108 protein-coding genes (1 of these 108 cut by a window edge) are annotated in these 114,915 nt (G+C 56.6%); 46 read left to right on the top strand and 62 right to left on the bottom strand.

Annotated elements, in window-relative coordinates; all coding sequences use genetic code 11:
* From K7H09_RS06310 to K7H09_RS06320, 3 genes are all read right to left on the bottom strand, one after another.
* Nucleotides 1-314 carry the 5' portion of a pseudouridine synthase gene (locus K7H09_RS06310; protein WP_230804167.1) on the bottom strand. It extends 460 nt beyond the left edge of the window, so 314 of the gene's 774 nt are visible here — the first part of the coding sequence; the start codon lies at nt 312-314; its stop codon lies beyond the left edge, outside the window.
* Between the two features lie 127 nt (nt 315-441).
* Nucleotides 442-1,764, bottom strand: coding sequence for a porin family protein (locus K7H09_RS06315; RefSeq protein ID WP_230804169.1), 1,323 nt, complete (start codon nt 1,762-1,764; stop codon nt 442-444).
* Between the two features lie 101 nt (nt 1,765-1,865).
* Nucleotides 1,866-2,942, bottom strand: coding sequence for a transferrin-binding protein-like solute binding protein (locus K7H09_RS06320; RefSeq protein WP_138800429.1), 1,077 nt, complete (start codon nt 2,940-2,942; stop codon nt 1,866-1,868).
* Between the two features lie 353 nt (nt 2,943-3,295).
* Here K7H09_RS06320 and K7H09_RS06325 point away from each other — a divergent pair, with 353 nt between their 5' ends.
* Together K7H09_RS06325 and K7H09_RS06330 are read left to right on the top strand one after the other, a co-directional pair.
* The gene (locus K7H09_RS06325; protein ID WP_230804170.1) at nt 3,296-4,414 is read left to right on the top strand and encodes a helix-turn-helix transcriptional regulator; all 1,119 of its coding nucleotides are present in this window, start codon (nt 3,296-3,298) and stop codon (nt 4,412-4,414) included.
* Nucleotides 4,407-5,276 (top strand): alpha/beta fold hydrolase, encoded by an 870-nt coding sequence (locus K7H09_RS06330; protein WP_138800427.1) that lies wholly within the window; start codon nt 4,407-4,409, stop codon nt 5,274-5,276. The genes K7H09_RS06325 and K7H09_RS06330 overlap by 8 nt, the downstream gene beginning before the upstream one ends.
* Before the next feature lie 102 nt (nt 5,277-5,378).
* Here the strand turns inward: K7H09_RS06330 and K7H09_RS06335 are convergent, their stop codons facing one another.
* Complete coding sequence (locus K7H09_RS06335) at nt 5,379-6,329, bottom strand: LysR family transcriptional regulator (RefSeq protein WP_138800426.1); 951 nt, start codon at nt 6,327-6,329, stop codon at nt 5,379-5,381.
* 183 nt (nt 6,330-6,512) lie between these two features.
* On the opposite strand from K7H09_RS06335, the gene K7H09_RS06340 reads away from it, so the two are divergent.
* The 9 genes from K7H09_RS06340 (at nt 6,513) to K7H09_RS06380 (ending at nt 16,903) form a co-directional block, all read left to right on the top strand.
* Nucleotides 6,513-8,030: an ABC transporter substrate-binding protein gene (locus K7H09_RS06340; protein WP_138800425.1), complete on the top strand. Its 1,518-nt coding sequence runs from the start codon at nt 6,513-6,515 to the stop codon at nt 8,028-8,030.
* Between the two features lie 83 nt (nt 8,031-8,113).
* Nucleotides 8,114-9,031 carry an ABC transporter permease gene (locus tag K7H09_RS06345; protein WP_009288365.1) on the top strand — a complete coding sequence of 306 codons (918 nt, stop codon included), beginning with the start codon at nt 8,114-8,116 and terminating at the stop codon, nt 9,029-9,031.
* Nucleotides 9,032-9,042: 11 nt separating this feature from the next.
* Complete coding sequence (locus tag K7H09_RS06350; RefSeq protein ID WP_138800424.1) at nt 9,043-9,954, top strand: ABC transporter permease; 912 nt, start codon at nt 9,043-9,045, stop codon at nt 9,952-9,954.
* On the top strand, nt 9,947-10,996 hold the full coding sequence (locus tag K7H09_RS06355) for an ABC transporter ATP-binding protein (RefSeq protein ID WP_138800423.1): 1,050 nt from the start codon (nt 9,947-9,949) through the stop codon (nt 10,994-10,996). The genes K7H09_RS06350 and K7H09_RS06355 overlap by 8 nt, the downstream gene beginning before the upstream one ends.
* Nucleotides 10,993-11,994, top strand: coding sequence for an ABC transporter ATP-binding protein (locus K7H09_RS06360; RefSeq protein WP_138800422.1), 1,002 nt, complete (start codon nt 10,993-10,995; stop codon nt 11,992-11,994). Before K7H09_RS06355 ends, K7H09_RS06360 begins: the two co-directional genes overlap by 4 nt.
* 39 nt (nt 11,995-12,033) lie before the next feature.
* Nucleotides 12,034-13,455 (top strand): M20 family metallopeptidase, encoded by a 1,422-nt coding sequence (locus K7H09_RS06365; RefSeq protein ID WP_230804171.1) that lies wholly within the window; start codon nt 12,034-12,036, stop codon nt 13,453-13,455.
* Nucleotides 13,440-14,612: a M20 family metallopeptidase gene (locus K7H09_RS06370; RefSeq protein ID WP_230804173.1), complete on the top strand. Its 1,173-nt coding sequence runs from the start codon at nt 13,440-13,442 to the stop codon at nt 14,610-14,612. Before K7H09_RS06365 ends, K7H09_RS06370 begins: the two co-directional genes overlap by 16 nt.
* Nucleotides 14,613-14,693: 81 nt before the next feature.
* Nucleotides 14,694-15,245, top strand: a complete 552-nt coding sequence (gene sodC / locus K7H09_RS06375; RefSeq protein WP_230804175.1) for a superoxide dismutase family protein — start codon at nt 14,694-14,696, stop codon at nt 15,243-15,245.
* Between the two features lie 188 nt (nt 15,246-15,433).
* On the top strand, nt 15,434-16,903 hold the full coding sequence (locus K7H09_RS06380; RefSeq protein ID WP_009288516.1) for a carbon starvation CstA family protein: 1,470 nt from the start codon (nt 15,434-15,436) through the stop codon (nt 16,901-16,903).
* A gap of 226 nt (nt 16,904-17,129) precedes the next feature.
* On the opposite strand, the gene K7H09_RS06385 is transcribed toward K7H09_RS06380, so the two are convergent.
* The 6 genes from K7H09_RS06385 to lptF all read right to left on the bottom strand — a co-directional run bounded on the left by K7H09_RS06385 (nt 17,130) and on the right by lptF (nt 23,375).
* Complete coding sequence (locus K7H09_RS06385) at nt 17,130-19,301, bottom strand: esterase-like activity of phytase family protein (RefSeq protein ID WP_022520148.1); 2,172 nt, start codon at nt 19,299-19,301, stop codon at nt 17,130-17,132.
* Nucleotides 19,302-19,653: 352 nt separating this feature from the next.
* Nucleotides 19,654-20,136 carry a bacterioferritin gene (gene bfr / locus K7H09_RS06390; RefSeq protein ID WP_009288515.1) on the bottom strand — a complete coding sequence of 161 codons (483 nt, stop codon included), beginning with the start codon at nt 20,134-20,136 and terminating at the stop codon, nt 19,654-19,656.
* 191 nt (nt 20,137-20,327) lie between these two features.
* Complete coding sequence (locus K7H09_RS06395) at nt 20,328-20,534, bottom strand: (2Fe-2S)-binding protein (protein WP_008959830.1); 207 nt, start codon at nt 20,532-20,534, stop codon at nt 20,328-20,330.
* A gap of 158 nt (nt 20,535-20,692) precedes the next feature.
* Nucleotides 20,693-21,166: an RDD family protein gene (locus tag K7H09_RS06400; protein ID WP_022520149.1), complete on the bottom strand. Its 474-nt coding sequence runs from the start codon at nt 21,164-21,166 to the stop codon at nt 20,693-20,695.
* 65 nt (nt 21,167-21,231) lie between these two features.
* Entirely contained in the window at nt 21,232-22,296 is a 1,065-nt protein-coding gene (gene lptG, locus K7H09_RS06405) for an LPS export ABC transporter permease LptG (protein WP_053856902.1), read from the bottom strand.
* Complete coding sequence (gene lptF / locus K7H09_RS06410; protein ID WP_027957799.1) at nt 22,296-23,375, bottom strand: LPS export ABC transporter permease LptF; 1,080 nt, start codon at nt 23,373-23,375, stop codon at nt 22,296-22,298. Before lptF ends, lptG begins: the two co-directional genes overlap by 1 nt.
* Before the next feature lie 146 nt (nt 23,376-23,521).
* On the opposite strand from lptF, the gene K7H09_RS06415 reads away from it, so the two are divergent.
* The 4 genes from K7H09_RS06415 (at nt 23,522) to K7H09_RS06430 (ending at nt 28,359) form a co-directional block, all read left to right on the top strand.
* Nucleotides 23,522-25,042, top strand: a complete 1,521-nt coding sequence (locus tag K7H09_RS06415) for a leucyl aminopeptidase (protein WP_230804177.1) — start codon at nt 23,522-23,524, stop codon at nt 25,040-25,042.
* 152 nt (nt 25,043-25,194) lie between these two features.
* Nucleotides 25,195-26,292: a branched-chain amino acid aminotransferase gene (locus K7H09_RS06420; protein WP_230804179.1), complete on the top strand. Its 1,098-nt coding sequence runs from the start codon at nt 25,195-25,197 to the stop codon at nt 26,290-26,292.
* A gap of 100 nt (nt 26,293-26,392) precedes the next feature.
* Nucleotides 26,393-26,824, top strand: coding sequence for a DNA polymerase III subunit chi (locus tag K7H09_RS06425; RefSeq protein WP_022520155.1), 432 nt, complete (start codon nt 26,393-26,395; stop codon nt 26,822-26,824).
* Between the two features lie 83 nt (nt 26,825-26,907).
* Nucleotides 26,908-28,359, top strand: a complete 1,452-nt coding sequence (locus tag K7H09_RS06430) for a Fic family protein (protein ID WP_138800416.1) — start codon at nt 26,908-26,910, stop codon at nt 28,357-28,359.
* Nucleotides 28,360-28,669: 310 nt separating this feature from the next.
* On the opposite strand, the gene K7H09_RS06435 is transcribed toward K7H09_RS06430, so the two are convergent.
* A complete protein-coding gene (locus tag K7H09_RS06435) occupies nt 28,670-29,128 on the bottom strand; it encodes a Spy/CpxP family protein refolding chaperone (protein ID WP_022520157.1) in 459 nt (152 codons plus the stop codon).
* A 161-nt stretch (nt 29,129-29,289) separates the two neighbouring features.
* On the opposite strand from K7H09_RS06435, the gene K7H09_RS06440 reads away from it, so the two are divergent.
* The 4 genes from K7H09_RS06440 to K7H09_RS06455 all read left to right on the top strand — a co-directional run bounded on the left by K7H09_RS06440 (nt 29,290) and on the right by K7H09_RS06455 (nt 36,424).
* Entirely contained in the window at nt 29,290-30,465 is a 1,176-nt protein-coding gene (locus K7H09_RS06440; RefSeq protein WP_230804181.1) for an MFS transporter, read from the top strand.
* A gap of 167 nt (nt 30,466-30,632) precedes the next feature.
* Entirely contained in the window at nt 30,633-33,479 is a 2,847-nt protein-coding gene (locus tag K7H09_RS06445) for a valine--tRNA ligase (protein WP_022520159.1), read from the top strand.
* 85 nt (nt 33,480-33,564) lie between these two features.
* On the top strand, nt 33,565-35,316 hold the full coding sequence (locus K7H09_RS06450; RefSeq protein ID WP_230804183.1) for a chloride channel protein: 1,752 nt from the start codon (nt 33,565-33,567) through the stop codon (nt 35,314-35,316).
* Nucleotides 35,306-36,424, top strand: a complete 1,119-nt coding sequence (locus K7H09_RS06455) for an extracellular solute-binding protein (RefSeq protein ID WP_022520161.1) — start codon at nt 35,306-35,308, stop codon at nt 36,422-36,424. Before K7H09_RS06450 ends, K7H09_RS06455 begins: the two co-directional genes overlap by 11 nt.
* 248 nt (nt 36,425-36,672) lie before the next feature.
* On the opposite strand, the gene K7H09_RS06460 is transcribed toward K7H09_RS06455, so the two are convergent.
* Together K7H09_RS06460 and K7H09_RS06465 are read right to left on the bottom strand one after the other, a co-directional pair.
* Entirely contained in the window at nt 36,673-37,188 is a 516-nt protein-coding gene (locus K7H09_RS06460) for a GNAT family N-acetyltransferase (RefSeq protein WP_022520162.1), read from the bottom strand.
* Nucleotides 37,189-37,229: 41 nt separating this feature from the next.
* Nucleotides 37,230-37,829 carry a pyridoxamine 5'-phosphate oxidase family protein gene (locus K7H09_RS06465; protein WP_138800410.1) on the bottom strand — a complete coding sequence of 200 codons (600 nt, stop codon included), beginning with the start codon at nt 37,827-37,829 and terminating at the stop codon, nt 37,230-37,232.
* 333 nt (nt 37,830-38,162) lie between these two features.
* Here K7H09_RS06465 and K7H09_RS06470 point away from each other — a divergent pair, with 333 nt between their 5' ends.
* The 7 genes from K7H09_RS06470 to K7H09_RS06500 all read left to right on the top strand — a co-directional run bounded on the left by K7H09_RS06470 (nt 38,163) and on the right by K7H09_RS06500 (nt 46,353).
* Nucleotides 38,163-39,206 (top strand): aminoglycoside phosphotransferase family protein, encoded by a 1,044-nt coding sequence (locus K7H09_RS06470; RefSeq protein ID WP_009288508.1) that lies wholly within the window; start codon nt 38,163-38,165, stop codon nt 39,204-39,206.
* Between the two features lie 59 nt (nt 39,207-39,265).
* The gene (locus tag K7H09_RS06475) at nt 39,266-40,483 is read left to right on the top strand and encodes an ABC transporter substrate-binding protein (protein WP_022520164.1); all 1,218 of its coding nucleotides are present in this window, start codon (nt 39,266-39,268) and stop codon (nt 40,481-40,483) included.
* Between the two features lie 2 nt (nt 40,484-40,485).
* Complete coding sequence (locus tag K7H09_RS06480) at nt 40,486-42,159, top strand: ABC transporter permease (RefSeq protein ID WP_022520165.1); 1,674 nt, start codon at nt 40,486-40,488, stop codon at nt 42,157-42,159.
* A 10-nt stretch (nt 42,160-42,169) separates the two neighbouring features.
* Entirely contained in the window at nt 42,170-42,808 is a 639-nt protein-coding gene (locus tag K7H09_RS06485) for an ATP-binding cassette domain-containing protein (RefSeq protein ID WP_230804184.1), read from the top strand.
* Complete coding sequence (locus K7H09_RS06490) at nt 42,774-43,505, top strand: TIGR04283 family arsenosugar biosynthesis glycosyltransferase (RefSeq protein ID WP_022520167.1); 732 nt, start codon at nt 42,774-42,776, stop codon at nt 43,503-43,505. Before K7H09_RS06485 ends, K7H09_RS06490 begins: the two co-directional genes overlap by 35 nt.
* Nucleotides 43,495-44,106 (top strand): TIGR04282 family arsenosugar biosynthesis glycosyltransferase, encoded by a 612-nt coding sequence (locus K7H09_RS06495; protein WP_022520168.1) that lies wholly within the window; start codon nt 43,495-43,497, stop codon nt 44,104-44,106. The genes K7H09_RS06490 and K7H09_RS06495 overlap by 11 nt, the downstream gene beginning before the upstream one ends.
* A gap of 84 nt (nt 44,107-44,190) precedes the next feature.
* Complete coding sequence (locus K7H09_RS06500; RefSeq protein ID WP_022520169.1) at nt 44,191-46,353, top strand: FAD-dependent oxidoreductase; 2,163 nt, start codon at nt 44,191-44,193, stop codon at nt 46,351-46,353.
* Between the two features lie 39 nt (nt 46,354-46,392).
* On the opposite strand, the gene K7H09_RS06505 is transcribed toward K7H09_RS06500, so the two are convergent.
* Complete coding sequence (locus K7H09_RS06505; protein ID WP_278370519.1) at nt 46,393-46,788, bottom strand: transcriptional regulator; 396 nt, start codon at nt 46,786-46,788, stop codon at nt 46,393-46,395.
* Nucleotides 46,789-46,953: 165 nt separating this feature from the next.
* Between K7H09_RS06505 and K7H09_RS06510 the strand changes: the two genes are divergently transcribed.
* Complete coding sequence (locus K7H09_RS06510) at nt 46,954-48,348, top strand: GGDEF domain-containing protein (protein WP_022520171.1); 1,395 nt, start codon at nt 46,954-46,956, stop codon at nt 48,346-48,348.
* Between the two features lie 32 nt (nt 48,349-48,380).
* Nucleotides 48,381-49,520 (top strand): FAD-dependent oxidoreductase, encoded by a 1,140-nt coding sequence (locus K7H09_RS06515; RefSeq protein WP_138800407.1) that lies wholly within the window; start codon nt 48,381-48,383, stop codon nt 49,518-49,520.
* Between the two features lie 9 nt (nt 49,521-49,529).
* Here the strand turns inward: K7H09_RS06515 and K7H09_RS06520 are convergent, their stop codons facing one another.
* Entirely contained in the window at nt 49,530-49,985 is a 456-nt protein-coding gene (locus tag K7H09_RS06520; RefSeq protein WP_022520173.1) for an META domain-containing protein, read from the bottom strand.
* A gap of 23 nt (nt 49,986-50,008) precedes the next feature.
* Nucleotides 50,009-50,449: a lactoylglutathione lyase gene (gloA, locus tag K7H09_RS06525; RefSeq protein ID WP_022520174.1), complete on the bottom strand. Its 441-nt coding sequence runs from the start codon at nt 50,447-50,449 to the stop codon at nt 50,009-50,011.
* Nucleotides 50,450-50,577: 128 nt separating this feature from the next.
* Here gloA and K7H09_RS06530 point away from each other — a divergent pair, with 128 nt between their 5' ends.
* Nucleotides 50,578-51,648, top strand: coding sequence for a metal-dependent hydrolase (locus K7H09_RS06530; protein ID WP_138800405.1), 1,071 nt, complete (start codon nt 50,578-50,580; stop codon nt 51,646-51,648).
* Nucleotides 51,649-51,670: 22 nt separating this feature from the next.
* Here K7H09_RS06530 and K7H09_RS06535 read toward each other — a convergent pair whose 3' ends face one another.
* The 3 genes from K7H09_RS06535 to K7H09_RS06545 all read right to left on the bottom strand — a co-directional run bounded on the left by K7H09_RS06535 (nt 51,671) and on the right by K7H09_RS06545 (nt 54,139).
* Nucleotides 51,671-52,402 (bottom strand): MliC family protein, encoded by a 732-nt coding sequence (locus tag K7H09_RS06535; protein ID WP_009288499.1) that lies wholly within the window; start codon nt 52,400-52,402, stop codon nt 51,671-51,673.
* Between the two features lie 45 nt (nt 52,403-52,447).
* Complete coding sequence (locus tag K7H09_RS06540; RefSeq protein ID WP_022520177.1) at nt 52,448-52,960, bottom strand: DUF3087 family protein; 513 nt, start codon at nt 52,958-52,960, stop codon at nt 52,448-52,450.
* An 81-nt stretch (nt 52,961-53,041) separates the two neighbouring features.
* Nucleotides 53,042-54,139 carry a 3-deoxy-7-phosphoheptulonate synthase gene (locus K7H09_RS06545; protein WP_161463228.1) on the bottom strand — a complete coding sequence of 366 codons (1,098 nt, stop codon included), beginning with the start codon at nt 54,137-54,139 and terminating at the stop codon, nt 53,042-53,044.
* Nucleotides 54,140-54,301: 162 nt separating this feature from the next.
* Here K7H09_RS06545 and K7H09_RS06550 point away from each other — a divergent pair, with 162 nt between their 5' ends.
* Nucleotides 54,302-54,451, top strand: coding sequence for a hypothetical protein (locus K7H09_RS06550; protein ID WP_159175997.1), 150 nt, complete (start codon nt 54,302-54,304; stop codon nt 54,449-54,451).
* A gap of 231 nt (nt 54,452-54,682) precedes the next feature.
* On the opposite strand, the gene K7H09_RS24420 is transcribed toward K7H09_RS06550, so the two are convergent.
* From K7H09_RS24420 to rho, 4 genes are read right to left on the bottom strand one after another with little or no spacing between them, the layout of a single operon-like run.
* Nucleotides 54,683-54,811, bottom strand: coding sequence for a hypothetical protein (locus K7H09_RS24420; protein WP_022520180.1), 129 nt, complete (start codon nt 54,809-54,811; stop codon nt 54,683-54,685).
* Nucleotides 54,812-54,870: 59 nt separating this feature from the next.
* Complete coding sequence (locus tag K7H09_RS06555) at nt 54,871-55,611, bottom strand: FAD-binding oxidoreductase (protein ID WP_230804185.1); 741 nt, start codon at nt 55,609-55,611, stop codon at nt 54,871-54,873.
* 41 nt (nt 55,612-55,652) lie between these two features.
* On the bottom strand, nt 55,653-57,143 hold the full coding sequence (ubiD, locus tag K7H09_RS06560) for a 4-hydroxy-3-polyprenylbenzoate decarboxylase (RefSeq protein ID WP_230804187.1): 1,491 nt from the start codon (nt 57,141-57,143) through the stop codon (nt 55,653-55,655).
* A 59-nt stretch (nt 57,144-57,202) separates the two neighbouring features.
* A complete protein-coding gene (rho, locus tag K7H09_RS06565) occupies nt 57,203-58,462 on the bottom strand; it encodes a transcription termination factor Rho (RefSeq protein WP_007111700.1) in 1,260 nt (419 codons plus the stop codon).
* 525 nt (nt 58,463-58,987) lie between these two features.
* Between rho and ppx the strand changes: the two genes are divergently transcribed.
* Nucleotides 58,988-60,541 carry an exopolyphosphatase gene (gene ppx, locus K7H09_RS06570; protein WP_230804190.1) on the top strand — a complete coding sequence of 518 codons (1,554 nt, stop codon included), beginning with the start codon at nt 58,988-58,990 and terminating at the stop codon, nt 60,539-60,541.
* On the opposite strand, the gene tilS is transcribed toward ppx, so the two are convergent.
* The 19 genes from tilS to K7H09_RS06665 form a co-directional block, all read right to left on the bottom strand.
* Nucleotides 60,516-61,814, bottom strand: coding sequence for a tRNA lysidine(34) synthetase TilS (gene tilS / locus K7H09_RS06575; RefSeq protein ID WP_039860644.1), 1,299 nt, complete (start codon nt 61,812-61,814; stop codon nt 60,516-60,518). The two genes, ppx and tilS, sit on opposite strands and share 26 nt — an antisense overlap.
* The gene (gene accA / locus K7H09_RS06580) at nt 61,795-62,751 is read right to left on the bottom strand and encodes an acetyl-CoA carboxylase carboxyl transferase subunit alpha (protein WP_022520184.1); all 957 of its coding nucleotides are present in this window, start codon (nt 62,749-62,751) and stop codon (nt 61,795-61,797) included. The genes tilS and accA overlap by 20 nt, the downstream gene beginning before the upstream one ends.
* 283 nt (nt 62,752-63,034) lie before the next feature.
* Nucleotides 63,035-66,547, bottom strand: a complete 3,513-nt coding sequence (gene dnaE / locus K7H09_RS06585; RefSeq protein WP_039860643.1) for a DNA polymerase III subunit alpha — start codon at nt 66,545-66,547, stop codon at nt 63,035-63,037.
* 37 nt (nt 66,548-66,584) lie between these two features.
* A complete protein-coding gene (gene rnhB, locus K7H09_RS06590; protein WP_039860641.1) occupies nt 66,585-67,217 on the bottom strand; it encodes a ribonuclease HII in 633 nt (210 codons plus the stop codon).
* Nucleotides 67,207-68,379, bottom strand: coding sequence for a lipid-A-disaccharide synthase (lpxB, locus tag K7H09_RS06595; protein WP_039860640.1), 1,173 nt, complete (start codon nt 68,377-68,379; stop codon nt 67,207-67,209). The genes rnhB and lpxB overlap by 11 nt, the downstream gene beginning before the upstream one ends.
* 17 nt (nt 68,380-68,396) lie before the next feature.
* The gene (gene lpxA / locus K7H09_RS06600) at nt 68,397-69,164 is read right to left on the bottom strand and encodes an acyl-ACP--UDP-N-acetylglucosamine O-acyltransferase (protein ID WP_039860639.1); all 768 of its coding nucleotides are present in this window, start codon (nt 69,162-69,164) and stop codon (nt 68,397-68,399) included.
* Complete coding sequence (gene fabZ / locus K7H09_RS06605; protein WP_022520189.1) at nt 69,161-69,604, bottom strand: 3-hydroxyacyl-ACP dehydratase FabZ; 444 nt, start codon at nt 69,602-69,604, stop codon at nt 69,161-69,163. Before fabZ ends, lpxA begins: the two co-directional genes overlap by 4 nt.
* Before the next feature lie 147 nt (nt 69,605-69,751).
* Nucleotides 69,752-70,786, bottom strand: coding sequence for a UDP-3-O-(3-hydroxymyristoyl)glucosamine N-acyltransferase (gene lpxD / locus K7H09_RS06610; protein ID WP_009288490.1), 1,035 nt, complete (start codon nt 70,784-70,786; stop codon nt 69,752-69,754).
* A gap of 53 nt (nt 70,787-70,839) precedes the next feature.
* Complete coding sequence (locus K7H09_RS06615; RefSeq protein WP_027957768.1) at nt 70,840-71,340, bottom strand: OmpH family outer membrane protein; 501 nt, start codon at nt 71,338-71,340, stop codon at nt 70,840-70,842.
* A gap of 74 nt (nt 71,341-71,414) precedes the next feature.
* Nucleotides 71,415-73,766 (bottom strand): outer membrane protein assembly factor BamA, encoded by a 2,352-nt coding sequence (gene bamA / locus K7H09_RS06620; protein WP_411572272.1) that lies wholly within the window; start codon nt 73,764-73,766, stop codon nt 71,415-71,417.
* Nucleotides 73,767-73,866: 100 nt separating this feature from the next.
* Nucleotides 73,867-75,225 (bottom strand): RIP metalloprotease RseP, encoded by a 1,359-nt coding sequence (gene rseP / locus K7H09_RS06625; RefSeq protein WP_039860633.1) that lies wholly within the window; start codon nt 75,223-75,225, stop codon nt 73,867-73,869.
* A gap of 55 nt (nt 75,226-75,280) precedes the next feature.
* On the bottom strand, nt 75,281-76,471 hold the full coding sequence (gene ispC / locus K7H09_RS06630; protein WP_022520192.1) for a 1-deoxy-D-xylulose-5-phosphate reductoisomerase: 1,191 nt from the start codon (nt 76,469-76,471) through the stop codon (nt 75,281-75,283).
* Nucleotides 76,468-77,298, bottom strand: a complete 831-nt coding sequence (locus K7H09_RS06635; RefSeq protein ID WP_009288631.1) for a phosphatidate cytidylyltransferase — start codon at nt 77,296-77,298, stop codon at nt 76,468-76,470. The genes ispC and K7H09_RS06635 overlap by 4 nt, the downstream gene beginning before the upstream one ends.
* The gene (uppS, locus tag K7H09_RS06640) at nt 77,291-78,079 is read right to left on the bottom strand and encodes a polyprenyl diphosphate synthase (RefSeq protein WP_022520193.1); all 789 of its coding nucleotides are present in this window, start codon (nt 78,077-78,079) and stop codon (nt 77,291-77,293) included. The genes K7H09_RS06635 and uppS overlap by 8 nt, the downstream gene beginning before the upstream one ends.
* A 93-nt stretch (nt 78,080-78,172) precedes the next feature.
* Nucleotides 78,173-78,730 carry a ribosome recycling factor gene (gene frr, locus K7H09_RS06645; RefSeq protein ID WP_009288629.1) on the bottom strand — a complete coding sequence of 186 codons (558 nt, stop codon included), beginning with the start codon at nt 78,728-78,730 and terminating at the stop codon, nt 78,173-78,175.
* Between the two features lie 4 nt (nt 78,731-78,734).
* A complete protein-coding gene (pyrH, locus tag K7H09_RS06650; protein WP_007111718.1) occupies nt 78,735-79,508 on the bottom strand; it encodes a UMP kinase in 774 nt (257 codons plus the stop codon).
* A gap of 159 nt (nt 79,509-79,667) precedes the next feature.
* Nucleotides 79,668-80,537 carry a translation elongation factor Ts gene (tsf, locus tag K7H09_RS06655; protein ID WP_009288628.1) on the bottom strand — a complete coding sequence of 290 codons (870 nt, stop codon included), beginning with the start codon at nt 80,535-80,537 and terminating at the stop codon, nt 79,668-79,670.
* A 228-nt stretch (nt 80,538-80,765) separates the two neighbouring features.
* Complete coding sequence (rpsB, locus tag K7H09_RS06660) at nt 80,766-81,515, bottom strand: 30S ribosomal protein S2 (protein ID WP_009288627.1); 750 nt, start codon at nt 81,513-81,515, stop codon at nt 80,766-80,768.
* Between the two features lie 63 nt (nt 81,516-81,578).
* Entirely contained in the window at nt 81,579-81,845 is a 267-nt protein-coding gene (locus K7H09_RS06665) for a hypothetical protein (protein ID WP_027957764.1), read from the bottom strand.
* Nucleotides 81,846-81,847: 2 nt separating this feature from the next.
* On the opposite strand from K7H09_RS06665, the gene map reads away from it, so the two are divergent.
* The 7 genes from map (at nt 81,848) to K7H09_RS06700 (ending at nt 89,908) form a co-directional block, all read left to right on the top strand.
* Entirely contained in the window at nt 81,848-82,639 is a 792-nt protein-coding gene (gene map / locus K7H09_RS06670) for a type I methionyl aminopeptidase (RefSeq protein ID WP_022520194.1), read from the top strand.
* On the top strand, nt 82,639-85,314 hold the full coding sequence (locus K7H09_RS06675) for a [protein-PII] uridylyltransferase (RefSeq protein WP_009288625.1): 2,676 nt from the start codon (nt 82,639-82,641) through the stop codon (nt 85,312-85,314). Before map ends, K7H09_RS06675 begins: the two co-directional genes overlap by 1 nt.
* 324 nt (nt 85,315-85,638) lie before the next feature.
* Nucleotides 85,639-86,835 (top strand): succinyldiaminopimelate transaminase, encoded by a 1,197-nt coding sequence (dapC, locus tag K7H09_RS06680; RefSeq protein WP_039860879.1) that lies wholly within the window; start codon nt 85,639-85,641, stop codon nt 86,833-86,835.
* 41 nt (nt 86,836-86,876) lie between these two features.
* Nucleotides 86,877-87,218: a Spx/MgsR family RNA polymerase-binding regulatory protein gene (locus K7H09_RS06685; protein WP_022520197.1), complete on the top strand. Its 342-nt coding sequence runs from the start codon at nt 86,877-86,879 to the stop codon at nt 87,216-87,218.
* A 119-nt stretch (nt 87,219-87,337) separates the two neighbouring features.
* Nucleotides 87,338-88,363 carry a 2,3,4,5-tetrahydropyridine-2,6-dicarboxylate N-succinyltransferase gene (gene dapD / locus K7H09_RS06690; protein WP_009288624.1) on the top strand — a complete coding sequence of 342 codons (1,026 nt, stop codon included), beginning with the start codon at nt 87,338-87,340 and terminating at the stop codon, nt 88,361-88,363.
* Entirely contained in the window at nt 88,350-89,522 is a 1,173-nt protein-coding gene (gene dapE / locus K7H09_RS06695; protein ID WP_009288623.1) for a succinyl-diaminopimelate desuccinylase, read from the top strand. The genes dapD and dapE overlap by 14 nt, the downstream gene beginning before the upstream one ends.
* Entirely contained in the window at nt 89,519-89,908 is a 390-nt protein-coding gene (locus K7H09_RS06700) for a hypothetical protein (protein WP_009288622.1), read from the top strand. The genes dapE and K7H09_RS06700 overlap by 4 nt, the downstream gene beginning before the upstream one ends.
* A 78-nt stretch (nt 89,909-89,986) precedes the next feature.
* On the opposite strand, the gene K7H09_RS24535 is transcribed toward K7H09_RS06700, so the two are convergent.
* Nucleotides 89,987-90,532, bottom strand: coding sequence for a cold-shock protein (locus tag K7H09_RS24535; RefSeq protein ID WP_022520199.1), 546 nt, complete (start codon nt 90,530-90,532; stop codon nt 89,987-89,989).
* 112 nt (nt 90,533-90,644) lie between these two features.
* On the opposite strand from K7H09_RS24535, the gene K7H09_RS06710 reads away from it, so the two are divergent.
* The gene (locus K7H09_RS06710) at nt 90,645-90,893 is read left to right on the top strand and encodes a SlyX family protein (RefSeq protein WP_039860877.1); all 249 of its coding nucleotides are present in this window, start codon (nt 90,645-90,647) and stop codon (nt 90,891-90,893) included.
* Nucleotides 90,894-90,953: 60 nt separating this feature from the next.
* On the opposite strand, the gene ald is transcribed toward K7H09_RS06710, so the two are convergent.
* The 7 genes from ald to radC all read right to left on the bottom strand — a co-directional run bounded on the left by ald (nt 90,954) and on the right by radC (nt 96,482).
* Nucleotides 90,954-92,072: an alanine dehydrogenase gene (gene ald, locus K7H09_RS06715; RefSeq protein WP_009288621.1), complete on the bottom strand. Its 1,119-nt coding sequence runs from the start codon at nt 92,070-92,072 to the stop codon at nt 90,954-90,956.
* Between the two features lie 174 nt (nt 92,073-92,246).
* The gene (locus K7H09_RS06720) at nt 92,247-92,681 is read right to left on the bottom strand and encodes an acyl-CoA thioesterase (protein WP_230804191.1); all 435 of its coding nucleotides are present in this window, start codon (nt 92,679-92,681) and stop codon (nt 92,247-92,249) included.
* Nucleotides 92,682-92,745: 64 nt separating this feature from the next.
* Nucleotides 92,746-93,936: a class I SAM-dependent rRNA methyltransferase gene (locus tag K7H09_RS06725; RefSeq protein WP_039860875.1), complete on the bottom strand. Its 1,191-nt coding sequence runs from the start codon at nt 93,934-93,936 to the stop codon at nt 92,746-92,748.
* A 152-nt stretch (nt 93,937-94,088) separates the two neighbouring features.
* Entirely contained in the window at nt 94,089-94,931 is an 843-nt protein-coding gene (gene mutM, locus K7H09_RS06730; protein WP_039860873.1) for a bifunctional DNA-formamidopyrimidine glycosylase/DNA-(apurinic or apyrimidinic site) lyase, read from the bottom strand.
* 157 nt (nt 94,932-95,088) lie between these two features.
* Complete coding sequence (gene rpmG / locus K7H09_RS06735; protein WP_022520204.1) at nt 95,089-95,244, bottom strand: 50S ribosomal protein L33; 156 nt, start codon at nt 95,242-95,244, stop codon at nt 95,089-95,091.
* Nucleotides 95,245-95,312: 68 nt separating this feature from the next.
* Nucleotides 95,313-95,549 (bottom strand): 50S ribosomal protein L28, encoded by a 237-nt coding sequence (rpmB, locus tag K7H09_RS06740; protein ID WP_022520205.1) that lies wholly within the window; start codon nt 95,547-95,549, stop codon nt 95,313-95,315.
* Between the two features lie 258 nt (nt 95,550-95,807).
* Complete coding sequence (gene radC / locus K7H09_RS06745; RefSeq protein ID WP_009288617.1) at nt 95,808-96,482, bottom strand: RadC family protein; 675 nt, start codon at nt 96,480-96,482, stop codon at nt 95,808-95,810.
* A 175-nt stretch (nt 96,483-96,657) separates the two neighbouring features.
* On the opposite strand from radC, the gene coaBC reads away from it, so the two are divergent.
* From coaBC to slmA, 5 genes are all read left to right on the top strand, one after another.
* Complete coding sequence (coaBC, locus tag K7H09_RS06750; RefSeq protein ID WP_039860871.1) at nt 96,658-97,953, top strand: bifunctional phosphopantothenoylcysteine decarboxylase/phosphopantothenate--cysteine ligase CoaBC; 1,296 nt, start codon at nt 96,658-96,660, stop codon at nt 97,951-97,953.
* The gene (gene dut / locus K7H09_RS06755; protein ID WP_009288616.1) at nt 97,950-98,408 is read left to right on the top strand and encodes a dUTP diphosphatase; all 459 of its coding nucleotides are present in this window, start codon (nt 97,950-97,952) and stop codon (nt 98,406-98,408) included. Before coaBC ends, dut begins: the two co-directional genes overlap by 4 nt.
* Nucleotides 98,409-98,469: 61 nt before the next feature.
* Nucleotides 98,470-99,867 (top strand): phosphomannomutase/phosphoglucomutase, encoded by a 1,398-nt coding sequence (locus K7H09_RS06760; protein WP_009288615.1) that lies wholly within the window; start codon nt 98,470-98,472, stop codon nt 99,865-99,867.
* Between the two features lie 121 nt (nt 99,868-99,988).
* Nucleotides 99,989-100,888, top strand: a complete 900-nt coding sequence (argB, locus tag K7H09_RS06765) for an acetylglutamate kinase (RefSeq protein WP_007111740.1) — start codon at nt 99,989-99,991, stop codon at nt 100,886-100,888.
* A gap of 19 nt (nt 100,889-100,907) precedes the next feature.
* Entirely contained in the window at nt 100,908-101,516 is a 609-nt protein-coding gene (gene slmA, locus K7H09_RS06770) for a nucleoid occlusion factor SlmA (RefSeq protein WP_022520209.1), read from the top strand.
* A gap of 93 nt (nt 101,517-101,609) precedes the next feature.
* Here slmA and rpoH read toward each other — a convergent pair whose 3' ends face one another.
* The 4 genes from rpoH to ftsY form a co-directional block, all read right to left on the bottom strand.
* Entirely contained in the window at nt 101,610-102,476 is an 867-nt protein-coding gene (rpoH, locus tag K7H09_RS06775) for an RNA polymerase sigma factor RpoH (protein ID WP_022520210.1), read from the bottom strand.
* Nucleotides 102,477-102,673: 197 nt separating this feature from the next.
* On the bottom strand, nt 102,674-103,723 hold the full coding sequence (ftsX, locus tag K7H09_RS06780) for a permease-like cell division protein FtsX (RefSeq protein ID WP_022520211.1): 1,050 nt from the start codon (nt 103,721-103,723) through the stop codon (nt 102,674-102,676).
* Nucleotides 103,720-104,388, bottom strand: coding sequence for a cell division ATP-binding protein FtsE (ftsE, locus tag K7H09_RS06785; protein ID WP_022520212.1), 669 nt, complete (start codon nt 104,386-104,388; stop codon nt 103,720-103,722). Before ftsE ends, ftsX begins: the two co-directional genes overlap by 4 nt.
* Nucleotides 104,385-105,668 carry a signal recognition particle-docking protein FtsY gene (gene ftsY / locus K7H09_RS06790; protein ID WP_230804192.1) on the bottom strand — a complete coding sequence of 428 codons (1,284 nt, stop codon included), beginning with the start codon at nt 105,666-105,668 and terminating at the stop codon, nt 104,385-104,387. Before ftsY ends, ftsE begins: the two co-directional genes overlap by 4 nt.
* A gap of 90 nt (nt 105,669-105,758) precedes the next feature.
* On the opposite strand from ftsY, the gene rsmD reads away from it, so the two are divergent.
* Together rsmD and zapB are read left to right on the top strand one after the other, a co-directional pair.
* Nucleotides 105,759-106,403 (top strand): 16S rRNA (guanine(966)-N(2))-methyltransferase RsmD, encoded by a 645-nt coding sequence (gene rsmD / locus K7H09_RS06795; RefSeq protein ID WP_022520214.1) that lies wholly within the window; start codon nt 105,759-105,761, stop codon nt 106,401-106,403.
* Nucleotides 106,404-106,537: 134 nt separating this feature from the next.
* Entirely contained in the window at nt 106,538-106,732 is a 195-nt protein-coding gene (zapB, locus tag K7H09_RS06800) for a cell division protein ZapB (RefSeq protein WP_022520215.1), read from the top strand.
* Between the two features lie 24 nt (nt 106,733-106,756).
* Here zapB and rimI read toward each other — a convergent pair whose 3' ends face one another.
* The 8 genes from rimI to K7H09_RS06840 form a co-directional block, all read right to left on the bottom strand.
* The gene (rimI, locus tag K7H09_RS06805) at nt 106,757-107,206 is read right to left on the bottom strand and encodes a ribosomal protein S18-alanine N-acetyltransferase (protein ID WP_039860392.1); all 450 of its coding nucleotides are present in this window, start codon (nt 107,204-107,206) and stop codon (nt 106,757-106,759) included.
* Entirely contained in the window at nt 107,196-108,134 is a 939-nt protein-coding gene (locus K7H09_RS06810; protein WP_009288273.1) for a hypothetical protein, read from the bottom strand. The genes rimI and K7H09_RS06810 overlap by 11 nt, the downstream gene beginning before the upstream one ends.
* Complete coding sequence (locus tag K7H09_RS06815) at nt 108,131-108,439, bottom strand: BolA family protein (protein WP_039860389.1); 309 nt, start codon at nt 108,437-108,439, stop codon at nt 108,131-108,133. Before K7H09_RS06815 ends, K7H09_RS06810 begins: the two co-directional genes overlap by 4 nt.
* A gap of 43 nt (nt 108,440-108,482) precedes the next feature.
* Complete coding sequence (locus K7H09_RS06820; RefSeq protein ID WP_039860386.1) at nt 108,483-109,886, bottom strand: MFS transporter; 1,404 nt, start codon at nt 109,884-109,886, stop codon at nt 108,483-108,485.
* A 238-nt stretch (nt 109,887-110,124) separates the two neighbouring features.
* Nucleotides 110,125-110,511 (bottom strand): hypothetical protein, encoded by a 387-nt coding sequence (locus K7H09_RS06825; RefSeq protein ID WP_022520220.1) that lies wholly within the window; start codon nt 110,509-110,511, stop codon nt 110,125-110,127.
* Nucleotides 110,512-110,595: 84 nt separating this feature from the next.
* Nucleotides 110,596-112,107 (bottom strand): lysine--tRNA ligase, encoded by a 1,512-nt coding sequence (gene lysS / locus K7H09_RS06830; RefSeq protein ID WP_039860384.1) that lies wholly within the window; start codon nt 112,105-112,107, stop codon nt 110,596-110,598.
* A gap of 34 nt (nt 112,108-112,141) precedes the next feature.
* Nucleotides 112,142-113,240 (bottom strand): peptide chain release factor 2 gene (prfB, locus tag K7H09_RS06835; protein WP_138800386.1). Its coding sequence is split into 2 segments (ribosomal slippage): nt 112,142-113,164 and nt 113,166-113,240, totalling 1,098 coding nucleotides; the frame shifts between segments, so codons are not numbered across the junction.
* A 162-nt stretch (nt 113,241-113,402) separates the two neighbouring features.
* The gene (locus tag K7H09_RS06840) at nt 113,403-114,752 is read right to left on the bottom strand and encodes an OmpP1/FadL family transporter (RefSeq protein WP_039860381.1); all 1,350 of its coding nucleotides are present in this window, start codon (nt 114,750-114,752) and stop codon (nt 113,403-113,405) included.
* Between the last annotated feature and the right edge of the window lie 163 nt (nt 114,753-114,915).

Below are 114,915 nucleotides of genomic sequence, written 5' to 3' on the forward strand. Positions count from 1 at the left end.
GGGTAATCCAATCGTTCACTTTCCGGCGCTTTACCGCGCACCACTGCCAGGTAGCGCTTTTCCACCTGGCGCTCGCTAAACGCATCGCTGAGCAGGCCAGCCACTGCCGACGAGAGAGCAAATATCATTACTCCCGAGGTTGGCCGATCCAGCCGGTGAACGGGATATACCCGCTTGCCAAGCTGGTCGCGTAAGCGCTGAAGCAGAAATTCGGTTTCACCACGCGCCAACGCCGAGCGATGCACCAAAAGCCCTGACGGCTTATGCACCGCCACCAAATGCTCATCCTGGTAGAGGATGTTGAGTGGCGTCATAACGCTCCCCGATAGTGGCTAATGAATAGTAGCTAACAATCTAAACAGGGCGCCATTGTCGCGGCTGGGAAGCTGGATGTCATCAGTAGTTGGCGGTATTAGATGAGCCATTGGGGAAAACGGGCGATCAATATAACTTCGACACCCCCAGTTGCACCTGATTGCGATCATAACTATACAAGTCGATGTTGCTGCGCCGGGATGAGCGAATCAAAGTAAGTTCGGGTGAAAAACCGTTAAATATCCAGCGGCGATTGGTCAGCCGCAACCTGGTGCGCCATAGATCGTCGCGTCGCTCTACACCAAAGGCCGGTGTCACGTCATCATAGCGAGCGTGGAGATACTCCGGCTGAACCAGTGCCGTTAGGCCACCGAACAACTCCCGGTAGTATCCTACGCCACCTCGGTAAACAGTATTGCTGAGCATATCGAGTTCGGTCGATTCCCTGGACACCCCTAGCAGCCCGATGACGCCGCTTGAGGGTGTCAGCGCGAATTGCCCACTGCCCAGCCAACTGGTACGGGTGCCGTCTAGACTACTAGTTTCATCGTGACGCACCCACTGGTGCTCTAGAGACGTATTCAAGCGTGTGCGAGAAGATGGGTAGTAGGTCAATTCCTGGCGAACGCCCGCACCGTGGTTGTAGGGCTCGTTACCATACCAGCGGTGGAAACCGGTCAGCAGCGTGCTAAGTTCAAGATCGCCGAGCTGAAATTTAGGCCCGATATGCACATTGGCAAGCGTGTCGTCAAAGTCGCCACCGCGATAGTCGGTGCGATACAGATTACCGCCAAGCCGCAAGCGAGTATTGTCGGCAATATGCGGTGTCCATTCTGCACTCGTGTTCAGCAGCAAACCAATGCCCGTCTGGCGCTTGGCATTTTCGGAGAGCTCAAACGGCAGGCCGAAGATGCTGATTTCCTCGATACTCGGGGCGGCATTGATATTGGTATCCGGTGCCATGGCCACGGAGACATCCCAGGTGAATGTTTGGCGCTGGCGAATAGCGCCTAAGTAGCGGTCAATATTTATATTGACCTCGGCTGGTAGATTCCCGCTACGTGCGAAACGGAACTGACGCCCCGCATCGCGGTAATCGCCACTCTCGAAAAGCGCGCGACCAAGCTCAAGGCGAACACGCACCGCCTGGGGGTCGCGAATCAGAATCTCGCGAAAATAGTTACTGGCGTTCTCGAAGTTTTGCTCAGCCATGGCCAGCATGCCAAGCAGAAAGGCGATATCGTTGTTGTTGGCAAAGCGCTCGCGCGCTTCGAGCAAAATGGCCTTGGCCTGCGCATTTTCGCCCTGCCCCATAAGGCGTGTGGCCGCCACGGCAGCGGCTGGGATTTCGCGATTGGTGTCGTTATTGCGTCCGGTAGAATCGGCAGAAGAGGAACCAATAAAGCACCAGCAAACCATAACGGTGGTCATAAAGCGGCAAACAGACATAACTAAGTCCTTATTCGGATGAGGAACAGACCAATGCGCCGTTATCTAACTATAAAAAAGCCCCATCCGAACGGATGGGGCGGTATGGCTAGCGTTTCTGCTTAGTTTTTCTTAACGCCAAAGGATCCGTATGCAGCGCTTCCGTTAGGGTCTTTCACTGACCAAACGCCAGCTGCTTCGGCGGCCTCTGGACCGTAAAAACGGCCACGCAGCTCACCTTCCGAATCAGTGCTCAAACTCGCTGCATTGCCGGGTGACGATATCACTTCGGTTATGCCCGCAAAACGGTTGCCGCTATCATCAAGCCCCCCGGCGAGATTGATATCATTCCAGGGCAGGTCAGCAGTGTCAGTATCACGCTCTATAGCATTCATATTGGTCAAACTGCCGTTCAAAGTTTTATCTGCGAAGTTCACACTCAGATTCGCCTGACCAACCAAATCTCGGGCCAAACCATTATCGATAATAACAGTACCACTCGTTGCCCCGCTGTACTCGGCCGAACCTGTCGTGGGCATATCCATAGAGTGAGTGTCATACCCACTAGCAAAGAAACTACCGTCAGAGTCACCACCGCTGTTACGAATCAACCATTCGCCGAAAACCGCGTAGTTTAGTGAGCCATCAAGGAACTGCTGCGAATTATCCTCCATAGATCGCAGCTTAACGTCATTATCTTCACCGTTAAAAAAGTCATAAGGTAGGTCACCTTCAGTAAAATCTCTATCTTCGATGCCGGCGATTGGCGCGTTCAAACGGACTCTTGACCGACCATCTGAATCATTAGGCAGGACTTCGATCATTGCTGCGTGATCCAGCACAGGCTGCTGGTTGATAGCGATACCACTGCTAGAAGGGGTTGCGTTTATGCTAACGCTGTCTAGGTGGAACTCTTCCCCAACAGGTATAGCTTCAACGGGATTGATGGTCTTGTAGGTGAAGTCCTGACCACCATCACCTTGGCCTGCATCCCCGCCATCCGAGCCACCGCCGTCTGTACCGCCACCATCAGAGCCCGAACCACCACCATCAGTCCCGCCGCCACCGCCGCCTGTGCCCTCGCCCGGATTTAAGGGTTGGCTAGAGCTGTCGTTGCTGGAGCAACCGGTCATGGCAACAATGGCCAGGGCCAGTAGAGAAAGTTTTAGCACCGAGCCGTTCTTATCAATACGTTGCATATTGGTGTCCCCTTATGATTGCTATTTTGCTTTTAGACTCGTCGCAATGACTTAAGAAGCCTCTTACTTCAGCCATTGCTTAATTTGAAAACCATTACCTTAGAATCTTCTTACGGAGTGTAATCATTTCACGTCGAGCCTAGGCAAACTGAAGTAAAGCACGCCTCATCTATTTAAAAATCACTCATATGGGTGAAGAATTTAAAAAATGATTAATGATTAACCTCTATTACTTAGATGGGGGATATACGCATTTATCAGGGCTCCAATTGAGGCCTGGGATAAGCTTTTAAAGTGAGGTATATTTTGTCTTAATAGCTTATACCGACACTCACTACATAGGGGCTGAGGTCGTGTACAACAAAGAAAAGACCACATCTACACTTCTGCATGCGCTATATGACAACGTCACTTGTCCCGACGGCTGGGTTCCTTTTCTGCAACAGATTGCCGTTCACTTTGACTCTCCTTCGGCAACACTGCGTATCACTGATCGCGAAAACCCCGTCGTCCACCAATCCTTTGCCACAGGCCTAGACCAAGGCCTTGATTATGATCATGAGGCTGTCATTTTTGACCCTTTCCGCGCATCGTTAGCTAACGGCCCTTTAGGTAAAGTACATACCAGTAGCGAGATTATTTCTGACCGGGCGTTTGAGTATTGCGATCACTATCAATTATTTTTTCGCCCTAATGGCAATTTTTATGCCATGGGCACCCAATTTGAACGCGATGAATCGTCTGCTATGCATATTGGCATACACCGACCGCGTAGCCGGGGTATGTTTACCCAGCAGGAGAAGGCACAGCTAGAAGATTTGAGCGGGCATTTTCGCCGTGTGGTTCAGTTAACGCGGCTTACCAACCAAGTCCAGGTCGCATTAACACAAGCGCACAATGCCTTTAATGCTCTTTCCTTTGGGGTCTGGATGCTCGACTCAGAGCTTCGCTGTCAATGGCACAATCGAGCTGCTGAAGATGCGCTTACCGCCCACTGTTTTGGGCTACGGCAGCGTAATGGCCAATTAACCATTGATGAGAGCACAGCCGGTGCGGCACTTATGCAAGCATCACGTAAGTTAAAAAAAGGAGAAAGCCAATGCGAGAGTGTGCAGCTAAGTGCCTCTGGTGCTTCACTGATACTTTTTGGTAGCCGCATGGCAGCTCTTCCTTCCTCCTGGAAGGTGGGCCACAACGCCAACATTATCGTCTTTTTACTTGACCCTCATATGGCTGTCCCTCTGGATCATGCACGCCTAAAAAACCTCTACTCACTGACGGCAGCAGAAGCGCGTCTGGTCGATTTATTAGTTCGAGGTCTTGACGTCACTGAGGCTAGTGCTTGCCTGCATGTAACGACACACACTACTCGCTCGCAATTAAAATCAATCATGCAAAAAACTGAAGTCACCCGTCAGCCTGACTTAATGAGAAAATTACTGCTTAGCGGTGGATTAGTTAATTATGAGTAGTCATGAGATGAAAGTTCACCGCATTCCCAGGGAGAGTGGTCGTTTTTTGAGTTTCATGGAGACAGGCCCCTCAGATGCACCGGTTTGGTTTTACTTTCACGGCATTCCTGGTTCCCAAAAAGAAGTATTAATGGCAACTACCAGCAATAGAACTGGAAGCGTACGGCTAATTGCCATAGACCGCCCAGGATATGGTGACTCCACTCAATGGCAGAGCTACAGTTTTAGCGACCACGCAGACGATGTGCAGGCAGTGGCAGAGTATCTTCAAATTAATGCATTTTCTCTATTAGGTTTTTCTGGAGGTGGCGTGTTTGCCATGGCCACCGCCCAGGCCCTCAAAGGCAGGATTCAAAGAGTAATTCTTGTGGGAACGCCTTGTGTACCAATGCTTGACTCACCTTTTAAGCACGCGGGAAGGTTGACTGCCCAGGTATGGCATGCAGCACTGACCGCTCCCAAGGATTTAGCCTCCCAATTGGCAACCTTAACAGTCAACAGCAACCTACTGACTGACGCTTTAATGGACTCCCTAAGCGACATGGAACAACAATCCCTACAAATCTCGCGAGTCTATACAGCATTTCAAGACAACCTGGCAGCAGCTACACAACAAGGCGACATGATAGCGGCTGAAAGTATTGTTAGAGACACACAGTTGATGGTAAAGGATTGGCCATTCAATCTCGAGAACATGGCGATCTCAGTAGAGATATTTCACGGTGAGCAAGATAACTTAGTGCATCTTGAACACGGCCAAGCCCTCGCGTCATCCATTCCTGGATCTACTCTAACGACTCTATCTAAATCAGGGCATTACGACACATTGATTAAAGCCTGTGGGCTAAGAATTCAATATTAGGGAAGCCGTCCCCTTTAATCGCGCAGGCTTCGGCAGTAGCGATGAGAGCTAAGATGTGACGGTTATTAAGCGGCGGTTATCAGTGGTCTCGCTTGAGTTGTTTCAATCGACAGTTGACCCTGGCGGGTGAGGCAAAAGCGGCAGTTGCCCAGGCGGTATATGCTCTTTTAGAAATGCTAAAAATGCCTGCGTCGCCGTCGGTAATGTGCGCTTGGCAAGAGTCTGGACTTCAATAAAGCGCAAATCCATGCCTTGGTCACGAATAGGAATGGCGACCACACGCTGTTGATGGATGCGATAACGAACGGATATTTCGCCAGCAAGCGCTACCCCTCCGCCAAGCATGGCAAAATTGATTAAAGCCTCGGTGTAATCGCTGCTAAAAATTGATTCAAACGCCAGGTTTTGACGGCTACAGCAGATATCAAACAGCTGGCGCAGGGTCGTGTCTGGCGAGGGTAACGCCAGCGGATAGTGCTGAAGCTGCGCCAGCGAAATATGTTTTTTAACGGCAAGCTCATGGTGCGGAGAAACCAGCGCCATAATCGGCGCGGGCTGCCTAAGGGCAACGGTAATATCTGCTTCGGGTTTGAGGCTAAAGGTAATGCCGATATCCGCATCGCCTTCCCTCACATGCCGGGTCGCCTGGGCGGGTGGCCCCACCATTAGGTGGAAATGAATACCGCTGTAACGCTTGCGAAAAGCCGCAATTGCCGCGGGTAAAAAATCGACCGCAAACCCTTCTGAACTGGCGAGACGCACCTTGCCCCGCTGCAACCCCCGCAGCGCCAGGATTTCACTGCCAATACGGTCTGCCTCAAGCTGCATATGGCGGGCATGCATCGCCAGCAACTCTCCTGCCGCGCTGGGCACCATACCGCGCGCACGACGCTCAAACAGCAGCGTATCCAGCTCGCTTTCCAGCCGGGCAATCTGACGGCTAATGGCGGAGGGCGCCACATTTAGCTTCCCTGAGGCTTCACTAATAGAGCCACAGCGAACCACCTCGAGAAAGTAACGTAACGCCGTTTCTTGTAACACGCGTGGATTCATAGTGGCTCCCCCTCACCATAAACATTGCCAAAACGGCAATGATAAGTTCTAAACATTGCACTTGTGGCACTCCTAAGCAATAGATTAGTTTTAATTCAAGGCGGCGGCTCATCTAAAAAACAACAAGCCTCGCCAGTACGCCAAACGCTCATAACCTTCCCTTATTAAAAAACGAGGTATGGCATGCAAACATCGAGAACTCTTTATTGCGTTACGTCACTTGCTTTACTCAGCATCGCGACACCCGCATTAGCTGGCAAGGCCAACGATACGCTGGTCTATGCCTCTGACAGCGAACCTGAAAACGTTAGCCCCTACCATAACAACCTGCGTGAAGGGGTTATTCTCGCCCATTTGGCCTGGGACACGCTGATTTACCGCAACCCGCAAACCAACGAGTACGAGCCGCGCTTGGCCACCGAATGGGAATGGGCCGATGATAAAACCCTGGATCTTGTGCTGCGCGAAGGCGTGACCTTTCACAACGGCGAAGCCTTCAACGCTGACGATGTGGCATTCACTTTCAACTATGCAGTGTCCCCCGAATCCCGCGTGGTGACACGCCAAAATGTTGATTGGATTGAAAGCGTTGAGAAACTGGATGACTATCAGGTGCGCATCCACCTCAAAGAGCCTTTCCCCGCAGCCCTTGAGTACCTTTCCGGCCCAATGCCAATTTACCCCGATGAGTATTTTCAGGAAGTGGGTATTGAAGGCTTCAGTCGTGAACCCGTAGGTACCGGCCCTTACCGGATTACCAACGTCCGCCCCGGGGATGGCGTTAGCCTAACTCGCTTTGATGACTACTTTGCCGACAGTCCCATTGGTCAGCCGGAGATCGCCAATATCGAGTTCAAGGCCATTGCCGATGCGGACTCACGTATGGCGCAATTAATGTCAGGGCAAGTCGATTGGATCTGGCGTGTACCTGCTGATCAAGCTGAGTCGTTAAGCGGTATGCCTCAGCTTAGCGTGCTTGGCGGCGAAACCATGCGGGTGGGTTATATCGGGCTGGATGCCGCAACACGGGAAGATTCACCGCTAAATGACCTTCGCGTACGCCAAGCCATCAATCATGCGATGAACAGAGAAGGCCTGGCTAACGATTTGGTGCGTGGCGGCAGCCAGCCTCTGTATGCCCCCTGCTTTCCCACCCAGTTCGGCTGTGAAACGCAGAACGTCATCGAGTATGAGTACGACCCTGACAAAGCCCGCGAACTACTCGCCGAGGCCGGTTACGCCGATGGCTTCGACATTGACCTTCACGCCTACCGTGAACGTGACTACGCCGAAGCGATGATTGGCGACCTGCGTGCAGTGGGCATCAATGCCAACCTGCGCTTTATGACCTCCCCCGCGTTGCTGGAGCTTCAGCGCAACGGTCAAACCGATATGTCGTTCAAAGCCTGGGGCTCCTTCTCTATTAACGATGTCTCGGCGTTCGTCAGCGTCTACTTCACAGGCGGCATTGACGATCTCTGGCAGGACACTCAGGTGCAGGAGTGGTTACAAGTCGCCGATACCTCGGTAGATCCTGATGTACGCTTAGAGCACTACCAAAAAGCGTTCGCCCGCATTTCCGAGCAAGCGTACTGGGCACCGTTGTTTTCCTACTCCACCTACTACGCCCACACCGCTGATCTCGACTTCACTGCCTACCCTGATGAACTCCCCCGCTTCTACGAGGCGAGCTGGAAATAACGTTACCGATGGCATCTGATCGAGTTAACGGCAGCCGTGGAAATCACCACGGCTAGCCTTCCACAGCGAGGGAGTGATGCTTTATGTGGGCATTTGTTTTCAAGCGCACGCTAATAGCGCTTAGCGTCGCTCTGACTATTTCGGTTCTCTGCTTTAGTCTGCTGCAGCTCTCGGGTGACTTGGCGCTCTCCATTGGTGGCCCCGAGGCCACCGCCGAGCAGGTAGAACAAATCCGCGTTGATTACGGCCTGGACCGCCCGGTGATTCAGCAATTTACCACTTGGCTGTGGGGAGCCGTGCAGCTCGACTTTGGGCGTTCATATTACTACCAAAGCGAGGTAATGGATCTAGTCGTTGAGCGACTACCGGTGACGATGACCCTAGGAATATTGGCCTTGGCGATTGCGCTGGGCGTGTCTATTCCCCTCGGTGTGGTCGCCGCGCTCAAACGTGGCAGCTGGATAGACCGTATGGCCATGGCGATTGCGGTCACCGGCCAGGCAATGCCCAACTTCTGGTTTGGCTTAACGCTGATCATCGTGTTTGCCGTCAAGCTGCAGTGGTTTCCAGCCGCAGGTAGCGATAGCTGGCAAGGCTTTGTGCTACCGGCCGTTGCACTGGGCTATTACGCCACCCCCGCCATGATGCGCCTGACCCGCAGCGGCATGCTGGAAGTACTGGAGGCAGACTACATTCGCACCGCCCGGGCCAAGGGTCTGCGCACCGGCACGGTGATCTTCAAACACGCCTTGCGCAATGCGGTGATCCCGGTGGTCGCTCTGGCCGCCGTGGAGCTCGGGTTTATGCTCGGCGGGTCAGTGGTTATCGAAACCGTGTTTTCACTACGCGGGCTGGGGCAGTTGGCGTGGAACGCTATTTCACGCAATGACTATCCGGTCGTTCAGGCCATCGTACTGATCATTGCGCTGTTCTATATCGTGTTGACGCTGCTGGCCGACATTCTCAACGCAGCCCTCGACCCACGCCTGCGCGCGCGCTAACGGAGAACACCATGACAGACTCTCTTACCCCATCGGCTACCGCGCTACAAAGCCAATTAACTCCTGCTTGGCAGACGCGTCTATGGCGCAGCACGCTCAATAATCGCAGCTTGGCCATCGGCCTCTTAATCATTGCCTCGTTGGGGATTGTGGCGCTTCTAGCACCGTGGCTGGCTCCCCATGATCCCTACTTACAGGACACCGCTAATCGCATGGTGTCGCCTTTTTGGCACGACACCGGTAGCTGGACGCACCCCTTAGGTACCGACCGCCTTGGCCGCGACTACCTGAGCCGCCTTATCTTTGGCGCGCGAATTTCGCTGTTTATTGGGTTGGTGGTCGCGCTGATTTCCGGCCTGATTGGTACCACTCTGGGGGTCTTGGCGGGCTACTTTGGTGGTCGCGTTGATGCGGTGGTGAGTTACCTGCTGACCACCCGCCTGGCCATGCCCGTGGTGTTAGTGGCGCTGGCCATGGCCTCGCTGATCGGCGGATCAATGCTAACCGTTACGCTACTGCTAGGCCTGCTGCTATGGGATCGTTTCGCGGTCGTCGCCCGCTCGGCCACCCAGCAACTGCGCGATGCCGAGTATGTGCAAGCCGCCCAGGCGTTGGGCTGCCCTCTGCCCTACATTCTGCTACGCGAAGTGCTTCCTAACATTGCAGGCGCGTTGATTGTCGTCGCCACCCTTGAGGTCGCCAACGCCATTTTGCTCGAAGCAACGCTGTCATTTCTAGGCATGGGTGTGCAGCCACCCTCGCCCTCCTGGGGGCTAATGATCGCCGAAGGCAAAACCTATATGTTCTTTCAGCCCTGGGTGATTACGATCCCCGGCGGTGCGCTGTTTATGCTAGTGCTGGCGATTAACTTGCTGGGTGATGGACTGCGCGATCTCAGCGCACCGGGAGGCCGCAATGAGTAATCTATCAACCGCTGAGCATTCCGCGGCAACAAGCTCGCCTCTACTGACGGTTAAACAGCTGCGCGTCGACTTGCCCGTGGCAAAGGGCACCCTTCACGCGGTACGGGGTATCGACTTTCACGTTGAGCGTGGAGAAATGCTCTGTCTTGTAGGTGAGTCAGGCTGTGGTAAATCCATGACCTCACTGGCATTAATGGGCCTGCTACCGGGCAAGGCGCAGATAAACGCCGATTGCCTCAACTTTGACGGTGTCAATCTGCTCACGGTTTCTGAGCGCGAACGCAGCAATTTACGTGGCGCACGCATGGCGATGATTTTTCAGGAACCCATGACCGCCCTCAACCCCGCCTATACCTTGGGCAATCAGCTCTGCGAAGCCCTGCTTCGTCATCAGCGGGTGTCACGTAAAGCGGCCCATGACCGCGCCCTCTATTTGCTTAAACGAGTCGGCATTAGCGCTGCAGAAGAGCGCATGCGCCAATATCCCCACCAGCTTTCAGGCGGGTTGCGCCAGCGGGTGATGATCGCCATGGCACTAATGTGTGAGCCCGATTTGATCATCGCCGATGAACCCACCACTGCATTAGATGTGACGATTCAGGCGCAAATCCTGCACCTGCTACGCGACTTACAGCAGGAGTTTGGCACGGCGATCATTTTCATCACCCACGACTTGGGTGTCGTTGCGCGTATCGCCGACCGGGTCGCCGTGATGTATGCCGGCGAAGTGATTGAAACCGCCTCTGCACAGGCGCTCTTTAAAGCCCCCAGCCATCCCTATACCCAAGGTTTGTTGCGCTGCATACCGACGCCCGGCAAGACACTGCCAGGCAGTCGTTTGCAGGCGATCCCAGGCGTAGTGCCCAGCTTGGTAGGCAAAATCGAGGGCTGCGCCTTTTGCAATCGCTGCGATCAAGCGGATGAGCGGTGCCGAACCACGCCCCCCTTACAGGCTGTGGCAGGCGAGCACTTTTCACGCTGCCACTTTGCCCATCAGCTAGCCAGCCCAGCGCCACTAAACGATCAGGAGGTAACGTCATGACAAGCACCACCTCTCCTGCAGACAGTATGGATCCTCTTGCCCTTGAACTCTGCGCGCTGTCTAAAACGTTCAAACTGGGCGGTGGCATGCTACATAAGCCTCAAACCTTAAAAGCAGTCAATGAGGTATCGCTACGCGTTCCGCGCGGCCAGGTGATGGGGCTGGTGGGCGAATCAGGCTGTGGCAAGAGCACCTTGGCCAAGATGCTGCTGGGGCTGACACCCCCTAGTTCGGGCGATGTGCTGATCAATGGCAAAGCGATTGTTAACGCTAACCAAAAGGCACTGGCCCGGCATATACAGCCGATCTTCCAAGACCCTTATTCGTCGCTTAACCCACGCCAGCGGATTGCTCAGATCGTTGGTCTACCGCTACGTATTCACGCGCTAGGCACGCCCCGTGAACAGGCAGCGAAGGTCGATCAGATGCTTGACCTGGTCGGCCTACCCAAACGCGCCGCCCAGCAATACCCCGGGCAAATGTCAGGGGGGCAGCGCCAGCGGGTGGCAATTGCCAGAGCGCTGATTATGCGCCCTGATCTGGTGATTTGTGACGAACCCACTTCCGCGCTGGATGTATCGATCCAGGCGCAGATCCTCAATCTACTGCTCGACCTTAAAGATGAGTTTGGCCTTACCTACCTGTTTATTAGCCACGACCTCGCCGTGGTCGAACATCTCGCGGACCGGCTCGCGGTCATGTATCTAGGCCAGATTGTCGAAGAGGGTACCCGTGAGCAAATCTTCACCTCACCACGCCACCCATATACCCAAGCGCTACTCGCTTCCGCGTTGACCCCGGAGCCAGGTCTAGGCGTGCCCGACATAGGCCTGGGGGCAGGCCAGCCCGACCCCACTCAGCCACCTTCAGGCTGCGCCTTCCACCCTCGATGTCCGATGGCTCAGCCAGAGTGTGCCCAGCAAGCGCCCGCACTGAGCGCTATTGCTCAGAGTACTGCTCAAGGCAACCAGTCGAGTGTCGCCTGTCACTTTGCCTAAATACGGTTAACTAATACCTAACGTTAAAAAGGAATGCTTATGTCGCGCCAACACGCCTTAGACAATGCTAAAGCCTATTTTGATAGTGGCGAGTTTTATAATCAGCTTTCGCCGCGTATTGCCATCCGCAGCGAAAGCCAGGAACCCCATCGGCTGGAAGAGCTTCAACGCTACCTTACTGAACAGATTATTCCCGATATTGAGCAGCTCGGTTTTAGCTGGGACATTGTTGATAACCCGACTGAAGGGTTTGGGCCGTTTCTGCTTGCTGAACGCCTTGAGCCAGAAGCCTCGTTCAGCGTATTAACTTACGGTCATGGCGATGTCATCCGCGGCTATGACGACCAATGGGCTGAAGGTCTTTCGCCCTGGAAAATCACCCAGCAAGGGGATCGCTGGTACGGGCGTGGCACGGCGGATAACAAAGGCCAGCACACCATCAATTTAGCCGCGCTGGGCTGCGTGCTGAAAGCAAGCAATGGGCGCCTGGGCTATAACGTTAAGCTGGTGCTGGAAATGGGCGAGGAGACGGGCTCCCCTGGCTTAAAAGAGATCTGCCACCGCTACCGTGACCGCCTCGCCGCCGATGTGTTTATTGGCTCAGATGGGCCGCGTTTGAATGCCGACGCTCCCACGCTGTTTTTAGGTTCACGGGGTTCCTTCAATTTCGACCTTAAACTCCAGGCCCGTGAAGGCGCTCACCACTCGGGCAACTGGGGTGGCGTATTAAAAAACCCTGCGGTGCGTCTGGCCAATGCACTCGCCACACTGGTGGATGCCAACGGCGTTATTCAAATCCAAGGCCTACGGCCTGACCCAATACCCGAAGCCGTGCGTAAAGCGCTCGCCGCATTGGAAGTCGGCGTCGGCGACAATGCCCCCACTATCGACACTGACTGGGGTGAGCCAGGACTATCGCCCGCTGAACGACTGTTTGGCTGGAACACCTTAGAAGTGCTCGCCATGAAGGCGGGCAACCCGGATGCCCCGGCCAATGCTATTCCGCCAACGGCCTATGCCCACTGCCAACTGCGTTATGTGGTGGGCAGCGACCAGGACAATTTTCTCGTCCATTTACGCCATCACCTGGATCAACACGGCTATCACGATATTGAGGTAAGCGCTGCGCGCATGTCGCAAATGGCGGCGACACGACTCGATCCTGAAGACCCCTGGGTGGGCTGGGCGTTGGCCTCTATGCAACGCTCCACCTATAAAACGCCGACGCTGCTACCCAACTTAGGCGGCTCGTTACCCAACGATGTGTTTGCCGAAACCCTGGGCTTACCCACGCTATGGGTTCCACACTCCTACCCCTCCTGCTCCCAGCACGCGCCTGACGAACACCTATTGGGGAGCATTGCTTCAGAGGCACTGACCTTAATGGCGGGGCTATTCTGGGATTTGAGTGACCAAGGATCAGACATCATGAGAGAGAAAGCCTTATGCAAGACAAACTAACCCAACAGGTTTGCGCGTGGCTGGAAGGCCAGCAGCAGGCGATGCAAGATTGCCTTGAGGCGTTGGTCAATGTCGACTCCAACAGCTATGACAAAGCGGGTACCGATGCGGTCGCCGACCTGATCACTCAGTGGCTTGAGCAGGATGGCATCACGGTTATACGCCACCAGCGCCCCGACTCAGGCGATATTTTGGAAGCGCATCTGGGGGGAACGGGTCAAGGCCATGTCTTACTCATGGGCCACCGGGATACGGTTTTCCCCACCGGTACGGTGGCGGGCCGAGGCTATACCCAGCAAGACAATATCGGCTTTGGCCCAGGCGTTGCCGATATGAAAAGCGGCCTGGTGATGAACTGCTTTGTTATGCGTGCGCTAAGCCGCCTGACCACCTGCCCACTACCCGTTCGCGCCCTGTTTACCGCCGATGAGGAAATTGGCTCGCCGGATGGGCGGGCGTTTATCGAAGCGGCTGCCCAGGGGGCACGCGCTGCCTTAAATGTCGAGCCAGGGCGGGTCAGTGGCAATGTGGTGACGGGCCGCAAAGGGGGCGCTGGTTTCTTAATCGAAGTCACTGGCAAGGCCGCCCACTCGGGGGTTAGCCATGCCGATGGCGCCAGCGCGATAGAAACACTCGCTCGAAAAATCATCAAGCTGCATGCGTTAACCGACTATGAGGCAGGCATCACCACCAATGTGGGCACCATCACCGGAGGCGTGTCCCGCAATACCGTCGCGCCTTTCGCGTCGGCACAGTTGGACACTCGTTTTGTAACCACTGCCCAGCGTGATCAGCTGTATAAAGCCATTGGGGCGATTATCGCGGAACCCGACGTTCCCGGCACTCTTGCGACCATAGAACAAACCTCTGAATTTTATCCTCTCGAAGCGCGTATGAGCAGCGCGCTGTTTGAGTTTTATCAGGTTCAGGCTAAGGCGATCGGGTTTCCTGTTGACGGCGAATTCACTGGCGGCTGTTCTGATGCGGGCTGGACGGCCAGCCTGGGCATTCCCACTCTGTGCGGTCTTGGCCCTGTCGGCGCAAAAATGCACACTGACGAAGAGTACTGTTTGCTGGACACACTGGTGCCGCGCACTCAGGCACTCGCTTCTACGTTATTGAATTTGCACGATGTATCCTTTGCTTCGGCACGTTAAATTGGCAATGTAACTGCTAGCCAACTACCTTGAGTAAGCAACGCTGCTACAGCGTTTCCATGGATTCGGAAGGAGATCAACATGCGCTATTCAACTATACGTTTCTCAACACCGCTTACCGCTATTGCCGCCTCGCTGCTGCTCGCTACCTCAGTGGCACAAGCCAATGAAACGCTTGATGTCGAGATGCATAAAGTCAGCACCGAGGGTAATGAAGAGTCAATCGGTACCGTATCCCTTGAACATACGGATCACGGCTTACTGCTGACACCTTCGTTGACGGGCCTTGAGCCTGGGGTCTACGGTTTTCACGTTCACCAGAATGCCAGCTGTGATCCCGCCGAGAATGACAGTGGCGAGATGACCGCAGCACTGTCGGCTGGCGGACACTATGACCCTGAAGAAACCGGCACTCACCAAGGCCCCTATGGAGAAGGTCATTTAGGCGATCTACCGGTGCTAACGGTTAATGAAGATGGCGAAGCCAATCTCCCCGTCTTGGCGCCGCGCTTGAGCATGGAAGATATGCCTGGCCGCAGCTTGATGATTCACGAAGGCGGCGACACCTACAAAGATGAACCCCACCTGGGCGGCGGCGGCACCCGGATGGCCTGCGGCGTCGTTGAGTCTTAAGCTTTACCGTTGTTATTAATCGACAAAATGGGCAGCCACTCAGCTGTCCATTTTTTTGCTTACGGCCCACTAAAGTCTAACTGTGATTTTATAGTGGTTATCTGTACATTCAGCTCTGCTAAAGAAGTGCCTGCTTGCATGCTCACCGACATGCTCGCCCATCCCCCTCACTGCTCTAGGTACCTTAGATGATCACCTTTATCGTATCGATCCTGCTGCTGATAGCGGGCTACTTTACCTATGGGAAATTCGTTGAGCGTGTGTTTGTCACTGACCGCAAGCGTCAAACGCCCGCTTTCAGCATGCGCGACAACATCGACTATGTGCCGATGAACACTACGCGCAATTCACTCATTCAGTTATTAAACATTGCCGGTGTCGGCCCTATTTTTGGCCCGATTCTCGGCGCTCTGTATGGGCCAGTGGCGTTTGTGTGGATTGTGATTGGCTGTATCTTTGCCGGTGCTGTTCACGATTACCTGACCGGCATGATCTCGATCCGCAACCACGGCGCTCACCTGCCGCAACTGGCCGGCAAGTTCCTGGGTAAAGCGATGAAGCATGTGGTCAATGGTTTCGCGATTCTGCTGCTGCTTTTAGTCGGTACGGTATTCGTCACCTCGCCTGCGGCGCTGCTGGCCAATATGACCTCGCTGTCGTTAACGCTGATCATCGTCGCTATCTTTATTTATTACTTGATTGCCACCCTGCTGCCGATTGATAAGGTCATTGGCCGTATCTACCCCTATTTTGGCGCCCTGCTGCTGTTCAGCGCGGCGGGTATCGGTATCGGCTTGATCATCACGGGCGCTCCGATTCCTGAGCTCTCGTTCCAGAACATGCACCCTGACGCCGCACCGATTTTCCCGCTGCTGTTTTTAACCATCTCCTGCGGCGCGCTTTCAGGTTTTCATGCCACCCAAACGCCGATTATTTCGCGCACCACCCAAAACGAAACCAATGGTCGCAAAATTTTCTACGGCATGATGATCACCGAAGGCATTATCGCGATGATCTGGGCGGCCGCCGCCATGAGCCTGTTCTATGGCGACCAGTCGCTTTCCGATGTGCTGGCGGCCGGTGGCCCTGCTGCGGTGGTCAGCGAAGTTTCTACCACCATGCTCGGCGCTATAGGCGGCACCCTGGCGGTACTCGGCGTTATTGTGCTGCCGATCACCTCGGGCGATACCGCTTTCCGCAGCGCGCGGATGATCATCGCCGACTACATTAAGATCGATCAAAAGCCGATTATGAAGCGCGTCATGGTCGCTCTACCGCTGTTTGTGGTGTCTTACGCGTTAACGCACATGGACTTCACACTGCTGTGGCGCTACTTCTCCTGGGCGAACCAAACCACCGCCGTGATCGCGCTGTGGGTAGGCACCATGTACCTGGTGCTGTCGCGTAAGCCTCACTGGATTACCTCGATCCCAGCCACCTTTATGACCATGGCCACGTTTACCTACTTAGCCTACGCGCCGATCGGTTTTGGTCTACCGCTGCAGCTAAGCTATGTGGTGGCCGCGTTAGGCACACTCCTTTGCATTGCGCTGTTTATGAAGCGTGTCCGTCGCCTAAGCCGGGCAACTTTTGCTGTTGATGAGCCGGCGGTACCAAGCCAGTTTGTGGACAGCGGTGAGGCGATTGCCGCTAAATAGTTAGGCGCTCCATAACGTTACCGCCACACTTTCTTCACAGGACGCTCTTCACAAGACACTCTCCACACAAGAGTCACGCCACAAAAAAGGGCACACATCAGCCACATAACCGTGTTTGATGCGTGCCCTCGCTTTTTCTCCTATCTCTTTTATCCTACCTTTTCTCCCCTACTCCTCATGTTTATCGCTTCCATGCTGCTGCGGTATAGACGAATACAGGCAGGGACTACTCTAGCGGTATCGACCAGAAGTAGGTCTCGCCGGAACTATCGTCCACACCGTCGTTGTCGCTGACCAGCCAGGCGTTGCCATTATCGTTGACCGCCATTCCTTCAATCTTGTCCACCACAAAGCCGTTGTAGCTGGCTAGGTCGGGAATCAGGTCGCGCACTAGCTGTTTCTCGACCACCGGCAGTTCACCGCCCAGCGGGGTGGGTTGCAGGCCGTCGAGGGCAACGCGGGTCACTTGCTTAACCTTAGCCTCGGCGCCGATCTGGTTGTCGCGCTCGATCAGATACAGCCAATCGCCATGGGCAGTGATTTCGGAGAGGCCAATCCAACCCTGTTCCACGTTATCCAGCGGGTAATGAACAGCGGCCCACTCGCCACTGTCGATATCAAAACGCAGCAGCTTGACCATGCCCTCGGGGTCATCCTGCCAAGGGCGCTGCACCGCCAGCCACAGTTGATCATCAATGCGCGTGACGCCTTCTAATCCCCACTTCAATGCCTGTTGAGCGAGCGCCTCGGGCAGTGCAATTCCTTGGATAATCTCGCCGTCGGAACCCACATGATAAAGGGTGTTGGCAAGGCCTTTGTCGTTACCTTCGGAAGCGACCCAGAAGCCACCTTCACCATCGGTGGTAATGCCTTCCATATCCAGCCCTAGCGCAGGCTCACCGTTGCGGGTCACGTCCAGTGCTGCCGTAATCCGCGCCGGGGAGGCTGAGGGGTCGATGGTAAAGATGCGCGGCTGGGCGCTGTAGAAGCTGTCGTTGACCGCGTAGAGCATGTCATCAGCGGCGACCAAACCGGAAAGTGCGCCCCAGCCGATCAGTTCATCAGCGCCCGCCGAGGTCAGGGTGGGATAGACCGCTGGCGCATCCTGGTATTGATAAATCATGACATGGGCGCGGGGGCCGCCGTCTTCGCCCAGATCCCCTTCATTGGCGGTGGCTAACAGGCCACGGCTGGGAATCGCCACGGCGCCTTCGGGAGACAGGCCCGAGGGCAGTAGCTGGGTGAGCTGCGGTTCGGCCAGGTTGCTAACGTCATAAACGCCCACCAGCGAGCCGCGCTCGGAAAGCAGGAAGACATAGGGCGTACCTTCGAACACCGCAAACTCCATCCCCTCCGGCTCGCTGCCTTTGGCATCCGAACGCTTATCGGGGTAGTGACCCGCTTCAATCACCGCGCGCTCGAATGAAGTACCTGACTCGTATACCACCTCGCCACGCTTGTTGAAGATCGTCCAGCCGCGCGCGCCGCCATCCATATCGCCTTCGTTGGCAATAGCGAAGTGGTCGTTGTCGATCCACTGCAGCGCATCCGGCTCGCGCAGACGCTCGGCTTGCTGCTCGTTGAAGATCAGTGCACCGTCATCGCTGGCGTCAATGCCGTCCAGGTCGACAGTCCCGGCGCTGAAATCCGCCACCACCTTACCGGCGTAGTCGAGCACCACCAGGTGGTTGTTCTCCTGCACGGTCACGACGGTCTCACCCAGGGTGTTGATATCGACAAACTCCGGCTCGGGATCCTCGGGGGCGATCTCGGCGAGCCCGGTTACGTCGGCGTAGAGCAGGCTGTCACAGTTAACCAGCCCTTCCGCATTGATCTTCACCAGTGCCACGGAACCGCCGGGCATCTGCGGTACACGTCCATCGCCCGCCTCTTCGTCGCGTTCGTTCTCAATGGCGACAGCGACAAAGCGCCCATCGGGGGCCGCAGCGGAAGCTACACTATCGGGCTGTCCGTCCAGCGGGCAGGAGGCGAGTATCTCGCCACTGGCTAAATCGACCGTGCGCAGCTCCCCGGAAGGTTCGCTGTAGGAAACCGATGTATTCACTCCGACATAGGCCATATTGCCGAGCACCGATACGGCCGTAGGCTCGCCGTCCATAACGATATTACCCAGCGGTTGCGGATTAGCCGGGTCGCTGATATCGATGCGCCCAATCACGCCCAGCGGGCTATCGGTATACACCAGCGTCATGCCATCACCGGAAGCAGCAATGATTTCAGGCGCGGTCTCGCGTGTACGATCCTCGCCCTCGGCCATGTTATCGGGAACCGCGAAACTGGCGATGCGGTTGAAATGTTGATCTGCCGCGCCTGCCGCTTGCGTGGCGGCCAGCACAGCAGCCAGCGCCAACAGGGTTGGTCTGCGTTTGAGTATCATGATGGAGTTAATCCCTTGCCTAAGCTTAAGAAACGACTGATTAAGTTATTAAACTTGCTATGTCCGATTAACCATCCAACATCATAACGATGTCAGGCTTATGACACTCACTGGCTAAGTTAGCGCCGTTGGCTATCGGCACACCTCAGCGCGAAATCCAAGTTGCCGCAAAAATGTTAGATGGGTAAGTAGTGAAGGAACGCATAGGGGAAAAGGGAAGCAGGAAAATCGATAGGTTAAAGGAGACCTTAGAACGAAAGCAGCCAGTCAGTTAGCCCTGACTGGCTGCTTTTTAGCTAGTTTTGGTTGCTAGCTTACTTCTATACATACGCGACATACGCGCGATAGCGTTTTACTCGTCGCCTGCCATCTGCATTTGGCGTTGCATGTAATTCTGAATACCCACCTTGTCGATCAAACCAAGTTCCGTTTCGATGTGATCGATATGGTCTTCTTCGTCGGCGAGCAGATCGCGGAGCATGTCGCGGGTAACGTAATCTTTAACGCTTTCACAATAGGTGATGGCTTCGATGTAGTCGTTGCGGCCATCGTGCTCAATTTTTAGATCGCTTTCGAGCATTTCTTTGACGTTTTCGCCAATGTGCAGCTTGCCCAGGTCTTGCAGGTTGGGAATACCTTCCAGGAATAGGATACGCTCGATGATCTTGTCAGCGTGCTGCATCTCTTCGATGGACTCATCGTATTCCCACTTGGCGAGTGCTTTTAGGCCCCAGTCTTTGTACATCTTGGCGTGCAAAAAGTACTGATTGATCGCAACCAGTTCGTTGCCGAGCGCCTTATTGAGATGCTCAATAACTTTCGTATCACCTTTCATGACGTCACCTTTTCTACTGTAATGCTGATGTTTAATCTAGTTTAGACAATACGATCAAGCAGTTACGTTTGGAGAAGAGTATAGGCGCAAATAGCTATACCCCCAGCGTTTCTGAGAGTATAGATAAGATGATTAAAAGTTCAAGCAAATCAGTTATTTGCTAAAGATAACCCTAACAATAGTGATTCGCGTCACACGGCGTAGGCAAGGCCCATATCGGCTTCTTGACGTGCTTCCTGAACGGCATCGCGGGTAATTGATTTAGCGTAGCACGCGCACTTACCGCACTGCGTTGCGCAGCCGGTTGCCTCGCGTACTTCTCGCCAGCTGCGCGCTCCGTCGCTAACGTGCTGGCGAATCTGATGATCGGTTACTCCCTTGCACACGCAAACGTACATGGCGACACCTCATAAAAATCATGAGATAAATGTAAATGATTCGCATACATCTTATCAAGTAGAAATGACTGCTTTTTGCTATCCATTCGTCTTAATAAGCAAGAGCAGCAAAATAACGTACTGGCGTAAAAGCACTTTTTGCCCCATACCAGCTGAAATTATTTTTTCGGCAAAACCACCGTTTGCGTGTTGGAAGCAATATCCGGCCAGCTACGCCGCTGTTTATCGAACAGCACCCATAAGTAGCCCAAACCAAACGCCAGCAGCGAGAGCCACGCCACCGCGCAGCGGATGAGGCATTGCTTCAAGTTCAGTGAATACCCGTCTACCGTTTGCACCCGTAATCGCCATGCCTGCATACCCAAGGTCATACCACCGCGCGACCAGGAGAAAACAAAAAACAGCGTGACAAAAAACACCAGCAAGAGCTGCAAACTCAAAACATCGCTGGCCGTAGTGCCAATCTCTTCGGGCTGTTGACCCAGCACATAGCGGAAAAACAGCATATGCACGACGGTCACCGCAATCCAAATCGCGGTGACCAAAAAGCCGTCATACAGCATGGCGCCCAGTCGTCGGCCAAGACCGGCTGGCCATACGCTGTCCAACTGAGTAAAGCGTCGTGTTTGCATAGTTCTCTTCGTGGTTGCTGGCTGTTTCTGGACGATACGAGGCTGTGATGGCTACTATTGCGGCATTAACCATTGCGACGTAGAAAGTAGATCCCGACCCCAGCGCAGGCCAGAGTCGGCACCAGTACGGCCCAGACGGGTGAAAAGCCAAATATCGTCGAGGCGGGCGCCAGTAGATCCTGAACGTACTTAAAGCTCAGCCCAGTGACAACGCCATAAAACACCCGAGTACCAGCGGCCACGGTGCGCAGCGGGCCAAATACAAAGGAGGCGGCAATCAGCACCAGCGACCCCATGGTGAGCGGCATCAGCATCTTCTGCCAAAAATACAGCAGTGCCTGATCATTCTGCAGGTTCTGCTCTTCAAGGAACTGGGCATAGGCCCAAAGCTCGCTGGGCGCCTGACTCTCAATATCGCGCAGCAGCCTCTCTAGCTGGGTGGGGGTGAAAGAGGTGTCCCAACCCATGCTTGCCATCTGCTCAGACTCGGTGTGATCGTCAAAAATACGCGTGGTAGCGACGTTTTCCAAACGCCAGGCATCGTTTTCCCAGTGTGCGCGCTGAGCGTAAGTGGCTTCGACCAGTTGGCGGTCATCAAAGCGATAGCGGGTTAAATCGAGCACGACGTTATCCGCGCGAATTGCCCCAAAACGGTAGACGCTGTCACCCTCTATCTGCCAGCCGCTGCGACTGGTCAACACAGCGCCTTCACCCTGGAGTTTTTCCAGCCGCCACGCCTCGGCATACTGCTCGGTGCGTGGGCTAACGTATTCGGCAACTAACAGCACCACGACCACGACCACCAGCACGGGTTTCATCACCCCCCATACAATGCGCGCCAGAGAACGCCCAGCGGCGCGCATAACGGTAAGCTCATTGCTGGAAGCCATGCTGCCTAAGCCAATCAGCGCGCCAATTAATACGGCTACCGGGGCGTACTGATAGAATCGCCAAGGCGTGCGCATTAGCAGGTAAAGCAGCGCATCGAAGGCGGTATAGCCCGCCTGCACATCGCCTAAATCATCGATATAAGCGATGGTAATATCCAACCCCAGCAGCACGAACTGAACGACGATAATGGCCGCCAGCACGTTGCGGGCGATATAACGATCAAGACGGTCAAGCACCATTATCGCATCCCCTTGCGTTGCGAGCGCCATAGCAATAATAGGCCCAGCCCTAAAAACAGCCCATGGACTGGCCACACGCCCAGCGTGGTGGACCAAGTGCCACTGCCAATCGCATCGACAACCGCGAGCAGCAGACTAAGATAGGCGACGTATAAAAATACCGCGGGCAGCAGTTTGCCAAAGCGCCCCTGGCGGGGATTAACCCGGGAAAGCGGCTGCGCCATCAAGGCCAGCACAAACACCATAAGCGGGAGCCCTGCCCGCCACTGCCACTGGGCTTGGGCACGGGGGCTTGGATTACTCCATAGCGCAGGCGTAGTGGCGTACTCCAGTGAATCCAGTTCCTGCCGGTCGCGATTCAGCCCTAGTCGCAATGTATAACGCTCAAACGTTAGCCGCTCGGCGCTCTTATCGCCCGGCGTCACCCCGTAGCGCTCACCGTCATCCAACACCAGAAAACGGCTACCCGTTTCGAGGCGGGTTTCCTGATAGCCCGATGCCGCCCGGGTAACGTAGTCGTGAGTACCTTCGTCGCCTTGTTGGTTCTGCTCGTGCACCAGCACATCCTGCATTTCCGTTCCGTCGCTTGAGAAGCTGCCGATGTAAGCGGTACGGCCACCGCCGAACTCTTGAAAGCGCCCCGGCGCCAACACGGAAACATCCAGGCGACTGCGCTGTTCTTCCAGCGCGGTCTCGGTTTGCAGCGCCCCAAAAGGCGTCAGCCACAAGCTGCAGACACCGACCAGTACCGCCACCACGCTGGCAGGCAGCAACGTCACCTTCAATAGCCGCGTGGGGCTCATCCCACAGGCGACCATTACAGTGATTTCGCTGTTCATATAGAGCTGTCCGTAGGCGAGCAGGATGCCTAGAAAAAACGACAGCGGTAGAATCAGTTCCATAAAGCCAGGCAGGTGAAACATCATCAGACTGCCTAGCATGGTGACGGGAATATCGCCCTCCGCCGCGTCCGAAAAATAGCGGATAAAGCGGCTGCCCATAATCACCAGCAGTAGAATGCCAGCGACTGCCGACATGGTGAGTAACACTTCGCGAGTTAGATATCGAAATAAAATCAACGCGCTCTCCGGCTAGTCGTGCAGGATGCCATGCAATAAGCGTATGGCTTGGGTACACTAATCAAACTATTTTCAGTCCCTTTTCAAAATCAAAAGCAACGGGGCATTATCCCGAATCCCTCGATGCTTGTCTTGTTGGAGACGTCATGGAATTTTCCGTTCAGACCGCGAACCCAGCCAAAGCTGAAACACCCTGCCTTTTGGTGCCGGTTTATAAAGGGGGCGACTTCCTGCCCACCGTTGCCAAACTGGACGACGCCAGCGAGCGCCTGATTGGCCAATTGCTCGAACGCGGCGACTTTGACGCAGCACTGGGCAACGTGCAACTGGTACCCTTTGCGCCAGGCCTGGGGGCCGAACGCATTTTGCTGGTGGGCTTGGGAGAGCGCGAAAAATGCCAGGAAGCGGCCTTCATCAAGGCGCTGGATGCGGCCATGACAGCGCTAGTGAAACTGCCTATTGACGAAGCCAGCGTAGTATTTGGCGATGTTCCGTTGACTGACCGCGATGCGGCCTGGAAAGCGCGCAAGGTAATGGAAGCTGCGGAGCGGGCTATCTATCGCTTTGACCAGTTCAAATCCTCGCCCGCGCCAGCCCCCAGCCTTGCCAAGCTGACGTTAATTATCACCGATGCCGACGCTGTCCCGCAGGTTAAGCAGGGTGCGTTAGTGGGCAACGCTATTGGCCAAGGCATCAACTACACCCGCACGCTGGGCAACCTGCCCGGTAACGTGTGTACGCCCAGCTATTTAGCCGAGCAGTCAGAGCAGTTGGGTCGCGATTCACAAGGCGCGCTCGAGGTCGAGATTCTCGATGAAGAAGCGCTGGAAGCCCTGGGCGCAGGCTCGCTACTATCCGTAGGCCGCGGCAGCAAAGAGCCGACACGCTTGATCGTTATGAAGTACCAGGGCGCCGAAGAAGGCGAAGAAGCGCCCCATATATTGGTAGGCAAAGGCATTACTTTTGATACCGGCGGCATTTCGCTCAAGCCCGGCGAAAGCATGGACGAAATGAAGTTCGATATGTGCGGCGCCGCCAGCGTGTTCGGCACCGTCAAAGCGGTATTGGCGATTAAACCCAAGCTCAACCTGGTATTTATCGTTGCCGCCGCGGAAAACATGCCAGACGGCAATGCCACCAAGCCCGGCGACATCATCAAAACTCTCAAAGGTCTGACCGTCGAAGTGCTTAACACCGACGCGGAAGGCCGCTTGGTGCTGTGCGATGCACTCACCTACGCCGAGCGCTTTACTCCCGCCAGCGTAGTGGATATCGCCACTCTCACCGGCGCCGTGATTATTGGCCTGGGTCACCACGCCACCGGCCTGCTCTCCAACGACGATGACTTAGCGTTGGATCTGCTGGATGCGGGCGAAGCGGCTTGGGATCGCGCCTGGCACCTGCCGCTGTGGGATGAGTATCAAGAGCAGCTCGAGTCCAACTTTGCCGACCTGGCTAATATTGGTGGCCGCCCGGCGGGCACGATTACCGCTGCGTGCTTCTTGTCACGCTTTGCCGACCACTTCCCCTGGGCGCACCTGGATATCGCCGGCACCGCCTGGCACTCCGGCAAGCAAAAAGGCGCCACCGGTCGCCCCGTTGGGCTGTTAACCCAGTACCTGCTTGACCGTGAAGCAGATGCCCAAGTAGAAAATAGCGACGTCTAACAACACAATCAGGCAATCAACGGTTGCCTTTATTTGACGCAACCGTTACACCTAAACCCATTAGCGTGTGCCTTATCTCAAGGCACACGCTACACCCATTATGACGCCTATATTTGCCCTTCAGGGCTTGGATCAAGTAGAGAGAACATGCCGTGCCCACTAACTTTGAGATTCTGCCATCCAACCAGCCGATAGCCGATGAGATCCGTGACAACATTCTCAAAAACCCCGGCTTTGGCAAACACTTTACCGATCACATGGCCCATGTGCGCTGGACTGTTGACGCCGACTGGCACGGCCACCAAGTGCGCCCTTACGGCCCGCTAACGCTGGATCCAGCCGCCTCTGTGCTGCATTACGGCCAGGAAATATTCGAGGGCATCAAAGCCTATCGCCATGCTGACGGATCGATCTGGACGTTCCGCCCCGAGAAAAACGCCGAACGTTTTCGCCGCAGTGCGCGCCGTTTAGCGCTGCCGGAGCTGTCCGACGAAGACTTTATCGGCTCGCTGAAAGCGCTATTAGCGCAAGATCACGCCTGGGTGCCCACGCCTGCCAGCGCATCTGACGAGTGCAGCCTCTACCTGCGTCCGTTTATGATCGCCTCGGAAGCCTTCTTGGGCGTACGCCCCGCCCACGAGGTCGACTACTACGTCATCGCCTCCCCCGCGGCGGCGTACTTTAAAGGCGGCGTTGCGCCGGTGTCGATCTGGCTCTCCTCGAACTACAAGCGCGCTGCCGCAGGCGGTACTGGCTTTGCCAAGTGCGGCGGTAACTACGCCGCCTCATTAGCCGCGCAGAAAGAGGCCGAAGCCCACCAGTGTGGCCAGGTCGCATTTCTTGATGCTGCTGAAAACAAGTGGGTGGAAGAGTTGGGCGGCATGAACCTGTTCTTTGTCTTCAAAGATGGCCGTTTGGTGACGCCGCGCCTGACCGACACCATTTTGGAAGGCGTCACGCGCAACTCGGTGCTCACGCTGGCCAAAGATGAAGGCCTAACGCCGGAAGAGCGCGCTATCAGCATTGACGAGTGGCGTGAAGGCGCGGCGTCTGGCGAGATCACCGAGGTATTTGCCTGCGGTACCGCCGCGGTCATCACCCCGGTGGGCGAGCTGGTCACCGAGAACGAGCGTATCAAGCTAGCTGCCGGTGGCAATAATGAGATTGCCATGCGCATTCGTACCAAGCTGCTCGACCTGCAGTATGGCCGCAGCGAAGATAAGTACGGCTGGCTAACCCAGCTGGTTTAAGCGGTTTTAAAACCAGCGCTTATCCTTTCAGCACCGCCGCATTCTTGCGGCGGTGCTGTTTGCAATCGACGTATCTGAAATCGTTTTACCTGGAACCGCTATGGCGCGCATTGATTTCTACATTCTGCCCGATACCACCTTGGAGGCGCGCTTGCAGTTCGCCTGCAAACTGGCCGAGACCATCTGGCGCAAAGGCTACCGCCTGCATCTCCACTGTGAAGACAAAGCCCTCGCCGAGCAGGCCGATAACGCGCTATGGAATTTCCGCCCGGACGCCTATTTACCCCATGCTCTAGAAGATAGCGAGATGGCTGCCAGCGTGCCGATTACGCTAGGTTGGCAGCAGTTGCCGGTGCCCACGGAAGAAACCGCGCTGCTTAATCTACACCCGGAAATACCCGAAGGCGTAGAGCGCTACGCGCGAATTGCCGAGATTATTAATCAGCACCAACAGGTGCTGGTCGCCAAACGCGCCTGCTGGCAGCGCTATAAAGAGATGGGCCATGAGGTCGTGCCGCATAAATTGGGGTAGGCACAATGCATCCAGCGCGAAGAGGCTTGACCAGACGCTGAAATTGACGCCTTTCTCCATCGCGAGCTGAAGCGAAGTAAGCCATGACGATAAGTGAACTTCTTGATATGGTCGCACGCGGCGAAGACAGCCGCCACCAGTTCAAACGCGATGCCACCAACGCGGATGGCCTTGCCGCTGAGATGGCCGCCTTTGCCAACAGTGGCGGCGGGTGGTTGTTGCTGGGCGTCAATGATGACGGCTCAATTGCAGGGCTGGATGGCGCGGCGGTACGGCGGTTGAACCAGCTACTTGGCAACGCTGCCTCCCAGCATGTACGTCCTCCCGTGCATCCGCTGACCGAGAATGTGCAGACAGATCAGGGCATTGTAATAGTGATGGAGGTGCCCGATGGGCTGGCCAAACCGTATCTTGATAATCAAGGCCGCATTTGGGTCAAGCAGGGGTCGGACAAACGGCATGTGACCTCCCGCGAAGAACTGCAGCGCATGTTCCAGCGTTCTGGGCTGGTTTACGCTGATGTAGTACCAGTAGCGGGTACTTCGGTGGAGGATATCGATGACAAGGCGTTTACTGGCTACTTCAATCGCCGCTATGGTGAGAGCAGCGAGTTCTCCGGTCTGACACGGGAGCAGTTGCTGCAGAACTTGGGCCTGGGCGATGGGCAGGAGTTGAATCTGGCGGGGCTGATGCTGTTTGGTCGCAATCCTCAGCGCTGGCGTCCGGCCTTTGAAGTGAAGGCAGTGGCCTTCCCCGGCACCGCGCTGCACGATACTCGCTACCTGGATAGCGAAGATATCAAGGGCACCCTACTGGAGCAGTTCCGTGGCGCTTTTGCCTTTATCAAGCGCAATTTGCACCATGTGCAGCACGGGCGTAGTTTCAACACCCTGGGCGAGTTGGAGATTCCCGAAACGGCGCTGGAAGAGTTGTTGGTCAATGCCTTGATTCACCGAGACTACTTCACCAGCGCTTCCGTCCGCTTGATGGTCTTTGCCGATCGTGTGGAGATTGTCAGCCCTGGCCACCTGCCGGATAGCCTGAGCGCTGAGGACATTCGCCGGGGTAAGACCATCCGCCGTAATCCTACGCTCACCGAACATGCCAGCCATATCTTACCCTATCGCGGTATGGGCAGTGGCATTCCACGAGCGCTTGAGGCATGGCCAAAGATTGACTTGCTTAATGACCCTTCAGGCAATCAATTCAGTGCAATCGCTTGGCGGCCAGAGGCGGAGTGGACGGATGATACCCCACCAGTCACCGGGGAAGTCACCGGGGAAGTCACCGGGGAAGTCACCGGGGAAGTCACACGACTACTCGCGGTCTTGCAAGGCGAAATGAAGCGCTCAGATATACAAGCAGCGCTTGGGTTGAAGCATGAAGACCACTTTCGGGAATCCTATCTGCGTCCGGCATTAAAGGTCGGCGCTATTGAAATGACAATTCCAGACAAGCCACGCAGCAGCCGTCAGAAGTACCGTCTGACAGCAGCCGGGCAGAAATGGGTAGCCACTCAAGGAAGACAACATTGATATGGGCAAACCAACCTGAAAAGAGGGAAGACTGGTCAAGGTCAATGCCCTGAGAATTGATTGATTCGATCCGTCAAGGTGCCAGCGAAGGCGAGCTCCCCTCGGCAGCGTGAGTTCTGCTCTGAGCGTGCCGTCTGGAGCGGTGGCCGCTAACCAACTTCAGCAACGCATCCAGTCAATGCTGTTCGAACATACCAACATCTCGAAGAAGCCCGAGAAAATCATCAGCCACAAACACGTGACCCCGCACTTGGCGGGGTCATCAACGGAAGTCGGCAATCGCTGTCAGTGCGTCCCAGGCGTCTTTGCCTTAGCCCCCCTGTTGCTGCATCTGCTCCTGCATCTGTTGTTGCATTTGCTGCTGCTGTTGAGCCACGGCCTCATCCAGTTGATCGCGCTGCTCCTGAGTGAAAACGCCTTCGATCTGAGACTGTATGATAATGCTATCCGCGGTCATCTCGGCCGTTAGGTCACCAAGACGCTCTGCATCTGCCCGAATGGCGGCTTCGTCATAATCAGTCTGAACGTGCTCACTGAGTTGCTGTTGCAACTGCTGGGCTTCCTGCTCATTGGCACCAACGTCGTCTTGCATCTGGGTCAAAAGGTTGCTGAGTTCTTCCTTCTGCCCATCATTCAGATCGACCATTTCGTCAAGTTGATCAACTTGGTCATCGACACTGGGAGTGCTACCAGCCATTTGCTGGGCCATGGCGGGAACACTGAATGCCAGTGCTGCAACGGCTGGAAGGAAAAGCTTGGCTACGTGCATAAAAACTCCAATTGCGAACAAATTTGTACTTCCTGCCCGACGAATCCTGACGGGTCTTGTGATCCGACACTGCTGTTTTTAAAAAATTCGTCGTAACGGTAAATTGTTGATTACCATTAGCGGGCTCTGGCCGCGCCCTTTGCCCTCATGGAGACGTAAACGTGTTCACGCGCTACCCGCTTGTTACGATTGTCATCGCCCAGCTGTTCGGCACCTCGCTATGGTTTAGCGTTAATGGCGTTGGCTTGGCGCTTCAGGAGGCCGTCGGCCTCAGCGAAAGCGATTTGGGTCTGCTCACCATCGCCGTTCAGGCAGGGTTTATTACCGGCACGCTGCTGATCGCAACCACTGGTCTTGCCGACCGAATTCGTGCCAGCCACCTGTTTGCGATTTCTGCCGTTCTCGGCGCACTGATCAACGCCGCCTTTATCGGCGCGGCTGAGAGCGTGACGCTCGCCGCTGTTGCGCGCTTTGCGACCGGGCTTTGCCTGGCGGGGATTTATCCGCTAGGCATGAAGCTGGTGGTGAGCTGGACACCCAGCCACGCCGGCGCCGCGCTGGGTTGGCTGGTGGGCATGCTGACCCTGGGCATTGCCTCGCCGCACCTGCTGCGCGGTTTAACGCTGCATTTACCCTGGCAGTGGCCGCTGCTGCTGGCGTCACTGCTGGCGCTGGCCGCTGCGCTAATGATTTTCAAGCTGGGCGTTGGCCCCCACCTGCCAGCCACCGCCAAAAGCGGCCGCCCCTGGGCAGGCCTGGCCGCTTTCAAACAGCCCCGCTTTCGTGCCGCCGCACTGGGTTATTTCGGCCACTGCTGGGAGCTTTACGCCCTTTGGGCGCTGGTGCCGTTTCTGGTCGCCCGGGAGCTGGAGCGCTTGGGTGCTGCAAACAGCGCTCAACCGTGGCTAAGTTTTGCGGTGATCGCGTTGGGCTTACCGGGCTGCGTGCTGGCAGGCAAATGGAGCCGACAGATTGGCAGTGCCCGAGTGGCCTGCGTGGCATTGGCTACCTCCGGTGCGCTCTGTTTGGTTTATCCCCTGTTGGGCAGCGCCTCGCCCTGGCTGCTGCTGGTGCTTCTCGGCGTATGGGGCGTTAGCGTTATTGCCGACTCCGCGCAGTTCTCTGCGCTGGCCAGCGCCACGGCTCCACCCGAGCGGCTAGGAGCAGCGCTGGCGATGATGAATGCGATCGGCTTTGGGCTGACCATTCCTTCCATTGCACTGGTCACAGCGCTGTGGTCGAGCCAGTCGCTGGCTGTCATTTGGTGGCTATTGCCGGGCCCCATCCTCGGGCTAATCGCCATGCGCGGATTTTCTGCCCATAAACAGCTCTCATAAACACATCACATACGTACTGTGCACCCACAATAGAGCGTGAGTAGCCCCTGACGACCACTGCCCTTACGCGGTATACTCACGCCCATTAAATTATGCATTTATGCATTTGCGCATTTATGCGTTTATACATTTTTGCACATTTCTCGCCAGCCGTGAGCCAACTCTCCATGGAAAAGACCTACCAACCCGAACAGATCGAAACCCGCTGGTACGAGCGCTGGGAAGCCGACAACCGTTTCGCCCCCTCCGGCCAGGGCACGCCTTTTTCGATCATGATTCCACCGCCCAATGTGACCGGCAGCCTGCACATGGGCCACGCGTTCCAGGACACCATTATGGATACCCTGACGCGCTGGAAACGGATGCAGGGCAATAACACCCTGTGGCAGGTAGGCACCGACCACGCCGGTATCGCCACGCAGATGCTGGTGGAGCGCAAGATTGCGGCTGAAGAGGGCAAGACCCGACACGACCTTGGTCGCGATGCGTTTATCGACAAAGTGTGGGAGTGGAAACACGAGTCCGGCGGCCATATTACCCGCCAGCTGCGCCGCATGGGCGCTAGCGTCGACTGGTCTCGCGAACGCTTCACCATGGACGACGGCTTCTACAAGGCGGTACAAGAAGTGTTTGTGCGCCTGCACGAAGAGAAGTTGATCTATCGTGGCAAGCGCCTGGTCAACTGGGATCCGACACTGCACACCGCCATTTCTGACCTGGAAGTGGAGAACAAAGAGCAGCAGGGCAGCTTCTGGCATTTCCGCTACCCGCTGGCGGACGGCGTCAAAACCAACGATGGCAAGGATTACCTCGTAGTCGCCACCACCCGCCCGGAGACCCTGCTGGGCGATACCGGTGTGGCGGTGAATCCAGACGATGAGCGCTACGCCTCTCTGGTCGGCAAGTTCATTGAGCTACCGCTGGTCGGTCGCCGTATTCCGGTGGTTGCTGACGAGCACGCCGATATGGAGAAAGGTTCGGGCTGCGTCAAGATCACCCCCGCCCACGACTTCAACGACTACGAAGTCGGCAAGCGCCAGAACCACCTGCTGATAAACGTCTTCTCCAAAGACGCGGCGATCCTTGAACAGGCCGAGATCTTCGACCTGAAAGGACAGCCCCAGCCCGATGTAGACGCCACTCTGCCTGCCAAGTACGCAGGTCTCGACCGCTTTGAAGCGCGCAAGCAGATCGTTGCCGACATGGACGCCCTGGGCCTGCTAGAGCAAGTCGAAGCCGTTAACAACACCCTGCCTTATGGTGACCGTTCGGGCGATGTCATTGAGCCGCTGCTCACCGACCAGTGGTTTGTAGCCGTGGAGTCCCTCGCCAAGCCCGCCATCGAAGCGGTGGAAAATGGCGATATCCAGTTCGTGCCCAAGAACTACGAGAACATGTACTTCGCCTGGATGCGCGACCTGCAGGATTGGTGTATCTCCCGCCAGCTGTGGTGGGGCCACCGCATCCCGGCCTGGTACGACGAGGAAGGCAATGTCTACGTTGCTCGTAGCGAAGCCGAAGCTCGCGAGAAGCATGAGCTCGGCCCCGACGTAACCTTGACGCAAGATGAAGACGTACTCGATACCTGGTTCAGCTCGGGCCTGTGGACGTTCGGCACCCTCGGCTGGCCGGAACAAACCCCGGAGCTGGAGACCTTCCACCCTTCCAGCGTTCTAGTGACCGGCTTTGACATCATATTCTTCTGGGTTGCCCGGATGATCATGATGACCCTGAAGTTCACCAAGCAGGTACCGTTTAAGACGGTTTACGTACACGGTTTGGTGCGCGACGGCCAAGGGCAGAAGATGTCCAAATCCAAGGGCAACGTACTCGACCCCATCGACCTGATCGACGGCATCACGCTGGATGAACTGCTCGAAAAGCGCACCGGCAATATGATGCAGCCGAAACAGGCCAAGGCGATTGCCAAAGCGACCAAGGACGAGTTCAAAGACGGTATTGAAGCCCACGGCACCGATGCGCTGCGCTTTACGTTCCTCTCCCAAGCCACCACCGGGCGTGATATCAAGTTTGATATGAGCCGCCTGGACGGCTACCGCAACTTCTGCAACAAGCTGTGGAACGCCTCGCGCTACGTGCTGATGAACGCCGAAGGCGAAGATTGCGGCACTGGTGGTGAAGAGGTTGAGCTTTCACTGGCCGACCGCTGGATTATCTCGCAGCTGCAGAAAACCGAAGCCCAGGTCACCAAGGCGATGGACGAGTACCGTTTCGACCACGCCTCCCAGGCGCTGTATGAGTTCGTCTGGAACGAGTACTGCGACTGGTACCTGGAGCTTTCCAAGCCTGTTTTGTGGGATGAAAATGCCACGGCAGAAGCCAAGCGCGGTACCCGCCGCACGCTGGTACGCGTACTCGAAGCGATTCTGCGCCTTGCTCACCCGATGATGCCTTATATTACCGAAGAGATCTGGCAGCGCGTGTCGCCGCTGGCAGGTGTGTATATGGGTGACGATGCGTCGATCATGCTGCAAGCCTGGCCAGAAGCCGACGAAAGCAAAATCGACGACCAGGCCAGCCTGGATATCGAGTGGTTGAAAGGCGTCATCATCGCCGTGCGTAACATCCGCGCCGAAATGAACATCGCCCCCGGCAAACCGCTTGACGTGCTGCTCACCAAAGGCAAGCCCGAAGACGCCGAGCGCCTGGAGAGCAACCGTCGCTTCCTTTCCAAACTCGCCAAGCTGGAAAGCGTTACCTGGCTTGAAAACCCAGACGATGCCCCGCTCTCAGCCACGCAATTGGTGGGCGATATGGAAGTGCTGGTACCGATGGCGGATCTGATCGACAAAGACGCCGAAATCGCCCGCTTAAGCAAAGAGATTGAGAAGCAGGACAAGCTGATCGGCGGCATCGAGAAGAAGCTTAGCAACGACGGCTTTATCGCCAAAGCCCCGGTAGCGGTGGTGGATAAAGAGCGCGGCAAGCTGGCCGAATTCCAAGCCACCAAGCAGTTGCTGGAAGAACAGCGCGCTAAAATCTCAGCGCTGTAAGTCCTCCCCCGGCGCCAGGCAGCTCTGACGGCATGGCGCCGGCGCGCCGCTTGCCCGCTGATCGGATAGCGCCTATAACGGGTAAATGGACTCCCCCAGCACAGACAGCGTTTCGCCCCGACACCCCCTGGCAGTCTTGCGTTTCCTTGGCTTGGTACTCTTGGGCAGTGTCGTCGGCGGAGTGGCGGCTCTTGTAGCCGTTGGCTTCGTCAATGCGGTGGTATGGCTCAACGACCTGCTGTTGATCTCCCCCCGAGGCCAGATGATGGCTGCAGACACCTCTCTGGTGATACTGGCTACCCTGCTGGTGCCAACCCTTGGGGGGCTGCTCGTTAGTCAACTGCACCGCGGCCTGCCTGGGGGCCGCTCCCATACCCCTGCCGACGCCATCGCTGCCGTCCAGACCCGCCGAGGTCGCCTACCCGCCAAGGCTGGTGCTCTCTCAGCGTTAAGCGGTTTGGTGTCGTTAGGCGCAGGCGCCTCGGTGGGTCAGTACGGCCCCCTGGTACATCTCGGCGCGACTCTCGGCTCCCTAATCACACGCTTGCTGCGCCTGGGGCGCTCAGAGGACAATATCACTATCGCTTGCGGGGTAGCGGCAGCCATCGCTGCGGCCTTTAATGCACCACTGGCGGGCATTGTCTTCGCCCACGAAGTCGTGCTACGCCACTATGCCCTGCGCGCCTTCGCGCCAGTGGCTGCCGCCGCCATCGTCGGCTATGTGCTGGCCACTCAGTTGCTTGCTCAGGGGACGCTGTTCCATATCACTGAGCCTGGCGTGCCTCAACCTTGGGAATTCGCCCTTTTCCTAGCCTTGGGTGGCCTAGGCGCCTTGGTGGCTGGAGGCTATATGCATGCCATTCTTGCCATGGGCCAGCTGGCCAAGCGGCTACCGCTGCCCACCAGCCTTCATCCCGCACTAGCCGGGGCTTTGCTCGGCCTAACGGCTCTTTGGGTACCCGATATTCTCGGCATGGGCCAAGAAACCCTGCGCTTCGCCACCTTGCCCGGGGCCTATAGCGGCGGCGAGCTGCTGATGGTACTGCTACTAAAGCTGGCCGCGACCGCTTTGTGCCTGGGGCTGGGTTTCGCTGGTGGTGTCTTCAGCCCAGCGCTGGTGATCGGCACCCTCTTCGGTGCCCTAGCCGGCACCCTGGTAGCGGAGCTGGGCGGTGGCCAGGAGACGTTTATCTTCTATGCGGTGTGCGGCATGGTCGCGGTCACCGCACCGGTTCTCGGCGCGCCTCTTACCACCCTGCTGATCGTCTTCGAACTTACCGGCAGTTATGCGTTGACCACCGCCGCCCTGGCCAGCGTCACGCTAGCCAATCCTCTGGCCGCCCAACTGTTCGGCCGCTCGCTATTCGATATTCAATTAGCCCGCCGTGGTTTGGATCTCTCCGCTGGCCGCAGCCGCGCCGTGCTCCAGGAGGCGCGGTTGACCGAGTTGATTAGTCATGATGCCGTCACCCTGGCCCCCGCGACCCCACTGAAAGCGGCCATCTCGCGCCTTAGTCAAGCGGGCCATGGCGAAGCTTATCTGGTGGACGGCCGAGGGCGCTACCAAGGCTGCGTGACCCTGGCGAGCCTGGAGACCTTCCGCGAAGGCAGCGAGGCCACAACCCTGGCCGACTGTCCCGAAACGCCCCGCCCAGTGCTAGATCCGCACGCCTCACTTTGGGAGGCAATGCAGCAGCTACAAAAGGTCACCGGCGAGGCCATCGCCGTCGTGGATGACGAACGGCGCTTCTTGGGGGTGGCCTATGAGTCGAGCATTGCTCGAGCCTTCTTGCATCACAGCGACGCCCTACGACGGGAGGAACACGGTGCTGGCTAGACGATTGATCCCAGGACTTCTGGCCGGGCTGCTCGTCCTGGCAACCCCCATCAGGGCGAAAGTGCCCGACACTGCCGACTCTCTGACAGTATTGAGCTGGGGCGGTGCCTACGAGCACGCCCAGCGCAGTGCCCTCTTCACACCCTTCACCGAGGCCCATGATGTACCGGTGGCAGTGGACAGCTATAACGGCGGCCTGACGGAACTGCGCCAGGCCGTGGCGGAGAACGATGTCCCCTGGGACGTACTCGATATGACCCGCAGCGAGGCCATGGCAGCCTGCGAAGAGGGCCTACTGGAGCCACTCCCCCCCGAGCTAGCCGCCCCAGCGCCGGACGGCACTCCGGCATCCCAAGATTTCCTTCCTGGCGCCCTGGGTCGCTGTTTTATCAGCCATTCGATCTTTGCCACCGTCGTGGCCTATCGCCGTGATGCTTTCCCCGGGGAGCGCCCCACTCGCATCGCCGATCTCTTCGATCAACAGCGTTTCCCTGGCCCCCGGGCCTTACAGCGCACCCCCGCGGCTAATCTGGAGTGGGCGCTGCTCTCCTACCGGGTCCCCCGGGAAGAACTCTACCGCCTGCTCAGTACCCGCCGTGGCCTGGACCTGGCCTTCGCCCGGCTGCAAGGCATCGACAAACTCCACTGGTGGGAGGCCGGTGAAACCCCGGTGCGCCTGCTGGAGGAGGGCCAGGTGGTCATGGCTTCCGGCTACAATGGCCGCTTCTTCGCCGCCATGGTGGAGCGCGACCTGCCCATCGAGATCCTCTGGGACGGCCAGCTCCAGGAACATGAGACCTGGGCGATCCCCCGCGGTGCCCCGAACCCCGAGGCGGCCCAAACATTTATCCGCTTCGCCACCACCAGCGAGCGCCAAGTGGAGTTGGCCCGGCATATCCCCTATGGCCCAACGCGACGCTCTGCTGCTATGCAGGTTACCACCCACCGCGACAGTGGCCTGGACATGCGCCTGCATATTCCCACCCACCCCATCAACGCCCAGGGTGCGGTGACCAAGGACGAGACTTGGTATGCCCGTACCCAGGAACGCATTGAGGCCCTCTTTCGCGAGACCCTATTTCGTGAAGCCCTGACGACACAAGAATGAATGCGCAGTGCGGTTTCAAAAAATGGGCGGTTACAGTTAACGTGGCAATGCTGATAACCGTACTACGACATTGGGAACGAGGTGATCGCACTCCCCATGGCCCAGCGCTGGCATTACTGCATAGCGTTGCCAAGAAACCAAAGGCTGTACTGAGAGCATTGGGCTAACAGAAATGCTCTTTTAAATTAAATTCGATATTTTTGAATTTGAAGCTGTCGGCTACTATGTCGGTTCACTCAGACTGAGTGTTATTGCGTATTACCCAACCGTTTAACCATTGGCTGCACCATAAGCGCGGAACCAACCCTCAGCGCTTCAAGCGGCCCCGTTGGAAGATATCCAGACGAGGTATAAAAACCAACTGCAGCTTCGTTGCTTGTTGTTACTGCGAGCTTTATACACTCACACCCTTTATTTACAGCCCAGGTACTAATTTCACCTAGAAGCGACTTGGCGATCCCCTTCCCTCGCAGCGCAGGTGAAACCCACATTTGGTAGATATGCGCCATTTTCGTATCGGGCTCATGTATTACCCCCCAGGCTAGGCCAACCGCTTGGCCCTCCAACTCAGCAATTAAGGGCAGAGCGTCCAGGCCTCGCCATTTCAGATCCAAGCGTGTCTGCCATTCAGTGTCTGAGAGCGTTACTTCCTGCTCGTAAGTTGAGCCAAAAGAGTCAGGCGCATCCTCAAGAGAGTTCAACCGCGCCAACTTATAAAGCTGCCAATCTTGCGGGGTTAATACTCTGCTCTTTACGTCACTCATGATCGAGATCTTCCTGCATGATGATGAGGGCCCCTGAGGTGCTAAATATCTTGTGCGTAACGCGCAAGCATCTCTTCCTGTGACTCGGGGGAGCCGCTACGACCTATTTGCTCGTGAATCATCTGCCCCATCGTCGGCAATACGGAACGCTCGCGACGGCTCTCATCTGCCCATAGTTTGGAGCGCATAAAGGCTTTAGCGCAGTGAAGGTAAGCCTCCTCAACCGTCACCTCAATAACCACTTTTGGTGCTCGCTTCTCTGATGCAAAAAGCTGCAGCTTTTCTTCATCCACCGAGACATGCGCCGCGCCATTTATGCGTAGCGTCTCATCGATCCCTGGGATTAAAAACAGCAATCCAGCCTGACCGCTCTCGACAATATTTTTAAGTGAATCCAATCGGTTATTACCTGGAGAATCTGGAATTACCAAAGTAAGGTCATCAACCACCTTGATAAAACCTGGCTCTCCTCCACGTGGCGACGCATCAAAGCCCGACGCGTTTCCAGTGGCGATGACCACAAAGGGAGAAAGCTCGATAAATCGCTGACAGTGCCGGTCAAGTCGCGATAGCTGCTTCTTCAGCGCTCTCTCCTTTGGCTCAGGATATAGCTGGTATAGCTCTTCGGTGGTGCGAATCATAATTCCCCCGATACAAAAACTGCCGTCTCAATAATAATGAACCAGGCACCCGCTATTGCTCGCGCGTAAATGGCGATGGCTGTTAACGGTAAGCAATCCCGACAACGCCAGCTCTAATCCCACAAAATCTACTTAACCACAACGCTAGCAGAAAATACTCCGAAGATAATTAACTTATTAGTTATGACTCATAATATCTATGCAGCGCTAGCGCATGACATATTGGTCCCCTTACCACTCACTTTAACCACATTTTCTTACGAAACGTGTAAGGTTGGTACAAGAACGGCCACTAAGTGGCATCGCTGATTCAGCAACGACACGGACTGCTCTATGCCGACACCAACCGAAGCGCGTTTACAGGCTCTGGCAAGCGAATTAAAGCGGGCCGGGATTGCATACCATGAGCTTACGCCGATGGCGGATACCGGGCTGGCCCATGATCATGTGTGGATCCATCGCAGCGTGGGCGATGACTGGGTGGCGCGACTGCCGAAGCAGAGTCAGATGAATCTGCCGCCTGAAGAGAACCTTGCCTATCAGACTGCCTGCTACCAGCGCTCTAGTCCTGGCGGACACACGCCAGCACTTTACGGCACTCTGCCGCCGAGCGAGGCACTGCCCCGGGGTGGGTTACTGGTTGAGGCTATCCGTGGCCGCTTGGCCAAGTTGCCGGAAGACCTGCCTGCCATCGCGGATGCTCTAGCCAGCTTGCATAGCCAACCGCTGCCCAGTGTCGCAGAGCAGGCACCACTGCTTGCCCCCGAAGACCCATGGCAAGCGATGATAGATGAAGTGCGTCAGCAGGCTAACTGGTTGAGCGACGCGCAACTTTCGAGCAAGGTCACCCAGCGCATTAAGCAGGAGCTGGACTTACTGCCACCTCACTTAAGCGATGCCGCGCCGACACTGATTAGCTTTGACACCCACCCTGGCAACTTCTTAATCCACGACGATGGCCGCGCGGTGTTGGTGGATTTAGAGAAGTGCCGCTACGGCCTGCCGGGTATCGACCTCGCCCACACCAGCCTCTACACCTCGACCACCTGGGACGTAAGCAGCCAAGCGGTGCTATCGCTAAGTGACGTGATTAGCTTTTATCGCCGCTGGCAAGCCACCATGGGTGAAACGCCGGACATCGACACCCTCATTGCCTGTCGCCGCGCTACCTGGCTCTGGTCGTTAACCTGGTGTGCCAAGTGGCGCGCCCAGCACTTAAACGCCGTAGATGCCCAGCAGCGCGGGGAAGACTGGTCCGCTGAACTCACGGATCCCGCCGTGATCGACCACGTGCGCGACCGCGTTGAGCACTACTTATCGTTAAACATTATTGATCACGTGCACAGCGAGCTACAGTGTTTGCAGGTTTCCCTATAACATCTAATTTTACTAATATTTCTTAGCTGTGCTTACGCTTCTAACAAAAGGGATATTCGATGCCTACTCGCCACCCTCTTCGCCTCGCTATTGTCACCACGATGCTTGCCTTCACGGTTCCGGCATCAGCCAACCCCGACCCTAGTGATTGGCAAAGTGTCGTGGCACAGGCCGAAGGCCAAACCGTTTACTGGAATGCCTGGGGCGGTGATACGCGCACCAATCGCTACATCGACTGGGTGGCGGAGCAAATGCAGGCACAGTACGGCGTCGATGTGGAACACGTAAAGCTGGACGATACCGGCAGCGCGGTAGCTCGGGTACTGGCAGAAAAGCAGGCGGGCAACCACACCGAGGGCAGTATCGACCTGATTTGGATCAACGGCGAGAACTTCGCTGCGATGCGCGAAAGCGACCTGCTGTTTGGCCCCTTCGCTGAGTCGCTGCCCCATTTTGCGCTCACCAATGCCGCCGATAACCCTGAGGTGGTGACCGACTTCACGTTACCTACAGAAGGCTATGAATCGCCCTGGGGTAAAGCGCAGATCACCTTTTTTTACGATAGCGCTCAAACCGAGACACCACCCCAGAATATGCAGGCACTACTCGCCTGGGCCAAAGCCAATCCCGGCCAGTTCAGCTATCCGCGTATTCCCGACTTCACCGGCAGCACCTTTTTAAAGCAGGCGCTGATCGAGCTCACCGGTCAGGAGGAGGCGCTTTACCAGCCAGTTTCAGAAAGCGACTTTGAGGCTGTCACCAAACCTCTGTGGGCCTATTTAGATGCGCTGCACCCGCACCTGTGGCGCAGTGGTCGTACCTTTCCCGACTCCGGCCCCAACCTGCGCACGTTGATGAGCGACGGCGAGCTAAGTTTGGCTTTTTCGTTCTACCCCACCGATGCCGCCGTGGCAGTCATGGAGTATGAGCTGCCCGAAAGCGTGCGCAGCTACGTGCTGGAAGGCGGCACTTTGGGTAACGTTCACTTTGTGGCGATCCCCTATAACTCGCCGCATAAAGCCGGGGCCATGGTGCTCGCCAATTTCCTGCTTTCACCGGAAGCTCAGGCGCAAAAGCAGTCGCTAGCGATGTGGGGAGACCGCAGCGTACTGGATATCGATCAGCTAGACGCCGAGAATCAGGCGCTGTTCGAGCAGGGTGATCGCCATCCTTCCGAGCTACCGGCGGACGCGCTGTCCAACACCCTACCCGAACCACACCCCAGTTGGATGACCGCCCTGCAAAATGCCTGGCTTGAGCGTTACGGCGTTAACTAACGATGCTGCGACTGGCCCCAGCACTCATCATTGCCCTGCTAGTACTCCCCGTTGGGGCGGGTCTGATGATGGTGCTGCTGCCTGCGTTTGGCTACTTACCAACGCTAGGCGGCCATGGCGCTAGTTTAGCCCCCTGGCAAATGCTGTTCGACCAGCCGGGGCTAGGACGTTCAGTGATGGTTAGCTTTGCCAGCGGGTTAGTCAGCACAGCCGTAGCGCTGGTAATTGTGGTGCTGTTTTTGGCCGCCAGTCGGGGCACTTGGTTAGATCGCGGCATACGACGGTTGGTATCACCGCTGCTCGCCATCCCTCACGCCGCTATCGCCTTTGGGTTTGCCTTTTTGATTGCCCCTTCGGGTTTGGTGGCGCGGCTGATATCGCCGTCGCTAACAGGATGGGAGCGCCCCCTGGACATGCTGATCATCAACGATCCCTGGGGATTCTCCCTAATGGCGGGGTTGGTACTAAAAGAAGTACCGTTTTTGCTGCTGATGAGCCTGGCGGCACTGCCGCAGTTAGCGCCGGAGAAGCGCTTGATGCTGGCAAGATCGCTAGGTTACTCGCCTACCATCGGCTGGTTAAAAACGGTGCTTCCCTCGCTCTACCCACTGATTCGCCTGCCGGTTTATGCAGTGATCGCCTATGCCACTTCGGTCGTCGATATGGCACTGATTCTTGGCCCGAAGCTGCCCCCCACGCTGAGCGTATCTATCTTGGGTTGGTTCAACGACCCGGATATCAGCCAGCGTTTTATGGCCTCGGCGGCGGCGGTACTGCAACTGGGCGTCACTGTCGCTGCACTGCTGTGTTGGTGGTTGTTAGAACAGCTGATCCGCAGCCTGACGCGGTACTGGCTGATCAATGGCAGCCGCCAGCGTGGCGAAATCATCCTGCGCCTCGTTGGCCGCTCGGCATTACTGTTTTCGAGTATCACAGCGCTGGCAGCCTTGGTTGGGTTGGGGCTATTTTCACTGGCCGGTTTTTGGCGCTTTCCAGAAGTGTTGCCACAGATGCTAACGCTGGATCACTGGCAACGCAGCGGCCCTATGCTGGCTACACCGCTCATTAATACGGCATTGATTGGACTTGTTTCTACCGCCTTGGCTACGGCGCTAGTGCTAGCAACGCTGGAAAATGAACACCGTCAGCACATTCAACCCAAGCGCGCGTTATGGTTACTCTATTTACCCCTATTAGTGCCGCAAATTGCGTTTCTATTTGGGCTAATCGTGGCCGCTGAAAGCCTGGGCATTCGCCCTCAACTTGGCTTGGTTATCGCTGGTCACCTGCTGTTTGTACTGCCCTATGTGTACCTCTCCTTGGCTGAGACCTATCGCCGCTTGGATCCGCGTTGGCTCAAAGTAGCGCGTTCACTGGGGGTGTCACGCAGTGCCGCTTTTTGGCGGGTTCGCCTGCCGCTGTTGCTCGCGCCGCTGTTAACAGCGTTTGCCGTAGGCTTGGCAGTGAGTATTGGCCAATACTTACCCACCCAGTTACTCGGTGCGGGCCGCGTGACCACCGTGACGACCGAGGCAGTCGCGCTTGCCTCTGGCAGTAATCGACGTTTAATCGGCGTCTGGGCATTAGTGCAGGCTGGGTTACCGTTGATTGGCTTTATGCTTGCGCTAGGGCTGCCCCGTTTATTGGGTACCCACCGCCGTGATTTAGCTACTTAAGAGGGACAATGTGACAGCTTCTTTTTGCGCGCCGCTACGCCTTGAGCAAGTTTGCATCGCCCTGGCAGGCCGTGAGTTACTGGCAGTGGATGCCACGATTAGCTCCGGTGAAGTACTCACGGTAATGGGGCCTTCGGGGTCGGGAAAATCCACTTTATTGGCGTATATTGCAGGCTTCCTTGATCGCGAATTCACCGCCAGCGGCGGCGTATGGCTGGGCGAGCGCAATTTGCTCAGCCTTCCCGCCGAACAGCGCAACATCGGGCTTCTGTTTCAGGATCCGCTGCTATTTCCGCACTTAAGCGTGGGCGGCAACTTGCGCTTCGGACTGCCTCGCCATCTAAAAGACAAGCGCCAGCAGGTTACTCAGGCACTTGAACAGGTTGGGCTAGCAGGCTTTGAGTCCCGCGACCCCGCCACCCTTTCCGGCGGCCAGCAATCACGCGTGGCGTTGATGCGCCTGCTGCTCTCCAAGCCGCGAGCGGTGCTGCTGGACGAGCCGTTTTCCAAGCTGGATACGGCGCTGCGCCAGGAGATGCGCACACTGGTGTTTAGCCAATTGCACACAGCAGGCCTACCTGCGCTCCTGGTCACCCACGACCACGAGGACGCCAATGCAGCAGGAGGGCCGGTTATTGAGCTCGGCTGACCAACCACCTCGGCTGAGCATCGTGATACCGGTGCTTAACGAGGCCACGGGAATTGAGGCGTCACTGACACCGCTACAAGCGCTGCGCGACCAGCGCATTGCGATACCCGTTGAGATCATTGTCGTGGATGGCGGGAGCAGTGATGCCAGCGCTCACATTGCCAAACCACTAGCAGATCGAGTGCTCAGCAGCCCAGCCGGACGAGCATTGCAAATGAACCTGGGCGCTCAGCATGCCACTGCGCCCGCACTGCTGTTCCTGCACGCGGATACTCACTTGCCCAAGAACGCCGTTGAGCAGATAACCCAAGCGCTTAACGGCCACGCCTGGGGGCGCTTTGATATTGAGCTTGCAGGCCGCAGCGGCTGGCTGCCCGTGGTGAGCTGGATGATGAACCAACGCTCACGGCTCACCGGCATCGCCACCGGCGACCAGGGCATGTTTATGCGTGCGAGCACTTTCAAAGCAGCCGGTGGTTTTCCCGAACAGCCACTGATGGAAGACATTGAACTGTCTAAACGACTCAAACGGGTGTCTCGGCCCGCCTGTTTGCAGGCGAAAGTGGTAAGCTCGGGCAGGCGCTGGGATGAGGTCGGCGCTTGGAAAACGATCCGCCTGATGTGGCGGCTGCGCTACCGCTACTGGCGCGGCGTTAGCGCAACCCAACTCGCCAAGGAGTATCGCGATGCCCGCTGAAACGCCCCACCTGCACCTGCTAGCCAAAGCGCCGCTGGCGGGGCAAGCTAAAACGCGCCTGTCGCCCCTACTCGGTTTGGAAGGTGCGGCCAACGCCCACGCGGAGCTGGTACGCCACTGCGTCGCAAATGCCTGCAAAGCGCTGCCTGCCGCCAATGTCACACTATGGACAGCGCTTGATCACGCCCACCCGCTGTTTATCGAGCTTCGCGAGGCATTTGGTGTGACGCTAAGCGCCCAGCCAGAGGGTGACTTAGGCGCAAGGGTTCGCCATGCCCTGAACAGTACTCCAGGGCCCGCTATGCTAATGGGCAGTGATTGCCCAAGCATCACCAGCGCGCTAATCACCACCTGCGCACAGCAGCTAGCCAGCTTTGAGGTGGTGATGTTGCCCGCCGAAGATGGCGGCTACGGCTTTGTGGGTACCCGGCAAGACTACCCTGCGTTGTTTGAAGATATCCCCTGGGGTACCCAAAGCGTGCTGACCACCACGCAGCAGCGTATTGAAGCATTAGGCCTCCAGGTCGCCTACCCCGCGACTATTTGGGACGTGGATCGCCCTGAAGACTGGCAGCGCTGGAAGGAGCTAGAGAATCTCTAATTAGCCGTTTCAGTGTAAGGAAACGGGCACTCTCCTCACTCAGTGACAACCGATACTTCCCTTATTAGCGCTGGAGTTTTTATTGTGACCCGACAACGTTTGATTATTGCAGCGCTACTGATCACAGCCATTGGCGTGTTTTTCATTAGCGGTGCCCATCAATGGTTCACCCTGGAAACCATCAAAGCATACCAAAGCGACTTCCAAACGGCATTTACTCAAAATCCTTGGCAGGTAGCGGGGATCTTTTTTGCTGTTTATGTGGTGATAACGGCGCTCTCACTGCCGGGCGCCACGCTGATGACCTTACTTGGCGGTGCGCTATTTGGGCTCGGCTGGGGGCTACTGATTGTCTCCTTCGCTAGCACCATGGGGGCCACGCTGGCCTTTCTACTTTCACGGTTTCTTTTCCGTGGCCCTATCGAAAAGCGCTTTCCACGCCAGTTTGCCTCGGTGAATCGCGGCGTGGAGCGCGATGGCGCTCTTTATCTATTTACCCTGCGTTTAGTGCCGGTATTTCCGTTCTTTATGATCAACCTGGTCATGGGTCTAACGCGCATAAAAACCGTCACTTTTTATTGGGTAAGCCAGCTCGCGATGCTGCCCGGCACCGCCATCTATGTGAATGCGGGTGGGCAGTTGGGCGAGCTAGAGAGCCTTGGGGGTATTCTTTCACCGACGCTTATCGCCTCGTTTTTACTGCTGGCCATCTTCCCCTGGATAGCTCGACGCATTGTACAGCTGGTTCAGAAGCGCAAAGCTTATAAAGGTTTTACCCGGCCAGCGGGCTTTGACTACGACATTGTGGTGATCGGCGGCGGCTCAGCCGGGCTGGTTACCAGCTATATCGCCAGCGCCGTGAACGCCAAAGTGGCGTTGGTGGAAAAACACAAGATGGGCGGCGATTGCCTGAATACCGGCTGCGTTCCGTCTAAAGCGTTAATTCGTGCCGCCCGCGCCGCCCATGAGGTTCGCACCGCACACCGGTTCGGAGTGACTGCCAGCGAGCCGCAGGTCGACTTTGCCAAGGTGATGGGCCATGTGCATCAGTCGATTAGCGATATCGAACCCCACGACAGTATAGAGCGCTATAACGGCTTGGGCGTTGAGGTGTACCAAGAGCACGCCAGGCTGATCTCGCCCTGGGAAATACAGGTCGGCGATAAAATCCTCACCGCCCGGCATATCGTGCTGGCCACCGGCGCACGTCCCCGGGTGCCGTCGCTACCGGGTATTAAGAGCGCCCCCGTTTTAACTTCCGAGAACCTCTGGTCGCTTACTGAATTGCCCAAGCGTTTAGTGGTGCTGGGCGGCGGTGCCATTGGTTGTGAGCTAAGTCAGAGCTTCGCTCGCCTGGGTAGCCAGGTCACCCTGGTGGAAGGCGTTTCCCAACTGCTGGGCCGTGAAGATCCAGAGGTCGGTGAGCTAATCGAAAGCACCCTGGCGGGCGAAGGCGTGTCGGTGATGACCGATGCCAGGGCGTTGGAAGTTCTCAACGGAGAGACAGGCTATCAGCTAGTGGTGGAGCATGACGGCGACCGCAAAATACTACCGTTGGACTACCTGCTGGTGAGTGCCGGTCGCCAGGCCAATGTGGAAGGCTTAGGGCTCGAAGCGCTAGGCATCACGACCACCCAAGCGGGCCCCCTTGAACTTAACGAGCGTCTGCAAACCCGCCTACCCAATATCTGGGCCTGCGGTGATTTGGCAGGGCCTTATCAGCTTACCCACGCTGCTGCTCACCAGGCGTGGCATGCGGCCGTCAATGCGCTGTTCGGCGAGCTGAAAAGCTTTGCGGTGGATTACCGCTATATGCCCGCCGTCACCTATGTACAGCCGGAAGTGGCAAGGGTGGGATTAAACGAAAAAGAGGCTAACGCACAGAGCATTGCCTTTGAAGTTACCCGCTACGCCATGGGCGAAAGCGACCGCGCCATCGCCGAAGGTGCCACTCAAGGCTTTATCAAAGTGCTTACCGTGCCTGGCAGAGACAAGATTCTCGGTGCAACCATCGTGGCGGAAAACGCCGGTGAATGGCTGGGTGAATTTACCCTCGCCATGAAGCACGGTCTGGGCCTCAACAAACTACTGGGTACCATCCACCCCTACCCCACGCTGGGCGAGGCGGCAAAGGCCACTGCCGGGGTGTGGAAAAACGCCCACAAGCCCGAACGAGTGCTGGCACTATTGAAGCACTACTTCAATTGGCGACGCGGTGACAGTTCAGCTAAGAAAATTGACACCTAGCACATCGAATTGAAAGATAATTAGAAAAAATAAGTCGACCTAATCGTTACGCCCGTTAGCAGGCGGGTGCACTTTAGCGAATGTTTCAATAATTTCGCGCACTACTTTACGCTGGGCAGCGGGAAGCTCCCGGTAGAGTGCCAGCAATTGGCGCTCTTCACTGGTGGATGAAACGTCCCAACTTGCGGAAGGTTCGCTGACCGTATAAGCGGTGCTAACGCCGTAGCGCAAGTGGTGCGGGTCTACTAACAGCCAGCGAGCCAAAACCTGGAGCTTATCCTGACTGGGGATCGAATCACCACGCAGCCAGCGCCTAACGGCCTGAAACGTGATCGGCTTTCCCCAATAGCGCAGATTAAATTCCCGCTCAAGCACTGACGGCCGCGCTTCGTAACCCGCTGCTTCCAGTGCCGCTTTTAGACGCTCGGCGAACATGATTTTTTCATTCATGCCGCCAATGTGAAGCGATTGTTCAATAACAGTTGAATAACGGTTCACCTTTTGATTGAATCATTAATTCAATTTCGAGTTTTCGCTTAGCAGTATTAGGCGAGTTGCTATGCTAAGCGCTGAAATGCGGCGCTTGAGGAGTCATTCAGAATGAGTGGCACACTATCTCCATCGGTGCAAAATCTCGACGACCTGTGTCATAAGCTGGCGCTACTATGCCGCTCGGCAACCCCTCTCGAGCTTTTTGAACTGCTGACCAAAACGCTGCATGCGCTTACCCAGGGTCAACCAGTGGCACTTTATCGCCGCTTAAGCACAGGAAACCTTCGTTTGGCGTACTACTATCCGTTGGAAAGTACCCTCGCCTCTCACCACGCGCTGCTCGCTATTCATTGTTACGACGATCTAGCCGCCTCAGAGCTGCAACTGTATGAACTAAAGGGCGAGCATGAAGTGTGGGGGTATATTGGGCATCCACCTGCGGTTCACGCTGGGCCTGGCAAGTGGATCCAGCTACTCGTCGATCTTGCATCCCAACGCTTACGCTTGTTAAAAGCAGAGCGTATGGTCACTCGCCAATCAGGTTTAAAGTCTCGCCGCAGATTGCTGTCCAGAGATATTAAAAAACTGACTTCCATTGATGATATTTTGCAGCATCATGGCGCTAGCTGGTGCGATATTTTTCAGGCCGAAGGCATTGCGCTGGCTTATCAGGGCGATCTTCACTGCTTTGGCGAGTGTCCCTCGAAGCACCAGTTATTTCATCATTTACAGCAGTTGAATCAACACAATCCCCATGACGAAATCACCGAGCTGAATGGCAGCTGCCAAGGAGGTTTAGCGGCCCCGCTAAGCGTCGCCAATGCTTCCTTGGGTTGGTTACTACTATTTCGCCAACAGCCGCTACTCCCCGCTCTGGTTGCTGATACGATGCTTCAAGACGTCTTGAGTTATTGGATGCCGCAGGAAGCCTCCATGATGATTGAGCTGGCCGACGATTTAGCCGTGGCCATAACGGCCCAGGAGGTCGTTCATCTCAACCGCCAGTTAACCAAAACCAATCAACGCCTTGAGGGCTTGGCCCACACCGACCCCTTAACAAAATGCTGGAACCGCTACTATACAGAGCTGGTGATTGAGGATTTGATCAATTCGTCAGTCAGTTTTGCCATGTTGATGTTTGATATTGATGATTTTAAAAATATTAACGATACCTATGGGCATGCAACCGGCGATGATATCTTGCGTAATATGGCTCAGTTAGTGCAGGAAACGTTGAGACATGAGGATCACTTTGGGCGTTGGGGAGGTGAAGAGTTCGTCATTATATCCAAGGGGCTTGACCAAGACGCTAGTCTAAAGCTGGCTAACCGGCTCTGCCGCAACGTGGAGCAACACATCTTCGACATCGCTGGCCAATTAACAATCAGTATCGGCCTGACCCTCGCCCAGCCCGGCGACCGGCCTCGCCAGCTATTTGAGCGGGCGGATCAAGGCATGTATCTGGCTAAATTGGCGGGTAAAAACCAAGTCTTTGTCTGTTAATCCCCAACAGCACCTTGCTTCTTCTATAGGCGATGTCCATGCAGCAATTATTACTCATGGGTGCGGGCCATGCCCACGCCTTTGTACTCGAAGCCTTTGCCAAACAGCCTGAACCAAGCATCGCGATTACCGTGGTGAGTGATAGTCCTTTAGCAGCTTACTCCGGCAGCGTACCCGCATGGCTAGCGGGGGAGTGTACGCTGCGCAAGACACAGATCGACGTGGAAGCATTGTGCCAAAGAGCCAATGCTCGGCTAATTCTTTCCCCAGCGAACACGATCAACACCCAGGAGCGTTACGTAGTGCTGGCAAATGGCGAGCGCGTTAACTTTGACGTGGCCTCCGTCAACATCGGTTCGACCCTGACGTCTCCTCAGCAGCATGGGGAGAACCTCCCCAAGCTACTCGCCATGCGCCCATTGAGTAGTCTGCACCAGCGCTGGCAGGCACTGGAAAATGACATTAGCCACTTACCCAGCGGCGGTGCCCAACGGGTGGTGGGCGTTGGCGGTGGCGCTGCGGGCTGTGAAACACTAATGAGCGTGCTGGCCCAGTTGCGCAAACAGCGTCCGGATATTGATTGGCAGGGGCATTTGCTCAGCGCCTCTAACGCACTCTTGCCCGATGCCGGGCGCGTGCCACGCTGGCTAATGCGACGCGCGCTGTCACAGGCAGGGATTACCGTTCACGTTGAACAACGCGGCGAAATGCTGATTGAAGGCGGAGTAACCACCCAGAACGGTAAACGCATCGATGCGGACATCGTCCTGTGGGCAACGGGGGCTGTCGGCCACCCTTGGCTGGCGGGGACTGATCTGCCGTTGGATCAACACGGCTTTATCCGCGTTGACCATTCACTGAAGGTTAGCGACCAGCCGAATATGTTTGCCGCTGGCGACTGTGCAGCGTTTACCCCAGCGCTGCCTAACGCAGGGGTTTATGCGGTGCGCATGGGGCCACACTTAGCGGATAACCTTCGCCGTGCCTGCTACGGCGAACCGTTGCTCCCCTGGCAGCCACCCAAACGGGTGTTGGCACTCATTGGCACTGGCGACGGCCGCGCGATTGCCAGCCGCGGTGGCTTTGGAGTTTCCGGCAAGTGGGTATGGCAATGGAAAAAGCGGATTGATGCGCGCTTTATCGCCCGCTTCAATCCGCCTTTTAAAGGCTAACTGGCTGAATCAGTTGCCTTCGCGCCAGCCGCCTAGCACCCGGCTATCCGGGCCAAAGAAGACCAATCGATCATGGTCAATCAAATACCGATAGGCGGTCTCCAGCATATCCGTGACCCGCTTGGCATCGCCCATTTGCGGGCACGCCATGCGGGTGGTGGCTAACGGGCTAAACTCAATGCGCTGGTTCTCACCGAGTGTTGCTTCGCCAGTAAAGCGATTACAGCCGTCGTAACCGCTAACTTTGCCCTCTTTTGAAATCTCGAAAAATGGCGTTTCCGGCATAGAGAGCCGCTCATCAGTCCCCACCAACAGTAGGTTCCAACGCTGCTCAACAATAGCGCCCTCAAGCGAGGCATCGTTGGCGCCCCGTTGTGGTGTAGAACTTGGCCCCGGCGAACTGCTACAAGCACTTAACAGTAGCGCAGCGGAAGCCAACAGTGGTAATAAGCGCCAACCTTTCATGGTGATCGTTCCTTTTGTCATTGTTACCAGCTACCGGTGTTTTCCATAGAAGCCCATGGCTCTTGTGGTGCCAGGGCATCGCCTTTTTGCAGCAGCTCCACAGAGATTCCGTCCGGTGATTTAACAAACGCCATATGGCCATCACGAGGTGGGCGGTTAATCGTCACGCCGTTGTCCTGAAGGTGTTGGCAGAGCGCATAAATGTCATCCACCCGATAGGCTAGGTGGCCGAAATTACGCCCACCGGTGTACTCTTCGGGATCCCAGTTATACGTCAGCTCAAGCTCCGGAGCCGTCAGCCGCTCTGAGCGTGGCTCATCTTCTGGTGCGGCCAGAAACACTAGCGTGAAGCGTCCTTTCTCGTTCTCTTTTCGGCGAACTTCTTTAAGACCCAGCAGATCGCAGTAAAAATGCAGCGAAGCATTCAGGTCACTGACACGCACCATGGTATGTAGATATTGCATATCGACTCCTGTTAAAAACGGCCTTGGTCATACTTTACAAAAACGTGACAACAGAAATAAATCGCTGCAACGCTGTATAATTAAATTATAACGTTTATCTTAGCTGGGTTTACCCGTCGGAGAAACCTGTGGATTCAGTCACTCAAGCCGCGCTTGGCGCAGCCATTGGCGGGGCCGTACTGGGCCGCCGCCTTGGCCGCAAGGCCATCCTTATCGGTGCCGTACTCGGCACCCTGCCCGATTTTGATGTAGCGCTGGATTATGGCGACGCCGTCGCCAATGTCACCGAGCATCGCGGTTTTAGCCATTCGCTTTTTGTACTAACAGGGTTAGCCACCCTGTTGGCGCTGCTATGCACACGATTTGCTCCTGCAAAAGATATTAGCCTACCCCGCTGGTGGTGCTTTTTTGCTCTTATTCTGATTACCCATCCTTTGCTTGATGCACTAACTACTTACGGCACCCAGTTGCTTTGGCCTCTTGATCTCGCTCCCACCGCGTGGCCGATTATTTTTATTATCGATCCGCTCTATACACTGCCGCTGCTATTTACCTTGGGCGTTGCCTTGGTCTCTCAGCGGGTACGTAAAGCCTGCACATGGGGACTGGTCATCACAAGTGTTTACCTAATGATGGCAGCAGGGGCGAAATTAGTGGTAGAGCAACGTCTTGCCCCTGCCCTGGCAGAACAGGGTCTTGAAGAGGCTCCGCTACTGATACAGCCAACGCCGTTTAACATTGTGCTATGGCGCGCCACGGTGATCGACGGGGATCGCTACCATGAAAGCCTGATTAGTGTGTTTGACGGCGACCGTCAACCGCGTTTCGAACCATTAATTCGTAACGCTGGGCTAGAGACGTTCGCCCTGGCCAGCCAACAGGGAGAGCGTTTAATGTGGTTTGCGGGTTCTTTTTTACGCTATGAAACGCGGCTGCTAGAAGGAAAAGAGACGCTGATCGCCACCGATATTCGGCTCGGCTTCCCAGGCTTCCATCCGTTTAGCTTTACCCTGGCAACGTTAGAGGAAGAACACTGGGTACCGCTTGCGGTAAGCGAACAGTTGGAGAGTACCCGCGGTATTCAGATGCAAACGCTATCGCGCCTCGCCGCTCGTGCCGCAGGTAACACCTCGGCCCTGTGCGCCAGCGATTTCGAGGCGCATGAGTGGCGGGCCGAGCGTGTGGTTTATCGCTGCTGAGCTAGCGCTTCATCAAGGACGTCTAGGGAGCAATACCTTGGCCACAGCCGCTATACTGCTCCCCACCATAGGTCAGCGTAACGCGCGCGGGAAAAGGCTTGCCGCTCATATTATCGAAACAGGCCCCAGCATCGATACGCACGCGGAAAAAGGGCTCCACGTCAGCGTTTTCAATCACGACTCGACCAGCTTCATTGTCCATCACACTAACCATATAAGGTAGCTGGAGACGCTCTTCCCCGTAGTTCGTTTCCATCGTCAGTGTCGGCGTGTCATTTGCTAACGCAACCGTCCAGCCCGGTTCGTTACCCTGACCAAAGAACATCACGCCGGGCTTTTCAGCTCGGGTTAAGGCGTCACGCTGCTCGGCCAACGAGCACTGCAGCTGCCCTCGTGGCGTTTCCACTAGCGCCTCGTCACCCCGGTTCCAGAAGCTGATCTCACCATCTTGGTAACGGGCGCCGCTGGCCACGACGGCTTGGGGCAACCGCCATGCGCCGTGCAGCGACCATAGGCGCAAATCGTTGGCGTTGGTGGCAGCCACTAAGTGCTGCTGAGCGGGTTCGCAGTGCCACGCATCAAAACGCTGGGCAGAGCCGGGAAAAAGCGCCGAGGGCAGAAAGGGTGCCCGGTTATCCAGCGTTGCTTGGTTAGCGGCTTTAGTTTCTGTGGAGGGCGTGGCTGCACACCCCCCGAGTACCACCATCATACCGACTGCGGCGATGGCCCCACCCCATGCTTTTAACGTATTCATATGTCATGCTCCCTATATAACTAATTCTATTGCTTGCTGAACTTCTTACCCGCGTTTGAACGCCTGCAGATCGTGCGTATCGATACTTTCCACCTGCGGGGGCAACCCCAGCTCTTCGCGCTTGATTTTAACCTGCATTTTTTCCGCTAGCCGTTCGGCGTCGTCATCGGTGGTGCGCCCATTGAGCTCCGCCAACTGCGCCATGCCCTGGTGATAGAAAGTGAGCAGATCCAGCGCCGTGCGGTTGCTCTCTTCCACCGCTTTGCGCAGTTGCGAAAGATAGCCACTGACTTGCGACAAATGATGTTTGAGTTGCCAGACATAGCGCACCTCCGTCATCCATGGGCGCTCACGCAACACGGCAAATAGCGCGCTGGTGGCCAATAGCCCAAGTAGCACGCCTAGGGCATTGAGCCATAGGCTGCTGCCAAAGGTGGAGGTAAGGAGCATTGAGAACAGGAGGCCAAAAATAATCAGTTGCCCCGCCATGGCAAAGCTGATCATGCGGGCTTTGCGGCGGTAGGTCTCGGGGTCGTGATGTTCTAGGGTAAATACCATGGCCAGCCTCATTATCGCTGCAAATGTCCTATGATACGGGGCTGGCCAGGGCAAACAAGTAATAGCGTTTTACAAATGCAATTACGCCAAACGCTCTGCAGCCGTTTTAAGTAAGTGTTCGGTCGTTTCCCAGCCCACGCAGGCGTCGGTGACCGATACGCCGTAGCGCATGGCGCCAGGCTTGAGCGGCTGCTTGCCTTCGAACAGGTGACTTTCCAGCATCAGCGCGACCAGGTTGGCTTCGCCTGCCTGACGCTGCGCCAATACATCCAGCATCACTTCACTCTGGCGGCGATGGTCTTTACGCGCATTGGCATGGCTGCAATCCACCATTAGCCGTGGGTTTTGCCCGGCATTACGCAGCGCGGTGGTTGCCGCGCGTACATGTTGCGCCTGATAGTTCGGCTCGCCGTGCCCGCCACGCAGCACCACGTGGGTGTGCGGGTTGCCTGCAGTTTGCTGGACGATCGGGTAGCCTTGCGGGTCTACCGCGAAACGCTGGTGCGGGTGGGCCGCCGCACTCATGGCATCGATAGCCACTTGTACATCACCACTGGTGGCATTTTTGAACCCCACCGCCGCTGACAAATCACTGGCCAGCTCACGGTGCAGTTGCGATTCGGTGGTGCGTGCGCCAATCGCTACCCAACTTAGTAAATCGTCTACGTAGGGCGCCAGCATCGGTTGTAAAAGCTCGGTAGCCACCGGCAAGCCGCGAGCGGCTACGGCATGCATCAGTTCACGAGAAAGCGCCAAACCGCGCGGCATATCACCACTGCCATCCAAACCTGGGTCGTAGGCCAGCCCTTTCCAGCCCACTGTGGTGCGCGGCTTTTCAACGTAGACGCGCATGACCGGCAAAATACGTTCGCTGATCTCTTCGCTTAATGCAGCCAGGCGGTCGGCGTATTCCAGCGCTGCATCTGGATCGTGAACGGAGCAAGGGCCAACGACAACGAGCAGGCGGTCATCGTGACCACTCAAAATTTGCTGTACGGCGTGTCGCTGGCGGGCAATTTGCTCACTTAGCGGGGCGCTTAACGAGATACGTTGTCTGAGTTCGGCGGGGGTAGGCAGCCGCTTTGCACTGGGCTCAGGCGCTGAAGGCGTTAGCCGGGAAGTAGCATGGGCAGTGGATACAACGGTTTTATTAATAACAGGGCTGACAGGCGCATTCATGATTAATTCTCCGCAATCGTGTGACATCGTATGGTTGTGTGACCACCCAAGTGAACACGGTCGGAGGTGGCAGCTAGCACCGACCGCGCGTCGCTAAATCGCCAGCTATAGCCATAACCCACAAAGCTGGTAGCGAAAGCGTTAGTCAGTGCGCGATAAATCATGATGCTGCTCCTTGATGAAATAATGGTGAATAACTATTGCCGAAACTCACTAGGCCCCAAAACGCCAGAAGCCCCGGCGGGGTTACCGACCGGGGCTTCTGTGCTTGCGGCAGGCAACCGAGTGGTGTGCCTGGTGGCGCGACGTTAGGCGTCGGCCAGGGGCACACCGTAGCTAAACCAATACCCATAAAACACAAAACCACCAACCAATTCTGGTTGTGGGTTCACTGTATGTGGTGTGGTTAGTCGTTGCATGCCCATATTCCGCTAGATTCTGTTAGTTACGCTGGCAATAACTAGCCCCTGTAAATCGTTTGACAGGGCTGCCGCCATGGCGTTGTCGTTTTATCCTGCCTGCAAGCGCTGCAAATGGCAACACTCAACCACCAAAAGCTTGTACCCAACCAATAGTAGCGGGCAGCGCGCTCATACTTACCAGCACCACTAAGCCTAGAAAGATGGACAGGAAACCAGAATCGTCTTTAAAGTTTTCGTCGTGATGGGCCATGTTAGCCTCCTTTTTTACCAACGCTATATCAGGGGGAACGTTACAACGCTGTGATCATATTAAGTAGAACGAGGGGCGTAGGCAAACACATCCGAAAACACCCGCTCAAGCTTTATGCCTTTTGTGTCGAGCACATCCAGGCAGGCATACACCATATTGGGCGAACCCGAGATATAAACATCGTGGGTTTCTGGCGTGATATCTGCGGTTTTCAACACCTGATCAATACGACCCAGGTGATGGGCAATCCGCTCGCCCGCTGCTAACGGCTCTTCCAAGGGCGATTCGGTTACCGCATGAAAGCAGACATTGGCGTGGGTTTGCGCCCAATGGCTGGCCAGTTGCTCTAAATAGAGGTCGCGGTGTTCGCGGGCGGCCCACCACAGCGAAATTTCTCGTTCGGGCTGTTCATGCAGTACCGCTTCGACAATGGCTTTCATCTGGGAGAAACCGGTTCCTGCTGCAATCAGCAGCAGCGGTCTTTCGCTCTCACGATCAAGCACGCACTCACCGCCGGGCAAACGCAGCGTAAGCTGGTTGGCTACCTGCAGCAGTTCACGCAGCCGCGCTGAGTTATCCCGCTCCGGCCAGTGCTGAATATGCAGCTCGATAACACCATCGCTGCGATCGGCACTGGCGATCGAAAACGGCACCCAGGTGGCATCGTCCAGTTTAAGCTCTAAATATTGCCCCGGCGCATGCTGCATGGCTTCGGCGCGCCCGGCGAGCGTCACACCAAACACATCGGGGCTTAAGTTCTCAACCTCGGTGACTTGGCACGTCAACGTCCTTGCACTCATGAAAGCCTCTTTTAACAAATTCGGTCAGCGGTACAGCGCATTTAAAGGCGAGAGGGCGGTAGCTCAAGGCCAATCCCCAGTGCTTCCCAACGTTCATCCACGCGCGCTTTAATGGCATCGTCCATCACAATCGGGGTGCCCCATTCACGATCCGTTTCGCCTGGCCACTTATTGGTGGCATCAAGCCCCATTTTCGAGCCCAGGCCTGAGACCGGCGAGGCGAAATCGAGATAATCAATCGGAGTATTTTCGACCATCACGGTGTCGCGTGCGGGATCCATCCGGGTGGTGATCGCCCAGATCACGTCTTCCCAATTGCGTGCGTCCACGTCGTCATCCAGCACAATCACAAATTTGGTGTACATAAACTGACGCAGAAAGCTCCACACCCCCATCATCACGCGTTTGGCGTGGCCGGGGTACTGCTTCTTCATAGTGACCACCGCCATGCGGTATGAACAGCCTTCCGGCGGCAGGTAGAAGTCGACAATTTCGGGGAACTGTTTACACAGGATGGGCACGAAGACTTCGTTGAGCGCCACGCCCAGAATCGCCGGCTCATCCGGCGGACGCCCCGTATAGGTCGAGTGGTAGATAGCATCACGGCGCATGGTCATCCGCGTGATGGTAAACACCGGGAAGTGATCGACCTCATTGTAGTAACCGGTGTGGTCACCAAAGGGGCCTTCCGCCGCCATATCATCGGGGTAGATAAAGCCTTCGAGGATAATCTCGCTGGATGCGGGTACATCCAGGTCGGCGTGGCCGCACTTGACCAGCTCGGTGCGCGAACCGCGCAGCAGGCCCGCAAAAGCATACTCTGACAGTGAATCCGGCACCGGGGTCACAGCGCCAAGAATCGTCGCCGGGTCGGCACCAAGCGCCACGGCCACTGGAAAGGGCTCGCCGGGGTGGGCCTTTTGAAACTCCAGAAAATCCAGCGCGCCGCCGCGGTGGGAGAGCCAACGCATGATCAGGCGGTTCTTGCCAATCTTCTGCTGACGGTAAATCCCTAGGTTCTGGCGCTTCTTGTGCGGCCCTTTAGTAATCACCAGTGGCCAGGTGACCAGTGGCCCCGCATCGCCAGGCCAGCAGTGCTGAATCGGCAGCAGGCCGAGATCGACTTCGTCGTCTTCATAGACCACTTCCTGTACCGGCGCATGCTTGACGTTTTTCGGCCCCATGCTGAGTACTTGCTTGAAGATCGGCAGCTTGTCCCAGGCGTCTTTCAAGCCTTTCGGCGGATCAGGCTCTTTGAGAAACGCCAACAGCTTACCCACTTCTCTGAGCGCTTCTACCGATTCTTGGCCCATGCCTAGCGCAACCCGTTTAGGGGTGCCAAACAGGTTGCCCAACAGCGGCATGTCGTGGCCTTTGACGTTTTCAAACAGCAACGCCGGGCCACCGGCACGCAGCGTGCGGTCGCAAATTTCGGTGATTTCCAGGTAAGGATCGACTTCGACATGAATACGCTTGAGTTCACCCTGGGCTTCAAGCGCCGCGATGAACTCACGCAAGTCTTTGTACTTCAAGGCACGCTCCCTGGCTGGCGAATGCGCCGCGTTAGCGGCGCTCTTTTTTACACCACAAGCTAGCGGCGCTTCATCGCTTCAAAGAACTCAAGATTGGTCTTGGTATCTTTCAGACGGTCAATCAGGAATTCAGTGGCGGCGGTGTCTTCCATCGGATTGAGCAGCTTGCGCAAAATCCACATGCGCTGCATTTCATCCTCAGAAGCCAGCAGGTCTTCACGACGGGTGCCACTGCGGCGGATATTGATCGCCGGGAATACGCGACGCTCTGCCAGTTTGCGGTCCAGATGGGCTTCCATGTTGCCGGTACCCTTGAACTCTTCGAAGATGACTTCGTCCATCTTGGAGCCAGTATCCACCAGCGCCGTGGCGATAATCGTCAGGCTTCCGCCCTCTTCGATGTTACGCGCCGCACCAAAGAAGCGCTTCGGCTTTTCCAGGGCGTGGGCATCGACACCACCGGTGAGCACTTTGCCGGAGCTCGGTACCACGGTGTTGTAAGCACGCGCTAAGCGAGTAATCGAGTCGAGCAGAATGACCACGTCTTTCTTGTGCTCAACCAAGCGCTTGGCTTTTTCGATGACCATTTCCGCCACTTGCACGTGACGCGCTGGCGGCTCATCAAAGGTCGAGGCGACTACTTCGCCACGCACGGTGCGCGACATTTCGGTGACTTCCTCAGGGCGCTCATCGATCAGCAGTACGATCAGATGACACTCTGGGTTGTTGCGCGTGATGGAGGTCGCGATGTTTTGCAACATCAGCGTTTTACCCGCCTTGGGCGGCGATACCAGCAAACCACGTTGGCCTTTACCGATCGGCGCGGTTAGATCGATGATCCGCGCGGTAAGGTCTTCCGTGGAGCCGTTACCGATCTCCATACGCATGCGATCGTCTGGGAACAGCGGCGTTAAGTTCTCAAACAGGATCTTGTGCTTGGCATTTTCCGGACGGTCAAAGTTGATTTGACTGACCTTCAGCAGGGCGAAGTAGCGTTCACCCTCCTTCGGCGGACGGATTTTGCCGGAAATGGAGTCACCCTTGCGCAGATTGAAACGGCGGATCTGCGAAGGCGATATGTAGATATCGTCGGGACCGGCGAGATAGGAGCTGTCAGCGCTACGCAGGAAGCCGAAGCCATCCTGAAGAATTTCCAGCACACCGTCGCCATAGATATCCTCGCCACTTTTGGCGTGTTTCTTGAGGATGGCGAAAATGATGTCCTGCTTGCGCGAACGGGCCAAGTTATCAATACCCATTTCACGGGCGATATCGAGGAGCTCGGGAACGGTTTTTTGCTTGAGTTCAGTGAGATTCATCGGTGTGTTAGAAAGTTGCTCATGGAAGCTGGGCGCCAGGCGCCGGGAATAAGACAGGAGGCGTGAAAGTGACGCCGTGTGATGCGTTCAGACCCCGGTAAAGGCACGCGCTCGAAGATGAAAGGAACGGCGTTGGACTTAACTAACAACGCTGCTGCTTGTTGTTATTAAGACTCAACTCGAGGGTGCTAACACTTGTTTAATCTGGCTACCCCAGGAAAGTGGTTGAACCAGTGGGCTATCTGACGACTTGGAATTCTGGCTGACGCTAACGGGATAAACAGTGAATAACGTCTGGGGCGACCAAGGTGTCGTACTTGCACGACGCATGCAAGATGATTTATCTAAACAGCGACTCATCTCCGCAGCGAAGTACTTGTGGACACGCTAACTAACCAGGTCAGATCAGGCCAGTAGCTCGATGGTAGTCAAGCGCCGCGACAAACGCAAGCCTTTAGGTGTCTAGCAATTGACAATAGATAAAGGTCGCCGCAACCTTGGCACAGCCAACACGAAGGAAAGCTCATGCCCAAGGACATTACGCTCCCCATTGCCACCGCTCCCGCTGAGGTAGACAGCGGTGCGCCGCAGCGCTTCGCCGCTATAGACCTGGGTTCCAACAGCTTTCATCTACTGGTGGCCAATTACCAGCATGAACGCCTCCAGGTGGTGGCCCGATTGGGCGAAAAGGTGCAGCTCGCTGCGGGACTAGACGATGATGGCCTGCTCAGCGAAGAGGCAATGCAGCGCGCACTAGATTGCCTGGGCCGCTTCGCGCCGTTTTTAAGCGATATCACCAACGCCAATTTGCGCATTGTCGGCACTAACGCGCTACGCGATGCCGATAATAGCCAAACATTTATCGAGCGCGCCGAAGCACAGTTAGGCCACGCCATCGAAATTATCGCCGGCCGCGAAGAGGCTCGGCTGATTTATTTAGGCGCCGCCCACGCGCTGGCCGAAAATGGCCGCCGATTAATCGTCGATATTGGCGGCGGCTCGACCGAATTCATTATTGGTGAAGCTTTTGAGCCCAAAGCGCTGGAGAGCCTGCGCATGGGCTGCGTGACATTTTCCCGACGCTTCTTCTCCGACGGCGAGTTGAACGAAAAACATATGCGCCGCGCCGAGCTCGCCGCTCTTTCAGAGCTCGCCAACATTCAGCGCCCCTATCAACGCCTGGGCTGGGACGACCCAGTCGGCTCCAGCGGCACGATCAAGGCCGCCGCCAGCGTGTTGCATGCCTATGGCGATACGCCCCACGAGGGTGTTATCACTCGCGCCGGTTTAAAGAAGCTGCGCGAACGGCTGCTGAAGTGCAAGCAACTGGATAAAGTCGCGCTGGAGGGCCTCAAGGCTGACCGTGCCAAAGTTTTCCCGGCGGGGATTGCTATTCTCGGGGCGATTTTTGAGGCCTTTGATTTAACCCAAATGCGTTTTGCCGATGGGGCGCTGCGCGAAGGCGTGCTCTACGATATGGCCGGGCGCAATACCGCCGAAGACTCGCGCTCGAAAAGCCTGGAGTCGCTACAGCGCACTTACGATGTTGATACCCGTCAAGGGCTTAACGTCGCCGACACTGCCGAGCGACTGTTTCAGCAGGTACGCCATGCATGGACGCTGAACCTTGACCAAGGGCGCTATTTGCAGTGGGCTAGCCACGTGCATGAAATCGGCCTGGCGATCTCTCACAGCCAGTTTCATCGCCACGGCGCCTACCTGCTGGAGCATTCGGATCTCGCGGGTTTTTCACGCCCTGAACAGCGCCAACTGGCGTTTTTAGTGCGCGCGCACCGGCGTAAATTTCCGCTCAAGGAGTGGCAGGCCCTGCCGGAAGCGCAACAGGAGACGACCCAGAAGCTCGCCCGACTGCTGCGTTTAGCCGTTTTGCTCAACCATTCCCGCCCGGAAACCGCGCCCTCGCTACCGGAAATAAGCGCTGACAGCGATAGCTTGACGATCACGCTGCCTGCCAGCGATGAACCCACCCTGCTGAGTACCGACCTGGAACAGGAGCAGGCGTTTATGGAAGCCGCCGGTTTTAAGCTGATCGTTAAGCAGGCGAAGTCAGACGGGTAAAGCAAACGCCCTCTGCCTGCCATAACAGCTGAGCAGGGGGACAAACCACCCCGATACACGCCTCCCCCTGCATGATAACCACCAGCCGCTGGCGCTCCCAGGGCGGCATATCCGCCTCTTGTAGCAACCGCTTTAGGTCGCGCCGCCCTCGTTTAGGCAGTTGAATAACCTCCCCACCTTGTCGCCAGGTCGCTCTCAGCGGTTGAGACGGCTCTTGTAATGAGGCCACCTGCCACCCTAGCGGCCCGATAGGCGTTTCCAGTGGCGTTTGACCATCCCAGCTAACCTCCCACGACGATAACGCTTCAAAAGGCACCATCAGATAGAGCCGCTGGCGCCATAGGCGCGCCTGAGCACCCGGCCACTCAACGCATACCGCGGCACCCGCCTTGGCATTCAATTGATCCAGCAGGCTCTCTAAACGCTTCTGGGGCGGTGTTGGCAAGCCTTGCTGTTGGCAAAGAGTACGCACCAGCAGCCGCTGGCGGGGACGGGAGCGCTGACTAAGTGCGCTCGCATCTATCTGCCCTTCTCCGGTGACGAGCTCGTTTAGCTCGGCTGCTAAATACTCGCTAAGCACCGCATCTGCGTCACCGGCGTTGGTTGCGCTATTGGCTAAAGCAGCGACGGCTGTGGGCCAGCGCTCGCGCAATGCAGGCAATATTCGGTGGCGCAGGCGGTTGCGATCAAAGCGAATATCTTGATTGGTGGGATCTTCGCACCAGCGCAACTGAAGCAGCCCAGCCGCAGCTTCAAGTTCAGCTCGGCGCACGGAGAGCCAGGGGCGCACCAAGGTGGTACTTTGGACCTCCCGGCGATAGGGCATACCAGCCAGGCCGCGTAGCCCGCTGCCACGCAGAGCGGCGAGCAGAAAGGTTTCCGCCTGATCATCCTGGTGCTGGGCCAGCCAAAGCGTATCGCCAGTGGGGATGGTGGCCAAAAAAGCCTCATAGCGGGCGTTGCGAGCGGCGCCTTCGATGCCTTCACCTTGTGCATCTACCGTCACATTGACCACTGATAGCGGCACGTTCAAACGCACACACATATCCCGGCAGCGCGCCTCGAATGTCTGCGCTGCTGCCTGTAGGCCGTGGTTAATATGGATAGCCCGCAAATGGCGGTCTGCTTGTTCGCAGGCCCGTGCGGCTAACGCGAGCAGCAGGCAGGAGTCCAAACCACCTGAGAGTGCCACCCAAATAGAGCGCCCCGGCGGGGTTTCCGCCAGGGCGTCGTTGAGCAAGCGTTGCAGCGTATTAAGCGGCTGGGGCGCCATAGCTCATTAAACGCTTGTAGCGACGCTCCAGCAGCGCGTCAGTGTCCATTGACTGCAGACGCCCCAAGCTCGCGGTAAGCGCCTCTTTGACCCGCTCAGCAGTGGTTAGCGGGTGACGGTGGGAACCACCGAGCGGCTCTTTGATCAGCGAATCGACGAAACCCAGCTCTTTCAGTCGCTCGGCGGTAATGCCCATAGCCTGAGCGGCGTCAGAGGCTTTTTCAGCGCTTTTCCATAAGATCGATGCGCAGCCTTCCGGTGAGATCACCGAGTAGGTCGAATACTGCAGCATTTGCAGTTCGTCGCAGACGCCAATTGCCAGCGCGCCGCCGGAGCCGCCCTCGCCCACCACGGTGGAGATAATCGGTGTTTTCAGTCGCGACATAACGGCCAGATTATAGGCGATAGCCTCTGACTGACCGCGCTCTTCGGCGTCGATACCGGGATAGGCACCGGGGGTATCGATAAAGGTCAGGATCGGCATTTTAAAGCGCTCGGCCATCTCCATCAGACGGCACGCTTTGCGGTAGCCTTCTGGGCGCGGCATACCGAAGTTGCGGCGCACTTTCTCTTTTACATCGCGGCCTTTTTGATGGCCAATCACCATCACTGGTGCATCATTCAACCGCGCAATGCCACCTACCAGCGCGGCATCATCGGCGAAGTTGCGATCACCGTGCAGCTCGTCAAAGTCGGTGAAGATGTGTTCGAGGTAGTCCAACGTGTAGGGACGCTGAGGGTGCCGTGATAGCTGGGAAACCTGCCAGGGAGTCAAATCCTTGAAGATCGATTCCGTCAGCTTGCGGCTCTTCTCTTCCAGCCGAGCGATCTCGTCGGAAAGGTTGACTTGGCTATCGGAGCTGACTAGACGCAGCTCCTCAATTTTTGCCTGAAGTTCGGCAATCGGCTGTTCAAAATCGAGATAATTAGGATTCATCGGCTCTGCCTGTAAGCTGCCTGTCAAAAACAAGCCTGATCAAAATAAGTATTATCGCACCCTGACCCTGCCACGCAAGGTGGGCTCACTTATGCACAGAGTGCAATCTCACGAGGGCAGGTCTCCGCGAGGGCGCTGTGAACCCATCCTTGGGCGCTACTTTCGCCATCTGACCGCCATGGATGGCGGAAATGCCGGAATTGTCAGGAACATTTTCCGGCCCTGGCCGAAAGACCCTCGCTTCAACCTGCCCTCTTCCGATAGTTTAGTGACGTATCGTCAGCTATCGATAGCGTAGCTGTACGCCTGTCTGACCCTGGACATCCTGCAGCGCCAGCAGTAAGTCGTCGCTCGGTGCGACTTTCCACTCATCGGCAAGTTCCAGCCAAGCCACTGCCGCTGGGTGGCGGTACTGCAGGCGCACCGGCAACCCCTCTTGATCGCGATACGGCGTCAGGCTGTCGCGCAGGGTTTCAATTAAGCGGCCATTGATCTGCCCCGCGTCCAATGCCAGTTCCACGGCTTGGCCGTAGCGAATGCGCGCCGTCACCATTGGTGTAACGTCTTTACCGCGTAGGCGCAGGCCACCAGAGTATTCGTCGCTGGAGACTTCGCCCTCAACGATGAGTACCTGATCAGCCTCAATCTGACCGCGTAGTTGCTCGAATAGCTCCCCAAACAGCGAAGCTTCAATACGCCCGGTGCGGTCATCCAGGGTGATAAACGCCATGGTATCACCACGCTTTGACTTCATGGTGCGCACGCCGACCACTAGCCCAGCAACGCGCTGGGGGTCGCGAGAAGGTTTTAAATCGCTGATCCGCGTGGAGACAAAACGTTTTAGCTCCCGCTCGTACTCGTCGATCGGGTGCCCTGTCAGGTAAAGCCCCAGGGTATCTTTCTCCCCTGAGAGCCGTTCGCGATCGGTCCACTCACGGGCGTTGATGTATTCGGCGTAAACGTTGCTGTCACCGTCACTTTCATCGGCCGCGGCGAACGCATCACCAAACATATCCAGCATGCCCAGATTCTGATTGGCGTGGTTTTGGGCAGCGGCTTTTAGCGCGTCCTCCATCGCTGCGAACAGCACCGCACGATTGGGGCCTAGGGTATCCAGCGCGCCGGAGCGAATCAGCGCCTCCAGGGTGCGCTTATTCATCCGCTTGGGATCAATGCGGCGGCAGAAATCGAAGATATCTTTAAAGGGGCCATCTGCCTCGCGGGCTTCGACAATGGCGCCAATGGGCCCTTCGCCCACGCCGCGAATTGCGCCTAGCCCATAGACCACACGCGCATCGGTATCGACGGTGAACTTGTAACCACCGACGTTGACGTTCGGCGGCGTTACGGTGAGCTTGAGGTTCCGACACTCCTCAATCAGCGGCACCACTTTATCCAGGTTGTCCATTTCCGTGGACATAACGGCGGCCATAAAGGGCCCCGGATAGTGGGCTTTCAGCCACGCAGTTTGGTAAGACACCAGCGCGTAGGCAGCCGAGTGAGACTTGTTAAAGCCGTAACCGGCGAATTTCTCTACCAGGTCAAAGATGTTACCGGCCAGGTCTTTATCGATACCGTTGGCGGCACACCCCTCCATAAAGCCGTCACGCTGCTTGGCCATCTCTTCGGGCTTTTTCTTACCCATGGCACGGCGCAGCATATCGGCCTGGCCGAGGCTGTAGCCTGCCATTACCTGAGCGATCTGCATGACCTGCTCTTGGTAGAGGATGATGCCGTAGGTGGGCGCCAAGACAGGTTTCAACAGCTCGTGCTGGTAATCCGGGTGTGGATAAGAGACTTCGGCCCGGCCGTGCTTACGGTTGATAAAGTCGTCGACCATGCCCGACTGCAGTGGGCCGGGGCGGAACAGTGCCACCAGGGCGATCATATCGTCCAGGGAGTCAGGCAGCAGGCGCTTGATCAGCTCCTTCATGCCGCGGGATTCGAGCTGGAAGACCGCCGTGGTTTCAGCGCGCTTGAGCATCTCGAAGGTTGGCGCGTCGTCCAGCGGGATGCTGTCGATGTTGAGCGGCCCCTGGCCGTTAACGCTGCGCACCTTGTCGACCATTTCTAGTGCCCAGTCGATAATCGTCAGCGTCCGCAGGCCCAGGAAGTCGAACTTGACCAGCCCCGCCTCTTCAATATCGTTTTTATCGAACTGTACCACCAAGCCAGAGCCATCTTCATCGCAGAGCAGCGGAGAGAAATCGGTCAGCTTGGTGGGGGCGATGACCACGCCACCGGCGTGCTTGCCGGTGCCCCGGGTGGTGCCCTCAAGCTTGAGCGCCATCTCCCAGATCTCTTCGGCCTCTTCATCGTTGCCGATAAACTCTTTCAGCGCAGGCTCCTGCTCAATCGCCTTGGCCAGGGTCATGCCTACTTCAAAGGGAATCAGCTTGGAGAGCTTATCCCCCAGCGAGTACGGACGGCCTTGGGCACGGGCGACGTCGCGCACCACGGCCTTCGCCGCCATGGTGCCAAAAGTAACAATCTGGGAGACCGCATTGCGCCCGTAGCGCTCGGCTACGTACTCGATCACCTTGTCGCGTTTTTCCATGCAGAAGTCGACGTCAAAGTCGGGCATGGAGACACGTTCGGGGTTAAGAAAGCGCTCGAACAGCAGGTCGTAGCCAATCGGGTCTAAGTCAGTGATCTTTTGCGCGTAGGCCACTAGCGAACCAGCACCGGAACCACGCCCCGGGCCTACCGGTACGCGGTTGTCCTTGGCCCACTGGATGAAGTCCATCACGATCAGGAAGTAGCCAGGGAACCCCATCTGGATAATAACGTTGAGCTCGAACTCCAGCCGGTCGCGGTAGCGCTGGTCGATCGCCTGGTACTCTTCGCTGTCGCGGGGGTAGCGTTCAGCGGGAAACAAAAAATCCAACCGCTCGGTTAAACCGTCATGGGATACTTTGCGGAAGAACTCATCCTGGGTCATCCCTTCGGGAATGCCGAACTCGGGCAGGAAAATCTCGCCCAGGCGCACATCCACGCTGCAGCGCTCGGCGATCATCACGCTGTTTTCCAGCGCTTCGGGGATATCGGCAAACAGCGCCGCCATCTCGTCGGGGCTTTTTAAGTACTGCTCTTCAGTGTAGCGGCGTTCGCGGCGTGGGTCGTCCAGCGCTTTACCTTCACCGATGGAGACGCGGGTCTCGTGGGCCCAATAATCTTCGCGCTCAAGAAAGCGCACGTCATTGGTCGCCACCACTGGCGTGCCTGTTTCAATGGCCAGCTTGACGCTGGCGTGAACGCAGGCCTCTTCCAGCGGGCGCCCGGTGCGAATCAACTCTAGATAAAAGCGCTCGGGAAAGGCCGCCTGCCACTCTTCGAGCAGCACCCGTGCATCCTGCTCGTGATCAGATAGCAGGTGGCGGCCAATCTCACCCTCCCGCGCGCCGGAAAGCGCAATCAAGCCTTCGCTCTGCTCCAGCACCCACTGTTTATCGAGAATGGCGCGCCCCTGCCGTTGACCATGCGTCCAACCTTTCGAGATCAACTCGGTCAGGTTGCGATAGCCAATATCGTTCATCGCCAGCAGCGTTAGCCGGTAAGGGTGGGACTCGTCATGGGGATTATGGAGCCATAAGTCGCTGCCAATAATCGGCTTCAACCCCGCCCCCTGGGCGGCTTTGTAGAACTTCACCAGGCCGAACAGGTTGGTTTCATCGGTCAAGGCCAGCGCTGGCATCGCCCGTTCAGCCGTGGTGCTAACCAGCGACTTTAGCTTCACTAAGCCATCGACCAGGGAATATTCACTGTGCAAACGTAAATGAACGAACGGAACCGTCATGAGACTCTCAGCAAAACGCTAGGTGAAGAAAAATACGTTAAAGCAGCGCCAACTGACGCTGCACAGGCGCGAAGCTACGACGATGTTCGGCCAGTGGCCCGTGAGCTGCAAGCGCCGTCAGGTGCTCTTTGGTCGGGTAGCCTTTATGGCGCGCAAAACCATACTCAGGATAGCACTCATCCAAGGCGACCATCTGCGCATCGCGAGCGACCTTGGCCAAAATCGACGCCGCGGCAATGGCACAGTGGCGTGAATCACCCTTTACCACGGCCTGGCCGGGCAACAGATGGCCAGGTAATTTGTTGCCATCCACGAGTAGATATTCCGCCGCCGGTGCCAGCGCATCAATGGCTCGGCGCATGGCCAAGTGGGTGGCGTGGTAAATATTCAGCGCATCCACTTCCGCTGCGCTGGCTTCTGCCACGGCGAAGGCCAGCGCCCGTTCGCGAATTTGTCTATCCAGCGCTTCACGCCTGCGCGCCGTCAACTTTTTAGAGTCGGTAAGACCGTCAATCGGCTGAGCGGGGTCGAGAATCACCGCCGCGGCCACCACGCTGCCGATCAGCGGCCCTCGGCCTACTTCATCGACCCCCGCCAGCCGCTCGCCGCTGTAGGCAATTTCTAGCGTTGGAAAATCCTTGTGCTCGATCAACCAGTGCTCAATGGCCATCAACACTCTCCAGCGGCTGACCCGCGGCCAACAGGTTAATCGCCTCGGCGGCGCGACGGCTGGCGTTACGCTGGAGCGTAGCGTGCATCTCGGCAAAGCGTGTTTCCAAGGCATGTCGACTTGCCTCGTCGGCCAACATAGCGCTGAGTTGCTCGGCAATCGCCTCTGGAGAGGCGGCGTCTTGAATCAGCTCGGGCACCAGCGTCTCCTGGGCAATCAAATTGGGTAGCGATACCCACTGGGTTTTCACCATTCGTTTAGCCAGCCAGTGGGTGGCTGGGGCCATTTTGTAGGCCACTAGCATGGTGCGGTGACACAGCATGGCTTCCAGCGCGGCGGTACCCGAGGCCAGCAGCACCACATCGCTCGCCACCATGGCTTCGCGGGCCTGACCATCCAAAAGCGCAGTACGCTCCACCAACAGCGGGTAACTAGCCAGCAGTGCGCTGATTTCCCGGCGGCGATCAGCGGTGGCTGCAGGAATCACCACTTGCAGCGTGGGGTGGCGCTGGCAGAGCTGTTCGGCAGCGTTAAGAAAGGTGTCACCCAAAAAGCGAATTTCATTGGCCCGAGAGCCGGGCAGCAGCGCTAACACCTGGCTATCCGGCGCCAGCTTCAGCGCCTGACGGGTGGCAATACGGTCATTTTCCAGCGGCATTTCGTCGGCCAGAGGGTGACCCACAAAGGCAACGGGAACACGGTGTTTGCGATAGAAGGCGGCTTCAAAAGGCAGCAGTGTCAGCATGCCGTCCACCGATTTAGCGATGCCTTTTACCCGCCCCTGGCGCCACGCCCATACGGAAGGGCTTACGTAATGGGCAGTAGTAATACCCGCTTCGCGGAGCTGGCGTTCCAGGCCTAAATTGAAGTCAGGCGCATCGATGCCGAGCATAATATCCGGCTGCCAGGCCAGCGCTTCGGCTTTCAGCGTACGCCGCACGCGGATCAGTTCGGGGAGGTGCTTAAGCACCTCAACCAACCCCATCACCGCGAGGGTCTCTAAAGGGAAGCGGCTCTCCATGCCCTCTGCCTGCATGCGCGGCCCGCCGATGCCACGAAACTCGACGCCGGGGTGGCGCGCTTTAAGTTCACGCATCAGCCCAGCGCCAAGGATATCGCCGGAGAGTTCCCCAGCCACGAGATAGACACGTTGCAGGGTCATAAAATGATTAGCATGGGTTAACGGGTGATGCCGCGGGTAGAACGCTCAATGGAGGCGGCGAAATGCTCGATTTCGGGCAAATCAAAGCGGCTACGCATTTCGACAAGCGCCTGCTCTGTAGTCAGTCCCTGGCGATAGACCATTTTATAGGCGGTGGTTAAGGCGCTAATTGCTTCGCGGCTAAAGCCGCGGCGCTTTAAGCCCACCAGGTTGAGGCCACGCGCTTCGGCAGGGTTGCCATTAATCATGATATAGGCGGGTGTGTCCTTGGTGATAATCGAGCCACCACCGGCCATGGCGTGATCGCCAAAGTGACAGAACTGATGTACTGCCGCCAACCCACCCAGAATGGCATGATCACCGACGGTGACATGGCCCGCCAAGGTAACCTGATTGGCTAAAATGCAGTCGTTACCAATCACGCAGTCATGGCCGACATGCACGTAGGCCATAAACAGGTTGCGCGAACCAATGGTGGTTTCGCTGCGATCCTGAACGGTGCCTCGATGAATCGTGGCGCCTTCACGGATCACATTATCGTCGCCCATCACTAACCGCGTGGGTTCGCCTGCGTATTTTTTGTCCTGACAGTCTTCACCTACCGAGGCAAACTGAAAGATACGCGTACGTTCGCCTAGCGAGGTGGGGCCTTTAACCACCACATGAGGGCCTATCACGGAGCCCGCGCCGATCGTGACGTCGGGGCCAATGATGCTAAAGGGGCCAACCTCAACGTCGTCGGCAAGGCGCGCCGCCGGGTCGACCAGTGCAGTCGGATGTATCAAGCCACCTTCCTCTCGGCACAAATAATTTCTGCTTCGCAGGCCAGCTCACCGTCAACCGTGGCACGGCATGCAAATTTCCAGATACCCCGTTTACCTCTAATCACGTCGGCCTCTAAGGTGAGCTTGTCGCCCGGCATTACCGGGCGTTTAAAGCGCACTTTATCGCTGCCCACGAGATAGTACACATAACCATCGGCAGGCAGTTTATTGACCGTTTTAAAACCGAGAATGCCGCATACCTGGGCCAGGGCTTCAATCACCAGTACGCCGGGCATAATCGGGTGATGCGGAAAGTGGCCGTTAAAAAATGGCTCATTAATGCTGACATTTTTGTACGCAACGATGGATTCGCCGGTGGTTAATTGCGTTACTCGATCCACCAGCAAAAAGGGGTAACGGTGGGGCAAGTACTCGCGAATTTCATTGATATCCATAACCATCGTAGCGACCTCTAAAATAACAAAAACCTGCAGCTCCTGAAGAGTGTCAGGCAAATACCAGCACGTGCACTGGTTAAAAGGCTGTGGATTATACCCCGCTGTTATCTAGTCTCAAACCAGCAGCGGGTAAAAGTCATGCAGCCGTTACTATTCACGTTGCTTTTTTTCCAATCGAGCCAGGCGCTTAGCGATGTCATCAAGCTGTTTAAAACGCACCGCGTTTTTACGCCACTGGGCATTAGCCATGGCGCCAGTACCGGATGAGTAGACCCCCGGTTCATGGATTGAGTTCGTGACAAGGCTCATACCTGTCACCTGAACGCCGTCGCAAATGGTTAGGTGACCGGATAAACCGACCCCACCACCCAGCATGCAGTGCTTACCGACCTTGGTCGAACCAGCAATGCCCACACAGCCTGCTAAGGCGCTGTGGTCACCGATAATGACGTTATGGGCGATTTGTACCTGACTATCAATTTTGACGTCATCACCAATCACCGTATCTCCCAAAGCGCCACGATCGATGCTGGAGCAACTGCCTACTTCAACGTCGTCGCCAAGCACTACGCCCCCCAATTGGGCGATTTTATGCCAGCCAGCGCCATCGTGGGCAAACCCGAAGCCGTCGCCGCCAATCACACAGCCGCTTTGCAAGATGCCCCGTTTACCGATAACCACGCCATGGCAGAGGGTGACATTGGCGTGCAGACGCGTTGCTTCGCCGATAATTGTATCGGCTCCCACCACGCTGCCCGCCCCAATGACCACACGGTCGCCCAGCACCACGCCTGATTCAATCACTGCATGAGCTTGAATGCAGACATCGGCGCCTAGCTGAGCATCTTCCGCCACGACGGCGGTGGGGTGAATACCGACGATATCGCGGGCAGGCAGTGGGTCAAACAACTGCGATAGCTTGGCATAGCCCAAGTAAGGGTTATCGATTTCCAGACGCGCTACCGGGCAGTGCTTGCCATGCTCAGGGTGCAGCAATACCGCGGCCGCCTTGGTCGTCGCCAAATCTTTCAGGTAGGCACGATTGGCCAGAAAAGCCACTTGATCCGGCTGCGCTTCTTTTAGCGTCGCCAAGCCGCGTATCGGCTGCTGGGCATTACCGCTGACGGCAATGCCCAATTGGCGCGCAATGTCTGCGAGGGTAAAGTGATGAGAAGCGTGCGTCATGGGAGCCCAGGGAAGCGTTGGTGTGGCCTGACCACACCAATTAGCGTTTAAATTTAGTTCAAGGTATCAAAAATCTGGGTGACTTCATCGGTCACATTGGGCAGATCCACACCTGAGTGCAGTACGCCCTGGGGTTCAACCAGCACATCAATACCATGGCGTTCCAGCACTTCTGCTACCGCTTGTTCCAGCTTAGGCTCGGCGCCTTCTAAAAACTGCTGCTCGGAACGCTGCTGTGCCTGCATTACTTCCTGGCGAAGCTGTTCAAAACGGCTGCCTTTCTGCTGAAGCTCGCTAATCAGCGACTCCCGCTGGGACTGAGCCATCGTTTCGCCTTCGTTCTGCAAACGCTGCTGAAGCTGCTGCAACTCATTACCCAGGTTTTGCGCTTCACGCTGCTGATTGCCAATTTGCCCTTCCAGAGTACTCATTGACGCCTGTGCGGACTGGGTATTCATCAATGCTGCTCGCCAATCCAACACTGCTACTTCTGCAGCGTGAGCGGGCAAAATCATCGCGCCCAACAGGCATACCACCGCTGTCAGTTTACGCATCATGTTATCTCCTTAGGTCACGCTAGCGCGCGCCACCATGGCACGCGGTCTAGCAAAATTAGAACGTTTGCCCTTTAGAACGTTTGTCCTAATGAGAACTGGAAGAACTGAGTGTCGTCACCGCTCTTATCGTTCAATGGCTCAGCAATGCTAAAGGTCAGCGGGCCTACCGGTGTCAGCCAAGAGAGGCCAATACCGGCGCTGTAGCGCAAATCGCCTAGATCAACGCCGGAGTTACACTGCTGACGCCCTGCGTCTTCTGCAAGCACATCGTAGCAAGAGGTCAGGAAGGTATTACCGCCATCCAAGAATAGCGATGTTTGCAGCGCGCGCTGATCTTCAACAAAGGGCAGCGGGAAAATGATCTCGGCGCTACCTTCTACTGAAACGTTACCGCCCAGCGTGCGGTCACGGCCGCCTTCGGTTGCTGGCGTGGTGCGCTGCCCAAGCGTATTCGACGTGAAGCCACGCACCGAGCCAAGACCACCCGCGTAGAAGTTTTCATAGAAGGGGAAGGGATCGTTGCCGCCCAGCGTATCGGCATAGCCGACATTGCCGGTAAATTTGAACGCCCAGGACTCGTCATCGTTAATCGGGAAGAGCTGTTGAGCACGGGCGCGCAGCTTGTAGTACTCCGAATCACTGCCCGGCACGCCGGTTTCCAGCGACAGTCGCTGATAGTTGCCATCGGTCGGCATAATACCGCGGTTGAGATTGTTGCGTGTCCAACTAGCGGTCAGCTTCAGGCTTTGCGCATCTTCGCCCTGATCTTCCACATAGCGACGAATTTCTGAGGCCGTGTCGAAGTAGGTTTTCACCGTTAGGTCTTCAACGCTGGCACCGAAGTTAAGACGCGACAGTTCGCTTACGGGGTAACCAAAGTTGATACCGGCACCATAGGCATCCGTCGAGAACGTCGAAATATCCGAATCGGCGTAATCTGTTTCGCGGTAAAAAACATTGTAGCCGCGAGAAATGCCATCCAACGTCCAGTAGGGATCAGTGAAGCCAAAGTTCACACTGGTAAAGGTGTCGCTGCGCTGAGCCCCTACATTGACCCGGTTACCCGTACCCAAGAAGTTATTTTGTGACAAGCCGACACCGTAAATAACCCCGGCACTCTGGGAGAAACCAACGCTGGCAGAGACCGACCCCGAGGGCTGCTCTTCGACATTATAAGTAACGTCGAGTAAATCCGGCTCACCAGGTACAGGCTGGGTATCCACTTCTACTTGGCTAAAAAAGCCCAGGCGTTCAAGGCGCTGACGCGATTGTGTAATGGCTTCGGTGGAAGCGGGTGCGCCCTCCAACTGAATCATTTCACGCCGCAGTACTTCATCCTGAGTAGTCGTATTACCGTAGAACTCGATACGACGCACGTAGGCGCGTTCACCGGGATTGACAGCAATCACCAGATCGACCGTTTCACCGTCCCCTGCCATTTCAGGCACGCCTTGAATATCAGCAAAGGCGAAGCCTTCGGCACCCAAACGCTGGCGCAGGGCTTCGGTGGAGGCATTCACATCGCCGCGGGAGAAAATCTCTCCTTCTTTAACGGTGAGTAACTGGCGAGCTTCGTTTTCGCTGATCTGTAGATCACCCGCGAAACGAATATTGCCCACCCGGTACTGGGCGCCTTCATCGACGTTCAGAGTAATAAAGATTTCGGACTTTTCAGGGCCAATCGATACCTGAGTGGACGTGACATCGAAGTTGACGTAGCCGCGATCCAAGTAGAATGAACGCAGCCGCTCAATATCACCGGAAAGCGCTTCACGGGAGTACTCGTCGCTAGAGAACCAGCCGAAAAAGCGTCCTGGCCGATCATTTAACTCAAACACGCCACGCAGCGTCTCATCATCAAAGGCTTCGTTACCAACGATATTGATTTGGCGAATCTTGGCCACTTCGCCTTCGTTGATATTGATATTGACCTGAACCCGGCCCTCATCGACCTCTTCCACTTCGGTATCGATGCTGGCGCTGTAGCGACCTTGAGACTGGTAGACGCCTTCCAGCTCGCGCTGTATCTCTTCCAGCGTAGAGAGCTCCAGTACCTGGCCTTCCGAGAGCCCTGATTCACGCAAACCATTGCGCAAGTCCTCTTCGGAGATTTGATCGTTGCCGCTGATCTGTAGCCGCGCAATAGTCGGACGCTCGACGACCTGAATAACCAGTACATCGCCTTCGCGTGCCAGGGAGACATCGTCAAATAGCCCTGTGGCAAATAAGTCACGGGCAGCAGCAGCTAATTGCTCTTCGCTGACGCGCTCATTGGCACTCACCGGAAATGCATTGAAGACCGAGGCGGCGGATACCCGCTGCAGTCCTTCCACTCGAATGTCTGAAACATCAAAGGATTGTGCTTGGGCGCCGCTGGCGCCTGCCAGCAAGAGTGCCGCCATTCCAAGGGTCTTGATTTTCATGCAGTCAATTCGCTCGCGTTGGTCTGCCTATCATTCCAGAAAGGCACCATATACATTTGTGCAGGCAGATGACAAGGCATCCTGCGCGCTACACGCGTCATTACCACAGGCGCATCAGATCAAAATAGAGGGCCATCAACATCAGGGTGCCGACCATGGCAAGCCCAATGCGCAGTCCTACGGCTTGGGTTCTTTCGGATACTGGCCGTCCACGCACGACCTCCATAAAATAATAGAGCAAGTGGCCACCATCGAGCACCGGGATAGGTAGTAAGTTTAGTACCCCAAGGCTGATAGAAAGATACGCTAGAAAGCCAATAAACGCTTCCATCCCTGCACGGGCCGAATCACCAGAGATCTGTGCAATGGTGATTGGCCCGGACAAATTGGAAGGCGAGATAAGCCCGACAAACATTTTGCGTATGGCATCTAAGGTTAAGAGCGTCATCTCTCCAGTGCGCGAAACAGCCTGGCCTACCGCTTCGATAGGGCCGTAACGGATTTCACGCTGAAACGCTGCTGGCCACTCGACCTGCTCGGCGCCTGCACCGATATAACCAATTTCAACCCCAGTGTCCAAGCGGTTACGCCCGGGGGTTAAATCAACACTCGACTGCTCGCCATTACGTTCATAGGTGAGCTGCAGCGTTTCACCTGGATTACCTCGCACCATATTAACGAAGTGCATCCAATCATCCACTGGTTCGCCATTAATCGCCGCCATCCTATCGCCCGCCTCAAGGCCTGCTTGCTCGGCGGCCTCTCCGCTCACTACTTGGCCTAAAACGGCCGGAAATTCCGGCTGCCAAGGAGTAATACCCAGCGATTGCAGCGGCTGTGGCGGATCTTGGCGAACCAAATAATCAGTCACCGATAAGCCAAAACGTTGAGGGTCGCTCGCGCCTTCGGGGCGGGCGTCTATATCCAGCTCACCGCTGAAACCAATAATCGATACCAGTTTGAGGTTAACATCTTCCCAAGAGCGCATCTCATCGCCCTGAATGGCGACAATTTCATCGCCATTGGCAAGTCCGGCTTCGGCGGCGGGCGAGTCAGGCGCAACGCTACCTACCATTGGCGACACCACCGTGGTACCCGCCACGAACAGTGCCCAGTAAGCCACAATCGCTAACAAGAAGTTGGCGATTGGCCCTGCCGCCACAATCGCAATGCGCTGCCACACGGTTTTGCGGTTAAATGCCTGATCAAGCTGCTCTTCCGGAACCGGCGCCTCACGCTCATCGAGCATTTTGACATAGCCACCCAGCGGAATGGCGGCTATCGCGAACTCGGTGCCGTGGCGGTCAACCCGCGACCATAGCGGCTTACCAAAGCCTACAGAAAACCGTAGCACTTTGACCCCACAGCGCCTCGCCACCCAAAAATGGCCAAACTCGTGGAAGGTCACTAACAGGCCCAACACCACAATGACCGCTAAAATATTCTGTATAAGGCCCACACTGAACTCCTTAATGCCCCGCTCTAACGACCAGCCCAGCGAATGCTTAAGCGTATCATTTTGTTACCAGTTCCAGCGCCTGCTGTCGCGCCCACTGATCCGTTGCTAATACGCTATCAAGGCTATCAACACGGCCTTGATAGGGGCGCGACAAGACGTCGGCGACCAGTTGCCCAATGGCTGTAAAGCCGATTCGACGCTGTAGGAATGCTTCAACTGCAACCTCATTGGCAGCGTTGAGCACAACGGGTGCCATGCCACCTTGCCGCATCGCTTCACGGGCAAGCCCTAAACAGGGGAAGCGAGTTTCATCGGGGGCTTCAAAATCAAGCCGCGCCACCTGAAAAAGATCCAGTGTCTCAACCCCGGCATCAATGCGCTCCGGCCACGCTAGCCCGTAGGCGATGGGGATGCGCATATCAGGATTACCCAACTGTGCAATCACCGAACCATCTTGATACGCCGCCATGGAGTGAATCACGCTTTGAGGGTGCACCACCACCTGGATTTGTTCGGGCGTGGCATCAAACAGCCAGCAGGCTTCAATAAGCTCTAGCCCTTTATTCATCAGTGTGGCGCTATCCACCGATATTTTACGTCCCATTGACCAGTTCGGGTGAGCGCAGGCCTGTTCGGGAGTGACATTGTTGATTTCCGCCTGGCTCCATGTACGAAACGGCCCGCCAGAGGCCGTTAGCAGCAGTTGACGAACGCCGTGCTTGGCAAGTCCGCCGCGGTGCTCCGCAGGTAGACACTGGTAAATGGCATTATGTTCGGAATCAATCGGTAGTAATGTTGCGCCAGAGCGGGAAACGGCCTCCATAAACAGCGCGCCGCTCATCACCAGCGCCTCTTTATTGGCCAGTAGCACGCGCTTGCCTGCTTCCGCAGCGGCTAGGGCAGGCAGTAAGCCCGCCGAGCCGACAATGGCCGCCATTACGCAGTCGACGCTGGCGTCCCGGGCAACATCGCACAGCGCCTCTGGGCCTGCGCTCACGTCAGTTGACTGCCCAGCCCGCTTAAGCTCTTGGCGCAGCCAAGCGGCATCGGCCTCATTATCCAACACGGCGACCGCAGGGCGATGCGCCAAGCACTGCGCTAGCAGAGCCTCTTTTGAGGTGTGCGCGGTCAGGGCATGCACGCAATAGCGGTCTGGGTGGCGACTAATCACATCCAGCGTGCTAGTGCCCACAGAGCCTGTCGAGCCAAGCACGGTCACACGTTGCCTATTAGCGAGTTGGCTCATAGCGGCGGCACCCGAGCAAACACCTCAACCAGTACTTCCACATAGAACAGTGCAAACAGCGGTATCGCCGCGGTGAGGCTATCAATGCGATCCAGCACACCGCCATGGCCGGGCAGCAACTGGCTCGAATCTTTGATATTACGATGGCGCTTGAGCATGCTTTCCAGTAGATCCCCTAGCACAGAGGCCAAAGTGACCACGGCGGTGATGAGTATCAGGGTAATTCCACCCACCAGGCCCAGCGGCAACCACAGCGCAAAGAGAATAGCCAGAATAGTGGTCGCCGCTAAGCCGCCGTATACGCCCTCCCATGATTTGCCAGGGCTCACGTGGGGAGCCAATTTGCGCTTGCCCCAGTGTCGCCCCACAAAGTAGGCGCCGATATCCGCGCACCAAACCAGCAGCAGCACAAACAGCAGCCAAGCCATACCGATGTCACGCAGAACGTTAAAGCCCACCCAGCAGGGCAATAGCACCCACAGGCCCATCGCCAGGCGCCGCACGGTGGACTGCCACTGCTCACCCGCCGCAGGGTAGCGGGTTACCCAGTAGAGATTCACCAGCCAACCGGCAGCAGAGAACCAAAGCGGCCATATTGATGTGGCGGCTCCGGCCAGCCACATGACCAGCATCAACACCGCCATCACGGCCACTAGCTGAGCACGCTGTGCGGTACGGGTAACGCCCGCCAGATTGGCCCACTCCCAAGTGGCGAGTAGCACCATCAACGCCGTAAATAGCGCAAAAGCGCCGCCGTCTAAACCAAACAGGCCAGCCAGCACCAGGGGTGCTAGCCAGGCTGCGGTGATAATCCGCTGTTTAAGCACCCTGCGCCTCTATTTGTTCGTCCGTCATGCCAAAGCGACGACGGCGCTGGCAGAAGTCGTTTAATGCCGCATCAAACGCATCCGCACCGAAATCGGGCCATAGCAGCGGGGAAAAGTGCAGCTCAGCATAGGCCAACTGCCAAAGCATAAAGTTGGATAGCCGCTGCTCACCACTGGTACGTATACACAGATCCACCGGCGGCACGTCATCAGTCCCCATTGCAGTGTCGAAGCACGCTTCATCGATTTGCTCAGGCGATAACTCCCCAGCCGCCACCTGCTCGGCTAAGGTGCGCGCCGCCCGTGCGATATCCCACTGCCCCCCATAGTTGGCGGCAATCACCAGATGCATCCCTGTATTGTCCGCGGTTAACGCTTCAGCACGCTGAATATGCTTTTGGATGGCGTGGGAAAAACCCCGCTGTTCGCCAATGATCGAGAGGCGCACATTACGCTCATTGAGCTTTTTGACTTCACGCTTAAGCGCCATCAAAAACAGCTCCATCAAGGCGTTGACCTCTGCGGCCGGACGCTTCCAGTTTTCGCTGGAGAAAGCAAACAGGCTGAGGGTTTGCACCTCGCGCTCGGCGGCCCGCTGAATCACCGCACGAACGGTTTCCACCCCAGCCCGGTGCCCACGCACCCCCGAAAGCCCGCGCGCGCGCGCCCAGCGGTTATTGCCATCCATAATGATGGCAACGTGAGACGGCGGGGCCTCCCCGGCCAGAGAAGACGCGCTGGCGTCGTCCGGCTGTTTTTCAGGAAGCTGCGGTGACGTCATGGATTCTCGCACCAAAGGTCAGTCATAAAAAAACCAGCCAGAGTGTGGCAAAACGGGCAGCCAAAGCTGCCCGCGGCTGAATAAAGCACAGGTTTATACCTGCATGAGATCCTGCTCTTTTGCAGTCAGCGCTTTATCGATCTCAGCAATATACTTGTCGGTCAGCTTTTGAATCGCATCTTCGCCTTCACGCTGATCGTCTTCGGTAATCTCTTTATCTTTTAACAACGACTTGAAATCACCGTTAGCATCACGACGTACGTTACGCACGGCAACGCGAGCGTTTTCAGCTTCGCTACGCGCCTGCTTGATATAACCTTTGCGGGTCTCTTCGGTGAGCATCGGCATTGGCACACGGATCACGTTGCCTGCACTGGCCGGGTTCAAGCCAAGATCAGAGGTCATGATGGCCTTTTCGATCTTCTGCACCATGCCCTGCTCCCACGGCGCAATCGTCAGCGTGCGAGCGTCCTCAACGTTGACCGATGCCACTTGGCTAAGCGGTACCTGGCTGCCGTAATAGTCCACGGTAACGGCGTCTAAAATGCTCGGGTGAGCACGACCGGTACGAATTTTATTGAAGTTGCTATGCAGCGCCTCAACGCTTTTTTGCATGCGCGAATCGGCATCTTTCTTAATATCGTTGATCACGTCATTACCCTCTGTATATCAGCGTGCCTTCCTTGCCCCCTACGACCATATTCAGTAGGGCGCCAGGCTTATTCATATCAAATACCCGCACCGGCATATTATGGTCACGTACCAGGCAGATAGCGGTCAAATCCATAACGCCCAATTTTTGATCCAGGGCGTCGTCGTAAGAGAGCTGGTCGTACTTCACCGCATCCGGATGTTTTACCGGGTCTTTATTGTAGACGCCATCGACTTTGGTCGCCTTGATCACTACGTCGGCGTCCACCTCAATGCCGCGCAAACAAGCTGCAGAATCGGTGGTGAAGAAGGGGTTGCCTGTGCCTGCAGAGAACAGCACTACGTCCCCGGAGGTTAAGTAGCGAATGGCCGTGCGACGGTCGTAGTGCTCTACAACGCCGCTCATTGGGATAGCCGACATCACGCGCGAGCGGATATTGGAGCGCTCTAGCGCATCACGCATTGCCAGCGCATTCATTACGGTCGCCAGCATGCCCATATGGTCACCGGTGACGCGATCCATGCCAGCCTCATTGAGCGCCGCACCGCGAAACAAGTTACCACCGCCAATCACGATGCCTACCTGTACCCCAATACCGACGAGCTGGCCGATCTCCAACGCCATCCGGTCAAGCACTTTAGGGTCAATACCAAAATCGTGTTCACCCATCAGCGCTTCGCCAGAAAGCTTGAGCAAAATACGTTTGTATTTTGACTTCGAACCCTCAGCCTTGCTGGGTGCTACATGGGGGGTAGGTTCTTGAACATCACGCGACATGGCATCTCTCCTGAGGCAGACCTGTAAACAGGCAGGCGGGGCAGCCCCGCTGTATAAACCCGTTATCAGGGTCGGCTAACTAACACCGGTTATACAGGGGCCGGATACGCGAAGGCGTGCGCTCACGCGCACGCCATCTTTTTTCTGAAACCTCTGACCTCAGCGACGGCCAGCCTGTTCCATAACTTCTTTAGCGAAGTCGACTTCTTCTTTCTCGATACCTTCACCAACTTCAAAGCGTGTGAAGCTTACCACTTCGCCGCCTGCGGCTTTCACGTACTCAGCCACAGTCTGGTTCGGGTCTTTAACAAACGGCTGCTCGGTCAGGCTGTTTTCTGCCAAGTACTTTTTCAAGCGGCCCTGAACCATTTTCTCTGCGATCTGCTCCGGCTTACCGGCCATATCCGGCTGCGCCAGAATAATCGCTTTTTCCTGATCCAACTGCTCTTGGGGCATATCGGCAGGATGCGCAACCGCAGGGTTGATCGCCGCCACGTGCATTGCAACGTCTTTCGCGACTTGCGAATTGCCGCCTGTTAGCACGGTCAGAACGCCAATGCGGCCACCGTGGACGTACTCGCCTACCAGACCACCGTCAACAGCGTTCACTACGATGGCACGACGCACACCGATATTCTCACCGATTTTCTGAACCAACTGCTCGCGGGCAGTTTCCAGTTCGCCAGCCATAACGGCGGCAACATCTTCGCTTTTCGCGGTGAAGAAAGCACCGGCGATTTTGTCAGCAAACGCGATGAAGTTGTCATCACGAGCAACAAAGTCAGTCTCGGAGTTGATTTCAACCATTACGCCGTAGCTGCCGTCTTCCGCTACACGCGTAACCACTACACCTTCTGCGGCGATACGATCGGCTTTCTTCGCTGCTTTTAGGCCGGAGCTTTTGCGCAGGTTTTCAATCGCAACTTCGATATCACCGTCGGCTTCGGTGAGTGCTTTTTTACACTCCATCATGCCGAGACCGGTACGTTCGCGAAGTTCCTTGACCTGAGAGGCGCTGATAGCTGCCATGAGAATTCACCTCTGAAATGGTTCTATGAGAGTTAGACGCAACACAGAGTATAGGCATGATAAATGACCATCATGTATCACGCTGCCCTATGTCTCTCTGTATTACGGGGCCGGTATTGAGTGCCGGCAAATTCGTCCGCTCAGACAGTTCATCTGTAGCGGGAAAAAGGGGGCAAAGCCCCCTTTATCTTGATGCGGCACACCTGCTCACCGCACCCACTGCTGCGATTACTCAGCGGCAGTGTTGTCTTCAGCTGCAGCGGCCTCTTCGGTCACTTCAACAAACTCTTGAGCGTTGGCTTCTTTGGCACGGCCACACGCATCCGCAATCGCTTTTACGTAGATCTGGATAGCGCGGATAGAGTCATCGTTGCCGGGAATTACGTAGTCAACGCCATCGGGGTTGGAGTTAGTATCCACCACGCCGATAACCGGGATGCCCAGCTTGTTGGCTTCGTTGATCGCGATGCGCTCGTGGTCAACGTCGATCACGAACAGTGCGTCCGGTAGGCCGCCCATGTTCTTGATACCGCCGATAGAACGCTCAAGTTTGTCCTGCTCGCGAGTCGCCATCAAGACTTCTTTCTTGGTCAGCTTCTCGAACGTGCCGTCTTCGCGCATGGTTTCAAGATCACGCAGACGCTTAATGGACTGACGGATGGTCTTGAAGTTAGTCAACATGCCGCCCAACCAGCGATGGTTGACGAAAGGCTGACCAGCACGGTTAGCTTCTTCTTTAATTACCTTGCTAGCGCTGCGCTTGGTGCCAACAAACAAAATTTTGTTGTTGGATGCCGCCATCTTCTCGACCACATCGATCGCTTCGTTCAGCGCCGGAAGGGTGTGCTCAAGGTTGATGATGTGAATCTTGTTGCGCGCGCCGAAGATAAATTTGCTCATCTTCGGGTTCCAGTACTTGGTCTGGTGGCCGAAGTGAGCACCTGCTTTAAGCAGGTCACGCATATTAACGTGAGACATGGTAGAACTCCTAAAACTCGGGTTAGGCCTCCACGCACCCCATGGATCCGACCGTTGACCACGTTAGACGCTGCCAGCGGCACCCGGGACCATGTGCCGGTGCATGTGTGTTTTTAAGGCTTGATAGTAAGCATCGCGCCCGTAAGTCGAGCACGCTGCGGATTCATCGCCCTGCCCTACTGCGTACTTCCCAGCCAAGAAGCTCGGAATCACGATTGCAGGAAAGCGCGCGGCTTTATACCATAGATCATTGCCAAGATGAAGTCGCACCCCGTTTGACGGTCTTAAATTGCGCCATTCAATTTTCCATTCTGCATTCATATCGAGCATTCATGAACGTTCCTATCAAGACGCCTTCTGAAATCGAACACATGCGCGAAGCCGGGCGCCAAGCGGCTAGCGTGATTGAAATGATCACCCCCCATATCCAGGCAGGCATTAGCACGGGGGAAATTGACCGTCTCTGCCATGAGTATATTGTTAACGAGCTAGGCTCGACCCCTGCACCGCTGAATTACCATGGTTTTCCCAAGGCGACCTGCACGTCGATCAACCATGTGGTGTGCCACGGCATCCCCGACGACGCCAAGAAGCTCAAAAATGGCGATATAATGAACCTGGATATCACCGTTAAGACCACCGACGGCTATCACGGCGACTCCAGCGTGATGTTCGTAGTGGGTGAGACGATTCAGGGCGAACGGCTGTGTCGCATTACTCAGGAATGCCTGTATAAAAGCATCGAGCTGGTGAGGCCTGGCGTACGCCTCTCGGAGCTTGCCCGCGTGATTCAAAAACATGCCGAAAGCAACGGCTACTCCGTCGTTCGCGACTTCTGTGGCCACGGCATCGGCGCCGAATTCCACGAAGAGCCGCAGTTTTTACACTACGACGGCTACGCACCGGATGCCGACATTAAGCTCGCCGCAGGCATGTGCTTTACCATCGAGCCGATGATTAACGTCGGCGGGTATAAAACCAAGGTGCTACGCGATGGCTGGACCGCCGTCACTAAAGACCGCAGCCTTTCAGCGCAGTGGGAACATACGCTGCTGGTGACCGAGGGCGGCGTTGAAGTGCTGACCGCGCGTGGCGATGAAGACTTCAGTTTTCTAACCAACTGATGCTATTACACCACCACCGGTTTGAGCCGGACACCACGCTTTACGACCTGGATCTTTTCCGCACTGAGCTTGCCGGTTCACGCTCGCCGGTGGCACCCTTCAAGGCCGCGCTGCGCGAGCTACAGGCGCGCCTGGACGACCAGTTTCGCGCCGGTGCAGACATTCGCGACCTTGTGCGCGGCCGCGCCTGGTACCTGGATCAGTTGCTGGCGATTGCCTGGGCACAGCATGAGTGGCCCGACGATGGTATTGCACTGGTGGCGGTAGGCGGCTATGGCCGTGGTGAGCTACACCCCCACTCGGATATCGATCTGCTGCTGCTACTGGAGCAGGACGATGACACCGCCTATCGTGAACCGCTGACCGCCTTTATCACCTTCTTGTGGGATATTGGCCTGGAAATTGGTCATAGCGTTCGCTCGCTTAGCGACTGCGAGCGGGAAGCCGAAGCGGATGTCACGGTGATTACCAACCTACTCGAATCTCGCCTGATTGCGGGGCCAGAAAGCCTGCGCGAAGCGATGCGCGAACGCCTCAGCGCCGAACATATTTGGCCCGCCGACCGCTTTTTTGAAGCCAAGTGGCAGGAGCAGATTTCCCGCCACTACCGCTATAACAACTCCGAGTACCACTTAGAGCCGAACCTCAAAAGCTCCCCCGGCGGGCTGCGCGACATCCAGATGATCGGCTGGGTGGCCAAGCGCCACTTCGGTACCGAACAGTACACCGATATCGTCGCCAACGGCTTTATGAACGACGCCGAACTGCGCATTTTAAGCCAGGGGCAGGCGTTCTTGTGGCAGGTGCGCTATGCCCTGCATATGCTTACCGACCGCGCCGAAGACCGCCTGCTGTTTGACCACCAGCGCACCATCGCCGAAATGTTTGGCTTTCGCGATACGCCGGAACGTCTGGCGGTTGAGCAGTTCATGAAGCGCTATTACCGGCACGTCACCGCGCTGGCGGGACTCAACGATATGCTGCTGCAGCACTTTGACGAGGTCATCCTGCGCGGCAAAGAAGCGCTGGAAACCGTCAAACTCAACGAGCGCTTTGAAACCAAAGGCGGCTATATCCAGGTTCGCTCGCGGACACTTTTCCGTGAACGCCCCGCGGCGATGCTGGAGCTATTCCTACTGATGGCCAAGCACCCCGAAATCGAAGGAGTGCGTGCCGATACCATCCGACTAATTCGCGATCATCGCCACCAGATTGACGACCACTACCGGGAAGACCCGCGCCACCAGCGGCTCTTTATGGCTATTCTGCGCGCCCCCGGCAATGTGCCCCGCCAGTTGCGGCGCATGAACCGCTACGGGATTCTGGGCAAATACCTGCCCGAATTTGGCCGCGCCATAGGGCTGATGCAGCACGACCTTTTCCACATTTACACGGTCGATGCCCACACCCTGCTGCTGCTCAAATTTCTGCACAATTTTCGCAAACCGGAAGCGAAGGGTGACTTTCCAGTGGCGGTGGCATTGATGCAGCAGTTGCCCAAGCTCGACCTGTTGTGGATCGCCGGGCTGTTTCACGACATTGGCAAGGGCCGCGGCGGCGACCACTCGGAAATCGGCGCCCGGGACGTTGAGCATTTTTGTCAGCGCCACCACGTCTCGCCCCACGACACGAACCTGGTCAGTTGGCTGGTTGAGCACCATCTATTGATGTCGATGACGGCGCAAAAGCGCGATATCAGCGACCCCGATGTGATTCGTGATTTTGCCTTGATCGTGCGTAACGAAACGCGCCTGGACTACCTTTACGTGCTCACCGTGGCCGACATCAATGCCACCAACCCCACACTGTGGAACGGCTGGCGGGCGTCGCTGCTGCGCCAGCTGTACGCCGAAACCAAGCGTGCCCTGCGCCGCGGCCTGAATAATCCGCCCGACCGCGACGACTGGGTGCGGGAAACGCGCACCGAAGCACGCTCTTTGCTGCAAACCATCGGCGTTAATCGTGAGCAAATCGATCATCTTTGGGAATCGCTAGGGGAAGACTACTTCCTGCAGTACGCCCCCAGCGAAATCGTTTGGCAGACCCAGGGCATTCTCAATCACAACCAGTCGCCGCTGCCGTTGGTGTTGATCAGCGCACCTACTGCGGACATGTCCGAAGGCGGCACCAAAGTGTTTATCCACACCCGTTCGGTGGACGACCTTTTCGCTGCTACCGCCGCGGCCATGGAGCAGTTGGGCCTGTCGATTCACGATGCGCGCATTGCGACCTCCCACAACGATTGGACGCTAAACACCTTTATCGTGCTCGACAACCATGGTCAGCCTATACGTGACCCAGGCCACATCGAAGAGATGCGCCGACACCTGGTGGAAGAGCTTGATGACCCTGATGACTACCCGGATATCGTCACCCGCCACACGCCGCGCCAGCTCAAGCATTTCAAGGTACCCACGGAGGTGCTGATTGAGCAGGATCCGGCCAATGAGCGCACGCTGCTGGAGCTAACGGCTCCCGACCGCCCCGGCCTGCTGGCCCGGGTGGGACGGATTTTTATGGAGCAGGATATCTCGCTTTCGGCGGCAAAAATCGCCACCCTGGGCGAGCGGGTAGAGGACGTCTTTTTCATCACCACCAAGGCAGGCGAACCGCTGACTGACCCCGAGCGCCAGCAGCAGCTGCGCGAACGTCTGATTGAAGTGTTGGGCGTTTAAAAGATAATTCACCGAACCCCGAGGCTGATGCAGAGATTGTAGTGCCAAGCCTGGGGGCGAGGGTAGGTTTCCGCGAGGGCGCTGTGAACCCCTCCATGGGCGCTACTTTCGCCATCTGACCGCCAGGGATGGCGGAAATGCCGGAATTGTCAGGAATTTTTTCCGGCCATGGCGAAAGACCCTCGCTCCAACCTACCCTCGCTCCCGTCTATCGAGTGTCTGTAAAAGTATTCATTGCAAAATCACACCCTCGTTAGGTTTGAGCCTGCACCGGGCCTTGCCTATAATCGACGGTTTACGCCGCCAGCCATCAACGGACACATCATGAACGCCGACCTCGACGCCCTGCATCCTTACCCGTTTGAAAAGCTGGCCGCGCTGAAGGCCGCATTAACGCCCCCAGCTGACTTGGCGCATATTCCGCTGACCATTGGCGAACCCCAGCACGCGCCCTTTCCTGCGGCGCTTGAAGCGCTGGTGGCGCACCAGCTGGAAATGGCCCGTTATCCCGCGACCAATGGCCTGCCAGCGCTCCGCCAAACCATCGCCAACTGGGCAAGCCAACGCTTTCAACTGCGCGAACTCGACAGCGAACGGCACGTGGTGCCCGTTAACGGCACTCGGGAAGCCATTTTTGCCTTTGTGCAGGCGGCGCTGGATCGCACCCGCCCGGCGAAAGTCGCGGTGCCCAATCCGTTTTATCAAATCTACGAAGGTGCGACGCTGCTGGCAGGCGGTGAGCCGCTCTATTTAGACTGTACCGCTGAGAACAATTTTCGACCTGACGTTAACGCCGTGCCCGCCGCGACGTGGCGCAACGTGCAAATCGTTTTTATCTGCTCGCCGGGCAACCCCACCGGTGCAGTCACGTCCCTTGATGAATTTAAGCAGCTGATTGCCCTCGCCGACGAACACGACTTTATTATCGCCTCGGACGAGTGTTACTCGGAGCTCTACCTTGACGAAACAGCCCCACCACCGGGGTTGCTGCAAGCCTGCGCCGAGCTGGGTCGTGATGATTACCGGCGCTGCGTGGTGTTTCACTCGCTCTCCAAGCGCTCCAACTTGCCGGGCCTGCGCTCGGGCTTTGTCGCGGGGGATGCGACACTGCTCACTCCGTTTAAGCGCTACCGCACTTACCATGGCTGTGCCATGTCGCTGCCGTTGCAGCACGCCTCTATCGCCGCCTGGCAGGACGAGCAGCACGTACGCGCCAACCGCGACGCCTACCGCGAAAAATTTAGCGCGGTCACCCAGGTGCTTGCCCCAGTCATGGATTTTCCCGCGCCACAAGCTAGCTTTTACCTATGGCCTGCGGTGCCCGGTGGCGACGATATCGCCTTCACGCAGAGGCTGTTTGCCGAACAGCACGTTAGCGTACTGCCCGGCAGCCTAATGGGACGCAGGGGTGAAAATGGCGTTAACCCCGGCGCGGGGCGCTTGCGCCTAGCGCTGGTGGCTGAGCTAGCGCCCACTCTTGAAGCCGCCCAACGAATTCGCCATCTCGTCGAGCGAGGTTAACTTATTCCACATTCTCTGGTTCAACATTCTCAGGAGGTCGTATGCTGACGCTGTATATCATCGATAACTGCGATACCTGCCGCAAAGCGCGTAAAGCGTTGGATGAGAAAGCGCTGCTGTATAAAACCCACGATCTGCGCAAAGATGGTCTATCTGCTGCGCTACTAGAACACATTTTACATCGCGTGCCGCTTGTGGAAGTCATTAACAAACGCAGCAAAACCTGGCGCGAACTTTCCGATGAGGAAAAAGATTACGACGCCAACTCGGCCCGCCAGCTACTGATGAAATACCCCACACTGCTGAAGCGGCCGCTGCTCGAAGTAGACGACTCCACTATCTTAGTCGGCTACCGCGAGGGCGATTACGACAAGCTCGGCTAAGTACTCAAGTGGCTAAGTGCTTCAGCAACTAGATACTTGAGAAACTAAGCACTTAAGCAACTAGGCACCTTGGCTTTGCCTGCTTTTCTTCACTATTTATCACTACAGGACACCTTCTTATGCTGAGCTTTGCGCTTGGAATCGGCACCCAAAACACCCAGGGCGACTGGCTGGAAATCTACTACCCGGCGCCGCTGCTCAACCCACCCGCCAGCCTGGTGGAAGCCGCCAAACAAGCTCTGGATGCCCCCCAAGGCAACGCCGCCATCAGCTTTTTGCCCGAAGACTGCACACGCCTGGCTAAAGCGTTAGAAGCCGCGGGGCACTCCGCCCAGGCAGAGCTTGCCGAAGCGCTCTCTGCCAGCCAGCGCCCCCTGGTCGCGATGTTCCTGGAGAGCGACGAAGCGCCACAAACCGCGCCAGAGGTGTATTTAAAGCTGCATCTGCTGTCCCACCGCTTGGTCAAACCTCACGGTCTTGATCTCACCGGCATGTTTGGCCTTCTGCGCAATATTGCCTGGACCAACGAAGGCGCCATCGACATTGAAGAGCTGCCTACGCGCCGCTTGAAGGCACGTATGGCGGGCCGCGCGCTGTCCGTCGACTGTGTCGATAAATTCCCCAAAATGACTGACTACGTGGTGCCTACCGGTATCCGCATTGCCGACACCGCCCGCGTACGTCTGGGCGCTTACCTAGGCGAAGGCACTACCGTCATGCACGAAGGCTTTGTCAACTTCAATGCGGGCGCCGAAGGCCCCGGCATGATCGAAGGTCGCATCTCAGCCGGCGTGATGGTCGGCAAAGGCTCCGACTTGGGCGGCGGCTGCTCCACCATGGGCACTCTCTCTGGCGGTGGCAATATCGTCATTAAGGTCGGGGAAGGCTGCTTGATCGGCGCCAACGCAGGCATCGGCATTCCCCTGGGTGACCGCTGCACGGTAGAAGCAGGGCTGTATATCACCGCTGGCTCCAAAGTGACCTTACTGGATGATCAGGGCCAGGAAGTGAACACCGTTGCCGCCCGCGAGCTGGCCGGGCAAGACGATCAGCTATGGCGCCGCAACTCCCAGAATGGCCGCATTGAGTGCTTGACCAATAAAAGTGCTATCGCCCTGAACGAGGCGCTGCATGCCCACAACTGAATCTGAAGGACTGTCGCCGACGCTCACGCTCGCCTTTGAGCTGCTCAGCCGGGCCTCGGTAACGCCGGACGACGAGGGCTGCCAGGAACTCATGATCGAGCGCTTAGCAGCGCTCGGTTTTCATATTGAGCGGCTACCGTTTGGCGACGTAAAGAATTTCTGGGCGGTTCGCGGCCATCACGGCCCGGTGGTGGCCTTTGCCGGCCACACCGACGTGGTGCCCAGCGGCCCCTATACCAACTGGCAGTACCCACCGTTTGAGCCCTGCATTGATGATGAGGGTATGCTGTGCGGACGTGGCGCGGCGGATATGAAAGGCAGCTTGGCCTCAATGCTGACCGCCGTTGAGCGCTTTGTGGCCAACCACCCGAATCACGATGGCCGTATTGCCTTTCTGATTACCTCCGATGAAGAGGGCCCGGCAGTCGACGGCACTCGCGCGGTGGTCGAGCACCTGCGCGAGCGTAATGAACGGCTCGACTACTGCATTGTCGGCGAACCATCCTCGACCACGCGCCTGGGCGATGTGATCAAAAACGGTCGTCGCGGCTCACTGGGCGCCACGCTGCACATTAAAGGCGTGCAGGGTCACGTGGCCTATCCGCATTTAGCGCGCAATCCCATCCACCAGGCCATGCCAGCGCTGGATGCGCTGGTCAACGAGCACTGGGACGCGGGCAACGACTTTTTTCCCGCCACCAGCTTTCAGATTTCCAATTTGCGCGCAGGCACCGGGGCGACCAACGTGATCCCTGGCGACGTGGAAGTGGTGTTTAACTTTCGCTTCTCCACCGAGGTGACCTCTGATGAGCTCAAAGCGCGCACGGAAACCATTCTCGACCAGCATGGATTGGAATATCAGATAGACTGGACGCTCAACGGCGAGCCGTTTTTAACCGCGGAAGGCGCGCTGGTTGACGCCGCCATTAAAGGCGTTGAAGCGGTGACCGGCGAGCGCCCGGCGCTCTCTACCAGCGGCGGCACCTCGGATGGCCGCTTTATCGCCACCCTTGGCGCTCAGGTGGTCGAGCTAGGCCCGCTCAACGACACCATCCACAAGGTCAATGAGCGCGTTCGCGCCAGCGATCTGGACGACTTAAGCCGGATTTACGAAGCGACGCTGCAAGCGCTACTCTCCTCCGGTGAGGTAAACCTATGATGGAGCGTTACCCCGATATAGAGATTTACCTAGCCAGCGTGTCGCTTGATGCGCTCAATGAGTGGTTGAAAAGTGCACTAATCGCGCCACCGCTGAGCCCCGCAGGCAAAGGTAAATGGCAAACCCGCGGCCAATACCAGGGTGACTGCGTGCCGGTATTGCTGGTAGACAAAGCCGCTGATGGCTTTGCCAGCCTATGGTTTGATAGCAACCACACGCCGTGGATGACCGACCAAGAGTGTGCCCAACAGGCCGCGGAAGCGTTGCAAACCGAAATACGTTGCTCACTGGGTGGCTGGCACCCCGGTGATGACCCTGACCGCTTCTGGCAAGTGTTGCCCGGTGGCAAAGAAGGGGCAATAGAGTGGCCCGATTCAGGGCGTTAATCGAGCGCTTTAAACGTAAACGACCCCGCCGAAGCGGGGTCGTTACTATCCAACGATCAATTTAACTAGCCGTTGGGCTCACTCAATAATACTGACATCGTCGGCCTGCAAACCACGCTCATTTTTAATCACGTGATAACGCACGATTTGGCCTTCTGCCAACATACGCGGGCCACGACCACGAATGGCACGGAAGTGTACAAACACATCTTCGCCATTATCGCGGGTAATAAAACCGTAGCCTTTGTTGGTATTGAACCACTTTACTTCACCCTCTTCGCGGCCATCGTTAGGATCGATGATGTCTTCCTCCTCATCATCGTCCAACGGTGCAGCCGCTTGGGGTTGGCGCGTTGCTGGCTTGGGACGAACCACAGCATCGGACGCCACCACGATCGAGGGCGCAAAAGCGGCAGACGCTAATGTGCCAATACACAGAACAATAAAACTACCTATCGCAACGGCGATATAGACACCGCTAACTCCACTGATTGCCAACTCGGCCATCCACAGCTCGGCGAGGGCACTATCGGTTAAATGAACAATCCCCGCCAGCAAAAGTGGCGTGGGGGCGGCAAGTAATACACTGATTAAGAAACAGCGAAACACAACTTTTGGGTTCATAGAAAAAAAAAGCTCTCTTGTTGTATGGGTAACAGACGAAGGACAATACCCGCACTATCAGGCCCATTCCCAATAGCACCGGCATACTACTACATAAGGCTGCAATGTTATCATGACACATGAATTATCGCCTGTTGACCTAGCTCAACGTCTTGAATCTTTAGAGAGTCGCATAGCCCATCAAGAGCATTGGCTGGATACCCTGGATCAAGCGGTGGTACAACAGGAGCGCCGCCTGGAGAAACTGGAGCAGCTCAGCGGCCTAATGCGCGAACGCCTGCGTGAGCAGCACCAGGCACTCCAGGCAAGCGAACCCCAGGGCGGCCAGCGCCCCGAGGATGAACCTCCGCCCCACTACTGAACTAACGCCAGCCCCGGATGCGACTAATTAATTAGCCGCCGACAGCTAGCTTTCAACAGTTTAGCTGCCAACAACGCTCGCAGGGTCGATACTTTCCAGCCCAAAGGCATCCGCTACGGCCTGGTAGGTGACTTGCCCCGCGTGCACGTTAAGGCCCGGGAGAAAGTGTGGGTCGTCATGCAGCGCCTGCTGCCAGCCCTTATCTGCCAGGGCGAGTACAAAGGGCAGCGTGGCGTTGGTCAGCCCCTGGGTGGACGTACGTGCTACCGCGCCGGGCATATTGGCCACACAGTAGTGAACCACCCCATCGACGATATAGGTCGGTTCGGCATGGGTGGTGGGCTTGCTGGTTTCAAAACAGCCGCCCTGATCGATGGCAACATCGACCAGTACACTGCCAGGCTTCATATCAGCCAGCATACTGCGAGTGATTAGTTTTGGCGCAGCGGCGCCGGGCACCAGCACCGCGCCAATGATCATGTCAGACTCACGGGTGGCCGTTTCCAGCGCGTCTGCGGTGGAGTAAACGGTTTTAATGCGCCCCTGGTAACGGTCATCCAGCACTTCAAGCCGCGCTAACGACTTATCCAGAATGGTAACTTCCGCGCCTAACCCTAACGCCATGCGCGCAGCGTTTTCACCTACCACGCCACCCCCAATCACGGTTACCTTACCTGGCGCCACACCCGGCACACCGGGCAGCAGCACGCCCGCACCGCCCTGGGCCTTCTCCAGGCTATGGGCCCCAGCCTGCACCGCCATTCGTCCCGCTACGGTGCTCATAGGCGCCAGCAGCGGTAGGCCACCGCGGGCATCGGTAATGGTTTCGTAGGCGATACAGGTGGCACCGCTCTCCATCAGCCCACGGGTAAGGGGCTCTTCGGCGGCCAGGTGCAGATAGGTGAACAGTGTATGCTGTGGGGCGAGTCGCGCTACCTCGTCCGGCTGCGGCTCTTTCACCTTGAGGATTAACTCAGCGTTGCGCCACAAAGTGTCCACATCTGCTTCTATGTGCGCACCGGCGGCTTGGAAATCAGCATCGCTAAAGCCTGCACCTTCACCGGCTCCGGCCTGAATGCTCACCTGATGGCCGCGCCCGGCTAATTCCCGTGCGCCGGTAGGGGTTAAGGCCACGCGATACTCGTGATTTTTGATCTCTTTGGGGACAGCAATTTTCATTGGATTTTTCCTGTGCTTTTAAAGGTCAGTCATGTTGTTAAGCAAATTACAGCACAGCTAACGTTGACCACCACCCCAGAAACAAAAAACAAAAAAAACGCCGGTTAAGGCGTTTTTTAGGAGAAAAATCTAGCGATTGCCGGTTCTACACGAAAAAATCCACTTCGTTCTACGTCACTCCACAATAACTGCGCCGCCGTAGATACGCCGATACTCCTCGGGCAGGCGCTTGGGCCGCCCTGTTGAAAGCGCCACGCAGGCAAAGCGTGTACGGGCGTAAAGCAACGTTTTAGCGTCTTTGACTCGCACCAGCTGAAAACGGCGGGTCAAACTAAAGCGCTCGTCACAATCGACAATCCAGGTAGCCAGCTGTAGCTCATCACCTGCAAAGGCAGGCGCCAGGTAATCCAGCTCGTGGCGGTGAACCACCATGGCCCGATCAAGCTCTCGGTAACGCTCAAGAGAGAGGCCGAGCGCGACCGAGTGAGCCCAGCTAATCTGCTCAACCCAGCGCAGGTATTCACTGTTGTTGACGTGCTGATAAGCATCGATCGCCTCATCAGCTACGCAGATATCGATCACAAAAGGATCGGGCAGCGCCCACTCCATCGGCTAACTCCTGTGTACCTTTACTCCCCTACACGCTGACTTCTCTGAACTCTAGCTACCTGAACTAGTCGCGGAACACACGCACACCCAGCGCCTTCAGGTAAGACGTTTCAGGGATAGCCGGATGCACCGGGTGATCAGGCCCTTGGTGGCCTTGGAAAATCACCTGCCCGTGACGATCCTGGTGGCGAACCGCACCACGCACTACGTCCATTAGCCGCTCGGGCGCCAGGTGCATGGAGCAGGACGCAGACAACAGCAGACCATCGCGACCCAGCAGGCGCATGGCCTCGCGGTTCAAGCGGGCGTAGGCACGCTCACCGTTGGGAATGTCCTTGCGCTTTTTGATAAACGCTGGCGGGTCAAGAATGACCACGTCAAACTCCTCGCCCTCTGCCTTCAACGCTGCTAACGCTTCAAATGCATCTCCCTCACTAACCGCTACCTTCTCCTGCACGCCATTCAGCTCGGCGTTGCGCGCCACTTGAGCCAGCGCCGGGCCTGAAGAGTCCAGGCACATCACCTCTTTCGCGCCATGAACAGCCGCCTGCACGCCCCAACCGCCTACGTAGCTGAATACGTCCAGCACGCGCTTACCTTCCACATTGCGATTGATCCACTCGCGATTAACCCGGTGATCAAAGAACCAGCCGGTCTTCTGACCGTTCAGCACCGGCACCACAAAGCGAGCGCCGTTCTCTTCGAGCACCACTTCGTCAGGCAGCGTGCCTTTGATGACGTCAACGTGGGCCTCAAGACCTTCCTGACGACGGCCGCCAGTATCGTTACGGAAGACGATCACCTCCGGTTTGATGACTTTTTCCAGCGCATCGACAATCTCATCCGCCAGCGCCTGCATACCCGCGGTATTGAGTTGCACGACGAGGACATCACCAAAACGATCGATCACCAAACCTGGCAACAGGTCGCCTTCGCCGTGGATCAAGCGGTAGAACGGCTGCGCATAAAGGCGCTGACGCAGTGCCAACGCTTGATTAAAGCGGTGTACAAACAGCGAACGATCCAAGCGCATCTCGGGGTCACGAGACATTATCCGGGCAGCAATTAACGAATGAGGGTTTACATACGCGACGGCCATTACTTTGCCATTGGAGGCTTCTACCAGTGCGGTTTCGCCTGCCGCAAAGTTTTTCAGCGGCGTCTCTTTGATATCCACCTCATTGGAGTAGATCCAAAGATGGCCCGCTTTAAGACGGCGGTCGGCATTTTTATTCAGGCGCAGGCGTTGGGTCACAGCAATCTCCAAAAATTTTGTCTTTAAAACCTTGCCTTAAAAACCTGTGTCTTAAAACCTGGGCTTAAAAACCCGTGTTTTAAAAACTCAGACAAGGCAAAAGATGAGGCAAAGCAATACTTAAATAAAACAGTAGCACTGATAGGTAGCCATTAGCGCTGGCAGCCGGGGCAGAACACACTAGCACGCTGGCCAAGCGTAATGCGCCGAAGCTCAGCGCCACAGCGCAAACAGGGTTGGCCGTGGCGGCCATAAACATTAAGGCGTTGGGCAAAGTAGCCGGGCTCACCCTGGCCACTGACAAAGTCCCGCAGCGTGGTGCCACCTTGGGTAATTGCCGCCGCCAGCACTTCTTTCACGGCCAGGGCCAAGGCGTCATAGCGAGCACGGGAAACTCTTCCCGCCGCGCGGCGGGGATCAATGCCGGCCATAAATAGCGCCTCTGCCGCGTAGATATTCCCGGCACCAACAACCACCTGGTTATCCATCAGAAACGGTTTTACTGCCACGCGCTTGTTACGCGAGAGCGTGTAGAGCCATTTGCCGTTAAACGCATCAGACAGCGGCTCAGGGCCCAAGTGAGCAAGCCGTTTATCCTGCGCTGCGTCTGCGACCTGCCAATCCACAAAGCCAAACCGACGGGGATCGTGATAGCGCAGCACATAGCCGCTGGCAGTCACCACGTCCACGTGGTCATGCTTTTTAGGCAAATCCCCCACCCGGGCAATCCGCAGACTGCCCGACATACCCAAGTGCCAGAGCAGCGTCGCGCTAGCGTCACCTTCAAGCGCGCCGCCAGCCTGGATAGGAATCTGCAGGTATTTTGCCCGCCGCATCAACACCCCAATGCGCGCACCTACCAACCGCTCGGCCAGATCATCGGGCACAGGCACACGCAGCCGCGGCTGACGCACCAGCACTTCGGTGACTTCCTGGCCTTCAATATAGGGAGCAATCCCGCGTCGGGTGGTTTCAACTTCAGGAAGTTCGGGCATATTTAGACATCGTACCTGCCTGTAGTGACAGCCTAATGAAGGTGGTTTAGCGAAGCATGCGACACACGAAAGACATGCATGCAAAAACCCGGCTTGAGGCCGGGTTTTTGAACAGGCGCTCGCCTGCAGTGGAAGCCGATCAACATCGCAAAAGCGATTACTTGATCTTCGCTTCCTTGTAGATCACGTGCTTACGGATGACCGGGTCGAATTTCTTGAATTCGAATTTATCCGGAGTGTTCCGCTTGTTCTTATCAGTGGTGTAGAAGTGGCCTGTACCGGCACTGGACACCAACTTGATTTTATCGCGCATGGTTTAACTCTCCCAAAATGCTTGGCCCAAAATACCTGGCCCAAAGGGCTTTGTATAATAAAGCTGGCTTAGATAGCGTCGCCACGCTTACGAATAGCAACCAAAACTGTGTCGATACCTTTCTTGTCGATGATGCGCATTCCTTTAGTGGAAACGCGCAGCTTGACGAAGCGGTTCTCAGACTCAACCCAAAAACGATGGGTGTGCAGGTTCGGCAAGAAACGACGACGTGTCTTACGCTGGGAGTGTGAAACGTTATTTCCAGTTACCGGACGCTTGCCGGTAACCTGACATACTTTGGACATTAGAGCCTCCAACTGCTTGGCCAGGATATAATAACCTGAGTGTTCAAAACTGTCGGGCAAACCGGAGCAGGGAAGGTGTCGACGCCGTTAACCGCCAAGCTTTATCCAAATCCGTTATTCAACCCAAGTTTAAAGGTGGCACTTTATACCAGAGCACCCGACTTACAGCAAGCAAAACCCACAAAAAAGGCTGGAAAAGCACTTTTTTGCTCATTTTACTTAATCAAAACGGCATAGAACAGTGCATTCTTATACTGCTTATAGCCAGCCGCGCTCGGCAAAAGAGATCACTTCTCCATCCCCCACCACGAAATGATCCAGCACGCGCACGTCAAAAAGTACCAGCGCCTCTTTGAGGCGTTCCGTGATACGTCGATCAGCATCGCTTGGCTCTGCCACACCAGAAGGGTGGTTATGCGCCAGGATAACGGCGCCAGCGCTCAGCTCTAATGCGCGCTTGGCAACTTCGCGGGGGTAAACGGATGCGCTGTCTAGGGTACCGCGAAACAGCGATTCATAGCGAATAATTCGGTGCTGAGTATCCAAAAAAAGCACCGCAAACTCCTCATGCCCTAAATGGCGTAGCTGCGAACTCAGGTAGTGGCGCACCAAGGCAGGTGATGTCAGCGCATTGCCCCGCGCCAACTGGCTGGCTAAATGGCGCCGCGACAGCTCAAGCGTCGCCTGGAGCTGAGCGTACTTGGCGCTACCTAACCCACGGGCAGCACAGAAGCTTTCCTGATCGGCCTCTAGCAGTTGGCGCAAACCACCGAAACTGCTGAGTAAATCCCGCGCTAAATCGACCGCCGAACGACCCTGTACGCCAACACGCAAAAAAATTGCCAGCAACTCGGCATCTGAGAGCGCCTGGGCGCCAGTATTTAATAGCTTTTCCCGGGGCCGCTCACCTTCCGGCCAGTGATTAATTCCCATCGCACCTCACCCGCGCTGCCCATCTTTGTCGATCGAAGCCAGCCTCAACACGCATAGCTTTACAGCCATAAGCCTCATTAAACCTAGCTTAACCTTGTTTGTGCTCAATATGCCAAATTGTTGGTGCCAATGGTATGGTAAGCCTCCTTACGAACGCGGATATGGATCACTGACCATGGCCTCTGCTGTTAACTCGACAAGCGCGTCGACGCTCGCCGGCAAACGCGTACTGCTCGGCGTTAGTGCGGGTATCGCTGCCTACAAAAGCGCGTTGCTTGTGCGCCTGCTCAAGCAGGTGGGCTGCGAGGTGCGCGTGGTGATGACCGACGGGGCCCAGGCCTTTATTACCCCGCTCACGCTGCAGGCGCTCTCCGGCGAGCCTGTGCGCACCTCTTTACTCGACCCCGAAGCCGAGGCGGGCATGGGCCATATTGAGCTGGCCCGCTGGGCGGATATAGTGCTGATCGCTCCGGCGACTGCCGACCTTATCGCTCGTTTGGTGCACGGTATGGCCGACGACCTGCTCACTACGCTCTGCCTGGCCTCAGAAGCGCCCAAACTGATTGCCCCGGCGATGAACCAGGCTATGTGGCGCCACCCCGCCACCCAGCGTAACGTAGCGCAGCTTGAGCATGACGGTTGGCAGCTCATAGGCCCCGCCGCCGGTGACCAGGCCTGTGGCGATGTGGGGCCAGGCCGCATGAGCGAGCCTGAAGAGATTTTTAGCGCGGTTACGGCGCTGTTTGCTGCCCCTATCACCACAGCGCCTCACTCACATGCACCCCATATTGTGATCACCGCTGGCCCTACCCGTGAGCCACTGGATCCCGTGCGCTACATCTCCAATCACAGCTCGGGGAAAATGGGCTTTTCCCTGGCCGCAGCCGCGGTAGCTGAAGGGGCCAAGGTGACGCTGATCAGTGGGCCGGTTGACCTACCCACTCCCCAGGGCGTGACGCGAATTGACGTTGAGTCAGCCGAGCAGATGCACGCTGAAGCTCAGCGGCTAGCGCCTCAAGCGGCGCTGTTTATCGGCTGCGCGGCTGTCGCCGACTATCGCGCGGCAGCCCCTGCCGAGCATAAGCTCAAAAAGCAGGATGATAGCGACACACTCACCCTGACCCTGGTTAAAAATCCCGATATCATCGCCGGCGTCGCGGCACTGCCCGCCAAACAGCGCCCGCTGGTGATCGGCTTTGCCGCCGAAACCCAGGAGGTTGAGCGTTACGCACGGGATAAATTACAGCGCAAAGGGCTGGATATGATCGTCGCCAACGACGTCTCCCAGGCTGGCCTGGGCTTTGGCAGCGACCAGAACGCCGCCTGGATACTCTGGCGCACCCCTCAAGGCGTCGAGAGCCGCTCAGAAGTTGCACAGCCGAAGACACAGCTGGCCACCACCATCATCCGTCAAGCGCTCGCCCTACTACCCACAACAGCCGCTACGAAAACATCTGGAGAATCCCCATGAGTGCCCGCCCCCGCCTGCAGTGCAAAGTATTAGATGAGCGTTTGCACGACTACCTCCCTGCCTACGCGACAGCTGGCTCGGCGGGAATGGATCTGCGCGCCCTGCTGGATGAGCCGTTAATATTAGCGCCCGGCGATTGCCAGCTCGTACGCACCGGCCTTGCCATCTATATTGAAGATCCGGGTTTGGCAGGCATGATCCTACCGCGCTCCGGTTTGGGGCATAAACATGGCATCGTGCTAGGCAATTTAGTGGGTTTAATCGACTCAGATTACCAGGGCGAACTAATGATTTCGGTCTGGAACCGTGGTCAGAGCTCGTTTACGCTAACCCCCTTCGATCGGCTGGCACAGTACGTGCTTGTGCCTGTGGTACAGGCCGAACTCTCCTTGGTGGACGCGTTTGAAGACTCCTCAAGGGGCGGCGCCGGGTTTGGCAGTACGGGCAGTCAGTAACGAGTGGTCGCGCCTGTTTAGGAACCCTTTTAAGGAAACGTCTATTTAGCTGGGAAGCCCTATGAACGCACAGTCTGTACCCGCTTCGATTTTTCGCGCCTACGATATTCGCGGTATCGTTGACGACACGCTCACTGAAGAGACGGTAGAAATGATCGGGCGTGCTGTCGGCTCTGAGGCCGCCGCGCGGGGCGAATCCAGCGTGGTAGTCGCCCGCGACGGTCGCCTTTCAGGCGCTCGGCTGCAGGCAGCGCTGATGCGTGGCCTGAACGCCGCAGGGCGCGATGTGATCGATATCGGCATGGTGCCCACCCCGGTGCTCTACTTCGCCACTCACATACTGGAAGGCACCCAATCAGGCGTAATGGTCACCGGTAGCCACAATCCGCCTGACTATAACGGCTTTAAAATTGTGCTGAGCGGCGAAACGCTCTCTGGTGATGCGATTACAGCCCTGTTTGAACGTATCCAGTCCGGCAACCTAGACAGTAGCTTAGACAATGCTCAAGGCAGTATCACCCAGCAGGATGTTCGTGAACGCTATTTAACGCGCATTCTAGGCGACGTTAAGATCAACCGACCGATAAAAGCCGTGGTCGACTGCGGCAACGGCGTTGCCGGGGAACTCGGTCCGCAGCTGCTGGCACGGTTAGGTATTGAGACCATCCCGCTGTTTGCGGAAATTGACGGCCATTTCCCCAATCACCACCCTGATCCGGGCAAGCCGGAAAATGTCCAGGATCTGATCCGCAAAGTGCACGAAACCGGGGCCGACATTGGCCTTGCTTTCGATGGTGATGGCGACCGTCTGGGCGTTGTCACACCCACTGGCAAGCTGATTTATCCCGACCACCTGCTGATGGTGTTTGCCACCGATATGCTCGCGCGCCAACCTGGGGCCAAGGTTATTTTCGATATTAAGTGCACTGGCAACCTGGTCAAAGTGATCAGCAAGGCCGGCGGCGAACCGGAAATGTGGCGTACCGGGCACTCGATGATCAAGGCGCGTATGCAGGAAACCGGCGCTCAGCTTGGTGGCGAGATGAGTGGGCATATTTTTTTCCAAGAGCGCTGGTATGGTTTTGACGATGGCCTCTACGCCGCCGCTCGGCTGGTAGAGATTCTCGCCAATCAAGCCGACGACGCCGATACTTTTTTTGCCAACTTCCCTCAAGACGTTGCCACACCGGAAATTAATATAGCGGTTACCGACGATAACAAATTTTCTCTGGTGGATAAGCTTGCTCGCGAGGGCGACTTCGGCGAAGGTATAAAAACAACTTTGGACGGCATTCGCGTTGACTACCAGGATGGCTGGGGGCTGTGCCGCCCCTCGAACACCACGCCTGCACTGGTCATGCGCTTTGAAGGGAAAGACGAGGCCGCGCTAGCACGCATCAAAGCAATTTTTAACGACGCGCTTCGGCGCGTCGCGCCAGACATTGAGCTCCCCCAGTAGACAGATAGCTCTTTAAATAGCTCGGGGCTGGAGGGATCGCGACCACCTAGAAAGCGCGACCCTCATCACTTAATCAGCATAAACGTTAGCAGCATAATAAACGTTCGCAAGGGACAACCTCATGAGTTCAGCCAGTCGCGATCCCCAGGTCGTTGTGGAGGTGCTTTCCGAAGCCCTCCCGTATATTCAGCAGTTCTCCGGCAAAACCGTGGTGGTCAAATATGGCGGTAACGCCATGACCGAAAGCACCCTGATCGACTCCTTTGCCCGCGATATCGTGTTAATGAAGGAAGTCGGCATCAACCCGGTGGTGGTGCATGGCGGCGGGCCGCAGATCGGAGACCTGCTCAAAAAGCTCAACATTGAATCTCGCTTCGTCAACGGCATGCGCGTTACCGACTCACAAACCATGGACGTGGTCGAGATGGTACTGGGCGGCTTGGTCAACAAAAGCATCGTCAACCTGATCAATCAAAGCGGCGGTAAAGCGATTGGCTTGACCGGTAAAGATGGCTCACAAATTCGTGCCCGCCAGCTCAAAGTTGAGCACCAAAGTCCCGAAATGACGGCGCCCGAGATCATCGATATTGGCCATGTGGGCGAAGTGGAGTCGATCTCAACCGAGCTTATCGAGATGCTGGCAGCGCGTGATTTTATTCCGGTGATTGCACCGATTGGCGTCGACGCCGCAGGCCACAGCTACAATATCAACGCTGACCTGGTAGCGGGAAAGATCGCCGAAGCGCTCAATGCAGAAAAGCTGATGCTACTCACCAATGTCGCCGGGTTAATGAATACCGAAGGTGAAGTGCTCACCGGTTTAAGCACCGCTCAGGTGGATGACCTGATCGCCGATGGCACGATTTATGGCGGCATGCTGCCCAAAATCCGCTGCGCGCTGGATGCAGTGAAGGGCGGCGTGAACAGCTCGCACATTATTGATGGCCGTGTCCCCCACGCGGTGTTACTGGAAATTTTCACCAATGCTGGGGTAGGTACTCAAATCAAGGACGCGAGCTAACCGCGACGGAGGCCACATTATGAGCGAAGATCAAAAACCTCGCCGCCGCGAGCAAATTCTCCAAGCCCTGGCATTGATGCTCGAGGAAGATAGCGGCAAGCGCATTACCACAGCCGCCCTCGCCCGCCAGGTAGGAGTTTCAGAAGCGGCGCTCTACCGCCACTTTCCCAGCAAAGCGCGTATGTTTGAGGGGCTGATTGACTTTATCGAAGAGAGTATTTTTGCCCGCATCACGCGTATTTTAGAAGACGTTCCCGACGCCACCTCCCGCTGCGGCACCATACTCGCGCTGCTGCTGGGCTTTGCTGAGAAAAATCCTGGCCTGGCACGAGTGATGGGCGGCGACGTACTCACCGGCGAAACCGCACGGCTACGCCAGCGGGTCAACCAGCTGTTTGAACGCCTGGAAATGCAGCTTAAGCAGATTCTGCGCGAAGCCGAACTGCGTGAAGGCCTACGCCCCACGATTCCTGCCTCTGCCGCTGCCAATTTGTTAGCGGCCCAGGCGGAGGGGCGAATTTCACAGTATGTGCGCAGCGACTTTAAGCGCTTGCCCACCGAACATTGGGAAGATCAGTGGTCGCTGCTGTCGGCCCACTTACTGCGCGCCACGGCACAGCCTGCTTAGGCTCGCGTGCTGGCTGCACAAAAAGCCGGCTCCTTTAACGGGAGCCGGTTTTTTTAATGCTGAAAAGCCACAAATTGTGCATTCAGCGTGGTCTTAGGCGACCATTTCCTCACCCATTTTCTGACGCAGCTTTTTCATGGCATTTTTTTCGAGCTGGCGAATACGCTCCGCGCTGACGCCGTAGACGTCGGCCAGATCATGCAGCGTCTCTTTGCTATCGGCTAACCAGCGGCGCTGAAGAATATCCCGCGAGCGCTCATCAAGCCCTTCGAGGGCAAGCTGCAAACGGCGCGTCGAGTCTTCCTCGAAGTTGCTATCTTCCAACTGCGTGGCAGGGTCGGAAGCGGAATCATCCAGGAAGTGCACCGGCGCTTGATAGGTGCTCTCTTCATCATCGCCTGCCGGAGCATCATAGCCTGCATCGTAAGACGACAAGCGCCCTTCCATATCGCGCACGATCTCGGGCTTAACGTCGAGATCTTTGGCGATGGCGTCCACTTCGTCGTTGTTCAACCACGCCAAACGCTTCTTCGCACCGCGCAGGTTAAAGAACAGCTTGCGCTGGGCTTTGGTCGTGGCAATCTTAACGATCCGCCAGTTGCGCAACACAAATTCGTGAATTTCTGCTTTAATCCAGTGCACGGCAAACGAAACCAGACGAACGCCCTGGTTCGGATCGAAGCGCTTGACGGCTTTCATCAAGCCAACGTTACCTTCTTGAATCAAATCCGCTTGGGGCAACCCATAGCCCGAATAGCTACGCGCGATATGCACCACAAAGCGCAAATGCGACAGTACCAAACGACGAGCGGCTTCCAGATCGCCTTCATCATAGAGGCGATAAGCGAGCTCACGCTCTTCATCGGCCGTTAATACCGAAATTCCATTGACTGCGCGGATATAACCGCCCAGATCGCCGCCGGGCGAAAGCTGCCCCACCGGTAGAAGACTAGTGCTCATGTGCAGGTGGTCTCCCCTGTAACCCATCGTGGTTGACGTAGCACGTTATCAATAACCTATTACAAAACCGTGATACTAATTCAGTCATACACATTCAGTCATACGAATGTCTGCGATACTGAGACCTTAACGCAAGCATAAAGTTCGCAGGTTAAGCATTACCAGCAGTATCGCATTAGCTGCTTAGAATTCATCAATTATCTTGGCCGAATACTCGAAAGGTGACGAGTCACCGCCAACCAGGCACCCAACCAACCTAGTAGTGTACTGCAAGATAGCAGAATTGTAGAGCCTGTCACGTCGAGTTGGGGTAAAGAAAAACTCGCCCCGTAACTTGCCGCCAGAGCGGATACCGGCAGGGAAAGCCAGTGATTGCCCAGACCTAACAAACCTAGTGCCAACAGCCCACCGCCTAAGCCGTACCAAGCACCGCTGTACAGGAAAGGCCGTCGCACAAAGGCATGCGTGGCGCCAATGAGCATCACGACTTCAATTTCCCGGCGACGACTCTCCACCGAGAGACGAATGGTATTACCGACCACCAGCAGCACGCCTAAACCAAACAGCACCCCTAGCGCCAGCGCTACACGGCGACCTAGCTCGGCTAAGTTTCTCAGCCGCTCTACCCAGGCCAGGTCAAGACGCACCTCATCCACCCCAGCGAGCGCTTCAAGACGGGCGGCCAACTGCTGCATGGCAACTGGATCAACGCTTTCTGGGCGTACCACCATACTGATAGGCAGCGGGTTACTCTCCAGCCCTGCCAAGGCATCATCGAGCCCCAGCGACTGCTGGAACTCCGCCATACCCTGCTCGGCGCTGATCAGCTGGGTTTCGAGCACGCCCGGTTCCGCGTTGACCGCCTCCTCGATACGCAGCGACTGGGCATCATCAGCACTCAACTCCAGGTAGACCGTTAGGGTGGCGCTCTCATCAAGCTCTGCATCCAGCAGGCGGGCACTATCCAGGGTTAGCCACAGCGCCGCAGGCAGTACCAGTGCAATAGCGATCGCCAGCATGGTCAGGAGATTACCCAGCGGATAGCGTATCAAGCGCTGAAAGCTATCCCACCCCATACTGCGGTGATGGCGCCCCCATGCCCGCAGGCGGCTGGAAAAGCGCGTTTGCTGCGACCTGGCGCCCCGCTGTGGCGCTTGGGCTTTCTCAACCGCTGGTTTAACAGCGGCTTTGCGCGGCGTTTTTAATGCTGCTCCCTGACGACGCTTGGGTGTCGCGGATGACCTCATACCGCCCCCTCATCGGCTACCAACCTGCCGTCGCTTAAGCGCAGGATGCGGTGGCGCAGTCGGGCAATTAGGGCCAAATCGTGACTGGCGATCATCACGGTGGTACCAATCCGATTAAAGTCCTCAAATAGCGCCATGATATCCGCCGAAAGCTGGGGATCCAGATTGCCCGTCGGTTCATCGGCAAGCAGTAGCGCGGGCTTATTAACCACCGCCCGGGCAATGCCGACCCGCTGCTGCTCGCCGCCGGAGAGCTCTATGGGCAACGCCTTTTCACGATGCAGCAGCCCCACTTTATCTAACGCGGCACGCACACGGCGGGCGGCTTCCCGAGGTTCAACCCCTTGAATCTCCAGCGGTAGAGAAACATTGTGAAAAATGCTGCGATCAAAGAGCAGCTGATGATCCTGGAAAACCACGCCAATTTGGCGCCGATAGAACGGCACTTGGCTGGCATGCAGCTGGGCAATGTCGTGCCCCGCTACGACGACGCGCCCACGGCTAGGTTTCTCAAGGCGCATGATTAAGCGTAGTAGCGAGCTTTTCCCCGCCCCGGAGTGACCGGTAAGAAACACCATTTCGCCCCGGGCAACCCGAAAGTTAAGATGTGCCAGCGCTTCAAAGCGTCCACCGTAGCGTTTTCCCACATGCTCAAAGGCGATCATGCGCTGGCATCGTCCCCTTGGCGGTCAAATAGCGCTTGGACAAAATCATTGGCCTCGAAGGGGCGCAGATCGTCGATACCCTCCCCCACACCAATAAAACGAATCGGCGTTTCCAGCTGTTTAGCCAGCGCGAAAATAATCCCGCCTTTGGCGGTGCCGTCCAGTTTGGTTAGCGTGATCCCGCTGACCGGCACGGCGTCGTTAAAGGTGCTGGCCTGGGAAATCGCGTTTTGCCCGGTGCCCGCATCCAGCACCAGCATCACTTCATGAGGCGCGGTGTCATCTAGCTTCTGCATCACCCGGTGGACTTTTTTCAGCTCTTCCATCAGGTGGCTTTTGTTATGTAGCCGTCCGGCGGTATCGGCGATCAGTACATCAACACCTCGCGCAGTGGCGGCCGCTACCGCGTCATAAATCACCGAGGCGCTGTCCGCGCCGGTGTGTTGGGCGATGACCGGCACCTTGTTGCGCTCGCCCCAGACTTTGAGCTGTTCGACAGCGGCGGCACGGAAAGTGTCACCGGCCGCCAACATAACGCTTTTGCCTTCGCGCTGAAAACGCTGGGTGAGCTTACCAATGGTGGTGGTTTTACCTACGCCATTAACACCCACCACTAAAATAACAAACGGCCCCTTGCCCGCCTTTTCCAGTACAAGCGGTTTGGCGACCGGCGCCAGCATGGCGGACAACTCTTCTTGCAGGCCACGGTAGAGGGCTTCTGGGTTGTTCAACTCTTTGCGCGAGACCCGCGCTTCCAGGCGACCAATAATCTCGGTCGTCGCATCAATGCCCACATCGGCCATTAACAGCTGCGTTTCCAGATCTTCCAGCAGTTCGTCATCAATCTGTTTTTTACCTAAAAACAGATCGGCGATGCCATCGGTTAAATTGGCACGGGTTTTCCCCAGGCCTGACTTGATACGCGCAAACCAGCCTTTCTGGTCGCTTTTGTCAGCCACCGGTTTCTCTTGCAAGGCGGGCGCGGGCGTCAGCTCTGGCTCTGGCTCTGGCTCTGGCTCTGGCTCTGGCTCTGGCTCTGGCTCTGGCTCTGGCTCTGGCTCTGGCTCTGGCTCTGGCTCTGGCTCTGGCTCTGGCTCTGGCAAAGTTTCCGGCGCTTCTGAGGTCTCTTCAACAACGTCAGTGGAAGTCTCGGGCGTTGCAATGTCCATCTCATCGGCTTGCTCTTGAGGCTGCTCCTTTAACTGCTCCTCCTGCGCCTGCTTGTCTTGAGGCGCCTGTTGCGGATCTTGCTTATTCTTGCGTTTAAAAAAACCAAACATGAGTGTTACCCGACATAAATAGTGGACATTAAGGTTATGCTAACACCGTAACCCAAGACTTTGGATAAACAGCCCGCTACAATCCGCTTTATGACACGACAACGCCCCCCTCGATCCTCTACATCCCGCCGCACACCTGCTCAGCGGGGTGGTCAACAACTTGGCAAACCCGTTGGTAAGCCACTTGGTAAGTTACGCATCATCGGCGGTGAGTTCCGCCGCCGTCAGTTGCCGGTGCTGGATAGCCCAGGCTTGCGTCCAACCCCAGACCGCGTGCGTGAAACGCTGTTCAATTGGCTCGGCCAACAGCTTTACGGCCAGCAGGTACTCGACCTGTTCGCAGGTACCGGTGCGCTAGGCATTGAAGCGGTGTCTCGCGGCGCCTCCTGGGTCGATTTTGTCGAGCGCGACCCGCGGGTAGCGGCGCAGCTGTCGACCAATCTGGCATCGCTCAATATTACCGCAAGCGCGGTGCATGTTAACGATGTTCAGACTTATCTGACGCGCCCAGCCAAGCCCTATACGCTGGTCTTTCTTGACCCGCCTTTCCATCAGCAGCTGGCCGCGCCCTGCTGTTCGACATTGGAAACTAGTGGCTGGCTGGATAACGAGGCAATGATTTACCTGGAAACCGAGACATCGCTGGCTCCCAAGGTGCCCGCCAACTGGCTATTGCACCGCGAAACCCAGGCGGGCGAAAGCACTGCGCGGCTCTATCAACGTCAAGCACCGTAAACAGCGCTTGCCGCCACGCGGCGGTGGCGTTACGCTCGCCTCATTCGTCCCTACTGACAAGCTTTGTGCTTGTTTATTTGGGTGCCTTTTTATGACCTATTTTGGGTTTTCGTTTTTACGCTAGGGAGAGATACATGAGTCTGGAGCTATTTAATCAACTTGAGCAGAAAGTCACCGACACTGTTGATGCACTGGAGATGATGAAACTGGAAAATGAAGAGCTGCGCGGCGAAAACGCCAAGCTGAAAGAGGAGCGCGAAGAGTGGGAGCGTCGCCTCAACAGCCTGCTCAGCAAGTTCGACAGTCTCGAAACCTCCAGCACGCCTTAGGCTCAGGATAAGTGCGCTGCTGCCCTAAAGCACCAGGGACATCAGCAGCGCATCCTCACGCCCGGCGGCGGCTTGCGACGATAGCGGTGGGTAGTAGCCTTTGCGCCGTCCGTCTTCGCTAAACCCGCAGCGCTGGTAGAGCCGGATAGCGCTAAGATTACTCGCCCGCACCTCTAGCAGCAGCCGCTCGCTCAGCCAGCCGCGTGCGGTGGACAGCACGACCTCCATCAACGCCCGACCTGCTCCACTGCGTCGCTGCTCTGGGTGTACCCCAATGGCTTGTAGTTCCGCCTCAAACGGCAGTCGCGCCACAATGGCGTACCCTAACAACTGCTCATCCTGCCACCAGCCCAGTACACAGGTATCCTGGCTGCCCAACGCTGCCAGCATTTGCGTCTCAGAAGTACCGCTCTGCGCCCGGTACTCAAGCGCAATCAGTAGGGCTAGGTGCTCAACGTTGAGTTCAGTGATCATCCGTTGCCTGCTGAGCACTTTCTAACTGAGTGCCCACTGCCTGAGCGCCAGTCGCCTTATCGGCTTCCCACTGCTGGCCTAACGCCTGCAGCGCTGGCCAGAGGTCGCGCTTACTATGGCTACCGTCGAGGAGCGCCCCAAGTGAGGGGCCCTGCCATAAGGGCAGCGAAAGCGTTTGGCTGTGACCTTCAGCCACGTTCAGTATGCGCTCCAGCGGCGCTTGTTCAGCTCCAGATTCGGTATCAGGCTCGGCTTCCAACTCACCCCACCAGAGTAATCGCTCTAACCGCCACCCCTGTCGGCTCGCGCTTCCAGCGATAAACGCCGCCAAGCCCTCGCGGGCTTCGTCCAGGGGATCCTCCACCGCAAAGGCGTTGGCCATTTGCGGCCAGGTGAAGTGGCTCACTTCCGGCAACGCTCCACGCTGAATGCCCGCGGCCTGTAACAGGTTGGCCAGTAGCTGCTGCTCAAGCGGACTCATGTCCCCCGCCTGCAGCACCATCCAGCGGCCCTGAAGACAAACGCAGGAGAGCGCGAACTTAAGCGGTTTGGCTGGCACGGTTTCCGCGCTGGAAGTCGCCGTCTCCGGGTTGGCAATCGCCGGCTTATTTTGGCCCGACTTGTCCGCACGCTGCTTGTCTTGACCCAGCAGTGCCCGCACCGCCGAGGGTGAGGCAATGGCTTCGCCTGAGGCCTGGGGGTCGGAAGATTGAAGTTCGGACGGTTGAGGTTTGGACGTTTGCCGCTTGGGCGCAGGGGCGTCGTCCAGCAATGCCTGTAGCCGCTCCCGAGGTGGCGTAGGGGCAGGCGTCGAATCCTCCCACTCGCAGGCCTCGGTGGGCAGCGCATTAGGCAACTGGTACTTCGCGGCCCAGGCGGTAATACCCATGGCGTCCAGGTAGTGGCGCCGAGTAACTTCTTGATTCACTTCCCGCCGCCGCGACAGTTGGGTGAGCTCGGGCGTTCACCGCCGCGTGCCTGCCACTCGCTGGGGGTATAAAGATGCAGCGCTAAGGCGTGCACCGGTCCGGAAAGCTCATCGGCCAACAGCGCATAAATTTGCTGGTGACGCTTCACCGGCATCATGCCGTCGAAGGAGTCACTCACTAGCGTCACTTTGAAGTGGGTTTCAGAGTTCGCGGGCACGTTGTGCATGTGGCTTTCGTTTTCAACCTGCAGCACGTCCGGCGCGAGTGCCGTTAACTTCTGCTCAATCTGTGTCTGCAGCGTCATAAGGTTCTCCTTGAGAGATCACAAACCATTTTATTGTACGCGCTTACTGGCCCGCAGACGATGCCCGTCGGGCGTGTAACGCACGCCTGGCCAGCGGCATACGCGCCACGCTTGCCAAGAGCGCCAGCAGCGTGGTTGCCGCCCCCAGCCAGAGCGTTACCTGTACCGGCCAGCCTAGCGCCAATGCAGCACCGACTAAGGCCACGCCAAACGACTGCCCAACGGTACGCGTGGTGCTCATGACGCCAGAGACGTTGGAACTGCGCTCCGGTGGCAGGCTGCCCATCATTTCGCGGTTGTTGGGTGGCTGGAACAGGCCAAAACCAATACCGCATAGCGCAGTGCGCCATAGACTTCCCACCACGCCGGTCGATTCATCGACCAGCGCCAGCGCAATCAGGCCAATGATAAGTAGGCCAAGCCCCGCGCTGGAGAGAATACTGGGATTAATACGGTCGGCTAAGCGCCCCGCTACAGGGCCAACGAACATGATAGCCAGTGGCCAAGGAGTGAACAGCCAAGCGGTTTCCAGTGGCGAAAAACCCATCTGCTCCTGGTAGAAAAACGACAGCGCTACAAACGTAAGGCCCTGACCTATAAAGGCAAGCCCAGAGGCCGATACCGCCAGTGTAAAGCGCAGCTCGGCAAACACGCTAAGCGGCAGCAATGGATATGGTGCGCGACGCTGACGCGCAATAAACCCAGCACAGGCCAATACCGCCAACAGCGCCCAGCCACCGCTTTGCCAAATCGGCGCGGCGTGGCTCACGGCGTCCATGGCAATAAAGAAGCTGGCCAGCATAACGATCGAGAGCAGTGCCCCAGCCACATCAAAACTACCTTTGCGTGGCTCTTCTTGGGGCAACGCACGCTTGGCGAGCCACAGCGAGCAGAGACCCAGCGGCACATTCAGCGCAAATAGCCAAGGCCAGTCGGCAAAGGACAGGATTACCCCACTCAGCGTGGGCCCTGCCGCGTAGCCACCGGCTACCACCAAGGCACTTAAGCCAAGGGCGCTGCCCAACAGCCGCGAGGGGAAAATGGCTCGATAAAGCGATGGGCCAATCGATAGCGTGGCCGCAGCGCCTAGCCCCTGAAAGGCACGAAACACCAGCAACGTTTCTAAATTGCGCGATAGCGCTGCCCCTAGCGCGGCAGCAACAAAGGTGGCCAGCCCAAACAGGTAGAGCCTGCGACGTGTGATCAATTCACTAATGCCCGCAAACACGAGCAAAAAAGCCGCACAAACAACCTGAAACAGGTTGGTAATCCATACCGCTCGGGATGCCGACACATTCAAGTCGGCGGCAATAGTGGGCAGCGCCAGGTTGATCATGGTGGTATCGACCACCGCCATCAAGGTACCGGTTACCAGCGCCAGCACAGCAAGGGCGCGTTCAGGCCCAGGCAGGCCATCGTCGCCGGGGCGGGTTTCAAACAGTCGCATGCAAGCGTTCCTAGGCAGGAGAAATCTTAAACGAAACGGCCAACGCGAAACGATTAAAGACACTGCGTCTAAAGACACAGCGTTAAAAACGATGAAACCGGCCTAAGCCGGTTTCGAAGTGCGCTAATTAACAGTGTGTCATTTCACAGTGCACTAGCGGGCTGTTACCAGCCAAACGCGCAGGCAAACACTGGGCTTACGTAATACTAGGCTTGCCTAAATACTAGCACGCTAACGGCTAGTCCTGCTCACTATCGAGCAGTAACGCATCATCGACTTCTGAGATTTCCAGCGCCGTTTCGTCGTCTAGATCAATGGCCAGGTAGCTGTGCTCAACGCGCACAAACTCCTGGAACAATGCCCAGTCGAGTTTATCCGGCCACTGCCGTTCGTCCTCTTCCCAAGCGCGCAGCTCAGTCTCGAGAATTTCCACGTAGCGGTCGCGCACAAAAGTTTCCAGCGCTTCCGGGGTATCCATCTCTGGAATCAGGTAAATGGTACTTTCACGTTCGACGTCGTCCAGGGTCAGGTCGTCGTCTCCCATGGTGGGTTCCAGCGCGTTGATCCAGTCCACAAAGGGCTGGGTCGGCCTGACGCTCAGTGCGGAGCGGTTAAGCAGTTTCATGGGATTCTCCTCGCCGTCGAAACGTTGACCATTATGGGCGCTATAACGCGCCCTTACCAACTTTTCATCCGTTATCGTAGCGTGTTAGTCCACTTCAGGGCGCATCGCCGGGAACAGCAACACATCGCGAATCGATGCGCTGTCGGTGAACAGCATCACCAAGCGGTCAATACCGATGCCTTCGCCCGCGGTGGGCGGCATGCCGTACTCCAAAGCACGCACGTAATCTGCATCGTAGTACATTGCTTCCAGGTCACCGGCATCTTTTTCCGCGGACTGGGCACGGAAGCGCTCCGCCTGATCTTCTGCGTCGTTAAGCTCCGAGAAACCATTGGCGATTTCGCGACCACCGACAAAGAACTCAAAGCGGTCAGTGACGAAGGGATTGGCGTCATTACGCCGGGCAAGCGGACTCACTTCAGCCGGGTATTCGGTGATAAAGGTCGGCTGGTCGAGCTTATGCTCGGCAACCTCTTCGAATATCTCCGTTTGCACCTTGCCCAGGCCCCAGCTCTCTTTGACCTTGATGCCCAGTTTCTCGGCGGTTGCCCGCGCCGCCTCCAACGAATCCAAATCGCTGTCGGCAATGCCGTCACCATGATCGAGAATCGCCTGACGTAGCGTTAAGCGGGCAAAAGGTTTGCCGAAATCGTAGCTCGCGCCCTGATACTCAATCACTGCATTACCGAGCACTTCTTCAGCGGCGGTGCGCAGCATCGCTTCGGTCATATCGAGCAGGTCGCGGTAATCCGCATAGGCCCAGTAGAACTCCACCATGGTGAATTCTGGGTTGTGGCGCGTTGATAACCCTTCGTTGCGGAAGTTGCGATTAATCTCGAACACCTTTTCAAAGCCGCCCACCACCAGACGCTTGAGATAAAGCTCTGGCGCAATACGCAGATACATGTCGATATCCAGCGCATTGTGGTGGGTAATGAACGGCCGTGCCGCCGCGCCGCCGGGGATCGGTTGGAGCATCGGCGTCTCTACTTCCATAAAACCACGGGCTTCAAAGAAGCGGCGCATGGAGCTGATGACCGCTGCGCGGGTTTCAAACACTTTGCGCGACTGCGGATTCATGATCAGATCCACATAGCGCTGGCGATAGCGGGCTTCCATATCGGTGAGACCGTGAAACTTGTCCGGCAGCGGGCGCAGGCTCTTGGTGAGCAGCTGCGCCTCTTTCATCATCACGTACAGATCGCCCTTGCCGGATTTATGCACCGGCCCGTGGGCAGCGACGATGTCACCGATATCCCAGCTTTTAACGTCTTCCAGCACGTCGGCGGGCAGGCCCTTTTTATCCACGTAGAGCTGGATTTGCCCGGCCACATCCTGAATGACGATGAAGGGGCCACGTTGACGCATCACACGACCCGCCACAGCGGCGTGGTGATCCAGCGCTTCAAGCTCGGCCTTGTCTTTATCGCCGAAGGCATTTTGCAGCTCGACGGTTAGGCTGTCGCGGCGAAAATCATTGGGAAACGCACTCTTTCCCTGCTCAGCGGCGCGCTCACGGCGAGCAGTCAACTTGGCACGGCGCTCGGCGATCAGGTGGTTTTCGTTGTCTGCAGGAGACGCGTCTTGGTTAGCCATGGGGCACCCTGTTCAAGTTCAAACGCTAAAAAAATTACAAACCTTGCTTCAAGCTGGCGACGATAAATTGATCAATATCCCCGTCGAGCACTTTATCGCAGTTGCTGGACTGCACGCTGGTGCGCAAATCCTTGATGCGCTGGTCATCCAGCACGTAAGAGCGAATCTGGCTGCCCCAGCCGATGTCAGCCTTGGAGTCCTCGGCCTCCTGCTTGGCGGCGTTGCGCTTTTGCATCTCGTGTTCCCACAACCGCGCTTTCAACTGCTTCATGGCAAAATCGCGGTTGGCGTGCTGGCTGCGTTGCCCCTGGCAGGCCACGACGATCCCGGTCGGCTCGTGGGTAATCCGCACGGCCGAATCGGTGGTGTTTACGTGCTGACCGCCCGCGCCGCTGGAACGGTAGGTATCGACGCGCAAGTCCGAGGGATTAATCTCTACCTCGAAACTGTCGTCAATTTCCGGGGACAGGAATACCGAGGCAAACGAGGTATGCCGACGACCACCGGAATCAAACGGGCTTTTACGCACTAGGCGGTGCACGCCGGTTTCAGTACGCAGCCAGCCGAAAGCGTAATCGCCTTGGATATGCACCGTGGCCGACTTAATGCCCGCCACTTCGCCAGCAGAGATTTCAGTGATATCGGCTTTGAAGCCGTGGCTCTCTGCCCAGCGCAGGTACATGCGCAATAAAATATTGGCCCAATCCTGGGCTTCGGTGCCACCAGAGCCGGACTGAATTTCCAGGTAGGCGTTGTTCTGATCCATTTCACCGGAGAACATGCGCCGAAACTCAAGCTTTTCTAACGCCGCCTGCATGCTGTCCAGCTCTTTGCACACTTCTTCGACGGTGCCTTCATCCTCTTCCATTTCTGCAAGCTCCAGCAGATCCCGGCTATCGCCAAGGCCCTGCTCAAGTTCATCAATGGTGGCCACTATGGCTTCGAGGGAGGCGCGCTCTTTGCCTAACTTCTGCGCGTAGTCTGGATCGTTCCAGACATTGGGGTCTTCCAGTTCGCGGGTGACCTCTTCTAGCCGATCTTTCTTCTCGGCATAGTCAAAGATACCCCCTAAGAACGTCTGTCCGCTCAGACAGGTCCTTGAGCTGGTTGTGAATCGGATTGGTTTCCAACATGGGATCGCCCTAGCTTGGTCTACTCGGATCGTACAGAGGTGTATCGATCAGAAAAGCGCATAGTGTAACGAAAGCCGACACGCCCCGCATCCAATGGCCTGCCACTAGGCAATAAAAAACCCGGCATGCGCCGGGTTTCATTGGGGTTTGGCTCTTTAGGGTTTAAAAGCGATAGGTTAACTGAGCACCAAAACCGTGAGCTTCGTTTTTGTAGTCGGCTGAGTAGGAGGCCCCGCCAACCGGCTGGCCACCCGTGGCCTGGCTGGCCAGCAGGTCGCTACGATCCTGCTCAACAAAGGTGCCGCGCTCTGTTAGATATGAGTAGGCAATATCGACAGTCAGGTCAGGCGTTGGGCTCCATCCTGCCCCCAGCGAGAAAATACGCCGATCATCGGAAGGAATACGTACGCTACGATCCTCATCATTGGTCGGCGTCATGTCTAACGTAACCCCAGCACGAAGCGCCAATGTCTTGGTTAACTGGTACTCGCCGCCAGTGGCAAACGCCCAGGCGTTTGAGTAGTTCTGAAACTCTTGGGTAATCGTATCGCCTTGGCTGCCGGTAACCAAAATTTGATCAAAGTGGCTCCAACGCACCCAGGATGCACCGAACATCAGCTTGAGACGGTCAGTCATTTGCTGGGTAAGCGAGAAGTTAACCGTCTCAGGGGTGGTCAAATCCAGGCTAGCAGTATCTGAGCGAACGACATTACCCAGAGGATCAGTAGCGCTAAAATCACCTTCCAAGGTGTAGTCTACTTTCGAGCGGTAAGTCAGCCCCAGGGTGGTTTCAGGTACTGGACGATAGATTACGCCTAAGTTATAGCCCCACGCTTCGTCGTCACCATCAACCCGCGAGTCGATGTCGGCATCTGGGTTAAAGGTGGCCTCACTGGGTACTTGTCGGCGTAGTTCGCCTTCCACACGGTTGTAAGTAATCCCCGCGCCTACTGACCACTGATCATTAAAACGGTAAGAAACCGTCGGCTGCGCACTGACCACTTTGACTTCGGTGTAGTCGCCAAAATAGCGCCCTTGAAAATCATCTTCATAATCGGTTTTTGAGCCAAAGGGTGCATACACCCCAAACCCGAACGCCAGTTGATCGGTCACTGGGTGCGCATAGAAAGCAAAGGGGATCGGCGTACCTGGCACCATATCGCCATCATTCCCTCCGGGAATGCTACCGACGGGGATCTGATTGCCATTTGGCGCGCCACCAAGCGCGACCCCGGAGTCGATATAGCGAGAAGCTTCGACATTAGAGATGTCAGTATTCACGTTTAGATACGTGCCACCAACGGTCACCTGGGCACGGTCTAAAAACGACATACCCGCTGGGTTACCGTACACAATGGTTGCATCATGGATGTTAGAGCTTCGCCCGGCATGGCCATAGCCCTGCCCACTCACGCTCTGCTCGTTAATTTGATACCCGCCCGCGTGGGCTTGGCTGGCAAAAGCGGCCGTAATGGCAGCAGCCAGGGTGAGCTTATTAAATTTATTATTCATAGTGGGCCTCTCTTCCCGATGATCCAGTGGATACCGACGATCCACCCTCTTTATTTTTACATGACTGTTTTCTCGCAACTGAGCCAAAGGTTCAAGGGCAAACGTTCGTTTTATTTTATTTTTGGCTTATACATTAGTCGCACGGTCGTTTTAAATCAGTGTT

It is taken from the genome of Halomonas sp. IOP_14, from assembly GCF_021021315.1.
Lineage (GTDB): Bacteria > Pseudomonadota > Gammaproteobacteria > Pseudomonadales > Halomonadaceae > Vreelandella > Vreelandella titanicae.

Bases quoted from the DNA above. Each gene is read 5' to 3' on its own strand.
- K7H09_RS06450 (WP_230804183.1), top strand. From the start codon at position 33,565: ATGGACTCCCCCAGCACAGACAGCGTTTCGCCCCGACACCCCCTGGCA.
- K7H09_RS06720 (WP_230804191.1), bottom strand. From the start codon at position 92,681: ATGGAGTGGGCGCTGCCCGATCCTTTTGTGATCGATATCTGCGTAGCT.
- K7H09_RS06355 (WP_138800423.1), top strand. From the start codon at position 9,947: ATGAGTAATCTATCAACCGCTGAGCATTCCGCGGCAACAAGCTCGCCT.
- K7H09_RS06505 (WP_278370519.1), bottom strand. From the start codon at position 46,788: ATGTTCGCCGAGCGTCTAAAAGCGGCACTGGAAGCAGCGGGTTACGAA.
- dapE (WP_009288623.1), top strand. From the start codon at position 88,350: ATGCCCACAACTGAATCTGAAGGACTGTCGCCGACGCTCACGCTCGCC.
- bfr (WP_009288515.1), bottom strand. From the start codon at position 20,136: ATGAAAGGTGATACGAAAGTTATTGAGCATCTCAATAAGGCGCTCGGC.
- tilS (WP_039860644.1), bottom strand. From the start codon at position 61,814: ATGGCGCCCCAGCCGCTTAATACGCTGCAACGCTTGCTCAACGACGCC.
- rnhB (WP_039860641.1), bottom strand. From the start codon at position 67,217: ATGGCCATTGAGCACTGGTTGATCGAGCACAAGGATTTTCCAACGCTA.
- K7H09_RS06380 (WP_009288516.1), top strand. From the start codon at position 15,434: ATGATCACCTTTATCGTATCGATCCTGCTGCTGATAGCGGGCTACTTT.
- K7H09_RS06840 (WP_039860381.1), bottom strand. From the start codon at position 114,752: ATGAATAATAAATTTAATAAGCTCACCCTGGCTGCTGCCATTACGGCC.
- uppS (WP_022520193.1), bottom strand. From the start codon at position 78,079: ATGACGTCACCGCAGCTTCCTGAAAAACAGCCGGACGACGCCAGCGCG.
- rpoH (WP_022520210.1), bottom strand. From the start codon at position 102,476: ATGAGCACTAGTCTTCTACCGGTGGGGCAGCTTTCGCCCGGCGGCGAT.
- K7H09_RS06320 (WP_138800429.1), bottom strand. From the start codon at position 2,942: ATGCAACGTATTGATAAGAACGGCTCGGTGCTAAAACTTTCTCTACTG.
- K7H09_RS06550 (WP_159175997.1), top strand. From the start codon at position 54,302: ATGATGCTGCTCCTTGATGAAATAATGGTGAATAACTATTGCCGAAAC.
- K7H09_RS06685 (WP_022520197.1), top strand. From the start codon at position 86,877: ATGCTGACGCTGTATATCATCGATAACTGCGATACCTGCCGCAAAGCG.
- zapB (WP_022520215.1), top strand. From the start codon at position 106,538: ATGAGTCTGGAGCTATTTAATCAACTTGAGCAGAAAGTCACCGACACT.
- K7H09_RS06465 (WP_138800410.1), bottom strand. From the start codon at position 37,829: ATGATTCGCACCACCGAAGAGCTATACCAGCTATATCCTGAGCCAAAG.
- lysS (WP_039860384.1), bottom strand. From the start codon at position 112,107: ATGGCTAACCAAGACGCGTCTCCTGCAGACAACGAAAACCACCTGATC.
- bamA (WP_411572272.1), bottom strand. From the start codon at position 73,766: ATGAAAATCAAGACCCTTGGAATGGCGGCACTCTTGCTGGCAGGCGCC.
- K7H09_RS06520 (WP_022520173.1), bottom strand. From the start codon at position 49,985: ATGAAAGGTTGGCGCTTATTACCACTGTTGGCTTCCGCTGCGCTACTG.
- K7H09_RS06345 (WP_009288365.1), top strand. From the start codon at position 8,114: ATGTGGGCATTTGTTTTCAAGCGCACGCTAATAGCGCTTAGCGTCGCT.
- mutM (WP_039860873.1), bottom strand. From the start codon at position 94,931: ATGCCCGAACTTCCTGAAGTTGAAACCACCCGACGCGGGATTGCTCCC.
- K7H09_RS06820 (WP_039860386.1), bottom strand. From the start codon at position 109,886: ATGCGACTGTTTGAAACCCGCCCCGGCGACGATGGCCTGCCTGGGCCT.
- rho (WP_007111700.1), bottom strand. From the start codon at position 58,462: ATGAATCTCACTGAACTCAAGCAAAAAACCGTTCCCGAGCTCCTCGAT.
- tsf (WP_009288628.1), bottom strand. From the start codon at position 80,537: ATGGCAGCTATCAGCGCCTCTCAGGTCAAGGAACTTCGCGAACGTACC.
- K7H09_RS06315 (WP_230804169.1), bottom strand. From the start codon at position 1,764: ATGTCTGTTTGCCGCTTTATGACCACCGTTATGGTTTGCTGGTGCTTT.
- dut (WP_009288616.1), top strand. From the start codon at position 97,950: ATGAGTGCCCGCCCCCGCCTGCAGTGCAAAGTATTAGATGAGCGTTTG.
- K7H09_RS06475 (WP_022520164.1), top strand. From the start codon at position 39,266: ATGCCTACTCGCCACCCTCTTCGCCTCGCTATTGTCACCACGATGCTT.
- ppx (WP_230804190.1), top strand. From the start codon at position 58,988: ATGCCCAAGGACATTACGCTCCCCATTGCCACCGCTCCCGCTGAGGTA.
- K7H09_RS06815 (WP_039860389.1), bottom strand. From the start codon at position 108,439: ATGACGCTGCAGACACAGATTGAGCAGAAGTTAACGGCACTCGCGCCG.
- K7H09_RS06340 (WP_138800425.1), top strand. From the start codon at position 6,513: ATGCAAACATCGAGAACTCTTTATTGCGTTACGTCACTTGCTTTACTC.
- K7H09_RS06395 (WP_008959830.1), bottom strand. From the start codon at position 20,534: ATGTACGTTTGCGTGTGCAAGGGAGTAACCGATCATCAGATTCGCCAG.
- ftsY (WP_230804192.1), bottom strand. From the start codon at position 105,668: ATGTTTGGTTTTTTTAAACGCAAGAATAAGCAAGATCCGCAACAGGCG.
- K7H09_RS06415 (WP_230804177.1), top strand. From the start codon at position 23,522: ATGGAATTTTCCGTTCAGACCGCGAACCCAGCCAAAGCTGAAACACCC.
- K7H09_RS06825 (WP_022520220.1), bottom strand. From the start codon at position 110,511: ATGAAACTGCTTAACCGCTCCGCACTGAGCGTCAGGCCGACCCAGCCC.
- K7H09_RS06480 (WP_022520165.1), top strand. From the start codon at position 40,486: ATGCTGCGACTGGCCCCAGCACTCATCATTGCCCTGCTAGTACTCCCC.
- K7H09_RS06360 (WP_138800422.1), top strand. From the start codon at position 10,993: ATGACAAGCACCACCTCTCCTGCAGACAGTATGGATCCTCTTGCCCTT.
- K7H09_RS06615 (WP_027957768.1), bottom strand. From the start codon at position 71,340: ATGCGTAAACTGACAGCGGTGGTATGCCTGTTGGGCGCGATGATTTTG.
- K7H09_RS06335 (WP_138800426.1), bottom strand. From the start codon at position 6,329: ATGAATCCACGCGTGTTACAAGAAACGGCGTTACGTTACTTTCTCGAG.
- K7H09_RS06515 (WP_138800407.1), top strand. From the start codon at position 48,381: ATGTCCATGCAGCAATTATTACTCATGGGTGCGGGCCATGCCCACGCC.
- ftsX (WP_022520211.1), bottom strand. From the start codon at position 103,723: ATGAGGTCATCCGCGACACCCAAGCGTCGTCAGGGAGCAGCATTAAAA.
- K7H09_RS06535 (WP_009288499.1), bottom strand. From the start codon at position 52,402: ATGAATACGTTAAAAGCATGGGGTGGGGCCATCGCCGCAGTCGGTATG.
- K7H09_RS06555 (WP_230804185.1), bottom strand. From the start codon at position 55,611: ATGAGTGCAAGGACGTTGACGTGCCAAGTCACCGAGGTTGAGAACTTA.
- K7H09_RS06370 (WP_230804173.1), top strand. From the start codon at position 13,440: ATGCAAGACAAACTAACCCAACAGGTTTGCGCGTGGCTGGAAGGCCAG.
- K7H09_RS06365 (WP_230804171.1), top strand. From the start codon at position 12,034: ATGTCGCGCCAACACGCCTTAGACAATGCTAAAGCCTATTTTGATAGT.
- accA (WP_022520184.1), bottom strand. From the start codon at position 62,751: ATGAATCCTAATTATCTCGATTTTGAACAGCCGATTGCCGAACTTCAG.
- slmA (WP_022520209.1), top strand. From the start codon at position 100,908: ATGAGCGAAGATCAAAAACCTCGCCGCCGCGAGCAAATTCTCCAAGCC.
- rpsB (WP_009288627.1), bottom strand. From the start codon at position 81,515: ATGTCTCACGTTAATATGCGTGACCTGCTTAAAGCAGGTGCTCACTTC.
- rimI (WP_039860392.1), bottom strand. From the start codon at position 107,206: ATGATCACTGAACTCAACGTTGAGCACCTAGCCCTACTGATTGCGCTT.
- coaBC (WP_039860871.1), top strand. From the start codon at position 96,658: ATGGCCTCTGCTGTTAACTCGACAAGCGCGTCGACGCTCGCCGGCAAA.
- fabZ (WP_022520189.1), bottom strand. From the start codon at position 69,604: ATGGTTATGGATATCAATGAAATTCGCGAGTACTTGCCCCACCGTTAC.
- dapD (WP_009288624.1), top strand. From the start codon at position 87,338: ATGCTGAGCTTTGCGCTTGGAATCGGCACCCAAAACACCCAGGGCGAC.
- ispC (WP_022520192.1), bottom strand. From the start codon at position 76,471: ATGAGCCAACTCGCTAATAGGCAACGTGTGACCGTGCTTGGCTCGACA.
- K7H09_RS06760 (WP_009288615.1), top strand. From the start codon at position 98,470: ATGAACGCACAGTCTGTACCCGCTTCGATTTTTCGCGCCTACGATATT.
- lpxD (WP_009288490.1), bottom strand. From the start codon at position 70,786: ATGACGCACGCTTCTCATCACTTTACCCTCGCAGACATTGCGCGCCAA.
- sodC (WP_230804175.1), top strand. From the start codon at position 14,694: ATGCGCTATTCAACTATACGTTTCTCAACACCGCTTACCGCTATTGCC.
- K7H09_RS06545 (WP_161463228.1), bottom strand. From the start codon at position 54,139: ATGAATGCGCCTGTCAGCCCTGTTATTAATAAAACCGTTGTATCCACT.
- rpmB (WP_022520205.1), bottom strand. From the start codon at position 95,549: ATGTCCAAAGTATGTCAGGTTACCGGCAAGCGTCCGGTAACTGGAAAT.
- K7H09_RS06435 (WP_022520157.1), bottom strand. From the start codon at position 29,128: ATGCACGTAGCCAAGCTTTTCCTTCCAGCCGTTGCAGCACTGGCATTC.
- pyrH (WP_007111718.1), bottom strand. From the start codon at position 79,508: ATGTCGCGTGATGTTCAAGAACCTACCCCCCATGTAGCACCCAGCAAG.
- ftsE (WP_022520212.1), bottom strand. From the start codon at position 104,388: ATGATCGCCTTTGAGCATGTGGGAAAACGCTACGGTGGACGCTTTGAA.
- K7H09_RS06510 (WP_022520171.1), top strand. From the start codon at position 46,954: ATGAGTGGCACACTATCTCCATCGGTGCAAAATCTCGACGACCTGTGT.
- map (WP_022520194.1), top strand. From the start codon at position 81,848: ATGAACGTTCCTATCAAGACGCCTTCTGAAATCGAACACATGCGCGAA.
- K7H09_RS06665 (WP_027957764.1), bottom strand. From the start codon at position 81,845: ATGCTCGATATGAATGCAGAATGGAAAATTGAATGGCGCAATTTAAGA.
- K7H09_RS06700 (WP_009288622.1), top strand. From the start codon at position 89,519: ATGATGGAGCGTTACCCCGATATAGAGATTTACCTAGCCAGCGTGTCG.
- lpxB (WP_039860640.1), bottom strand. From the start codon at position 68,379: ATGACCCTGCAACGTGTCTATCTCGTGGCTGGGGAACTCTCCGGCGAT.
- lptG (WP_053856902.1), bottom strand. From the start codon at position 22,296: ATGGTGCTTGACCGTCTTGATCGTTATATCGCCCGCAACGTGCTGGCG.
- dapC (WP_039860879.1), top strand. From the start codon at position 85,639: ATGAACGCCGACCTCGACGCCCTGCATCCTTACCCGTTTGAAAAGCTG.
- rsmD (WP_022520214.1), top strand. From the start codon at position 105,759: ATGACACGACAACGCCCCCCTCGATCCTCTACATCCCGCCGCACACCT.
- K7H09_RS06425 (WP_022520155.1), top strand. From the start codon at position 26,393: ATGGCGCGCATTGATTTCTACATTCTGCCCGATACCACCTTGGAGGCG.
- argB (WP_007111740.1), top strand. From the start codon at position 99,989: ATGAGTTCAGCCAGTCGCGATCCCCAGGTCGTTGTGGAGGTGCTTTCC.
- rpmG (WP_022520204.1), bottom strand. From the start codon at position 95,244: ATGCGCGATAAAATCAAGTTGGTGTCCAGTGCCGGTACAGGCCACTTC.
- K7H09_RS06495 (WP_022520168.1), top strand. From the start codon at position 43,495: ATGCCCGCTGAAACGCCCCACCTGCACCTGCTAGCCAAAGCGCCGCTG.
- K7H09_RS06445 (WP_022520159.1), top strand. From the start codon at position 30,633: ATGGAAAAGACCTACCAACCCGAACAGATCGAAACCCGCTGGTACGAG.
- K7H09_RS06330 (WP_138800427.1), top strand. From the start codon at position 4,407: ATGAGTAGTCATGAGATGAAAGTTCACCGCATTCCCAGGGAGAGTGGT.
- K7H09_RS06385 (WP_022520148.1), bottom strand. From the start codon at position 19,301: ATGATACTCAAACGCAGACCAACCCTGTTGGCGCTGGCTGCTGTGCTG.
- K7H09_RS06675 (WP_009288625.1), top strand. From the start codon at position 82,639: ATGCTATTACACCACCACCGGTTTGAGCCGGACACCACGCTTTACGAC.
- dnaE (WP_039860643.1), bottom strand. From the start codon at position 66,547: ATGACGGTTCCGTTCGTTCATTTACGTTTGCACAGTGAATATTCCCTG.
- K7H09_RS06470 (WP_009288508.1), top strand. From the start codon at position 38,163: ATGCCGACACCAACCGAAGCGCGTTTACAGGCTCTGGCAAGCGAATTA.
- K7H09_RS24535 (WP_022520199.1), bottom strand. From the start codon at position 90,532: ATGAACCCAAAAGTTGTGTTTCGCTGTTTCTTAATCAGTGTATTACTT.
- gloA (WP_022520174.1), bottom strand. From the start codon at position 50,449: ATGCAATATCTACATACCATGGTGCGTGTCAGTGACCTGAATGCTTCG.
- K7H09_RS06490 (WP_022520167.1), top strand. From the start codon at position 42,774: ATGCAGCAGGAGGGCCGGTTATTGAGCTCGGCTGACCAACCACCTCGG.
- K7H09_RS06430 (WP_138800416.1), top strand. From the start codon at position 26,908: ATGACGATAAGTGAACTTCTTGATATGGTCGCACGCGGCGAAGACAGC.
- K7H09_RS06710 (WP_039860877.1), top strand. From the start codon at position 90,645: ATGACACATGAATTATCGCCTGTTGACCTAGCTCAACGTCTTGAATCT.
- K7H09_RS06350 (WP_138800424.1), top strand. From the start codon at position 9,043: ATGACAGACTCTCTTACCCCATCGGCTACCGCGCTACAAAGCCAATTA.
- radC (WP_009288617.1), bottom strand. From the start codon at position 96,482: ATGGGAATTAATCACTGGCCGGAAGGTGAGCGGCCCCGGGAAAAGCTA.
- K7H09_RS24420 (WP_022520180.1), bottom strand. From the start codon at position 54,811: ATGGCCCATCACGACGAAAACTTTAAAGACGATTCTGGTTTCCTGTCC.
- ald (WP_009288621.1), bottom strand. From the start codon at position 92,072: ATGAAAATTGCTGTCCCCAAAGAGATCAAAAATCACGAGTATCGCGTG.
- K7H09_RS06540 (WP_022520177.1), bottom strand. From the start codon at position 52,960: ATGGTATTTACCCTAGAACATCACGACCCCGAGACCTACCGCCGCAAA.
- K7H09_RS06460 (WP_022520162.1), bottom strand. From the start codon at position 37,188: ATGAGTGACGTAAAGAGCAGAGTATTAACCCCGCAAGATTGGCAGCTT.
- K7H09_RS06400 (WP_022520149.1), bottom strand. From the start codon at position 21,166: ATGCAAACACGACGCTTTACTCAGTTGGACAGCGTATGGCCAGCCGGT.